This is a genomic window from Bradyrhizobium sp. SZCCHNRI3052, from assembly GCF_032484895.1.
Lineage (GTDB): Bacteria > Pseudomonadota > Alphaproteobacteria > Rhizobiales > Xanthobacteraceae > Bradyrhizobium.
The window spans coordinates 1-113863 of sequence record NZ_JAUETW010000007.1; the positions used below are offsets into that span (position 1 = coordinate 1).

Genomic DNA, 113863 nt, shown 5'->3' on the forward strand with positions numbered 1-113863 from the left:
ATCCCGACCGGGACGCTGCAGTGCTCGAACTGCCACAGCAACACCGCGGCGAGCTTCGCGACCTACACCATGAACCATGCCGCGGTGGCGACGGCGCGCTGCGACAGCTGCCACAACGGCTCCTTCACCGGCCAGGGCACCAAGGGCGCCATGGGCACGGCGTCGTACCCGAACCACGTCGCCACCGGTGGCGCCGACTGCGTCAGCTGTCACAGCAAGGCGGCCAGCGGCGGATATGTGAGCTGGGGCGGCGCGGCGTTCACCCACTCTGCGGCCAACACCAATTGCTCCGCCTGCCACAATGGTTCGAGCGCGAAAGGCCTGACCACCCCGCCGCATATTCCGGTGACGGGCGTGCAGTGCTCAAACTGCCACAGCAACACGGCGGCGAGCTTCGCGACCTACACGATGAGCCATGCTGCCGTGCATGCCACGCGCTGCGACAGCTGTCACAACGGCTCGTATCGCAGCCAGGGCCGCAGAGGTGCGCAGGGGCCGGATCACAGCGCCAAGACGCAGGATTGCGGATGCTGCCACGTGCGCGCCGCCGCCAACTTCTCCACCTGGGACGACGACCCGCAGAAGCCGGCAGCAGGCTGCTCCACGACGGCGCGGTCGGTGGTTCCGGCTCAGGCCCCGGCCGTCAAGGCGGTGACGCCGGCCTCGACCGCCAACCGGACGATGACGGCAGCAACGAATCCCGATGCAGCACCCGGTACGAGCGCCGCACCGGCTGCATCTCAGGCCGCTGCTGCGGCCGGCGCTGCCGCCAAGCCCGCTGCGCCATCCAGTTCGACGCTCCTGTTCAGCAGCAAGCCGCTGGCGAACACGGCTGCGACGTCGACGGCCCCGACAGCGGGGTCCGAAGCAGGGGCCTCCGCCAGTTCGTCCGGTTCCTCCAAGCCCGACAGTTCGGTCAAAGCTGGCGGCGCGACGACGTCCGTGCCGCAACCGTTGAGCACGCCGTCCCGAATGACATCCGCGACATCACCACTCTCGCCGAACGATCCCCGCGGCAGGCTCTTGCCCCCGACCGATACTGGTAGCGACTCGCCGGAAGCAAAGAATGCCGGTCGGCTTCCGTCGCTGCTGCCGACGTTCAATCCAAGGGCAGGACTTGCCGGATCGAGCACCACGGAGGCCGGCTCCAGATTCAATCACATGACGGCGCAAGGGCCATGCGCATCCTGCCATAACGGAATGACCGCGCCTGGCAAGCCGCCGAAGCACGTCGCAACCGCTGCGCCATGTGAGACCTGTCACAAGAGCACGACGACGTTCAGCGGCGCCCGGTTCAGCCATACTGGAACGACGGCGGCCTGCGCGAGCTGTCACACCGGCATGGCCGCGACCGGCAAGCCGCCGAAGCACGTCGCAACCACTGCGCCGTGTGAGACCTGTCACAAGAGCACGACGACGTTCAGCGGCGCCCGGTTCAGCCACACCGGCACGACGGCGGCCTGCGCGAGCTGCCACAACGGCATGGCCGCGACGGGCAAGCCGCAGAAGCACGTCGCGACCAGCGCGCCGTGCGAGACCTGCCACAAGAGCACGACGACGTTCAGCGGCGCCCGGTTCAGCCACACCGGCACGATGGCGGCCTGCGCGAGCTGCCACAACGGCATGGCCGCGACGGGCAAGCCGCAGAAGCACGTCGCGACCAGCGCGCCGTGCGAGACCTGCCACAAGAGCACGACGACGTTCAGCGGCGCCCGGTTCAGCCACACCGGCACGATGGCGGCCTGCGCGAGCTGTCACAACGGCATGGCCGCGACCGGCAAGCCGCAGAAGCACGTCGCGACCAGCGCGCCATGCGAGAGCTGCCACAAGAACACCGTGTCGTTCTCGGGCGCGCGGATGGATCACACCAGCCTGACTGCGCCGTGCGCCAGCTGTCACAACGGCTCCAATGCCACCGGCAAGTCGCCGAAGCACTTCGTGACCAACGTCCCCTGCGAGAGCTGCCACCGGACGGTGAGCTGGAGCTCGGTCAATTACCGGCATATGTCGGCAAGCTATCCGAACCATAGCGCGGCCATTGGCTGCACCGCCTGCCACAGCGGCAATTCGCAAGCCGTCGTGTTCAAGTTCGCGGCCTACAAGCCCGACTGCGCCGCCTGCCACGCCAGTGATTTCCGCCCGCAGCAGCACGCCAAGCTCGTGAAGCCGGCGCCGATGGACTACACCGTCGCCGAGCTCAAGGACTGCACCGGCGCATGCCATATCTATGCTGACAAATCGCAAACCACCATCATCACCCGCCGCCAGCGGCAGCACCGGGTCAATGGAGGCGGCTGGTGATGCGCGGCTGCTTCGGACAAGCAGCGGCGGCGAGGTCGGCGGGATGGCTGATCAGTCTGCTGGCCGGCCTGCTCGCAATCCTGCTCGACGGAGCCTTTGGCGTTGCACCGGCCCAGCCGGTCATCGATCAGTTCGTCGCCAATGCAACTGCCACGACGATCGGAAACTGCAGCCTTCTGCGGGTCAACTTTCACGTTCGTGTCCGCTACACCGGGCATTTCCCGCTCGACCAGGGCAGCCAGCTCAGCGTCTCGCTGCAATTGGTCGATCGGGACGCAATCATGGCGCGCCGCCTGGTCAGGCGCGAAGGCGTGCGTGTCGACAACGCCCAGGGCTCCGGCATCCAGGACGTCTATCTGACGCTCGATCAGAACAGAGGACCAATCCTCGTCGTCCAGTTTGCCGGCGAGTTCACCTATCAGATCGTCCAATCCGGCAGCTTCGAGCAGGTGGCGATCGTGGTGGCCCGAAAGGGCCCGGTGTCGGCGTGCAAGGTGAAAGCCCTGGTGCCGAGCGTAGCCGCTCCGGATGCGCCGAAACCGGTTGCGATCCCCGGCGCGGCGGCGTCGGTCCGCAACGACAATCGCACGATGCAGCAGGCGTCCGCGGCGGACATCCGGTTTGCGGAGGCCTCGATGGACGAGGCTCGCGCGTCGATCAAGAAAGGCAATTTCAGCGCCGCGATCGATCTCCTGCGAAAGGTGCTGAAACTCCCCGAGAACGGCTCGAGCGCCGAGGCGCAGGAGCTGCTCGGCGTGGCGCGGCAGAAGGCCGGCCAGACCGCTGCCGCGCAGGCGGAGTATGAAGACTATCTGCGCCGCTATCCGAGCGGCGAGGGCGCCGAGCGGGTGAGGCAGCGGCTCGCTGCGCTTCTCACCGCGACCAGCAGTGCACCGGCGCGGCCGCGCGACATGTCTTCTGTCACGCCCGAGGGCGGAGACATGGGGACAGGCATGCCGACCAAGGCGGCAGGGCCGAACGGCGACACCCGCTGGTCGATGTCGGGCAGCCTCTCGACCACCTTCATCACGAACGACACGACCAGCGCCGTCAAGGACAGGGCGATTGCGCCGAACCCGAATGCGGATCCCGACGCGCACCGGGTGCATCAGAACACGCTGCTGACCAATTTCGACTTTCTCGGCACCGCCGACAACGATCGCATCAGGACCAAGTTCAGGCTGGCGTTCACCCATGAGCGCCAGTTCGATACCGGAAACGACAAATACGGCGTCTCGACCGCCCAGGTTGACTACACGCTGAAGGAGGCCGACGTGACGCTGCGCGTCGGACGGCAGTCCCGCAACACAGGCGGCGTGATCGGCCGCTTCGACGGCGCGGTGCTGAGCTGGCAGAAGAGCCCCGGGCTGCGCCTGAACGTGCTCGCGGGCTCGCCGAACTGGAGCCGTTTCGACGCACCGTTCAAGGATGGCAAGACGCTCTATGGCGCGAGCATCGATTTCGGCAAGATCCTCGGCGGCCTCGAGACCACGGTCTATCTGATCACGCAATACGACCGCAACATCGTCGACCGCCAGGCCATCGGAGCCGAATTCCGCTATTTCGACACCAACAAGTCGCTGCTCGGCCTGATCGACTACGACACGCATTTCCGCGCGCTCAATGCCGCCGTGTTCTCGGGAACCTATACGTTCGAGGACAAGTCGGTCGTCAACGCCTCGTTCGATTATCGAAGGGTGCCATTTCTCTCGACGTGGAATGCGCTGCAGGGGCAGCCGTTCCTCACGCTCTACGACATGATGAAGTTCAATACGGCCGGCGAGATCAGGCAGCTCGCGATCGACCGCACGCCGACGTTCCAGTCGGCGATGGTGAGCTATTCGCGGCCCCTGAACGAGACCTGGCAGGTCGCGGCCGATGCCACGGTGACCAATCTGACCGGCACGCTGCCCTCCGGGGGCGTCGACGGCACGCCGGCGAGCGGCCTCGAATATTATCTGTCGGCTCAACTGACCGGGAACGGCATCATCAAGCCGGGCGATCTGTTCATGGGCGCGCTGCGGTACGCGAGCCTGGCGGATTCGAAGTTCTACGTGCTCGATCTCGCCACGCGCTATCCGATCACGCCCGATCTCGCCATCAGCCCGCGGCTGCGGGCGGGGTACAGGTCCGGGACGAAGACCGACTTGAAGGAGTACACGATTCTGCCGTCGCTGCTGGTCAGCTATCTCTGGTCGAAGGAGATCAGCCTGGAAACGGAGATCGGCTACCGGTTCGTCGACAGCACGCTGGCCAACGTCAAGACGACGACCAAGGACTTGTTCGCGACGGTCACGTTGCGGCGCGATTTCAACGCCGACGGTGTCACGAAGTGCAACGCCTCGATTGTCAGTTGCGCCTGGGCCAGGCCTGCGGCGCTGCAGGGCGGCCAGGGGGCGGGCTCGGGCGATATGCCGCTGCGGTCGCGCGCGTCGATCCTGCCGTCCTACATGCTGGAGACCGGAGTGCGCTACTGGTTCAGCTCCGGGCAGAATCGATACCGCTATTTCGCCGATCAGGCTGCGACGCTTCAGGTCTCCCGGCTCGCCTATGGCGGCATGACCGGGCACAGCGGCGAGATGTTCTTCAGGGTCGATGCGCTCGACGGCCCGTTCACCAACATGTTTCTGAAGGGCTATTTCGGAGCGGGCAAGATCAGCTCGGGCACGCTCGTCGACGAGGACTTTGCGCCCTTCGTCAATCCGTCGTCCAAGACCGTCAGCAGCGTGGGCGGGCGGCTGCAATACGCAAATCTCGATGTCGGTTTCAACCTGCTGGAGACGGACCGCTTCCGGCTCGGCGCCTTCGTCGGCTATCAATATTGGACAGAAACGGTCGACGCGCGGGGCTGCACCCAGGTGGGTGGCAATCCGACGATCTGCAGTCCGGCGCTTGGGGCAGGCGTGAAGGTTGTGACCGAGCAGGATCGCTGGCATAGCGGACGGGCCGGTGTCTCACTCGACACGCGGCTGTCGGACCGGCTGAGCTGGCAGGCGGAGGCCGCCTATGTCTGGACTTCGCAGAATGCGATCGACACGCACTATTTCACCTTCGGGCGCGATCCCGCCTCGGGACAAGGATCCGGATTCCAGGCCGAGACCGTGCTGAACTACCAGTTGACCGACAATTTCCGCATCGGCATCGGTGGGCGCTGGTGGCATCTCAGCACCAATGCGGTCGATTCGTTCAATCAGGTGCTGCGATATACGACGGAGCGTTATGGCGTGTTTCTCCAGGGCTCCTACCAGTTCAATCGGGCAAGATAGTCTGCTGGAGTCGTCCAATCATGAACTACCAGATGCGGCCGTTCGGCCTTCTCCCTGAATATGACGCGATGTTCCGCGGTGCATTGGATCGACTGCATCAGGAACGGCGCTACCGTGTCTTTGCGGACCTCGAACGCCTGGCGGGGCGCTATCCGTATGCGATCTGGCATTCGGAGGAAGGCAAGCGTGAGGTCGTGATCTGGTGCTCCAACGACTATCTGGGCATGAGCCAGCACCCGAATGTCATAGGAGCCATGATCGATGCCGCAGCGCGCATGGGCACAGGCGCGGGCGGCACCCGTAACATCGCGGGAACGAACCATCCGCTCGTCGCCCTCGAGCAGGAGCTGGCTGATCTCCACGGCAAGGAAGCCGCGCTGGTGTTTACCTCCGGCTACGTCTCCAACGAGGCGGGGATATCGACGATCGCCAAGCTGCTGCCTGGGTGTTTGCTGCTTTCCGACGAGCTGAACCACAACTCCATGATCGAGGGGGTTCGCAAGGCCGGTGCTGAGAAGCAGATCTGGCAGCACAATGATCCTGAGCATCTCGAACGGCTGCTGCGGGCGGCAGATCCCGAAAGGCCCAAGCTCATCGTGTGCGAGAGCCTGTACTCGATGGACGGGGATGTCGCGCCTCTGCATCGAATTTGTGACTTGGCCGAGCGCTACGGCGCTCTGACCTATGTCGACGAGGTGCACGCGGTCGGGATGTATGGCCCGCGCGGCGGCGGCATAGCTGAGCGCGACGGGGTCATGGAAAGGATCGACATTGTTGAGGGTACGCTGGCAAAGGCCTATGGCTGTCTCGGCGGCTATCTTGCGGCTGGGGCGAACCTGATCGATGCGGTGCGCTCCTACGCCCCCGGTTTCATCTTCACGACGGCATTGCCGCCTCCGGTCTGCGCAGCCGCGACCGCTGCAATCCGGCATCTGAAAGCCTCGACAGCGGAGCGCGTCCGGCATCAGGATCGCGCAGCGCGATTAAAGTCGGTCCTGACGGCAGCAGACCTGCCGGTGATGCCGAGCGAGAGCCATATCGTGCCGGTGCATGTCGGCGATCCCGAGAAGTGCAGGGCGGCTTCGGACCTGCTGATGTCGGAGCATGGCATCTACATCCAGCCGATCAATTACCCCACTGTCCGGCGAGGACTGGAACGCCTGCGTCTTACCCCGACGCCCTATCACGACGACGCGCTCATGGACCAACTGGTCCATGCGATGATGAAGGTGTGGGACAGACTCCATCTCTGTTACCGCCGGGAGAGCGGTCTCACGCGTGGGCATGAAGCGCCATAGCGCTGCCGGCGAAAGATTGGATCAGAAATCGGCGTCCGGCCGGTGTGCGGAAAGGCGGTCGTGCTTCAGCCACTGAACGAACGCACGTGTTCTCCCTCTCCGAGCGCACCATCCAACCTCTCCCTCCTTTCCAGTCCGTTTCCGATCTGTGTGCGGATGGCCGTGTCCAGCGACGAGCCCGAGCTGTCCGACGGCCCATGTCAGGCATCCGGCCGGATCAGCGCCAGGCCCGAGTCCGGATCGTGAAACTTGCGCAGATGCGCCGGCGTTTCGCTGATGATGATCTCGAGGGTCGGGCGGATGGCCCGACCTCATATAGGCGTAACCACCGAAGAAGTCCTCACCCTTGTCCTGCACGCCGATTTGATCGTGCCCGCGATGGTTGCGCTGAATTTGACTTCCACGAAGTGGTCATCGGATCGTTGTCTTCCGCGCAATTATGCTAGGGAATGCAGCCAGAATCGGAGCGGCCCTCACCACAGCCGGAGATAGAATTGCGGCTGTCAGCCTGAATGAGAATCAACTACTTTAACGACGCAACCTGGACCATATGCAGCAATGAACCGTCGCGAGCGCCGAGCTTCACCCGCTAAAGTGAAGCTCCAACCTGTCAAGCCCGATGGTGCCGCGCTCTTCTATGACGCTGCTTTGCGCGATGTCGCCGATGGCCGACATGCGGATGCCGAACGGTGTTGCCATATGGCGCTTGCGATCGACGGAGGGCATGCGCCGACCCTCAACTTGCTGGGCATCCTTGCCCTGCAGGGGCAGCAGTATGAAGCTGCATTGCAGTGGGTATCCCGCGCGCTCCAGCAGGATGTTCAGCCGCAGTACTTCCTGAGTCTTGGCACGGTGCTGCAGGTCTTGGGACGCTCGGATGAGGTGCTGAAGGTCGTCGACAAGGCGACGGCGCTCGGTCTCGAAAGCGCCGATCTGTGGATGCTGAGGGGGAATGCCCTCGTCAACCTGCAGCAGCTCGCCGACGCCGTGTCGAGCTTCCAACGTGTGCTGGAGCTGAATTCCAGGCATTGGGATGCCGCCAACCAGTGCGGCATCACGCTTCAACGGCTGGGGCGGATCGACGACGCGCTTACCTATCTCGATCTGAGCGACGTCTTGCGGCCCAACCATGTCCCGACACTCTTGATGCGTGGCGCGCTTCTGAACGGCTTGAAGCGCTTCGACGAGGCCCTGACGATCTGCCAGCGAGCTCACGCCATCGAACCGGAAAACTCCGACATCTGTGTCAAGACCGGCATCGTGTTGCGGACGATGTGCCGAGACGAGGACGCGTTGGAATGGTTCGAGCGAGCCCTGGCTCTGCAGCCGGGTTCAAGGGATGCGCTGCACGACAAGGCCTCCGTGCTGACGAAGCTCCGTCGGTTCGACGAGGCGTTCGAGATCTACAGGCAGTTGAAGGGGGCCGATCCGAGAGACGCGCTGGCCGATCTTGGAACGGCTCATTTGAACCTGTTGTTGGGAAATCTCGACGTGGGCTGGTCTGGCCGGGAGGCCCGTTGGAGCCTGCCGAGCTCTTATCCGCGCTTCCGGCGACCCATGTGGCTCGGCCAGGATAGCATCGCGGGACAAACCATCGTCATTGCCGCCGATGAAGGACTGGGCGATACGATCCAGTTTGTCCGCTACGTGCCGATGGTCGCAGCGTTGGGCGCGCGCGTCATCCTTGCCGTTCAAAAGCCGTTGCTTCCACTGTTGTCGAACATGCCAGGCATTTCGCAATGTATTCCGGTCTCGGAGGCCGCCGACCTTGCGGGGGTGGATGTCCATTGTCCGATCATGAGCCTGCCGTTTGCCTTTCGGACGACACTGGCCACGATTCCAGCGGCGGTGTCCTATTTGCCGGCGCCTGATCCGGATCGGATCCAACTCTGGCAGGAGCGCCTTGGCACGCCCGAGAAATTGCGCGTCGGCCTGGTCTGGTCAGGCAACCCCAATCATCTCGACGACCACAATCGCTCCATCCCGTTGCGCACGTTGTCCCGCCTGCTCGGCGCGGATGCGGCGTTTGTCAGCCTGCAGAAGGAGCCGAAGGCCGAAGACAAGGCCGTGCTCCAGGAGACGAGCGGGATCGTGGACTTGACGGGTCAACTTGCCGATTTCGCCGATACCGCCGCGCTGATCTCATGTCTGGATCTCGTGATCACGGTCGATACCAGTGTCGCTCATCTCGCCGGCGCGCTTGGCTGTCCGACCTGGACGCTTCTGTCGTACACGCCGGACTATCGCTGGCTGCTCGATCGGGACGACAGCGTCTGGTATCCGCGCATGCGCCTGTTCCGTCAGCGCGAAAGGCGCGATTGGGGCGAAGTCATCGATCAGGTCGGAGATGCGCTTCACGAACTGGTTGGGGCGAGGGCGCCGTCCCCGCCGGTCTCGAGCGATGAGATCGCGTGATCCGTCGCCGCTTCAATTCGACGGCTGGCGGCTTGCCGTCAGCTGCTGCCGGTAGCGTTCGGCGTCCCAGTTGAGCAGCAACTGCTCGTGCTGAGACGAGAGATAGCCGATATCGGCCGATAGCGGCAGGCGGCTGGTCACGAGCGCGAGGCAGCTCAGCATGGCCTCGGCGCCCGGGCTGGCGTCGCTGCGGATGATGGCGCCGAGACCCGGCGCGAGGGCCGCGACGGGCGCGGGCAGGCGGCTCGCGTCCGCCCGTGCGAGCAGCGTGGCGAGGCCGCCGGCGCTCTCGATCGTCGGCAGGCCCGGGCCGAGAAACACGACGTGGTCCGGATACAACGAGCCGCCGGTCGCGATGGCGCGGCTGAACGGATCGGTGGCGATGCCGTGGCTACCGGCATCGTGCGGCAGGCGATAGGCGGTGCCGGCGCACAGACGGCGCAAGGCCGCGGCGTCGGCAGCGGGCGCCGGGCGCACCGGCAGCGCCAGCCTGCGCTCGACGTCATGGACCAGCGCCTCGGCCTGATCGCAGCTTTCGGCGCCGACGACGAGGCCGTGATTGCCGAGGATCAGCACGTCGATGCAGTCGCGCGCGACGATGGTGATCACTGCGCGCGCCAGCGGCAGTCCGGGATGAAAGTAGTCGAGATGACGCCAGGCGAGCCCGTCCAGCCGCGCCGCAAATTCATCGCGCGCATCGCGCCGCGCCGCCCAGGCGATGGTGTTGACGGCATGCACGTGCAGCACGACCCGGTGCGGCAGCAGCGCATGCAGCGCGGTCTCGATCGAGGCGCGCAGGGGGCCGGGAGCGGCCAGCGGAATGCGCTCGTCATCAGCGGCGAGCGCATCGCGCGCCGCAGGCAGGAGAACAGGCACGAAGATGTCGTTCGCGTCGGCGTCGGCAAGCCAGGTGCCGGACGCCTTCACCCACAGCACATCATCCTGCTTGAGCGAGGAGTTGCCGCCGGCGCCTTGCACCAGCTCGATGTTGCGGCCGACCCGCGCCGACATCCGGCGCAAATCATCAAGCTCGGCAGGCTCGCGCATTTCGCGTCTCCTTCTCACCACACCAGGTGCTGCATCGTCCAATTCGGCATGCGGCCGGGCGAAGCTGCGAGCTTGCGCGTTGCCGCAGCGAGGTCGGGCGCACCGGCCAGCGTCGTGCGATGCACGCCATCGCCGAGCAGCAGGCTTTGCAGGCCTGCAGCGCGGGCGCCGGCGACGTCATGGTCGAGCGAGTCGCCGATCATCAGCACGCGGTGCGGGTCCGGATCGCCGAGCTGCTCCAGCGCCGCCGCGAAGATCGGCGCATGCGGCTTGCCGACGAAGCTCACCGGGCCGCCGAGCCACTCATAGGCGCGCGCCAGCGTGCCGGGCGCCGGCACGAGGCCGGCCGCACCGAACATCATCAGGTCGGGATTGGCGCAGATCATCGGCACGCCCCGCGCGGCCGCGCCGGTGAATCGATCGCGCCAAAGGTCGGGCTCGGCGAGGTCGTCATCGAGGCCGCCGAGCAGGATGAAGTCGGCGTCACGCATATCCGTCACGAGGACGAGGTCGAGCCCGTCGATCAGCGAGCAATCGCCGCCCCGGGTGATCAGGAAGCAGGCATTGCCACAATCGGTGAAGGGTTCGCGGGTGCGGTCGCGCAGGCCGGTCCATGTCACCTCGCCCGAGGTGAGAATGCCGTCATAGGTCGAGCGCGGCAGGCCGAGCCGGGCGAGGCGCTCGGCATTGGCGCTTGCGCGCTTGCCGGAGTTCGACAGCACCAGGATATGCTTGCCGGCCTCGCGCAGCCGCAGGACGCAGTCGTGCGCGGCCGGAAGCACCGTCCTGCCGTCATGTAACGTGCCCCATTGGTCGAGCAGGACGTGATCGAACCGGTCGGCAATGGCGGACAGGCCGCTGATCTCGCACGCCGCCGCCGTCATCGTGGCGGTCCCTGCAGCGCCAGCAGCGCGGTGCCGTAGCTCGCTTCGGTCTGCGCGGCGACGCTGACAGGCACGCCGACGATGCGCCGGCGGATATCGGTCCAGGCATCATTTCGGGCGCCGCCGCCGATGCTGATCACCCGCCGTAGCGCCGGCGCGCCGAGCGCGTGCAGGCGCTGATAGGCCAGCGCCTCGACGCTTGCGATGCCTTCGAGCAGCGCCTGGAAGAAGCGATGATCCTCGACCGGACGTGGCTGGATCCGCGGCGCCAGCGCGGGATCCGCGATCGGAAAACGTTCGCCGGGTTTGGGCAGCGGATAGTAGTCGAGCCCGGTCGGCTCGTCGGGGCGGAGCAACGGCGTCATGCGGTCCATGTCGGCGGCGGTGAAATGCGCAAGCAGCGCGGCGCCACCGGAGTTCGATGCGCCGCCGGCGAGCCATTTGTCGCCGAGACGATGCGAGTACACGCCCTGATCGGCGGCGAAGATCGGCTGCGTCGCGATCAGCTTCACCACCAGCGTGGTGCCGAGCGAGGTCACCGCATCGCCCGGCGCATCGGCGCCGGTGGCGATGAAGGCGGCGACGCCGTCGGTGGTGCCGGCGACGATGCGCGCCGACGGCGACAGACCGAGCGCGCGCGCGGTCGACGGATCGATATCGGCGAATGGCGTGCCCGGCACGAGAACGCTCGGCAGGACGTCGCGGGGAACGCCGAGCTGATCGATCCAGCGCGGCCATTCGCGCCTGACGGGGTCATAGCCAAGCTTCAGGGCGTTGTTCTCATCGCTGACGCCGTGATGGCCGGCGAGGCGTCCGGCGATCCAGTCGGCCTGGTGCACGGCTTGCCGCGCGCCGCTCGTGGAGGCGAGCAGATGCAACAGCTTGGCGAGCGGGCTGCTCGTGCCATGCGCACCGCTCTCGGGCGGCGCGATTGCGGCGATGCGCCTGGCCTCGTCGACGGCGCGGGCATCATTGTACATCAGGCCGAGCGAGCGGGGCCGCCCGTCGGCGTCGATCAGCAGCAAGGTGCCGGAGGTGCCGTCGACCGCAATGCGCGCGACGGCGCCGAGATTGACGATCCTGCCGAGCTTGTCGAGCGCCGCGACCGTCGCCTGCCACCACAGCTCGGGATCCTGGTCGATGGCGTTGCCGTCCTGACGCGGCGCGACCAGCGGAACGGAGGCTGCGCCCTTGATCTCGCCGCTGATATCGACGACGCAGGCGCGCACACCGCTCGTGCCCACGTCGATGCCGACAAACAACTCCGTCATGCGACCTCATCCCGTTGTGTGCCGGCGAGCATGGCTGTGCTCGCCCGGCGCGTCATCCCTGACGCGCTGCAGCACGTTTGGGGGATTGACGGCCGGACCGGCGTCTGCAATTTTTTGCAAGGTGTGAAGAATTTTGCAAGCGGGCATTCAGGCGTGACGACAGCTTCCGACAGGGCGCCCATGGTGGACGGCGAGGCCTCGCTCGCGACGCGCGCCGCCTGGCTGTATTTCGCGGCCGGGCTGACGCAGTCGGAGGTCGCCGACCGCCTCAACATCCAGAGCACCAAGGCGCATCGCCTGATCGCGCGGGCCAGCCGCGAGGGCATGATCCGTGTCTTCGTCGAGGGTCCCGTCGCCGAATGCGTCGCACTCGAGAACGTGCTGGCCGAACGCTACGGGCTCGACTTCTGCCGTGTTGCGCCGGATCTCGGCGAGGGCGATCTGCCACTGAAGGCGCTCGCGCTGGAGGGTGCGAGCTTCCTGCGCCAGGTGCTGGAGCGCGGCGACGACAAGATCATCGGCGTCGGCCACGGTCGCACGCTTGCGGCGGTGGTGGCGCAACTGCCGCAGACGCCGGCGCGCGACGTGCAGTTCGTGTCGCTGCTCGGCGGCCTGACGCGCAAATTCGCCGCCAACCCGTTCGATGTGATCCATCGCCTGGCCGAGCGCACCGGCGCCGAAGCCTATCTGCTGCCGGTGCCGGTGTTCGCCAACTCCGTCGCCGATCGCCGCGTGCTGATGCAGCAGTTCGGCATATCGGACGTGTTCGCGCTGGCGCAGCGGGCGTCGCTGCTGTTCGTCGGCATCGGCCAGATCCATGCCGACGGCTTCCTGGTGTCGAGCGGCATGATCAAGCCGGATGAGGTCGTCGAGCTGAAGCGCGCCGGCGCCTGCGCCGATCTGCTCGGGCATTTCTTCAACGCCCAGGGCGAGCTGCTCGATCTCGATCTTTCAGCGCGCGCCACCTCGATGGCCGCTGCCGATCTGAAGAAACACCGCATCGTCGCCATCGGCGGCGGCGAGGCAAAGATCACGGCCCTGCGCGCGGTGCTGCGCAGCGGCTTCCTGAACGGTCTCATCATCGATGAGGTAACCGCTCAGGCATTGGCGACCGACAAGCCGGAGAAAACATCCGGCAACTCCAAGAACAAGAGTCGGAAGGGCAGGTAACGCGAACACGTCTCTACAAAAAACAAAGGGAGGGTTGAATGTACGATCGTGAGAAGAATCTCTTTGCGGCCTATGCCGGCAAGCGCATCAGCCGGCGTGATCTGCTCGACGGCGCTGCCAAGCTCGGCATCGCCGGTGTCGCCGCCAATGCCGCCTTTGCCTCAGCGATGTCGAGGGCGATGGCCGCTGACTTCAACTGGAAGGCCCATAGCGGCAAGACCGTCAAGCTGCTCTTGAACAAGCATCCTTACGTCGATGCGATGATCGGCGACATCGAGGCGTTCAAGAGCCTCACCGGCATGAACGTCACCTACGACATCTTCCCGGAGGACGTCTATTTCGACAAGGTGACGGCGGCGCTGTCGTCGAAGTCCGATCAGTACGACGCCTTCATGACCGGCGCCTACATGACCTGGACCTACGGTCCGGCCGGCTGGATCGAGGACCTCAACGCCTACATCAAGGATCCGGCCAAGACCAATCCGGCCTTCGCCTGGGACGATGTGCTGCCGGGCCTGCGCTCCTCCACCGCCTGGGACGGCGTCGCCGGCTCCGAGCTCGGCTCCGGCAAGGCCAAGCAGTGGTGCATCCCGTGGGGCTACGAGCTCAACAACATCACCTATAACCGCAAGATCTTCGACAAGGTCGGCGTCAAGCCGCCCACCAATCTCGACGACATGCTGGAGGTCGCGGCCAAGATCACCAAGGACGCTGGCGGCCCCTATGGCGTCGGCGTGCGCGGTTCGCGCTCGTGGGCGACCATCCATCCGGGCTTCCTCTCGGCCTACGCCAATTTCGGCCAGAAGGATTTCGTGATGGAAGGCGGCAAGCTGAAGGCCGCGATGAACACCAAGGCCTCCAAGGACTTCCACGAGAAATGGGTCAAGATGATCCAGGGGTCGGGTCCGAAGAACTGGTCGACCTACACCTGGTATCAGGTCGGCACGGACCTCGGCGCCGGCGCCTCCGGCATGATCTTCGACGCCGACATTCTCGGCTACTTCATGAACGGCGGCGAGAACAAGGAGCGCGGCAATCTCGGCTACGCGCCGTTCGCGGCCAATCCGGCCGCGAAGGCACCGACGCCGAACGTCTGGATCTGGTCGCTGGCGATGTCGAGCTTCTCCAAGCAGAAGGATGCGGCCTGGACCTTCATGCAGTGGGCGGCCTCCGTCGAGCACGATCTGTTCGGTGCCCGCAAGATGGATTTCGTCAATCCGGTCCGCGCCTCCGTGTGGAAGGACGGCGAATTCCGCGACCGCATCGCCAAGTCCTATCCTGGCTATCTCGAGCAGCATGACCTCTCGGCGCCCGGTGCGAAGATCTACTTCACGGCGCAGCCGCTGTTCTTCGACCTCACGACGGAGTGGGCGGCCTCGCTGCAGAAGATGGTGGCCAAGGAGATCGGCGTCGATGAGGGCCTCGACAAGCTTGCCGAGAGCATCAATCGTCAGCTGAAGCAGGCCGGCCTCGGCTGAGGCCGCGCCGCATCTCCCATGACCGCCTGCCGGCCCGGACGCTCCCCACAAGCGTCCGGGTCGGCCCCATCCCGCGCTGATGTGATCACGCCTGTCATGAGCATGGCCCAACTTGTCGAGACCAAGGCGACGGCGCGCCGCACGAAACGCTGGCGCGGCCGGCTGCTGCCGTATCTGCTGAGCCTGCCGGCGCTGCTGGTCTGCATCGCCATCCTGGTGCCGTTCGTGACCGCTGCGGTCTATTCATTGCAGCGCTACCGGCTCAATCTGCCGTATCTGCGCGGCTTCATCGGCATCGACAACTATATCGACTTCCTGTCCGATCCGGCGTTCTGGAACACGCTGCGCATCTCGCTGGTCTATACCGCGGTGACCGTCATCGCCGAGCTGCTGCTCGGCCTCGGCATCGCGCTGCTGCTGCGGCGGCCGACGCGCTTCCACAATGCCGTGTCGATCATGCTGCTGCTGCCGCTGATGACGGCCCCGGCGATCGCAGCCCTGATGTGGAAGCTGATGACCAATCCGAGCTTCGGCATCCTGTCCTATCTGGTCGGGCTGCTCGGCGTGCACGACTTCAAATGGGCGTCCGATCCGTCGACCGCGCTGTTCACCGTCGTGCTGGTCGACGTCTGGGTCTACACGCCGTTCATCATGATCCTGCTCCTGGCTGGCCTGCGCTCGCTGCCGCGGCAGCCGTTCGAAGCGGCGGCGCTCGACGGCGTGCCGGCGAGCTTCGTCTTCTTCCGCATCACCCTGCCGATGCTCGCGCCCTACATCATCACCGCCTCGCTGTTCCGGCTGCTCGATTCGATCCAGCAGTTCGACATCGTCTATGCGATGACGCAAGGCGGCCCCGGCGACCGGCTGATGGTGTTCCAGGTCCAGGCCTATCTCGAGTTCTTCCAGTACACCAATGTCGGACGCTCGGCGGCGCTGCTGATGATCCTGTGGCTGATCACCAACATCCTGTCCAACATCTTCATAAAGAACTGGCTCCGGTTGCGCGAACGCGCCCACGGCCACGCCTGAGGAGAGAGGTCATGGATCACTCCAGTCTGGCAGGGCGCATCTTCCGCGGCATCGCGCTGGCGTTGGTGCTTCTGTTCTTCATGTTTCCGATCGTCTGGATCCTCCTGATGTCGTTCCAGACCAATGAGCAGATCCTGCGCATCCCGCCGCGCATCCTGTTCGAGCCGACGTTCGCCAATTATGAGGCGCTGATCTCGGGCCAGCTCAAGACCGCCGCCGGCAATCTGCAGCTCACCTTCATGCGCAATCTGATGAACAGCTTCGTGCTGTCGAGCGCGTCGGTGATCCTGGCGCTGCTGCTCGGCGTCCCCGCGGCCTATGCGTTCGCGCGCTTCAAGTTCCGGCTCGGCGAGACCATCGCCTTCACGCTGCTGTCGTTCCGCTTCGCGCCGCCGCTCCTGGTGCTGCTTCCGCTGTCGCTGTACTACCAGCAGCTTGGCCTCAACGACACCTATTTTGGCATCGTCTGGGTCTACCAGCTGATCGCGCTGCCGCTGATCCTGTGGATCGTGCGCGGCTATTTCGAGGACATCAGTCCCGACATCGAGCACGCCTACCGGCTCGCGGGGCATTCCTGGCGCGAGGCGTTCACCCGCATTGCCGTGCCGCTGGCCGGGCCCGGCATCGCCGCGGCGGGCCTGCTGTCCTTCATCTTCTGCTGGAACAACTTCGTCTTTGCGCTGATCCTGGCCTCGGCCGACAAGCAGCCGGTAACGGTCGGCGCATTGGCCTTCGTGACGGCGTCCGGTATCCAATACGGCCAGATCGCCGCCGCGATCGTGCTGTCGGTCACCCCGACATTGCTGCTCGCGCTCTATGCGCAGCGCTATCTGGTCGAAGGTCTCTCGCTCGGTGCAGTGAAGGGTTGAGGATACATGGCGCGTCTCGAACTCCAATCGGTCGACAAGAGCTTCGGCGCGGCAAGCTGCGCCAAGGGCGTGTCGCTGACGGTCGAGCCCGGCGAGATCGTCGCGGTGTTCGGCCCGTCCGGCAGCGGCAAGACCGTGCTGCTGCGGATGATTGCCGGCATGTTCGAGCCTGACGGCGGCGACATCCTGGTCGGCGGCCGCTCGATCGTCGACGCGCCGCCGGAGCAGCGCGGCATCGGCATGGCGTTCCAGAATTTTGCCCTGTTTCCGCACATGAGCGCGCGCGACAACATCGCCAGCGGGCTGCGCGCGACGGGCGCGGCCGACATTGCGGCCAAGGTTGCGGCAATGAGCCGGCTGTTGAAGATCGAGCACGTGCTCGGCCACAAGCCTCGTGAACTGTCCAACGGCCAGAAGCAGCGCACCGCGCTGGCGCGCGCGCTGATCGGCAATCCCGGGGTGCTGTTGCTCGACGATCCCTTGCGCAACGTCGATGCCAAGCTGCGCTATGAGATGCGGTTGGAGCTGCCGAGCCTGCTGCGCAGGAGCTCTGCGGCGGTGCTCTACGTGACGCAGGATTATCGTGAGGCGATGGCAATCGCCGATCGCATTGCCGTGCTGATCAATGGCCGCCTGGTGCAGGTGGCGCGTCCGGAGGAGATCTATGCGAGGCCGGCGTCGGTCGCCGTGGCCCGGCTGTTCGGCGATCCCAGCATCAATCTTGCCGAGGTCACGCCGGTGGCGGAGCAGGGGCGGCTGACCGCATCTGTTGCCGGGACGCTGATCCGGCTCGATGCGGACGGCGTGCCGTCCAATATGCGTGAGCGTTGCTGGCTTGGCGTCCGGCCCGACGATGTCGTGGTGACGCGTGATGGCGGCGAGGGTGTGATCCCGGCGCGGATCGTCGCGGTCACGCCGATCCACGAGCGCGCCGTGGTGCTGCTGCGCTTCGCCGACGGATCCGAGTGGCTGGCGGCGCAGGCGCCCGAGGCGCTGGAGGCGCATGCCGACGAGGACGTGTTCGTGCGGTTCGCGCCGGAAGCGGCGCTGCTGTTCGACCACGCCACGGGCGAGCGCATCGGCCTAGCGCCGCGGCGGCAGGCGGCGTGAGGATCGGGGATGGGCATGCTCGAAATCCGCAACGTCGACAAGGTCTATCACAGCCGGGGCAAGCCGCCGGTTCATGCCGTGCGCGCGCTCGATATGGAGGTGAAGGCCGGCGAGATCGTCGCGCTGCTCGGCTCTTCCGGCTGCGGCAAGACCTCGACGCTGCGCATGATCGCCGGCTTCGAGAGCGTCAGTTCAGGGTCGATCGCGCTGGCGCAGCGGACGATCCATGATCTGGCGCCGGCGAAGCGCAAGGTGGCGATGGCGTTCGAAGGCTATTCGTTGTACCCGCCGCTCACGGTGCGTGAGAACATTGCGTTCGCGCTGAAGGCGCGGCAATTGTCGCGCGCCGAGATCGCGCAACGCGTTGTCAGCATTGCCCGCCTGGTGGAGATCGAGGACATTCTCGATCATCATCCCCACGCGCTTTCCGGCGGACAGCAGCAGCGGGTGTCGCTGGCCCGAGCGCTGGTGCGTGATGCCGACCTCTATCTGCTCGACGAGCCGATGGGTCAACTGGAGCCGCAGCTGCGTGCCGTGCTGCGCGGCCGCATCAAGGGTCTGCTCGCCGAGCGCGGCATGACGGCGATCTTCGTCACCCATGACCAGACCGAGGCGAGCGCACTTGCCGATCGCATCGCCGTCATGGAAGACGGCGTGCTTCAGCAGTTCGCCAGCGAGCGGGAGCTGAAGAACCGCCCGGCCAATCTGTTCGTCGCGAGCTTCATTGGCGAGCCGCCGATGAACCTGATGGAGGCTGTGGTGACGCAGGAGGAAGGCGGGTTCCGCCTGTCTGTGGGCTCCGATGTTGCCTTTCACATCCCCGGGCAGACGTTGGACGCGGCGGGACAGCAGACGCTGGTGCGGGCCGATCGGATCAAGGTCGGCATCCGGCCGCAGCGGATCGCGATCGGCAGCGGCGAGGCGCGGCTGCGCGTGGTCTCCAACCAGTGGCTCGGCGATCAGTCGCATATTGCGGGCGAGTGCGCCGGTCATCTGCTGGTCGGCGTGACATCCAGCAAGGTCGCGGCGCGACCGGGCGACGTCGTGCCCTGCGCGCTGGAGTCACGCCATCTCCATATTTTCGGCGCCGACGGCGTTTGCGTCCGCCACGCGGAGGCGCGCTGAACATGACCTCGGCTGCGATCCGCAACGTGATCATCGGTATCGACGCCGGGACCTCGGTGATCAAGGCGGTGGCGTTTGCGCGGGATGGACGGCAGCTCGGGGATTTCGCGATTCCCAACAGCTACGCGACGTTGCCGGGCGGCCGCGTCGAGCAGGACATGGCGCGGACCTGGACCGACACCGTCGCGGCCTTGCGCGGCCTGGGCGGCACGCTGCCGGATCTGTCCCGTCGCGTCGCCGCGATCGCCGTGACCGGGCAGGGCGACGGCACCTGGCTGATCGATGCGGACGGCCATCCCGTCGCGCCCGCGCTGCTGTGGCTCGACTCGCGCGCGGCAGGGTTCGTCGAAGCCTTCCGCGGTGGCGAGCGCAATGCCGCGCACTATCAGCGCACCGGATCGGGGCTCAACGCTTGCCAGCAGGGGGCGCAACTGGCCTGGCTGCAGGCGCATGACGCAGAGATGCTGGGACGCGCGGGTACGGCGTTCCACTGCAAGGACTGGCTCTACTTCAAGCTGACCGGTGAGCGGGCCACGGACCCGTCCGAGGCGACGTTCTCCTGCGGCGACTTTCGCAAGCGCGGCTTCGACGGCGAGGCGGCGCGTCTCATCGGCATCGCTGGTTCCGCGCGCCTGTTTCCAGATGTCGTCGATGGTGTCACGACGACGCATGGCTTGACTGCGGCGGCCGCGGCGGAGACGGGCTTGCCCGAGGGCGTGCCGGTGTCGCTCGGCTATGTCGACGTGATCTGCAATGCGCTCGGTGGCGGGCTGTATGATCCCACGCCCGACGTCGGCTGCACCATCATCGGCTCGACCGGCATGCACATGCGGCTGGCGAACAGCGCCGACGCGGTCAAGCTGAATGCCGAGGCGACCGGCTATACGATGCCGTTCCCGGTGCCGGACCACTATGCCCAGATGCAGTCGACCATGGCTGCGACCTTGAACATCGACTGGTTGCTCGATGTCGCGCGAGGCGTGCTCGCCATGGAAGGCATCGCCCGGTCGCGCAATGATCTGATCCGGCGGCTGGACGAGCGCGTGCTCGCGGCGAAGGCGGGCGAGCTGCTTTATCACCCTTTCATCTCCGATGCTGGCGAGCGCGGACCATTCGTGTCCCACGAGGCGTCTGCGCAACTGGTCGGCCTGCGCACCCGTCACGGCTACTGGGATCTGATGCGCGCCGTGATGGAGGGACTGGCCTTCGCCGCACGCGACTGCTACGCGGCGATGGGACCGCTGCCGACGGAAATTCGCCTGACCGGAGGCGCGGCACGCAGCCGCGCGCTCGGCGCAATTCTTGGCGCGGCACTCGGCAGCACGATTCGAGTCTGCCGTCGCGAGGAAGCCGGCGCGTCGGGGGCGGCGATGATCGCCACGGTCGCGACCGGACTCTACCCGGACATGATGATCTGCGCGGAGGAATGGGTGAGACCGTATCTGGATGAGCCGCAGGCGCCGGATGCGGCGCTGGCGGAGCGCTATGCGCAGCTGTTCCCGGCCTATGTCGAGGCTCGCCTCGCGGCGCGGCCGGTGTGGAAGCAGCTTGCGGCCCAGCGTGCAGGAGCCAATCATGTCTAGCTCCATCGCCATCATCGGCGACCGCTTCATGCTGCCCTCGGTGTTCGCCGAACGCATCACCGCCATCTGCGGCGACGGCGTCGACATCCGCATGCTCGAACAGCCCTGGCCGGACGAGCCGATGGAGCATGGCTATGCCGGCTCCAAGCTCGATGGTCTCAAGGAGTTCATGGGCGATCCGGATGAGCTCGCCGAATTCATCGGCGAAGCGCCGCTGCTGGTGACGCATCTCGCGCCGATCTCGCGCGCGATGCTGCAGCGGCTGCCAAGGCTCAAGTTCATCGCGGTGTCGCGCGGCGGTCCGGTCAATGTCGACATGCAGGCGGCGCGCGATCATGGCGTGCTGGTCGTCAACACGCCCGGACGAAATGCCAGCGCGGTGGCGGAGTTCACCATCGGCGCGATGCTCGCGGAGACCCGTCTGATCAGGAGCGGTCACGAGTCGATGCGGGGCGGGGAGTGGCGCGGCGATCTTTATCGCGCCGACCGGACCGGACGCGAGCTCGGGGAGATGACCGTCGGCATCGTCGGCTATGGCGCGATCGGCACGCGCGTCGTGAAGCTGCTCAAGGCGTTCGGCTGCAGGATCCTGGTGACCGACCCTTACGTCCAGCTCAGCGCCCAGGACCGCAACGACGGTGTCGAGCACGTCGCGCTTGCCGATCTTCTGGCACGCGCCGACGTCATCAGCCTGCATGCCCGCGTGACGCCGGAGACCACCGGCTTCATCGATCGCGAGGCGCTGGCGAAGATCAAGCCGGGGGCGATCCTGATCAACACCGCGCGCGGTCCGCTGGTCGACTACAAGGCGCTGTTCGAGGTGCTCAGCTCGGGACGGTTGGCCGGCGCGATGCTCGACACCTTTGCGGTCGAGCCGGTGCCGCCGGACTGGCCGCTGTTGCAGCTCCCGAATGTCACGCTGACGCCGCACATCGCCGGCGCATCCGTGCGCACCGTCACCTTTGCCGCCGACCAGGCGGCCGAAGAGGTTCGCCGCTATCTGGCCGGCGAGCCGCCGCTCAATCCCTGCTGACGACGAAAGGTTTTCGACATGAATCGCGAGGAACGGCTGATCCGCGAGAACATCATCGCCAAATGCCGATGGATGAATGCGTCGGGGCTGAACCAGGGCACTTCGGGCAACATTTCCGCCCGCTACAAGGACCGCATGCTGATCACGCCCTCGGCGACGCCCTATGACTCGATGAAGCCGGAGATGATCGCCTCGATGCCGCTCGAGGGTGAATACGGTTCCTGGGAGGGGCCGTTGAAGCCCTCGACGGAATGGCGCTTTCATCTCGACATCATGCGCGGCCGTCCGGATGTCGGCGGCGTCGTTCACACGCATTCCACCTATGCCACCGTGCTCGCCATCGCGCGCAAGCCGATCCCGGCCTGCCACTACATGATGGCGGCGTTCGGCGGCACCGACATCCGCTGCGCCGGCTATGCGCGGTTCGGCACGGCCGAATTGTCCGAGCTTGCGCTGGAGGCGCTGGAAGGCCGCAACGGCTGCCTGCTGGCCAATCACGGCATGATCGCGGTCGGCGCCAACCTCGACAAGGCGATGTGGCTTGCGGTCGAGCTCGAGACCATCGCGAAGCAGTACTACCTGTCGCTCGCCCTCGGCCAGCCGCACATTCTGGGTGACGCCGAGATCGCCGAGACGGCGCAGGGCTTTTCGACCTATGGCCTGCAGGAGCCGAAGGCGAAAGCGGCAAAGCCGGCCAAGGCTGCGACGAAGGCGCGTGCCGCTGCGCGCAGCAAGCCAGAGAAGAAGCGCAGCAGCAAGCGATGAATGCGACGGTCTCACGCAGCGGAACCGATCACGGTCTGTTGGACCTCGCCGTGATCGGCGGCGGCATCAATGGCGCTGGTATCGCCCGAGATGCCGCCGGCCGCGGCCTGAAGGTGCTGCTGTGCGAGAAGGACGATTTTGCGCAAGGCACCTCGTCGCGATCGGGCAAGCTGATCCATGGCGGCTTGCGCTATCTGGAGTACTACGAATTCCGCCTGGTGCGCGAAGCGCTGATCGAGCGCGAGGTGCTGTTGGCCTCGGCGCCGCACATCATCTGGCCGATGCGCTTCGTGCTGCCGCACTCGCCGGAGCAGCGTCCCGCCTGGCTGGTGCGCACCGGGCTGTTCCTCTACGACCATCTCGGCGGCCGCAAGCAGCTGCCGGCGAGCCGCAACGTCGATCTCGCGCACGAGCCGGAGGGCGCGCCGCTGCGCCCCGAGTTCCGGCGCGGCTTCGAATATTCGGACTGCTGGGTCGACGATGCCCGGCTGGTGATCCTCAATCTCGTCGATGCCGCGCAAAAGGGAGCCATCATCCTGCCGCGCACCCGCGCCGTGAGTGCACGGCGTGAGGGCGATGCCTGGCGTCTGGAGATGCGCTCCGAAGACGGCGAGGTTCAGATCGTCCGAACGAAGGCGCTGGTGAATGCCGCTGGTCCCTGGGTGCAGGACGTGGTGCAGGGTGTCGCCGGGCTCAACTCCGCGCACAATGTGCGGCTCGTAAAGGGCAGCCATCTCGTGGTGCCAAAATTCTGGAGCGGATCGCAGGCCTATCTGCTGCAGAACACCGACCGCCGCGTGATCTTCGTCAATCCCTATGAGACCGACCTGGCGCTGATCGGGACCACCGACATCGTGCATGACGGTCGCGCAGACGACGTCGCTGTCGATGGTGCCGAGATCGACTATCTGCTCGCCGTGCTCAAGCGCTATTTCCGGGCCGCGCCGGGCAAGGGTGATATCATTCACGCCTTCTCCGGGGTGCGGCCGCTCTACGATGACAACGCCGACAATCCGTCGGCGGTGACGCGCGACTACGTGTTCGAGATGCATGGTGCGCCCGGACAGCCGCCGTTGCTGTCGATCTTCGGCGGCAAGATCACGACGTTTCGCCGGCTCGCCGAGCAGGCAATGGAACGTCTCGCGCCGTGGTTTCCGCAGATGGCGCCGGCATGGACGGCGGACGCGCGTCTTCCGGGCGGCGATTTTGGCGTGCCATTCGATCAGTTCCTCGCTGATCTCGCGGGCGCCTATCCGGGATTGCCGCGCGATGTAGTGGCGCACTATGCGCGGCTCTACGGCACCCGCGCGCGCGACCTGCTCGGAGCGTCCCGCAACGTCGGCGATCTCGGCCGCCATTTCGGTGCCTCGTTCTATGAGCGCGAGCTCGTTTTCCTGCGCGAGCAGGAGTGGGCCGTCACGGCCGCCGACGTCCTCGACCGGCGCACCAAGCATGGCCTGCATCTGAGCCGCGCCGAGCGCGAGGCGTTCGAGCACCAGCTTTGATCGCGTCTTGACGCGTCGAGCCCCTCCGCGACCGCCGCAGCGCTTGGCGGGTGCCGATGACACGCCCCGGCAAACCGTGCTATCGAGCGCCCGCGATATGGATCGCGACGCGCCTGGAGACGCGGAATTCGGCACAATCCGGACCTTCGCCGATGCTCCCTGCGCAGATCGATTCGCAATCAAACCGCCCGACGACCTCCTGAATTCGACGCCATGCCGGACCAGATCAAAGCGAGAGCCGACCATCGGCGCGGTCCGCGGCAGGAAGGCATCGTCGACGCCTGGACGAGGTTCGCGTCCGGCTCCTGGATGGACCGGCGCTGGACTCCGTGGATCATCGTGCTGAGTGGCCTCGTGCTGGCGCTGCTGTGTGATGCCTTCGTGGCCCACATGCTTTCCGTCAACTATCGGGAGACCTATCGGACCACCGAGGCCGCCAACGGAGATCTCGCCCGCGCGCTCGAAGAATACATGTTGCGCAACATCCAGGGCGTCGACGTGCTCTTGAACACGACAATCGACAGTCTCAAGCAGGACCCATCGCTGCTCACTGCCGGCAATCCGGCCCTGATCGGCGAGTTGAAGCGCAGGGTGGTGCCGTACCCCGCCGCGGGCGGCATCGTCGTGCTGGATGCGGACGGCAATCTGCTCGGCGACAGCGCCGGCAACGGAGTTCCCGGCCGTGAGAACAATTTCGCCGATCGGGCCTATTACAAGGTCCAGCGCGATGACCCCGGCCGCGGTCTCTTCATCGACGTGCCGGTGGCCTCGCGCGTGAACAGGGGTCGGTTCATCGCGGTCAGCCGCGCCTTGATGATGCCGGACGGACGATTTGCCGGCGTGATCGTCGTGGCGGTGGACTACGAGAATCTGCGGCAGTTCTTCCTGTCGCTGAACGTGGGGCAGCGCGGAACGGTGACGCTCTATCGCGACGACGGCACGATCCTGCTGCGCTCGCCGCATGCCGACGATTTCGCCGGCCGCAACGTCGGGTCCAATCGCCTGTTCAGCCTCTATCTCCCGCAGGCGCCTCACGGCAGCTTCGAGGGCAGCGGCATGACGGACGGGACGTCGCGGAGCATCAGCTATCGGCGCGTCGCCGGCCTGCCGCTGGTGGTGACCGTGGCGCGCGACCCGGTCGAGTATCTGGCCGGCTGGAAGAACAATGCGCTGTACTACAGCGCCATCGCCGCCGGCCTCAATCTGCTGATCGCCGGATTCGGCCTCGTCCTGGCGCGGCAATGGCGGCTGCGCGCGGCCTCCGAGCAGGCGCTGCGCGACAGTTTCGAGCAGCATCTGCTGGTCACGGAGAACGTGCCCGCGCTGATCGTCCAGGTCGGCGCCGATGGTGACATCCGCTATGCCAACCGCGTCGCGCGCGAATGGTATGCGCAGCCGTCCAGCGGGGTCGGTCGCAGCCGGCGGATCGACGACTACATCGACCCCGCGCGGCGAGACGAGGTGAGGCCGAAGATCGAGGCCGCGCTGGCCGGCCGAACCGCGGGCGGTGAGGAGAAGATCGCGTTTCCCGACGGCCGTGAACGCTGGTGCGAGACCATTCGCGTGCCGGATCGCAGCCAGGATGGCACGGTGCGCGGCTATTTCGTGCTGTCGGTCGACATCACCGAGCGCAAGCGCATCGAGGACGAACTGCGTCAGGCGCAGAAGATGGAGGCCATCGGCCAGTTGGCGGGAGGCATCGCGCACGACTCCAACAACATGCTGGCGGCGACGCTCGGCAATCTCGATCTGCTGCTCGACGCGCTCACGCCCGGCGAAAGCTCCCGTCGCAGCATGGTCGAGCGGGCGATCGAGGCGGCGGAGCGGGTCGCCGATCTCAACCGCCGGCTGCTCGCCTTCGCCCGCAAGCAGGCGCTGCAGCCGCAGGTCACCGACGTGAACCAGCTCGTCAACGGCATGACGACCATCCTGCAGCGGACGCTCGGCGAGAACATCGAGATCGAATTGGCGCAGGACCCGATGCTGTGGCACTGCCTGATCGATCCGACGCAATTGCAGAACGCGCTGCTCAATTTGGCGCTCAATGCGCGGGACGCGATGGACGGCGGCGGGCGCCTGACGATCGCGACGACGAATGCCGTGCTCGACCAGCCGCTCGACGACGGCGACGAGCGCATCATGCCCGGGGACTACGTGACGATCGCGGTGTCGGACCTGGGGGCCGGCATGCCGCCCGAGATCGCGCGCCGCGCCTTCGAGCCGTTTTTCACCACCAAGGAATTCGGCAAGGGCAGCGGCCTCGGCCTCAGCATGGTCTATGGCTTTGCGCGGCAATCGGGCGGCACGGTGCTGATCGACAGCCGGGTGGCGGAAGGCACATGCGTCACGCTGTATCTGCCAAGCGCGGGGCCGGGCGCCACGGGCCGCGCGCGCGCCGGCGCGCCGCGGCTGGCGCGGCCGCAGACCGGCGAGCGGATCCTGGTGGTCGAGGACAATCCGCTGGTCGGCGCGATGGCATCGACCATGCTGACGTCGATGGGCTACAGCCCGGTCGTCGTCACCCATGCGGCAGCCGCGATCGCCGCGCTGGAGCGGTCGGACCCGTTCGCGCTGCTGCTGACCGACATTCTGCTGCCGGATGCCATGACCGGCATCGACCTGGCGCGCGAGGTGCGCCGCCGATGGCCTGAGCTGCCGATCGTCTTCATGTCCGGCTTCGCCGACCCCTCGCTGGTGCCGGAAGATTTCCGCGCGACGAGCAGGCTGCTCGCCAAGCCGTTCCGGCTCGGCCAATTGTCGGAGGCGATCGTCTCGGCCCTGGCCGGCAGGAAGGCGACGTGAGCCCGCGGGCGATCATGCGGTGAGCGATCCCGTGTTCGCCCCGATCGACAGCGCCGTCCGGGCAAGTCCTTTCCGCCTCGCGGCGCGCAGGGCGCCCGAGCTGTGCCGGTCGTTTCGCCCTCTCGACGACGAGGGCGCGGGGAATGCCGGGTGCTGGCCGCACCCATGGCCCGCCTGCGAACAAGAATGCAGGCGGCAGGAACCACAGGTTCAGCCGAGACATCCCGGCATTCCCCGCGCGATGGTTTTCCGGCTTATACGTCCTCTCCCCGGGGACCGGCTGTCTTGCCCCCGTCACCCGCGCAACGCGAACGCGTTGTCGCGAGCTTGGCCTCAGCATCGGGAGGCCAGGACCCTACGATTTCGCCGGCGCAACGGCTTCGTTCGTCCGCATGACCTTCGTCATGCTGCGAACCGCCGCGCCCACCGCATCCCACCCCGCGTGCCGTGACGATCGCGATACGCCCCTCGTGCCGAGGCGGGACGGCTGCACTCAATCATGATTTCTGAAAATGAGAAAGCGGAATATTTTCGCCGGACGGACTGGACAGGGGTGATGTGCTTGAGGCGTCTCGTGAAATGAGAATCTCCGCGCATCGACCTTGGCCCATGATTGGGGGCCCAGGGCGTGGGGAGGCAAGGGCCGAGTCGCCCGTCGGGTCGGGACTTGGGCTTGAGACAGTCGTCCATCGGATGATTGCAGCGCTTCGGAGGTCGAGTCCGTCGGTATATCGAGAGACGAGACGGGCGCGTTCTACGTGCGGGTCGATGTCGAGCCGGGCGCTGACAAGGCGCGCATCAGTCGCTTGTGGAAAGAGATCGGCGCACCGGTTGTGGTGCGAACGGTTTCTGGCAGGCTCGTGAGCCACTCGCGATCGTTTGGACCCAATGACAGGTCCCGCGAACGAGCCGGTGCCGACCGGCTTAGTAGCTGTGGTCTTTCGCACCTCCGCTGCTCGGTGGGAGTGGAGAAGCATCAGCCGTCTGTCGTGAGCTTGCGGAAGTCGCTCTGCTGCTGAGGGCACTTTCAGTTGTGGGCCCCAGCGAGTGCGCTGGGTTACGCCGGAGGCTTCACCTCACTCCACCGCATCCTTCTTCGCAATCCGGTGCAGCTGCTCGAACAGATCGGCCTGCTCACTCGTACAGAGACACACACCCTGCGCGGAGTCGGCATCGCCGGCGTTGAGGTAGGCGTGGCCCATGGTGCTGTCGAGATACATGCCGTCGCCCTCGTGCAGGATCTCCGGGGCGTAGAATTCGGTGTGCACGGCGATGGTGCCGCGGGTGACGAGGAAATACTCCTCGCCGCTGTGGCGGAGCAGGGGGCCGAACTCCTCGAGCGTGCGGGCGCGCACCTCGGCGATCATCGGCACCATGCGCTTTCCGATCAGGTCGGTGCATTGATAGGTGTAGGTGTAGAACCTGGTGTTGACGATCTGGCCCTGGCCGGCGCGGCTGACGCTGCGGCGGGCGGTCACCGGGCGACCCGCCTCGGGACGCGGCGAAGCCGGGCTGAATAGCTCGGCGATGTCCATCTGCAGGCCCGAGGTGAGCTGCAGCAGCTTGTCATAGGTCAGCGACATCAGGCCGTTCTCGACCTTGGACAGCGTTGACAGCGCCATGCCGGTCTTTTCGGCGACCTGCTTCAGGGTCAGGCCGCGCGCCTGCCGGGCCGCCTTCAGGCACTGGCCGAGCTGGGAGTGGGGGCCTTCGGTCGACGCGCTGATGGCGGTATCTGTCAAAGCGATCTCCGGAAAATCCGTTAGCGGATCAGGCGTGTCGAGATCCGAGCAGCCCGGACAATCTCGGCCCATAGAGCAGGAAATTCAATCGGGTGCTCCAATGTCCGAAGGTCATGCGTGGACAGCGGTGGAACAATGCGTTTTCGGGTCGTGCATTCGATTTCCTATATGCTAAATAGTTTTCCGAAACGGAAAAGAGAAGCCCCGTGGAATCGATTTGCGACAAGACCGCCGTCGAGCTGGTCAAGCTGTTGAAAACAAAGGCGATTTCGCCGGTCGCGCTGCTCGACTCGTGCCTGGAGCGGATTGCGGCGGTGAACCCGGCCGTCAACGCGGTGGTGACCCTGGACGAGCCGGCCGCCCGCGCTACAGCCAAGGTCGCCGAGGCCGAGATCGTGAGGGGCGAGGACCGGGGGGCGCTGCACGGCCTGCCGGTGCTGATCAAGGATACCCAGGACACCGCCGGGATGCGCTCCACCTATGGCAGCCCGATCCTGGCCGACACCGTGCCGGCCGTCGACCAGGCCTCGGTGGGGCGGCTGCGCGCCGCCGGGGCAATCATCTTCGGCAAGACCAACACGCCGGAATGGGCGGCGGGCGGCAACACCCGCAATCCCGTGTTCGGCGCCACCGGCAACCCGTTCGATCCCGTGCGCTCGGCCGCCGGCTCCTCCGGCGGCTCGGCGGTCGCGCTCGCCTGCGGCATGGCCCCGCTCGCCTCGGGGTCAGACACCGGCGGCAGCTTGCGCAATCCGGCCGGCTTTTCCGGCATCGTCGGCATGCGCCCCTCCTACGGCCTCGTCGCCAGCGAGAAGCGCGCCCATGGCTGGTCGTGCCTGTCGACCGACGGGCCGATGGCGCGCGATGTCGCCGACACCGCGCTGATGCTGTCGGTGATGGCGAGCGACGATGCGCGCGATCCGCTAGCCTACACCCTGCCGGGCGAGGCCGTGCGCGGCGCGCCATCGCGCTGGGCCGTGCCGCCGGCGGTCGAACTCAACAAGCTCAGGCTCGCCTTCACCGAGGATTTCGGCTTTGCGCCGACCGAACAACTGATCCGCCGCGCCTTCCGCGCGCGGGTGTCGCGCATCGCGCCGCTGTTTGCCGACGCGCAGGAAGGCGCACCGGATTGCAGCGGCGCCGACGAGACCTTTGCGGTGCTGCGCGCCTCGCTGTTCCTCACCCAGCACGGCAAGAATTTTCGCGAGCGGCCCGACATGCTCGGGCCGAACGTGCGCGCCAATGTCGAGGAGGGGCTCGGCTACAGCCTCGAGGATTTTTCGCGTGCGAGCGCCAACCAGACCCGCATCTATCGCGCCTATCAGGGCTTCTTCGCACGCCACGACGTGCTGATCAGCCCGACCATCACCTTGAGCCCGCGGCCGTGGGCGGAGCTGTATCCGGCGGAGATCGACGGCGTGCCGACGCGGTCGTACTTCCACTGGTTGGCGCTCGCCTACGCGGTGACCCTCGCCGGACATCCCGCGCTGAGCCTGCCGCTCGGCCTCGACGACAACGGCCTGCCGTTCGGCCTGCAGATCGTCGGTCCCCGCGGCGGCGACGCGCTGGTGCTCGGCGTTGCCGCGGCGCTGGAGGCCGCGTTCGCCGACGATGCCGAGCTGCGCCGTCCCCGGCCCGATCTCGAAAGGCTCGCGTCGCTGCCGCCGCTGGCGCAGACGCCCGGCTTCTTGGCGTGGGATTGAGGCGGCACTCATGATCACTACATCTTGGAGCGACTAACGATGTCCGACGCCCCCTCATGGCCGTTCTCGCTGGTGCGCCGCGCCGGCGGCCTGGTGTTCCTGTCCGGCGAGATTCCGGTCGCCGATGACGGCAGCATCCCCGAGGGCATCGCGGCGCAGACCGACCTCGTCTTCAAGCACATCGCGGAAACGCTGGCCGGCGAGGGGCTGACGCTCGACGATATCGTGTCCTGCATGGTGCACCTCGCCGACAAGGCGGATTTCGCCGCCTACAACGAGGCCTATCGCAGGCACTTCAAGGACCCGATGCCGGTCCGCACCACGGTGCAGGCGCAGATGATCGCGGATGTGAAGATCGAGGTCACCGTCGTCGCGGCGGCGCGGACCTAAGCAGGAGTGATGACGATGCAAAGCGCGATCGTTCTCGGTGGCGGCATGGTCGGCGTCGGCACGGCGCTGCACCTGCAGAGCCGTGGCTGGTCAGTGGCGCTGGTCGACCGCAGGGAGCCGGGCCGCGAGACCAGCTACGGCAATGCCGGCATCATCCAGAGCGAGGCCGTCAGGCCCTACGCGATGCCCTATGATATCGCCGGCGTGCTCGACATCGCGCTCGCGCGCACCAACGACGTGCACTACAGCCTCGCGGCGCTGCCCTATCATGTGCGACCGCTGCTGCAATACTGGTGGAATTCGTTCCCCGCGCGCCACGAGGTGCTGACGCGCACCTATGCGCAACTGATCGCGCGCGCCGCGCCCGAGCACGAGCCCCTGATCCTCGCGGCCGGGGCCGGCAACCTCGTGCGCCGCGACGGCTTTCGCGTGCTGCACCGGACGCAGGCGCAGTTCGACAAGGAGGCGAGGGAGGCCGAAGCGGTCGGCAAGGCGTTCGGCGTCAAGTTCAAGCTGCTCAGCGCCCAGCAGCTCAAGCAGGCCGAGCCCGGGCTGATCGACAGCGGCATCGGCGGCCTGCACTGGCAGGAGCCGTGGACCGTGTCGGATCCCGGTAGCCTGGTCGCCTCCTATGCCGAGCTGTTCACGCGCCGCGGCGGCAAGCTGCTGCGCGGCGACGCGACCACGCTGGCGCAGGCGGGCAGCGGCTGGGCCGTCACCACCGCGGAGGGACGCATCGAGGCCGAGGCCGTGGTGGTCGCGCTCGGGCCATGGTCGCCGGAGTTCCTGACGCGGTTCGGCTACGACATCCCGATGGTGCGCAAGCGCGGCTATCACCGTCACTACACCGGCGGCGCGCCGCTCGATTTGCCGCTGCGCGATGCGGCGCGCGGCTATCTGATGAACCCGATGGCGCTCGGCGTACGCATCACGACCGGTGCCGAGCTGTCATCGCCGAATGCGAAATCGACCCCGGTTCAGCTCGGCAAGGCCGAGGCTGCCGCGCGCCAGCTCATCGATCTCGGCAAGCCGGTCGAGCCCGAGCCGTGGATCGGCACGCGGCCGTGCATGCCCGACATGCTGCCGGTCGTCGGCCAGGCGGCGCGTCACAAGGGCCTGTGGCTGCATTTCGGCCACGGCCACCAGGGCTTCACGCTGGGGCCCGCGACGGGCCGCATCCTCGCCGAGCTGATGAGCGGCGAAGCGCCGAGCGTCGACGTCGCCGCCTGCGCACCGGCGCGATTCGGCGCATAGCTGCGAGCGCCGTTGCAGTCCTGCAATTGCAGGCTGCAGCGGTGCCCGCCGGGCAGTCCCTTGTTTACCAAGCGTGGCTGTTCTGCGCCGTTCTGGCGCTGCAAAATTTCCACTTCACGAATTCGCAAGCCCGCTCTCCTAGGGTGACGCCGGTTGGACCAGGACGCGGGGGCGAAACGCGTTTCGTGAGTTCTGTCGTCGGCCAGTGATCCGAACATCATGTGGGGGAGCAGATGAACTTCACGGGCCTCATGTACCGCTTCATCTCGAATTTCGTATTTCTCGCGGCCGTCTATCTCAGCCTGAACTACGTCGAGAAGTACCAGAACCGCGCCGTCCTGGCGCTGGTAGTGCTGATCTATGCCGGCATGCGCGCCGTCACGGTGGTGCGCACCTTCCACTTCTTCGGACGGATCGAGAAGATGGAGTCGGACGTTCGCCGTCTGGCCGGCATGCTGGGCGACGGGCCGGTGGGGCAGGTGGTCTCTAGGCAGGTGGTGTCCGACGTCGGATCGCTGCGCAAGGACGGCGAGAAGAAGTCCTACATGGACCTGTTCTTCCTGGCGGCCACCGTCATCCTCTGCGTCAGCAAGCTGGTCTCGAGCTGATCGCGCGCGGCGCGGGCGAATTGTCCCGCGTCCTCACCTGCAACATCTGCGAATGTTCAGCGCCGCCTGAGGCTGGCGAGGCGCACCGGGCGCGGCGCCGGCTTGGCGGCCACAGCCTTCGGGGCCGGGCTCTCGAGCCGGGCCAGCTGGCGCCGCTGCGCCGACAGCGGCGCGACAGGCGGCCATGCGAACAGATCGGACGCCGGCGCTGCCAAGGCCGGCGCCGCAAGCCGCGGCGCGAGCGGCGGACGCGGCCATGCAGGCTTCTGCGCGACACGCGCGACGGCCGCCGGCACGTTGAGAATCCCGAAATCGTCCAGCCTGGCCCGGGCCCCCGTATCGGCGCCAGCGAGATCGACGGGCGCGATCTTGGGCCAATGCGCCACCGGGGTCTCGTCCGACGGGCGGTGCACCAGCCAGTCCTCGGGCTCGGTCGGCGTCGCCGGCCGGTCCGGTGTCGCCGCCACGACGTGGACGATGCGGTAGTTCTTGGCCTTGAGCTCGGCGAGGATCTTCGGCAGCGCCGTGGCGGTGCGCGCATGGATGTCGTGCAGCAGCAGGATGCCCTTGCCGCGCGCCTCCAGCCGCTTCATCGCGAGCTCGTAGACCTTGGCGCCGGAGATGTTGCGCCAGTCGTCGGCGAGGAAATCGGCGCTCCAGACCTGCAGGCCGAGCGAGGCGGCGTAGCTCTCCACGGCGTCGCCGCGCAGCAGGCCGGGCACGCGGAAGAATGGCGACAGCGCCGACGGATCGGTGAGCGCCGCGGTCGTCCAGGCGATCCCCTGGTCGACCTCGGGCTTGACCTGGTCGAGCGTCATCTTGTTGAAGCTCAGCGGATGGTTCTGGCTGTGGGTGCCGATGGTGTGGCCGGCGGCCGCAAGCTTCCTCACGCCCTCCGGATCGGCCTTGGCCTGGCGGCCGATGGTGAAGAACGTCGCCTTGACGCATTGATCGGCAAGGATCTGCAGCACCTGATTGCTGTATTTCGGCAGCGGGCCGTCGTCGAAGGTGATGACGACCTCGTGATCTTTCAGCGGCAGCGTCTCCTTGTACTGCATCGCGCCGATGCGCGGATGCTCGCGCGGATCGACCACCAGGACGCGCGACGTGCCGAGCGCGTTGGGATGTCCGGGGCAATCGGCTGCCGATGCCGCCGATGATCCGACACTGGAGGCGAAGCAGGCGACGGTGCCCAACAGCACTGCGAGCCATGTTGGCCGTCCGACGCAAGCCCACCGACGATCACGCATCACGCTGCTCACATTCCCTTCACCGTCCCGACGCCTTCGGCCAGGGTCTTCGACGCTCGATGATGTGTCGCAGCCGCGCGGAAGGCGCAAGCGACCGCCAAGACATAGCAGGGATGTTCGGCTGTCGCGAGATGACATCGTTCCGGGTTCCGGTTTGCGCGCGGCTGTTGCCGGATTGCAAGCGGCAGAAATCGCCGCGATCACGGCCGTCGAGCGTAGACAGCGGCCCTGAACGACGGATTAACCACCTTCGTGCGGCGGCGTCGGCGCAGGTGAAGGGCGCTCGCTACGCTGCTCGTGATGCACATCCGCCGGCTGCTTCGGAACCACATGGACCACGCGATAGCCGTGGTTCTTCAGGTAGCGCAGGAACGCGGGCAACATGGCGACCGTGCGCGGCTGAGGATCGTGCAGCAGGATGATGCCCTTGCGCGCCTGGCTCAGCCGGGCGGTCAGCAGCTTCAGCGTCTGCTGCGGTGACATCGGGTTCCAGTCGCTGGCCCAGAGATCGGCCCCGAACACGACGATGCCGCGCGACTGCAGCAGGTCGAGCGTCGCCGGTGTCGATTCGAAATAGGGGAAGCGGAAGAATGGCGTCGACGGCGTGGTCGTCTCCGCGCCGTTGAGCGCCTTCTCGTCGGCGGCGATGCCGCGATCGATCTCATCGACGGCCTGTTCCGGCGTGATGTGCGCGAGATTCGCATGCGTGAAGCTGTGATGGCCTATGGTGTGGCCTTCGGCCGCGATCTTCCGCACCCACGCGGCGCGGCGCGACGCAGGCTCGCCGACCAGGAAGAAGGTCGCGCGCACGCATTCCCTGGCGAGCGCGGCCAGCACCTTGTCGGTCATCGGCGGCGACGGGCCGTCGTCGAAGGTCAGAACCACTTCGCCGTCATGCAGCGGCAGCGTGTCCGGGAAGCTCTTCAGTCCGACGCGCGGATGTGTCGCGGCGTCGACGGTGAGAATGCGCGACGTGCCGAGCGTACCTTCGTGCGGGCATGCGGCAGGCGCGGCCGCGGTGACGTCAGCCGCGAGCAGCGCCGCCACGACGCCGGCCGCGTTTACCCATCCTGTCATCGATCGCCAAGGCCGCATCTTTTCCCGTTGCGCTCGCTGTTGCCGATTATGTAATGCGTGAAAGCACAAATCAGACCATTTGCTCTGAAATCAAGCGCGTGAGGCACGTCATGAACGAGACATCGGACGTTGCCCATGCTGATGCAACTCTACGCGATCGCGCGCCGATGCGCACGGAATCCGGCGAGATTCGCGCCGAATTCATCGCGGCCATCACGGCGGCCATCGCCGCCGAGGACGAGGCGTTCCTGCGCGCCGAGGTCGCCGAGCTGCACGAGGCCGACCTCGGCGACCTGATCGCGGCGCTCGCACCGGACGACCGTGTCCGGCTGGTCGAGCTGACCGGCACCGATTTCGACTTCTCCGCGCTGAACGAGGTCGACGACGCGGTCCGCGAGGAGATCCTCGAGGAGCTCGAGCCCGCGACCGTCGCGGAGGGCGTGCGGGAGCTCGAATCCGATGACGCCGTCGAGCTGTTGGAAAGCCTCGACGAGGAGGACAAGGAGGAGATCCTCGAACGCCTGCCGCCGTCCGAGCGCGACGCGCTCGCGCGCAGCCTCGACTATCCCGAGGGCTCGGCCGGCCGCCGCATGCAGAGGGAGTTCATCGCGGTTCCGCTGGGTTGGACGGTCGGCGAGGCCATCGACTACATGCGCGAGACGCGGGATCTGCCCGAGCGGTTCTACGAGATCTATGCGGTCGACGACGCACGGCATTGGCAGGGTGCGGTGTCGCTCGATACGCTGCTGCGCGCCCGCCGTCCGGTTCCGCTGGCCGATCTGATCGACGAGGACCGCCGTCGCGTCACCGTCACCGACGATCTGGCCGAGGTGGCGCGGCTGTTCGGCAAGTACAATCTGGTCGCGGCCCCCGTGGTCGATGCCGAGAACCGGCTGGCCGGCGTCATCACCATCGACGACGTGGTCGATGTCATCGAGGAGGAGGCCGACGAGGATTTCAAGGCGCTCGGCGGCGTGTCGGGCGACGAGGAACTGTCCGACAGCGTCTGGACCATCGCCAAGGGCCGCTTCAACTGGCTGCTGATCAATCTCGCCACCGCGTTCCTGGCGTCATCGGTGCTCGGCCTGTTCGAGGACCAGTTGCAGCAGATGGTGGCGCTCGCCGTGCTCGCGCCGATCGTCGCCAGTCAGGGCGGCAATGCCGCGACCCAGACCATGACGGTGGCGGTGCGCGCGCTGGCGACGCGGGAGCTCGGGCCGAACAATGCGATGCGGGTGGTGATGCGCGAGGGGCTGGTCGGGCTCGTAAATGGCCTGGCCTTTGCGCTCGTCACCGGCATCGCCGCCGTGGCGTGGTTCAAGATGCCCGGCCTCGGCATCGTGATCGGGCTTGCAATGATCTCGAATCTCGTCGCGGGTGCGCTGGGCGGCATTCTGATCCCGATGGTGCTCGAACGGGTCCGGGCCGACCCCGCCGTCGCCTCCGGAACCTTCGTCACGACGGTGACCGATGTGGTCGGTTTCTTCTCGTTTCTCGGCATCGCCACGCTCTGGTTCGGCCTGAAATAACCCCGGCGCCTGAACGACTTATATCGTTAATCCGGCCTTAACGTGGTTCGGCGAGACTGTCGCTCGACACGGAGTCGGACGATGCAACGCTTGCGGCTGAAGGCAGATGGACGGATCGTGGAGCTGCGCGACGGGGAGGAGATTCCGCTGGCGCCCGCGGCTCCGCTCGAAGTGCGCGATCTCAGGCGGCGGGTGCATCTGACCCAACAGGAATTCGCCGCCAAGCTCGGTGTGCCCGTCGAGACCATCCGCAATTGGGAGCAGGGCAAGCGCATGCCGCGCGGCCCGGCGCGCGCGCTGCTCACCGTCATCGCGCACGCGCCCGAGACGGTCTTCGCGGCTTTAGCCAAGACTTAAGCCCACCACGGGTCGTGCGTTGGCAACGCCCAGCGTGTGCCTACATAATGTTGCACGCGCTCTGGAGTGCACGGCCATGCTGATGATCGAGGCCAATGGTGCCAGGATTCCCGCCTTGGGTCTCGGAACCTGGGAGCTGCGTGGCCGCACCTGCAGCCGCATCGTCGAGCAGGCGCTCACTCTCGGCTACCGGCACATCGACACCGCGCAGGTCTATGAGAACGAGCACGAGGTCGGCGAGGGCCTGCGTGCGTCCCGCGTCCGGCGCAACGAGGTGTTCCTGACGACCAAGGTGTGGACCACGCATTTTGCGCCGCACGATCTCGAGCGCTCGGCCAAAGAGAGCCTGGTCCGGCTGCGCGTCTCCGAGGTCGACCTGTTGCTGCTGCACTGGCCCAATCCGCACGTGCCGCTGACCGAGACGCTCGGCGCGCTGGCCCATGCCAAGACGCTCGGGCTCGCACGTCATATCGGCGTGTCCAATTTCACGGTCGGTCTGCTCGACGAGGCAGTGGCGGCATCGCCGGAGCCGCTGGTGTGCAATCAGGTCGAGTATCATCCCTATCTCGATCAGACCAAGGTCCGCGAGGCCTGCGCGCGCCATGGCATCGCGCTCGTCGCCTATAGCCCGATCGCCAAGGGCAGGATCAAGAACGATCCGACCTTGACGCGGATCGGCCGCGCCCATGGCAAGAGCCCGGCGCAGATCTGCCTGCGCTGGCTGGTGCAGCAGAACGTCGTGCCGATCCCGCGGACCTCCAAGATCGAACGGCTGTCCGAGAACCTCGACGTGTTCGATTTCGAGCTCTCGGAGCAGGACATGGCCGACATCTTCGCGATGGGCAGCCCCGAAGGACGGATGACCAACTTCGCCTTTGCGCCGAAATGGGATTGAGGGCGGCGCCCGCGCATTTGTGCTACAGCCTGACATGACAGGGAGCGGCCGGCGGGCCGCACGACGGCGGCTGCCGCATTCCCTGCCGATGATCAGAGCGATGGCGCGCCCGCGCCTTCGCTCATGCGCGGGCGTAGTGAAGCAGCATGGAACGTTGGCAGTTCATCCGTTGGGGCATCGCCGCGTCCGTGCTCGCGCATCTCCTAATCGCCGGTGGGGTCGTGGTCTCGACCTCGGTCCGGCCTTACGAGCTGCCCAAGAGCGACGAGATCGAGGTCAACATCGTCGACGCTGACGAGCCGCAGAAGACGCCCGAGCCGGTCGCCACGCCATCGCCATCCCCGACGCCGGATCTGGTGCTGCCGCAGCCGGACCCGAGCGCCTTGCCCGCGGCCGCCGCACCGCCACCGCCCAGTCCCCCGCAGGACGCCAGGGAGATCCCCAATCCTCCGATGCAGCCTGCGCCGGCGGCAAAACAGCCGGCGCAGGCTGCATCGCCCAAGGCGGTGAAGACGGCCGCAAAGGCGGAGAGCAAATCCGCCGTCAAGCCGGCGCCGCCACCCGTGCCGGCACCCGCGCCGACCTATGTGCCTCCCGAACCGGATCTCACGGTGAAGTATGGGGTCATGCTCGGTCTACCCGAGCCGCTGTCACCGTTGCCCCGTCCCGGCGGCCCGGAGGACGGCAAGGACGCCGGGCCGACCGCGACGACGAACCTCGCCGCCAATCTGGAAGCGGCCCTGAGGCAGAAGGTCAGGAGCTGCGCGCGGCTGCCGGCGTCGCTGTCGCTGTCGGACAACGTGCTCATCAGGCTGCGCTTTGGCATGACACCGGATGGACGGCTGGCGACGGAGCCGGAGGTGATAGAGGTCGTCGCAGCCTCCAAGGCGATCCAGCTCAAGGAGAGCGCGGTCCAGGCGTTGAATGCCTGCCAGCCCTACGCGATGTTGCCTCCCGATCGCTACAACGAGTGGAAGGTGATCGAGATGTCGTTCACGCCGCAGGATTTCGCCCGCTGATCTACCCTGCGGCCGGCGACGGCACGGTGACGGGCGCGTGGTCTGGGGCGTAGCGCTTGTGTGTCGACGCAGCGGCCGATCATCCTGTATGCGTCGCCCATAGCATGAGCGTCGACGGCGCGGCTGCGCGGGCCGTCCACGCCCAACACGGAGACGGTGCGACATGACGCTGAAGCTGGTGATCGGCAACAAGAACTATTCCTCATGGTCGATGCGGCCGTGGCTGGCGCTGCGCGGCTGCGACATCGCCTTCGATGAGATCGTGATCCCGCTCTACACCGCCGATCCCGCCGACAAGGCGCGCATCCTTGAGCATTCCCCGGCCGGCAAGGTGCCGATCCTGATCGATGGCGCGATCAGCGTGTGGGATTCGCTCGCGATCATCGAATATCTCGCCGAGCGCTTCCCGCAGGCGGGGCTGTGGCCCGCCGATGCCGCTGCGCGCGCCCATGCCCGATCCGTCTGCGCGGAGATGCACTCCGGCTTTCCGGCCTTGCGCAACGAATGCCCGATGAACCTGCACCGGCCGGTGCGGCCGGTGGAGCTGTCTGCCGATGCCAAGGCCAACATCGCCCGGATCGAGGACATCTGGCGCGACTGCCGTGCCCGCTACGGCCATGGCGGGCCGTTCCTGTTCGGCCGCTTCGGCGCCGCCGACGCCATGTTCGCGCCGGTGGTCACGCGCTTCCACAGTTTCGCCATTCCGGTCGCCGCCGAAACCCGCGCCTACATGGACATGATGATGGCGATGCCGGCCTTCGCGGCCTGGGTGAAGGACGGCCTCGCGGAGGACTGGGTCATCGAGCGGGTCGAGAACATCTGAGCGGCCTCGTCCGTTCGCGATTTGGTCCGTGGTGGACGAGCGAACCCCGAGCCGCTCGTCCAAGAATACCGTTTGCGGGCCCATCCCGTTGAAGACTCTCGCAATCTCCGCGTTTGCCATGTCGTGAGGTCGCTGGTCAGGGCGGGCGGCGGCGTGATATAAGGGCGATATTTATAAAGACACGCCGGCCCGGGCAGCGGGACCAGGGGCTCTTGCCGGCATGCGAGCAGGAGAGGGCGTTGAAACACAAGTTCCCCATTGGGGCGACCGTCTATTTCACCGCGAGCAACGTCTCGCGTCCGGCCGCCACAGGCACCTACGAGATCATCCGCCAGCTTCCGACGGAAGACGACGACTGCCAGTATCGGATCAAAAGCTCGACGGAAGCCTTCGAGCGGGTTGCCAGAGAGAGCCAATTGGCCTTGTCTTGAAGATGACGTGCCGCGTCGGCGGACGCGGCCGCCGGAGACATGGCCGAAGCGAGAGGGGGAGTTGCCACGCGTTCGGGAGCCGTGGCGCGAGGCGATGACGATTGCTGCGCGATCCCTTTGGGGATAGCGGGTAGCTCCACACCATCCGGCGCCCGCAGGCGTATGGAATCGTCTTATTGTCTTGGTGGGGCCGCAATCGATCGGGTGATCATTTGAATTTGATGATCGTTTCACGGCCGTCCCATGTAGGGACGCCATCGGGGCCGTTTTCGCTGGCCCGCGTCAGGAACAAGCGCGCATGAACTCGACCTGGCCTTCCTCGTTGGATCAGCTCTTGAACTCACCGGCGTTCCCGATGTGGCTCACCGTTGCCGCGGCGGGTTTCTTTGCACTGGTCGTGCTGATGACGCTGCTCAGGGCCGAGAAATCGGTCGCCAACGGCGCGCTGACGGTGATCACGCTGCTGGCGGTCGGGATTGCGGTGGCGTCGATGATGCGGAGCCAGGATGCGACCCCGCGTGGCGCCAATGGCGATCCTGCGGTGACCGCCTCCGTCGGCCTCTCGGCACCCGCCCTGGCCTGCGTGGATGATCTCGCCGGCGATCTGGTGCTCGCGAATTGCGAGAAGAGCCTGTTCGGATCGGCCGAGATGACCGCCGCGGCCGTCAGTTATGCGGCGGGCATGCTGAGCCGGCTGTCCCAGGTGGGCGACGTCGCCAGCGCCAACAAGGTGATGACCGCGGAGCTGCTGGCGCTGCGCCGCGCCGTCGAGCGCGATCGTTATGGCCTGATGGCCTATGTGCTGCTGACACGCGACCGCTGCACGCCGAGCGATTGCGTGATGTTCCGTGCCGTGGGTGATCGCCAGCAACTGATGAACAACATGGAAGGGCGGACCTATGAGGGGCTGGTGACGCGCTACGCCTCGCAGTGGAATGCGGCGCCGGGCCAACCGGCCGCTGGGACCTTTGCGGGATTGGCGCCTCCAGGGCTGGCGCCGTCGGCGCCGAACGGCAAGCCGACGACCGCCGAATTTCCCAGCTCGGCGAACACCCCGCCGGTCAGCATCATGAATCCCGAGCCGACGGCCTCGACGCGCTCGGTCGCCCCGGCAGCCGCCGCGCCGAAACCGCCGACGCAGCTTGCGCCGCCCGCAGCCCCACCGACCGTGGCTGCCAGCCACGCCCAGGCGCCGCCGGCGGCCAAGAAGGCCGCGCCGAAGCCGAAGCCGGCCGCTGCGGCGCCTCAAGCGGCGCCTGAGGCCGCCGAGCCGGCCGCCAACAACGAATAGATCCCGCTGGTCGAACCGCCATCATGCCTCTGCACCTGATCAAGCTCGCCGTCGGCTGCGAGTCCGTGAAAGAGCTGAAGGAGTGGATCGCCGAGCGCATGCTCGCGGCCAAGAAGAAGGGCCTGCCGCAGCAGCACGTCCATGTCACGCGGATGACGCCGAAACGGGTCGAGGACATCCTCGCCGGCGGCTCGCTGTATTGGGTGATTCGCGGTGAGGTCGCCGCGCGCGAGAAGATCGTCGGCATCGAGCCGTTCCGCGACGGCGACGGCATCGGGCGGTGCCGCATCATCATGCAGCCGAAGGTGATCGCGGTGTCGCCGCGGCCGATGCGTCCGTTCCAGGGCTGGCGCTATCTGACGGCCGAGGATGCGCCGGCCGATCTCGGCAAGTCCGGTGCGGCGGGCGTCGAAGCCATGCCCGAGCCGCTGCGCCGCGAGCTGCGCGATCTCGGCCTGCTGTAGCACTTTGATGAGCCGGTGGTGTTGCGCGTGAGCATCTCACGCGAGGCGGAAGTCAGCCTCGCTCGCAAGGGCCGGGCGTACGCTCGACGCGGCGTCAGTTGTCCTTGCCTCTGCCTTGCGGGCGAGGGCGCGCTCACGGTGTTGGCGGACGGCTGGTCTCCCGGCGGCTCACGCGGCGATATTGTCGATCAGTCGCGTGGTTCCGATCTTGGCCGCGACCAGGATGCGTTTCGGTCCTGACTCGTTCGGGGCGATGGGCGCCAGCGTCTCGGCGTCGCGGACCTCGAGATAGTCCAAGGCAAAGCCGGCTTCGGTGATCGCGGCGGCGCCATCCCCAATGGCCGCCTGCATGTCGTCGCCGGCGCGCAGCCGGGCCGCCAGCTCCTTCAGGACACGGTGCAGCGTCGGCGCCGCCCGCCGCTCGTCTGCCGTGAGGTAGACATTGCGCGACGACATCGCGAGTCCGTCGCGTTCGCGCACCGTACGGGATCCGACGACACGGACGCCGAGATCGAGGTCGCGCGCCATCTGGGCGACGACGCGGAGCTGCTGATAGTCCTTCTCGCCGAAGATCGCGACGTCCGGCCGGCATTGCGTGAACAGCTTGGCGACCACGGTCGCGACCCCGCCGAAGAAATGCGGACGGAAGCGATCCTCCAGCCCGGCCAATGCCGCGCCCTCCGGCACGATCCGCGTCGCGAAGCCGTCCGGATACATCGCCTTCGCGTCGGGATGCCAGATCAGATCGACGCGCTCGGCCGCGAGTTTCGCGACATCCTCCTTCCAGGTCCGGGGGTAGGACCCGAAATCCTCCGTCGGCGCGAACTGAGTCGGGTTGACGAAGATCGAGACGACCACCTTGTCGGCGCGGCGCTTCGCCAGCCGGACCAGCGAGATGTGCCCTTCATGCAGGGCGCCCATGGTCGGCACGAGCGCGATGCTGGCTTTTCTCGCGCGCAAGCTGTCGAGCTCGCGGCGGAGGGCGGAAACGGTGCGGGCGACGCGCGGGCTTCGTGACATTTTTGCTCGATCTCACAGCGAAAAATTGCGGTTGCACTGTTCGGCCTTGACGCTCGGGCGACTGCCCTTAACAAGAACGCGACACGCCGCTCAGCATACTTGAATACGCCTGTTAGCACGTCTCCGCGTCCGATGCGGAGTTGGTAAACGCGCGCGTCAAGTAGTAGCGGAGGATGCGTCCCCCGTGGGATTCACGATGACGATGCATTTCACTTGACCGCAGACGACCGTGACTCGAAGATGATCGTAAGAGGTCGACAACATGCTGGTGCAAACTAGCCAAGGACAATCGGGCTCGGCCCACGTGGTTGTGCTTGGAAACGAGAAGGGCGGGTCGGGCAAGTCGACCACCGCCCTGCACATTGCCGTGGCACTCCTGAAGGCCGGCCAGCGTGTCGCCACGATCGATCTCGATTGCCGCCAGCAGAGCTTCACCCATTACATCAACAACCGGAGCGCCTGGGCGCGCCGCACCGGACTGCGCCTCGAACTGCCGACGCACTACTGCATCCAGCTCGGCCGGACGTTGCAGATCGACGAGAACGAGAACACCGAGTTCCAGCAGTTCATGGAGGCCGTGAGCGCCGTCGAACGCTCGTTCGATTTCATCGTCATCGATACGCCCGGCAACGACAGCTACCTGATGCGCCTGGCGCATTCGATGGCGGATACGCTGGTCACGCCGATCAACGACAGCTTCCTCGACTTCGACGTGCTGGGAACGGTCGATCCCGCGACCTATGCCGTGACCGGCGAGAGCCACTATGCGGAGATGGTGCGTGACGTCCGGCGCAAGCGCCGCCAGGTGGACGGTGCGATGACCGACTGGATCGTGGTCCGCAACCGGCTGTCGATGCTCGGCTCCCGCAACAAGCAACTGGTCGCCGACGGCCTCAAGGACCTGTCGCTGCGGCTCGGCTTTCGCGCCATCGACGGCTTTGCCGAACGCGTCGTCTACCGTGAGTTCTTCCCGCGCGGACTGACCGCGCTCGACGACATCGACGAGGCGACCCTGGGCACCCGCCCCAATCTCGGCCACGTCACGGCCCGGGAGGAGGTCACCAGCCTGCTGCGCCAGCTCAAGCTGCCGCTGGACGAGCGCGGCCGCCGCCGCGCCGCGAACCGCGCCGAATGGTTCGCCCAGGTCGACAAGCCACTCGACCTGCACGACATCATCAGCGCCTGAATACCGTCCGCATTCGGGCGAGACCTCGCCTGAGACATTGTGCGCGTTGAACGTGCGCCCGGCTTGGTTAAACAATCTGCGGACAGCGGTGGCGGGTAACGGCGCGCCCGGCCTGTTTGGGGGCGGACGGAGGAAGATTTGTCTCAGGTCAACGCCGCAGCCGCCAATTTCGCTAGATTACCGTCAAATTCATGACTGATTTGAACCTGACGTTCAGGGCTCAAGTCGCAAGAGACGGGCGGCGGAACCCAGCTATGCTGCACAGCAACTAGGTGCGGCGCACAACGAACGGGCGACGGATACACAACATTTGGTCTTCCTGTCACAGCGCCGTTACATATATTAAACAGAACGGGTCGCGAGAGTCTTACAGGTTCAAAACTACCTTTGATTGTGCTCCCGAGGGACAAACATGAAGCGTGGAATAACCGTTCTTGTGTCTGTCAGCGTGCTGGCGGCGGTCGGCTACTTCACCGCGAGCAAGTGGGCTATCCGGCACGAGACCATCAGGTTCTATGACGCCTCGCGCGACAACCGGCTGGTCGAGGTCGCCGTGGCCGTCCGGCGCGACAAGGAGATGCAGGCCGAAGCCGGCATGATCAAGCTGCCGGTCGCGATCCTCAATCACGGCAACACCGTCAAGTTCACCGAGTACTCGTTCCTGGCCAACGTATTTGCTGCGCGCGGCTACATGGCGGTCAGCATCCAGCACGACCTGCCGACCGATGCGCCGATGGTGACGAAGGTCGGCGAGCCCTATGTCGGCCGGCTGCCGCAGATCCAGCGCGGTGTCGCCAACATCCGGTTCGCCGTCGAGCAGATGCACCAGGTGCAGCCGAATGCCGACTATGATCATCTGACGATGGTTGGTCATTCGATGGGCGGCGACATCTCGATGTATTTCGCCAAGCAGTATCCCGAAGACGTCCGGAAGGTCGTCACGCTCGACAACCTCCGCGTCCCGTTCGTCACCGACGGCAAGTTCAAGATCCTGTCGTTCCGCTCGAAGGACCCGCAATTCAAGACCGATCCCGGCGTGATCCCGAGCGACGACATCTGCGAGAAGGAAGGCATCACCGTCGTCAAGACGGACTTCCAGCACAACGACATGCGCGACACCGGACCTGACGACGCCAAGTCGTCGATCCAGGCCATGCTGGACAAGTTCCTCGCCGATAGCGACAGCACCAGCGACATCGGGCCGGTCGAGACCAAGACCCCGTTGCTCGATCCGGGTCCCGTCGCGCCTTATGCGCCGGTTGGCAAGACCGCGACGCCGGCCAAGCCGCTGACGCATTGAGCGCGCAAGCCGCCGGGGCGCGCGCCAGCCTCGCCTGATCCTTGCCTGCCACGTCGGCGGGCAGATGCGTTGCCGTCGTTGAAGCCGTCCGTCCGCCTGCCCACATGATGCGCGTCCGAGCAAGGTGCGTGCATGGTCGATGATCGTTCGAAGCCCGGTTCTGCCCCGTTGACCTCGGCCGAAGAGGGATCGCGCCAGCAGCGGTTGCCCGACAATGAGCGTTCCACGGCAGACGCCGTTGCGGCGTTCGTTGCGCAGGCCAAGGCCATGGCTCCTGCCGCTCAGGGAACCAGAGGCCGTCTCGTCTTTGCGCTTGATGCGACCCTGAGCCGCCAGCCAACCTGGGACATGGCCTGTGCCCTGCAGGCCGACATGTTTCGCGAGGCCGCCGCACTCGGCAGCCTCGATATCCGGTTGGTGTACTATCGTGGCTTCGATGAATGCCGCGCCACTGGCTGGATATCCGACAGCGCTGAGCTCGCCCGGCTGATGGGCAAGATCGATTGCCGCGGCGGCCAGACCCAGATCGGCAAGGTTCTTGCCGAGGCGCGGCGCCATGCGACAGCATCCGGAATCCGCGCCGTCGTGTTCGTTGGCGACGCGATGGAGGAGAATGTCGACGTGCTCTGCGCAAAGGCCGGCGAGCTCGGGCTGCTGAAGGTTCCGCTGTTCATGTTCCAGGAGGGCAATGAGCCCGCGGCCGAGCAGGCGTTTCGCGAGATGGCGCGGCTGTCGGGGGGAGCATGGTGCCGTTTCGATCCCGGCGCATCCGCGCAGTTGCGCGACCTTCTGCGTGCCGCCGCGGCCTACGCGGCGGGTGGCCGGGCGGCGCTGCTCCGGCTGGCCGGCTCCGAAGCGGGCGCGGCACGCCTGATCGGGCAGATGAAGTAGAGATCGATTTCGGCGGCCGCCAACGTCAAGCCCGGCGCAGCGGCTCGAGCCTGCCGGTCGCGGACGCAGCCGATCATGCTTTTTGTCCCGGCACGCCCTATATTCGGGCCATGACACTGATCGCTGGCGCCGTCGCCGTCATCACCCTTTATCTGTTGCTGCAGATGTTCCGGAACGCGAATCCGGCGGCGCTGGCGCGCGCGATCAAGGTTGCCGGCGGTATCGGCTGCCTTGCGGTGGCAGCCTTCACCGGCCTCCGCGGCGAGCTGGTGGTGGCGATCCCGATCGGGTTGTTCGGGGCGGGGCTGCTCGGCTGGTCACCCGGTGGTCTCGGCAATGTCGGCAGCATGTTCGGGCTGGGTGGGCAGCGCTCGTCGGGTCAGAGCTCGCGGGTGCGCTCGCAATTCATCGAGATGGTGCTCGATCATGACAGCGGGCAGATGCAGGGCCGCTTTGTCGCCGGCGCCCATGCCGGCCGGTCGCTGGACGAGTTCGATCTGGCGCAGCTCGCCGCGATGACGCCGAGCCTCGATGCCGACAGCGTCGCTCTACTTGAAACTTATCTGGACCGCCGGTTTCCCGCTTGGCGTCAGCACGCGCAGGGCGATGCGGCAGGGCGGCAGGGCCGCGCGGCGTCGAGCTCCAAAATGACGGAAGAGGAGGCCTATCAGATCCTTGGCCTGCAGCCGGGCGCGGGGCGAGACGAGATCGGGCGTGCCCACCGCGCGCTCATGAAGAAACTGCATCCCGACCAAGGGGGGTCGACGTACCTCGCCGCCCGGGTGAACGAGGCCAAGGATACTCTGCTTCGTACGCATCACGGCTAACTCCGGCAACGCCACCAACGCCACAACACCGAACCCGCTTTCAACGCAACTTTGTCGACACCGGCGGCTCTCGCCCTTGCCAGGCACGATCGTTCGTCATGGTGAAAAAGTTCTAGCGGGAAATCCTTGACGAGTGGTTTGCACCCGTGCGTCCCGCCGTCGATCGCGTGGTCCGCAAACGAAAAGGCCCGCGCTGTGTCGCGCGGGCCTCATCGGAACAGGATCAGTGCCGGCGTTAGTTGTGCACGGTCATGCAGGAGATGTCGGCGCGCTTCAGCTTCTTGCAGACGGCCTCGGCCTGATCACGATCGAGCCCGGCGAAGCGGGCGCGGATCAGCTTCTTGTCGCCCTTCGCGACCGTCTCGGTGAAGGGATCGGCCTTGCTTAGGAGACCTTGTGCCGAGCTGCGGGCCGCCTCGATCCGCTTCTGGGCCTCGGCCTCGTTGTCCAGCGCTCCGACCTGGATGATCCAGCCGCTGCGCGTGACGGAAGGCTTGCTCGGAAGCTCCGGCGCAGCGCTCGCGGAGGCGATCTGCGTCGGCGCCGGCTGGGCCGGAGGCGCCGCATAGGCCATGGCCTGCGACGAGCCTGCCGGCAGGCTGGAGGCGGGCAGCACGCCGAGAATGCCGTTGCCGGTGCCATGGCCCGGCGGCTGCGGCGGCATGTCGGGACGGGGGGCCTCGGTACGGGCGATCGGCGGCGCCGGCTCGATGGCCTCGACACGCTGAGCGAAGGGTGCGGGAGCAGGGGCGGCCGGCTGCGGCGCGGCGGTCGCGAGCTTGACCGCGCCGGCCTTGACCTGGACCGTCCTGACCTTGACCGGCTTCATCGGCTCGGTCGAGCCGGGAACGATCGACATCGGCTGGCTCTGGATCACGCCGGAGGTCATCGGCGCCGGCTCGACCTTGGCCTCTCTCGGTGCCGCCGGCGGCAGGGCCGCGGTGGCTTCCGAGAGGGTTGAGATGATCTTGGAGGCGCGGCTCGGGGCCGGCGTCTCCGGCGCCGCCGAGGCGAGCTGCATCGTGCCCTGATCGGCATCGCCGCTGTCGGAGCCGCCGCGCTCGCCGATCGCCGCCACGGTGCGCCGGGTCGCGCCCTTGTCGAGATTTTCGGCGAGCAGGTTGCGCATGATGGCGTCACGCGAGCCGCCGCTGCGGCCGCCGAGTACGACGCCGATCAGATGGCGGTTGCCGCGGCGCAGCGAGGTCACGATGTTGAAGCCGGAGGCGCGGGTGTAGCCGGTCTTGATGCCGTCGATGCCCTCGACATTGCCGAGCAGATGATTGTGGTTGCGGATCGACTGGCCGCGATAATTGAACACCACCGTCGAGAAGTAGCGGTAGTACCGCGGGAAGCGGTCCTGGATCGCGCGGCCGAGGATCGACTGGTCACGCGCCGTCGTGATCTGCGCGTCGGCGGGGAGGCCGGAGGCGTTCACATAGGTGGTGCGGCTCATCCCGAGCGAGCGCGCCTTGCGCGTCATCATCTTGGCGAACTCGTCCTCGTCGCCGCCGATCGCTTCGGCGATGACCACGGCGGCGTCGTTGGCGGAGCGCGTCACCAGGCCCTTGATCGCGTCCTCGACGCGGATGCTCTGGCCGGGGCGCAGGCCGAGCTTGGTCGGCGACTGCTCGGAGGCGTGCTCGGACACCGGCATCTCGGTGTCGAGCTTCATCTTGCCGGAATCGAGCCGCTCGAACAGCAAATAGAGCGTCATGATCTTGGTGAGCGAGGCGGGGTGCCGCAAGGCGTCGGGATTGGTCGCCGTCAGCGTCGCGCCGGAATTGCCGTCGACGACGATCGACGCGAACGCCGGGCTGTAGCTGCCCTCGTCATTATGGGGGGAGTGACGCGCGTGATGCTGCCGATGGCGCCGACGCGCCTCCGCGCTGTCGACCGTGACCACTGCTGCCGTCGCGAGGGTGATCAGTCCGTAGACGCCAACTCGCAACAGGCGCGAGGAAGCCATTTTTTTGCGAAGCATGAAATCCCCGTCCAATTTCTGACGTGATCACCGGCTCGTAAGGCGAAATTGTGCCGAACGCCCCCGTAACCGTGCCTGTCGGACCTCCCGATCGCGCCGTGACGCTGCCAAGCATCGAAGGCCTCGAACTGAGGTTTTGTTAAGACGCTGTTTTAGAACAGCTTTACGGTTCGGCCGACGCTGGCCGGGACCACCGGAGAGGTTAGGACGGTCGAGTTGCCAAAGGATTAAAGAAACCTTGCGGCGATGGCTGGTATTTCTGCCGAACTGCCCCGGCTTGGGGCGTCCGACGGTGCGTCGAGACCGCAATGCCCGGGATGGTGCATTGCACAAGATTCTTGATTTTTTTGTGCGCTGCACTATATTATGAATGCGTCAGGGAGCCGGGGCTTCCCTGAGGGCGCTCAAAATCAGGGAAAGGAATGCCACATGTTTAAGGTTGAAGACTTTCAGAACTACGGCAAAGAGCAGTTCGAGACCGTCGTGAACTCCGCGACCACCGTGCAGAACGGCCTTCAGGCCATCGCCACCGCGTATGGCGACTACACCAAGAAGTCGTTCGAGGACACCAAGTCGTTCGTCGAGAAGCTCCAGGGCGTGAAGTCGCTCGACAAGGTGCTCGAGGTGCAGACCGAGTTCGCCAAGTCGGCCTACGAGACCTTCGTCGCCGATTCGCAGAAGATCGCCGGGCTGTATTCGGATCTCGCCAAGCAGGCGTTCAAGCCGCTGGAAGGCATCGCCGCGAAGTTCACCCCGCCGGCCGCGCACTGACCGTTCGCGCCTGCAGCGAGCACAAAGCCCGGCTTGCGCCGGGCTTTTTTGTTGGCTGAAGGTGGAGCGCTGTCGGTGCCCGGCGCTTCTGTTATTTGGCGACCCGCAGCTTCGACAATGCGGTGCCGATCGAGTTGAACGTGGTCACGATCTGGCTCGAGCTCGTCAGCATGTAGAACTTGTCGGGACTGCTGGCGCAGTTCTGCAGCACGGCCGAGGTCGGATCGGCGGGCGAGCTCGTGTTCACCTGGATCGTGTAGATCGTGTACATCGCGTTGCCCTTCGAATCCTTGGTGTTCTTCAGGTTCGAGCAGAGCAGGGCCTGGCGCGCGTCGATCGGGTTGCCCGAGGCTTGCGACGAGCCGTTGCCGTATTCGGGCCAGCGGTCCTCGGTGTTCAGGCCGTCCGATAGCAGGATGATGACGCGATTATAGGTGGTGTTGACGTCCTCCGCCGGCGCGCCCAGCACGCCGTTCGGAATCAGCGACTGGACGGCCCAGGCAAGTCCGATCGCCTGGTTGGTGCCGCCGGTCGGCTGCATGGCGTTGACGGCGCTCTTCAGCGAGCTCCAGTTGTAGCTGAGCGGCACGATTTCCGCGAGTTTCGTGGAGGCCGTGCTGCTGCAGTACTGGATGTTGTTCTCCATGTGCTGGTTGGCCGGGAACAGCGTCGTCACGTCGGAGGTCGCCGGTGACACGGCATTTGCGTCGTTCGGCTGGGTGCGGTCGGCGACGCATCCGGTCCAGGTGCTCTTGGTGTTGGCGACCCAGGTGTGGGTGAAGGTGTTGACCTTGCACACCGTGCTGGATCCGCTTCCCGTGCAACTACACGTGTTGTTCGGAAGATTGCTGCCGCTGGTCGGGCAACTGCAATAGCTGCCGGTGCACCAGTTCACCCGCGTGCTGGTCTGAACGCTGTTCCAGCAGCCGTTGTAATAGCTGTGCGAGGCGGAATCGTAGCCCGGGCAGATGTAGCCCGTGTAGCTCCCACTCGTCGGAATCCGCGAGGCGCTCGAACTCCCGGTCGCCGGGTCGCTGGTGCAGGAGAAGTAGGGAAAGCCGTTGCCGGACTTGAACGGACAGGAGGATCCCGGTCCCACCATGTCCCATTGCGATTGCGTGTAGCTGCCGTTCGGGATTGCGGCCTGATAGGAGCCATTGGCAGGCTGGATCGTGGGCGGATTCTGCCAGTCGGTCCAGTCGATCCAGTCCTTGGCGTAGTTGCTGGCGCCGACGTTCACGACCTTGGCGAATGGAACGACCGAGATGTAGACGTCGCCCGGGGTCTTGGCCAGCGCGCTGAGCTGGTCGATCAGCCCGCCGCTGCCGGCCACGGCGTTCTGCAGCGCGGACATCTTGCCGCTGGATGCCATCGAGCCGGTATTGTCGAGCGCGAGCGCCACCCGCATCTTCACGTCGCCCCAGGTCGATGTCGTTTTGGCGCCGAAGTCCATGGTCGGAAAGCCGGCAATCTTCATGAACTGGGTGACGATCTGACCGTTGGCCGACAATTGGATGTTGGAGGCCGACGAGCTGGTCGAGGCGGTATAGCTGGCCGTCACGGTGACGTTCTGTGCGTCCGTGCTGGTGTAGAGCGCCTTGAAATAGGCGCTTGCCTTGGTTCCGATGTCGGCTGCGCTGATCGTGCCCTGCGCCAGGTCGCGCGACAGCATCAGCGAGGTGGAGTCGAGCGCCGCCTGCATCGACGACCGCGCGGCGTTCAGCCGGCTGTAGTCGACGCCTGCCCCGACGAAGGCCAGGATGGGGACGAGCGCGATGGCGAACAGCATGGAGATATTGCCACCGCGGTCGCAGGCGAACCGTCGGACGGCGCGGCGGCAGAGTCGAATGAAGGAGACATCGGTCATGTCGCTCACCAATTATGGTTTTCTGCAGGTGTTTTCGGTTCGGCTTCGTCAAGGACGGGTAAATCGAAACCGCGAAACACCGGGCCAATGCCCGCAGCGTGGCGCCGCGCCCGCAACCGGGCTGGTTCCCTGTCAATGCCCGCTGAATGGGCTTTGTAAAATGCGACCGGTTTGATTAACCTTGCGCCTCATCGCCGGGGCAGGGAATCGGTCCTGCCGGAGCGTCGGTCCGTCCCGGGCCTGCGCTTGCGGCAAACCGGGCGCTGACCCATATTCCCGGTGTCGGTCCGACCGGACCGGTCGGCTGGGACAGGCGATCTGGAAAGCAGGACCGGGTGGCGGAAAGCGGCCCGGCAGGGGACAGGTCGGGGGGCACCCCTTATTGAGAGCAACCCGCCGAGGGAAACTCTTTATTGGGAGCCTCGCAGCCATATCTAACGCGTGCAAGATGTCGCAGCCAACTTCCAGATTGAACCGATCCGCGCCCAGGATGAGCAATAACGACAACAAGTCCGGTGGCACCGGTGGCCCGGTCACGTCCGTGATCACCAAGGTCAAGCCGAAGACCAAGCGCCCCAACCTCTACCGCGTCCTGATCCTGAACGACGATTACACGCCGATGGAATTCGTCGTTCACGTCCTGGAGAAGTTCTTCAACAAGGACGTCGAGGCCGCGACCAAGATCATGCTCCACGTGCATCATCACGGCATCGGGGAGTGCGGCGTCTTCACCTACGAGATCGCCGAGACCAAGGTGACGCAGGTGATGGACTTCGCCCGCAAGCACCAGCACCCGTTGCAGTGTGTGATGGAGAAGAAATAGCCGGCTCCCTCCGCGAAGGGGGCCGCCGACGCGCGCATCTGCAAGCCAGGGGCGGGGGCTGGGGCGCTGCGCGATTGATCACCGCGAATCGGCATCGGACGAAGGGCATCGAAAGCCGCAAATTGCTGCAGACGAGGTCAGCGCAATCCGGGCAGGTTTCACTTCTCGTCCGAAGAATTACGGCCGCTCTGGTCCTTATCTCTCCCCGCTCGGCGGCGTGCGCCGTTCGGTTGTCGCCGCCGGATTTGCCGCAATCGGAACGGGTTTTGCATTGACGATCCGGTGAACCCGTAATCGAGCGGCTCGGCCGGTCTTTTGTCGCACTCGGTTATAACTATATTTGACGAAGGTTGTTGTTGCCTGACCGGGCGGCGGCGATCATGATGGCAAGGGGCCACAGAGGACGCGCATGCCGACTTTTTCTCAAAGCCTTGAACAATCCCTGCATCGTGCGCTGGCGATCGCCAACGAGCGTCATCATCAATACGCGACACTGGAACACCTCCTTCTGTCCTTGATCGATGACTCCGATGCAGCGGCCGTGATGCGCGCATGCAGCGTCGACCTCGACAAGCTGCGCGGCAGTCTCGTGAACTACCTCGAAACCGAGTTCGAAAATCTGGTCACGGACGGCAGCGACGACGCCAAGCCGACCGCAGGTTTCCAGCGCGTGATCCAGCGCGCCGTGATCCACGTTCAGTCGTCGGGCCGCGAAGAGGTCACCGGCGCCAACGTGCTGATCGCGATCTTCGCCGAGCGTGAGAGCCACGCCGCGTACTTCCTGCAGGAGCAGGACATGACGCGTTACGATGCCGTGAACTACATCAGCCACGGCATCGCCAAGCGCCCTGGTGTCTCCGAAGCGCGCCCGGTTCGCGGCGTCGACGAGGAGACCGAAGCCAAGGGCAACGAGGACTCCAAGAAAAAGGGCGAGGCGCTGGAAACCTATTGCGTCAATCTCAACAAGAAGGCGCGTGACGGCAAGATCGATCCGGTGATCGGCCGAAACTCCGAGATCAACCGCGCCATCCAGGTGCTGTGCCGGCGCCAGAAGAACAACCCGCTGTTCGTCGGCGAAGCCGGCGTCGGCAAGACGGCGATCGCCGAGGGCCTCGCCAAGCGCATCGTCGACAGCGAGGTTCCGGAGGTGCTGTCGGCCGCGACCGTGTTCTCGCTCGACATGGGCACCTTGCTCGCGGGCACGCGCTATCGCGGCGACTTCGAGGAGCGCCTGAAGCAGGTGCTCAAGGAACTCGAGGCGCATCCTAACGCGATCCTGTTCATCGACGAGATCCACACCGTGATCGGTGCCGGTGCGACGTCGGGCGGCGCGATGGATGCGTCCAACCTGCTCAAGCCGGCGCTGGCCTCGGGCTCGATCCGCTGCATGGGCTCGACGACCTACAAGGAGTATCGCCAGCATTTCGAGAAGGACCGCGCGCTGGTGCGCCGGTTCCAGAAGATCGACGTCAACGAGCCGTCGGTCGAGGATGCGATCGCGATCCTGAAGGGGCTGAAGCCGTACTTCGAGGACTATCACCGGCTGAAATACACCAACGAGGCCATCGAGGCCGCGGTGCAGTTGTCGTCGCGCTACATCCATGACCGCAAGCTGCCGGACAAGGCGATCGACGTGATCGACGAATCCGGCGCGGCGCAGATGCTGCTGGCCGAGAACAAGCGCAAGAAGACGATCGGCATCAAGGAGATCGAGACCACGATCGCCACGATGGCGCGGATTCCGCCGAAGAGCGTGTCGAAGGACGATGCCGAGGTGCTCAAGCATCTCGAGCAGACCCTCAAGCGCGTGGTGTTCGGCCAGGACAAGGCGATCGATTCGCTGTCGGCCTCGATCAAGCTGGCCCGTGCCGGCCTGCGCGAGCCGGAGAAGCCGATCGGCTGCTATCTGTTCTCGGGTCCGACCGGCGTCGGCAAGACCGAGGTCGCCAAGCAGCTCGCCTCGACCCTGGGCGTCGAGCTGCTGCGCTTCGACATGTCGGAGTACATGGAGCGGCACACGGTGTCGCGCCTGATCGGCGCGCCTCCTGGCTATGTCGGCTTCGACCAGGGCGGCCTCCTGACCGATGGCGTCGACCAGCATCCGCACTGCGTGGTGCTGCTGGACGAGATCGAGAAGGCGCATCCGGACCTGTACAATGTGCTGTTGCAGATCATGGATCACGGCCGGCTCACCGACCACAACGGCAAGCAGGTCAACTTCCGCAACGTGATCCTGATCATGACCACGAATGCGGGCGCGGCCGACATGGCCAAGCAGGCGTTCGGCTTCCATCGCTCGAAGCGGGAAGGTGACGACCACGAGGCGATCAACAGGCAGTTCGCGCCGGAATTCCGCAATCGGCTCGACTCCATCGTCTCGTTCGCGCACCTCAACGTCGAGGTGATCGGAATGGTCGTCGAGAAGTTCGTGCTGCAGCTCGAGGCCCAGCTCGCCGACCGCGACGTCACGATCGAGCTGTCGGAACCGGCCAAGGCCTGGCTGATCCAGCACGGCTATGACGAGCAGATGGGCGCGCGGCCGATGGGTCGTGTGATCCAGGAGCACATCAAGAAGCCGCTGGCCGACGAGGTGCTGTTCGGCAAGCTGAAGGGCGGCGGTCACGTCCGTGTCGTTCTCGTCAAGGACGAATCCGGCGTCGAGGAGAAGATCGGCTTCGAGTTCGTCGAGGGCCCGGTCACGCCGAAGTCCGAAGTTCCGGCCGCGCGCAAGCGCAAGCCGAAGTCCGGCGGCGGCTCGAAGGGGCCGGCGCCGAAGGGACCGCTGGTCAAGGCGTAGGCCTGACGCTACGAGATGACTACGAAAGGCCGGCCATCGCGCCGGCCTTTTTCGTTTGACGCGAGGTTCTTTGATGCGACGTCCGGCTCAGGCCGGCTTGACGAAGAAATACACCGTCAGGCCGCAGCCGACGGCAATGATGAAGCGGCGCACATGGGCCGGCGGGATGATCTGGCCAAGCCGCGCGCCGACGAAGCCGCCGACCATGGCAGCGCCCATCATCGTCAGCGTCTCCAGCCAATGCACGCGGCCTGAGAACGCAAAGATGGCGGAGGCCGTCATATTCATGAGCGCAGCGAGCAGCACCTTCATGCCGTTCATGGCGCGAATGTCGCGCATGCCGTAGAACACCAGGGCCGCCAGCATCAGGATGCCGATGCCGCCGCCGAAGTAGCCGCCATAGATCGCGATCACGAACTGCACCGCCTGGATGGTCCGCGGCCCGAACCAGCGCGCGCCATCCTTGGGCGTAAAGCGCATGCCGAATGCAAACACGATCGTGGCGAACAGCAACAGCCAGGGCACCAGCCGGCTGAAGGCGGCCGACGGTGTGACCAAGAGCAGCACGGCGCCGAGCGTGCCACCGAGCAGGCTGATGATCGACAGCCGCACGAGGTCGTGGCGCCAGGGCGCCTTTGCGTCGTTCAAGATCTCACGGGAGGCCCAAGCGCTGACGAACTGGCCGGGGCAGAGCGCGACGGTGCTGGAAGCGTTGGCGTCAATCGCGGGAATGCCGGCGGCAAGCAGCGTCGGGAAGGTCAGGAACGCGCCGCCGCCGGCCAGCGCATTGACGATGCCCGAGCCGAAGGCGGCGAGGGCGAGCAGGGCCAGCATCGTCCAGTCCGTCATCGCTGTCACGACTCGCCCTTCAGCCGCTGGCCGTCCTGGACGCGGACGCGCTCGGCGCCGCGCGCGCCGGCCGGCGACAGCCTGAGCATGCTCAGGAACGCGCCGACCAGCGCGAAACCGACCCCGGTCAAGAGCGACAGCCGCGTGCCGTCGGTCGCGTCGATCGCGAGGAACATCGCGACCAGGGCGGCGCCCGTGGTCTGGCCGAGCAGGCGCGCCGTGCCGAGCATGCCGCTGGCGCCGCCGGCGCGCTCGCGTGGCGCAGCGGCGATCATGGTGCGGTTGTTCGGCGTCTGGAACAGGCCGAAGCCGCAGCCGGCCAGCGCCATGCGCCAGACGACATCCCATGCCGACGGCTCGCGCGGCAGCAGGCCGAGCGCACCGAGCCCGCATGCGAAGATCACGAGACCGATGCCACCGAGCAGCCCGGCCGGCACGCGCTCGACCAGCCGCCCCGCAATCGGCGCCGTCAGGCCGACCGCGATCGGCCACGGCGTGATCAGCAGGCCCATCTGCACCGGCGAATAGCCGAAATGGCTTTCGAGATAGAAGGGGATCGCGACGAAGGCGAGCATCTGGCCGCAGAACGACGAGATCGAGGTCGCGATCGACAGGGCGAACACCGGAATGCGCAGCAGGTCGACCGGCAGCAGCGGCGAGGCCATGTGGGTCTGGCGCCAGACCAGCCACACGCCGGCCGTGACGGCGACGACGAACTCGATCGCGCAGGTCACCAGCGCCTCGCCATGGCCGAGGCTGTCCACGGCGGCGATCAGGAAGCCGAAGGCGACCGCGCTCAGCGCCGCGCTCTGCCAATCGAACATGTGCGGCGCGCGCGGCGTATGCGGCAGGAAGCGGAAGCCGAAGACGAAGGTGACGATGCCGAGCGGCACGTTGATCGCGAACAGCCACGGCCAGCTACCGACGGCGAGGATGCCGGCGGCGATGGTCGGACCGAGCGCGGCGGAGACCGCGACCACCATCGCATTGATGCCGATGCCGCGGCCGAGCAGAGCGTGCGGATAGGTGAAACGCACCAGCGCCGAGTTGACGCTGAGGATGCCGGCGGCGCCAAAGCCCTGCAGGATGCGCGCGAGCGTCAGCAGCAGCAGGCTGTCGGCCAGCGCACAGAAGGCGGAGGCAGCCGTGAACAGCACGAGGCCGGCGAGATAGACCCGCCGATAGCCGATGATCTCGCCGAGCGAGGCCAGTGGCAGCAGCGAGATCGTCACCGCGAGCTGATAGCCGTTGACGATCCAGATCGAAAAAGCAGGACTCGCATGGAGGTCGCGGGCGATCGTCGGCAGCGCCACATTGGCGATGGCGCCGTCGATCACGGCCAGCACGATGCCGAGGGCGATCGTCACGATCGCCCAGGTGCGCTGCGGCAGCGGCAGTCCGTCGGCGTGCAGACCCGTGGTCGTCGGCGTCATCATGCGGGCTCCGGTCGCAGCCGGGCCGCGGACAATGAACGGGAACGGGCAACCGGGCCGTACAAGTCCCGTTTCACGCCAGCGGAGCGCGCCGGCGCGTCACCGCCGTTTGGGGCGGACCTGGATCGCCTTGAGGTAATTGACCGCGGCCTCCGCCTCGGCGCGATCGAACTGGAAGCTCGGCATGTCCTTGTGAATGGTCGACAGGCCGGCCTGCAGCCGCTGGGCGAAATCCTCGTCGTAGAGCTTGCTGTCACCGAAGGTCCTGAACGGGGGCGCGTCGGGGTGCCGGCTGGCGCCTGTGAGACCTACCGCATGGCATCGGCTGCAAAGGCTTTGCAAGAGCGCTTTTCCACGCTTCTGCTCGCTGTCCAGCGCATGGCTGGCGGTCGACGCGAACGCCAGCAGCAGGCAGGCGGACCCCATTCGTCGTCTCATGAACTCGTTCTCGCGTGTCTTGCGCCCGGCTACCAGCGGCCCTCGGCCTTGCTATAGGCATATAGGGCGATCAGCCCGATCGTCACCAGGGTCGAGCCGATCAGGACGATCCGGTCCCAGCGCAGCTGTGTCTCGTCGTCCCGCTGCAAGGTCAGCAGGGAGAACAGGGCCTTCATGGCAAAGCGGCGCATCGGATCGATCCCGGCAGCGGCCGCACATTCCGATGACGTGGGCCGGCCGCAGCTTAGCCTGCCCAATCGTTGCGCCGCCATGGCGAACATCTTGGGTCTGATGTCCGGCTTCCGGAGGGGCTCGGAAGCCGGATGCTGGAACTACCCAGCCTGTCCCATCACGACGTCTGCAACCGCCCGCGCGACTTTCGCGATCGTTGCGTTGCGATCCTCGGGAGACGCCTGTGAACCAGTCAGATAGGCCGTGACCAGAACCGGTTTGCGGCCCGGGGGCCAGAGAATGCCGATGTCGTTGGTCGTGCCGCGGTCCCCAGCGCCCGTCTTGTCGGCGACGCGCCAGTCACGCGGCACACCGGCGCGAAGCCGAGTGTCGCCGGTCTTGTTGGCGATCATCCAGTCCGTCAATCGCTGGCGCATATTCGTCGACAAGACCTCGCCAAGGAGCACGCGGCGCAGGTTCTGTAGCATGGCGGCCGGACTGGTCGTGTCGCGAGGGTCGTCGGCCAGCGCCTCGTTGAGCTCAATTTCCCAGCGGTCCAGGCGGCTGATCTCGTCGCCGATCGATCGGGCAAAACGCGTCAAACCCGCAGGACCGCCGATCTGCCGCAACAGGAGATTTCCCGCGGTGTTGTCGCTCTGGGTGAGCGCAGCTTCGCAGAGCTCGGCGAGTGTCATGCCGCGGCCGACGTGCTCCTTGGTCACCGGCGAATATGTTACGAGATCCTTCGCCTCGAACGGGACGCGCGTGTCGAGATGCAGTTCGCCGGCGTCGGCGCGCTTCAGGACAGCCGCGGAAGCCAGACACTTGAACGTGCTGCACATCGGAAAGCGCTCGGCCGAGCGCAGGCCCGCCTCGAACCCGCTTTCGGAGTCGAGGACGGCGATGCCGAGCCGTCCGAGGCTCTCGCGCTCGATGCGGGCGAGTTCCCCTTCCAGATGCGCCCTTCGGTCGGCCGCCGCCTTCGCCGCAGGTGATGGCAGCCCGCTCGCCGCAGCCGCCATCCCGAGGATTCCAAAACCCAGATGCCGTCTCGTCAGCATGTTCATTCTCCAGTGACTGCGCGAACCTGCCGAACGAGGTGACGACTGACAAACGATCATTTATTCGTCGAGCCATGAGCAGAACTTGGTCATCATGCCCATCCGCAGCCATCTCCCTTTGAACGCCTTGCGGGCCTTCGAAGCATCCGCCCGGCATCTGAGCTTCACCAAGGCAGGCTTGGAGCTCAGGGTCACGCAGACCGCGATCAGTCACCAGGTGAAACAGCTCGAGCAGATGTTGGGCGCTCACCTGTTCCGGCGCCTGCCGCGTGGCCTCACGTTGACTGACGAAGCCCTGGCTCTGTTTCCCGTCCTCAACGATGCGTTCAGTCGCATCAGCGGCGCGATCGATCGCATCGAAGCGAAGGGAACCCGCGAGGTCGTGACCGTCGGCTGTGTCGGCACCTTTGCAACGGGATGGCTGTTGCAACGCCTCGACGGTTTTCGAGATGCGCACCCCCATATCGACCTGCGCCTCCTCACCAACAACAACCGCATCGATATCGCCGGAGACGGGCTCGACATCGCGCTTCGCTTCGGCGACGGATCCTGGCACGGCACTGAGGCCATCCATCTGATGTCTGCCCCGCTGTCGCCCGTCTGTCATCCCGATGTCGCGAGTCGTCTGCGCGCGCCGTCGGACCTCGCGGGCGAAAATCTCCTGCGGTCGTATCGCGCCGAGGAATGGCCATTATGGTTTGCAGTCGCGGGCGCTCCATGCCCGATGATCCAGGGGCCGATCTTCGACAGCTCCGTCGCGATGGCCGAAGCGGCCGCGCGCGGCGTCGGCGTTGGCCTGGTTCCGATCGCCATGTTCAACTGCGAGCTCGAGACGGGTCGGCTGGTCCGGCCGTTTGCGGCTGGGGTCGCCGCCGGTTCTTATTGGCTGACCTGGTTGAAGTCGAAAGAACCGACGTCCGGCATGCTTGCCTTTCGTGACTGGCTGGTCGACGCCTTGCGCGCCGATCCGCCGCGCTGACGGCAGGGCGCCACCGCGCACAAGCCGAGGGCGCGAACAGCGCCACGAGGCGCGTGAGGCGGGCGCGTTGCGGCCAGCTCAGCGCTTTACGGCGCTGCGCCGCCACTCGCGTGGCGACAGGCCGAACTGCTCGCGGAACACGCGGCCGAAATGCGAGAGGTCATTGAAGCCCCAGCAAAACGCGATCTCGCTGATCTGACGATGCGCCAGCATCGGCGAGCCGAGATCGCGCCGGCACTGCTTGAGCCGCTCGGCCAGCACGAAGCGTTGGAACGACGTCTCCTCGTCCGAGAACAGATCATTGACGTAGCGCGTCGATAGCCCGAGCTCGCGTGCGATCTCCGGCAGTGAGAGGCCGGCGTCGGATAGTCGGGTGCGGATGTGCGCCTTGATCCGATAGAGCAGCGTTGCGCGATGGCTCGAGGCGGGCAGGGGTTGTGCGCGCAGCCGCTCGGCCAAGGTCATGGCGAGCAGGTCGGCGGCCTGGTTGGCCAGAGGTTCGGCATGCTCGGGGCCGATGTGCTCGGCGCGTTCGCAGAGCCTGACGATGAACTCATGGGCAAGGGGCTGGAGCGGGCTGTCGGGGCCGAAGCTGATCGCCGTCACGGTCTCCGTCGGGCCGATCCGGCGCTGCAGCATCTCGCGCGGGAGCTTGAACACGATCTGCTTGAACGCGGCGTCGAACTGCAGCTCATACGGGCGGGTCGTGTCGTAGATCGCGAACTCGCCGGGCCGGATCACGGTGTCGCGGCCATCCTGGACGACGCCGCCGATTCCCTCACGTCCGAATGCGACGAGAACGAAGTCGGCATCCGCCCGGGAGATCCGCTGCGAGGTCCGGTGCACGCGCTGCCGGTCCGAGGCAACCTCGGAGCAGACAGCCCGTCCCAACGCGGTGTGGGTCACCGAGCCGCGAAACGCGCTGCCGAGATCGGACGTACAGTCGAGCCCGACATAGACGTCGCAGACGATGTCCTGCCACCGCGCCAGCCGGCGGTGGTCCGGGCTTCCGTCGGTGGTGAACAGGATCGGCATCGCTCCGTCTCCCCCTGCACCTGTGCCGGCTTGATCTGTGGCAATGCAGCAAATTCCGGGCCCGGCCGGGGTCTTCGCCTCGGCCGTAGTCGAATTTTCGTTCCGTGGGAGACGAGCGCGAAAGCCGGCTGGCGTCAATAGTTGGCCCGGTCGCGGCGCCACCGCCGCGCACGGGCATCAGGGAGCAGCAGCGATGGGACTGGCACATCCGAAATACAAGGTGGCGGTGGTGCAGGCGGCGCCGGCCTGGCTCGACCTGGACGCCTCGATCAAGAAGACCATCGCCCTGATCGAGGACGCGGCCGACAAGGGCGCCAAGCTGATCGCGTTTCCGGAGGTCTTCATCCCCGGCTATCCCTGGCACATCTGGATGGACTCGCCGGCCTGGTGCATCGGCCGTGGCTTCGTGCAGCGCTATTTCGACAATTCGCTGGCCTACGACAGCCCGCAGGCCGAGGCGCTGCGGGCTGTCGTGCGCAAGGCCAGGCTCACGGCCGTGCTGGGACTGTCCGAGCGCGACGGCGGCAGCCTGTACATCGCGCAATGGCTGATCGGCCCGGACGGCGAGACCATCGCCAGGCGCCGCAAGCTGCGGCCGACCCATGCTGAGCGCACCGTCTATGGCGAGGGCGACGGCAGCGATCTCGCCGTGCACGACCGGCCTGACATCGGCCGGATCGGTGCGCTGTGCTGCTGGGAGCATCTGCAGCCGCTGTCGAAATACGCGATGTACGCGCAGAACGAGCAGGTGCATGTCGCGGCGTGGCCGAGCTTCTCGCTGTACGATCCGTTCGCGCCGGCGCTCGGCGCCGAGGTCAACAACGCCGCCTCGCGCGTCTATGCGGTCGAGGGCTCGTGCTTCGTGCTGGCGCCGTGCGCCACCGTCTCGCAGGCGATGATCGACGAACTGTGTGACCGGCCCGACAAGCACGCGCTGCTGCATGTCGGCGGCGGCCACGCCGCGATCTTTGGTCCGGACGGCTCTTCGCTCGCCGAGAAGCTGCCGCCGGAGCAGGAAGGCCTGCTGATCGCCGAGATCGATTTGGGCATGATCGGCATCGCCAAGAATGCCGCCGATCCGGCGGGACACTATTCGCGCCCCGACGTCACCCGGCTGCTGCTCAACAAGAAGCCGCTCAACCGGGTCGAGCAGTTTGCGTTGCCGGTCGACACGGTCACTCCCGGCGAGGCGCCATCGGCGGCTGGCTGACAGGCTTGGCGGGCGCTAGGTCCCGGCCTCCGGTTGTGCCGGCGGCGGGGCCGACCGCCGCGGCGGCCGCTGCGGACGGCCTGCCGGCGCCGCCATGCGCGGCTGCAAGGTGACGATCACCGGGTTCGGCTTGTGGTCGGTCGCCGCGCCCGTCGCTGCGTCCACACCCATGCCGATCAGGCCGCCCGCCAGGATGTTGCCGGCGAAGCCGGCCGCGCCGGTCGCCGGGATGTCCTTGGTCAACGGGATGATCTGGGTCTCGTAGCCCGGTTTTTCGATGGTGACGGAGATGTCGGCATTGCGTTTGGCGACGAACGAGCAGGGCGTCGTGCAGGTCATCGGCGCTTCGAGACCGGCGATCGTGGCTTCGGCCCCGGACGGCGTCGACGCGACACTGATCGTCTCGGTTGTACCCCGCGTTACGGACGCGCAGCCTCCCAGCGCGGCGCACAGCGCCACCAACGCTACAACTCTCATTTGGTACTGCCCCCTTCAAACCCGGGGGAACTCAAGCGCAACTGGAGCGGGACGGCAAGCGCAATCAGCATTATCCGAAGAAATTCCCGGGCGAGTTTCGCGCGAGTGTGGCTTTCACACCTGCTTTCCACGAACCTGCCGCGCGATCGCCTTCTGCGCATCGAACTCGGCGCGCCGCCGCGCCAGCTCGTCCGGCGCGAGCATGGCCGGATTGCTGTAGTCGCGCTTCCAGCCGTGATCGTCGCTCCAGTGCAAAGGCGATTGCACGGTCGTGCGTGCGGCTGGTGAACTCTCGAGGACACGCAAAGCCAACTCGAGCGTGAAGGCCTGCGAGGCCGCGTCGTGCGGCTTGCCGGCGGAATTGCCCAGCGGAAAATCCGAGAACAGGAAGCGCGGCGCGGCGGCGTGCTCGACGATGTCCTTGGCGCAGCCCATGACGACGGTTGCGACGCCGTTCGCTTCGAGATGCCGTGCCACCAGGCTCACGGTCTGGTGGCACACCGGACAGTTCGGCACCAGCACGACGGCGTCGATCTCGTCGGCGCGGCAGCGCGCGAGAATCTCCGGCGCATCGGTCTCGATCGTGACGCGGTGGCTGCGATTGGTCGGCGCGCCGAAGAAGCGCGGTCCGACCGCGCCGATGCGGCCTTCACCTGCCAGCCTTAGGAGCTGTGGCAGCGGAAACCAGGTGCCGGAATCCTCGGCCGAGGTGTGCGCGCGATCATAGGCGATGTGGGAAATGCGCAGGTCGTGCTGCGCCGACGTGTCGCCGTCATAGACGGCGTAGAACTTGGCGCCGCCATTATAGGGCGCGCCGGGGCCTTGATCGCCTTTGGCGGGATCGAAAGGCGCGGCCGTGGTGACGACGGTGACGCGCGACTGCGCGAGCGGCTTGCGCAAGGGATGGAACGGCGCCGACGTGTAGTGAGCCCAGCGATAGGGCGTGTCATAGCCGATCGCGAGATAGTAGTCGCGCGTGCGCGCCATGTAGGACAATGGCGCATCGCTTTCGGGCGCGAAGCCGAGTCTGTCGTCGGTCGGTGCGGTCATCCGTCGCGCTCCCTGCGGCACTCGGGGATTGCTAGCCGGCTCGTTCGCTGTGTCAAGGCGCCGCGCGGTGGAACCCCGCATGGTCCTGGGCTTTGTCTGTCGGCAGAATTCAACCATTGCACCGCGCTCACGATGCTTTCCATGGTTTCGGTTGCTCGCATTGCCTGTCTCGGCCTTGCCTTGATGCTGACCATGCCCTTGTCCGGCGTGGCGGCGGAGCAGGCCTCCGACCGTGACGCTGCCGTGCCGGCTGATCCGAAGGACGGCGCCCGGCAGGATTCGCCGCAGGAGGCTGCCAAGCCGGCAGACGCTGCGGCAGAGGGCTCGGAGAACAAGTCCGAGGAGCCCAAGGAGAGCGGTACGCGCGAGGCGATCTGCCTGATGATCGAATCCGCAGCCAAGGCGAATGATCTGCCGCTCGAATTCTTCGCTCGCGTGATCTGGCAGGAGAGCCGCTTCCAGAGCGATGCAGTCGGGCCGGTCACGCGCAACGGCCAGCGCGCGCAGGGAATCGCGCAGTTCATGCCGGGCACGGCGAACGAGCGCCAGTTGCTCGATCCGTTCGATCCGGTTCAGGCGCTGCCGAAGTCGGCGCAGTTCCTGGCCGAGCTGCGCGACCAGTTCGGCAATCTCGGGCTCGCGGCGGCGGCCTACAATGCGGGGCCGCGCCGGGTGCAGGACTGGCTCGCCGGCAAGGGGCAGATGCCCTGGGAGACCCGCAACTACGTCTCGGCCATCACGGGAGCCACGATCGATGAGTGGGCGGCCGCCGGTAACGGCGGCAAGACGCTGCCAAGCCCGCCGCCGACCTCGTGTCGTCAGCTGATGGCGATGTTGAAGCGCGCGCCGAATCCGTTCGTCACGGAGCTCGAGCAGCATGTGGCGCTGTCGGCCGCGAAACCCTGGGGCGTCCAACTGGCTGCAGGCTTCGACCGCAACAAGGCGCTCGCGATGTATTCGCGGGCGATCAAGGGGCTTGGCCCGGTCATCGGCGACCGCGACCCGAGCCTGCTGTCGTCGGTGATGCGCTCGCGCGGCAACCGCGCCTTCTACCAGGTGCGGATCGGCGCCGAGACACGGGCCGAGGCCGACGCGCTCTGCAGTCGGATCCGCGAGGCCGGCGGTGCCTGCTTCGTGCTGCGCAATCGCTCCGGATAGAGCTGCCTCAGCGCTGCGTGTGGGGGATGGCTGCGCCGGACGCAGACCCGCGCGCGCCTGATGGCGGTTGACGCGAGCGGCTTTCACCAGCCTTATCGCGGTTCGTTCCGCTGGGCCGCCCGTGACACTTCCTCCGCTCGATTCGCCGCAATGGCATGGTTCACTGCGCGCCTTCGGCTGGGGGCTGCGCGCGACGTCAGCGACCATCCTGTCACTGGTGCTGTTCGTCACCTTCATCGGCATCGGCGCGCTCGCCCACGATACCCGTTTCAGCATGCTCTGGGCGATCCTGAGCACGGTGCTGGTTTGGGCCGGTCCAGCGCAGATCATCCTGGTCTCCACGCTCGGCTCCGGCCAGACCATTCTGCAATCTGCGATCGCGGTCACGATGAGCGCGATCCGGCTGTTTCCGATGGTGGTGGCGGTGCTGCCGCTGATCCGCTCGCCGCAGACCAAGCGGCGGCACCTGGTGCTGATCGCGCATTTCACCGCCGTGACCCTGTGGGTCGAATGCTATCGCTTCCTGCCGCATGTGCCGCGCGAGCGCCGCATCGCCTTCTCTCGCCGCCAATCTGTCGCAGACCTTCGGCGCCGCGGTGCTCTTGCTGACGCCGCTGGCCTTCCTGTTCTCGACCCTGCGCAACGCCAGGGAGCTTGCCGACGTGCTCGCGCTCGGTCTCGGCCTCGTGCTGTATCCTCTGGCCGCCCAGCTCGACAGCGGCGTCGACATCCTGGTCAGCGGCGTCGTCGCCGGAACGCTCGCGTTCGGCGCGCACAAATGGCGCGAGCGGCGGGGGCTGGCATGAGCGACTTCATCGGCGATTGGCATGCGCTCGTGGTGCTGCTGGTGGCGGGCGTGATCCCCAACCAGATCTGGCGCCTGCTCGGACTTTGGTTCGGCAGCGGGCTCGACGAGGGCTCGGACCTGCTGATGTGGGTCAAGGCGGTCGCGACCGCCATCTTGGCGGGGGTCATCGCCCAGATCCTGGTGCAGCCGCCGGGCGCGCTCGCCAGCGTGCCTTGGGGGCTGCGCTACGGTGCCGTCGTTGCCGGCCTTGCGGCCTTCATGGCGAGCCGCCGCTCGATCTTTGCCGGTGTCGTCTGCGGCGAAGCCGCGATGCTGGCCGGCAAATGGTGGCTCGGCTGAGTTGCGCGATCTTGCGCGACCGCAATTGCGGTGAGCCGAGGTTCGGATAGATTGCCGGGAGGATCCAAGGACTCCGCAATGACCACTGATTCCGATCTCCGTCCGGGAGAAGTTGCCATCGACGCGCCACAGCCGCGCGACGCCACGCTGTATTTCATCGGCCGCATCCGCACACCCTGGACCTCGCGGCTCGAGACGCCGCGGCAGGGCAGCTTCGAGGGGCCGGTGTGCCGGCTCGAGATCTTCGAGCCCTGGGTGCCGGCGCTGCAGGGCATCGACGCCTTCAGCCACCTCCAGGTGCTGTACTGGCTCAACCGGGCCCGCCGTGATCTCGTCAAGCAGAGCCCGCGCCATCATGACGGCGAGACCCGGGGCACCTTCGCGCTGCGCTCGCCGGTGCGTCCCAATCCGATCGGCGTGTCGACGGTCCGCTTCGTCGCGTTGGAAGGCAACACCGTGCTGGTGCGCGGTCTCGACTGCCTCGACGAGACGCCGCTGATCGACCTGAAGCCGGATCATTGCGCGTTCACGCCGGCGGCGAAGGGTGAGGATGACAAATAGGACCGACGGATCCGGATGTCGAAGGTGAACAAGCGGCCGCAGAAAACGGTGACGGCTCAGGATGCGATCACGGCGGACCTCGTCGCCGTGCTGGTGGCGGTGACCGACGGGCACCCGAAGATCATGACGATCGAGCATGCTGCGGCGCTGCCGAGCGGACCGTTTCAGTTCGCGCACCGCTCACTGCAGATGGGGCTGCGCGCCTGGGTCGAGGCGCAGACCGGCCATCCGCTCGGCTATGTCGAGCAGCTCTACACCTTCGCCGACCGCGGTCGCGGCGGCGATCCCGACGCGCCGCACCGCATCTCCATCAGCTATCTCGGTCTGACCCGCGAGGAGGAGGGGCGTGAGGGCGCGGATGCGCAATGGTCGTCGTGGTACGACTACTTCCCGTGGGAGGATCATCGCGACGGACCGCCGACGATCCTGGCCAAGATCATCGCGCCGAAGCTGAAGGCCTGGGCGCGAGCCGCCGACGAGCCGGCGCTGCAAAAGACGAGATGGCAGCGCGCCGCAATCACCTTCGGTCTCGATGGCCGCGAGTGGAACGAGGAGCTGACGCTGCAGCGCTATGAGCTGCTGTATGAGGCGGCGATGATCCCTGAGAGCGTGCGCGAGAAGGGGGCCAGCCAGCCGATGCTGCCCGGGCGCGCCATGATCGGTGATCACCGTCGGATTCTCGCCACCGGCATTGCCCGCCTGCGCGCCAAGATCAAATACCGGCCGGTCGTGTTCGAGTTGATGCCGGAAGAATTTACACTGCTGCAATTGCAGCGCAGCGTCGAGGCTCTCGCCGGCCGGCTCGTGCACAAGCAGAACTTCCGCCGCCTCATCGAGCAGCAGGAACTGGTTGAAGAGACAGGCGCAATTGCTGCCGACACGATTGGCCGGCCGGCCAAGCTGTTCCGCTTCCGGCAGGGCGTGCTGGCCGAGCGGGCGGTGGTCGGAACCAAGCTGCCGCTCTCGCGATCTTGATCTCCCGCTCTTGACACAGCTTATGCTCAGGATAAGTATAAGCCATCTTATGCTCACGGAGAGTATAAATGGTCGATCTTGTCCTGCCCGCCGTCGCGCCGAATGCATCGCTTGCTGAGCGTCTGAGCCGGGTGATCCCGCCGCCGGAATGGGCTGTCTTCGAGGACGATGTCGAAGCCATTCTGGCGCTGAAGCGCCGGCGCAATGCCGTGGTGCTGGCGCACAACTATCAGACGCCCGAAATCTATCACGGCGTCGCCGACATCGTCGGCGACAGCCTGCTGCTGGCGCGCGAAGCGACCAAGGTCGATGCCGAGGTGATCGTGCTCGCCGGCGTCCACTTCATGGCCGAGACCGCCAAGCTGCTCAATCCCGACAAGACGGTGTTGATCCCCGACGTAGAGGCGGGCTGCTCATTGGCGGAGTCGATCACCGCCGACGACGTGCGGCTGATGCGCGTGCGCCACCCGGGCGTGCCCGTGGTCGCCTATGTCAACACGTCGGTGGCGGTGAAGGCCGAGTCCGACGTCTGCTGCACCTCCGGCAACGCGCGCGCGGTGGTCGAGTCGCTCGGTGTCGATCACGTCATCATGCTGCCGGATGAATATCTCGCGCGGAACGTCGCCGCACAGACGAAGGTCAGGATCACGGCTTGGAAAGGGCATTGCGAGGTGCATGAGCGCTTCAGCGCCGAGGACGTCCGCACGCTGCGCGACAACCATCCTGGTGTCACCGTGCTCGCGCATCCGGAATGTCCTCCAGAGGTCGTGGCGGAGGCGGACTTCGCCGGCTCCACCGCGGCGATGTCGGACTTCGTCGGAGCAAGAAGGCCGGCCCGCGTGGTGCTGCTGACGGAATGTTCGATGAGCGACAATGTCGCCGTGCTCCATCCCGACATCGAGTTCATCCGCCCCTGCAATCTGTGCCCGCACATGAAGCGGATCACCCTGAAGAACATCCGCCATGCGCTCGAGACCAACACGCACGAGGTCACGATCGATCCCGCGATGGCCGAGCGCGCGCGGCGCGCAGTGGAAAGGATGCTGGCATCATGAGCATCGATGTTTCGAAGTTGATCGGCCGTCCCGTGATCATCGGCGGCGGTGCCGCGGGTCTGATGACGGCGCTGCAGCTTGCGCCCGAGCCGGTCGTGCTGTTGTCGAAGTCGCCGCTCGGCGCGGAGGCGTCGAGCATGTGGGCGCAGGGTGGCCTCGCCGCGGCGGTTGGCGATGACGATGATCCGGGGCTGCATCTGAAGGACACGCTCGCCGCCGGAGCCGGATTGTGCGACGAGCCCGCCGCGCGCCGCATCATCGATGCGGCGCCGGCCGCGGTCGAGCGCCTCGCGCAGCTTGGCGTTGCGTTCGACCGAGGTGCGGATGGACGTTGGCGTCTGGGCCTGGAGGCCGCACACAGCCGCAACCGGATCGTGCATGCGACGGGCGACGGCACGGGACGCGAGATCATGCGCGCGCTGATCGCGGCTGTCAGGCGTTGTGCTTCGGTGACCTTGCTCGAAGGCGTCGAGGCGCGCTGGCTGATCGTCAATGACAACGCGATCCAGGGCGTGGCTGCGGCGCGCGGCGATGAGGCTCTGATCCTCGCCACGACGCGCGTCGTGATCGCAACCGGCGGCATCGGCGGCCTGTTCCTCGACAGCACCAATCCGGCCGGCTGTTTCGGCCAGGGCCTCGCGCTGGCGGCGCGGGCCGGGGCCGTGCTGTCCGATCTCGAATTCGTGCAGTTTCACCCCACCGCGTTCGACGGACCGTCGCGGCCGCTGCCGCTGCTCACCGAGGCGATCCGCGGCGATGGCGCTGTCCTGATCGACGACACCGGTACGCGCTTCATGGCCGACGAGCCCGGCGCTGAGCTGGCGCCGCGCGACGTGGTGGCGCGGGCGGTATGGCGCAGCCGTGCGCAAGGCCACCGCGTGTTCCTCGATGCGCGCGACAAGCCGGGCAAGGATTTCGCCGCGCGCTATCCCGTGATCAGCGCGTTCTGCCGCATGGCGGGCATCGACCCCGCGCGCGATCCGATCCCCGTGCGGCCGGCCGTGCACTATCATATGGGCGGCATCGCTGTTGACACGTTGGGACGCAGCACGGTCGAGGGCTTGTGGGCCTGTGGCGAGGCCAGCCGCACCGGCCTGCACGGCGCCAACAGGCTCGCCAGCAACTCGCTGATGGAAGCGATCGTCTGCGCGCAATGGGTGGCCGAAAGCGTGGCCGGCGCGCCGCAGCGTGCGGGCAAGCCGTGCGCGGTGGCTGCCATTCCGCCGGCGTCCGATCCGTCGGCCGCACGGCCGCTGCTGTCGCATGCGCTGGGCGTGATGCGCGAGCGTCGCACGATCGCGGCTGCCGTCAGCAGCCTGCTTCCGCTGGCAGAGCAGGCCGGGCCCATGGCTGACCCGGCGCTGGTCGGCCTGATGCTTGCGGTCGCGGCCCATGCGCGGGAGGAGAGCCGCGGCGCGCATTTCCGCAGCGATCGTCCGGGCACGCTGCCCGTCGCGCAGCCATCCAGCCTCACTCTGCCCGAGGCGATCGCGGTTGCCCGCGACATTGTCGACGCCGAGCAGACGCCGTCCAGGAGCGCAGTGCCATGAGTCTCAATCCTCTCTCGCCCTTGCTCTACGAGCCGCTGGTGCGCATGGCGCTGCTCGAGGATCTCGGCCGCGCCGGCGACATCACCACCGATGCCATCGTCCCCGCCGAGCAGCGCGCCTCGCTGAAGCTGCGGGCGCGCCAGCACGGCGTGATCGCAGGCCTCGATGTCGCGCGCTGCGCCTTCCAGGTCGTCTCGCCGGACGTGCGCATGGAGATCGTGCGGCCCGACGGCAGCCCCGTGGCGCCGGGAGACGCGATCGCGACCATCAGCGGCCCGGCACGGGCGCTCCTGACCGGCGAGCGCGTGGCGCTCAACTTCCTCTGCCGCTTGAGCGGGGTCGCCAGCGCGACGGCGTCCCTGGTATCGGCGGTGAAGGGGACGAAGGCGCAGATCGTCTGCACCCGCAAGACCACGCCGGGCCTGCGCGCGCTGGAGAAATATGCGGTGCGCGCGGGTGGCGGCGGCAATCACCGGTTCGGGCTCGATGACGCCGTCCTGATCAAGGACAACCACATCGCCATTGCCGGCGGCATCAAGGCTGCCATCACGCGCGCAAAGGCCCATGCCGGCCATCTCGTCAAGATCGAGGTCGAGGTCGACACTCTGGCTCAGCTCGAGCAGGCGCTGACGCTGGGCGTCGATGCGGTGCTGCTCGACAACATGACGCCGGCGGAGCTCGAAACCGCGGTCGGCATGATCAGCGGCAAGGCCATCTCCGAAGCCTCGGGCCGGATCACCGTGGAGACCGCGCCCGCGATCGCCGCGGCCGGCGTCGACCTGATCTCGGTCGGCTGGATCACGCATTCGTCGGCCGCGCTCGACATCGGGCTCGACGAGGCCTGATCAGCCCTTCAGCGCCGCAATCAGCTTGGCGGCGTTCTCCTCCAGCACCTTCGGATCTTCCTTGCGGCTCGCCGGCGGCAGCAGGGAATCGCCGTTGCGGCGAGGCATGATGTGGACGTGCAGGTGGAACACCATCTGGCCGCCGGCATGCTCGTTGAACTGCTGCACCGTGATGCCGTCGGCGGCGAACGCGGTCTTGGCGGCGCGGGCGATGGTGCGCACGGCACGGCCGACGTGGAGATAGTCCTCCTCGGTGATGTCGAGGATGTTGCGTGCGGCGGCCTTCGGGATCACCAGGGTGTGGCCGGGCACGCGCGGCATGATGTCGAGGAACGCCAGCACGTGGTCGTTCTCATAGACCTTGGTGCAGGGGAATTCGCCGCGCAGGATCTTCGCGAACGGATTGTTGGGATCGTAGGCGGTCATGGGCAGTCCCTTAAGCGGTTCCTCTTGGTGCGCCTTACTCTCACCGGCGCGTGTCGCCGGTCAAGACGGCTCGTCCATGCCTTTCCGGAACGGGGCGGATTCGGCGAGCTCGCGGCCGGCTTCCTCGACATAGGCGCGCTCGCGCTTGAGATAGTCGTCAATGGCCCGGCGCAGGCCGCGGTCGGCGATGTAGTGCGCGGAGTAGGTGGTCTGCGGCAGGTAGCCGCGCGCGATCTTGTGCTCGCCCTGAGCGCCAGCTTCGACGACTTGGAGCTTGTGCTGGATCGCAAAGTCGATCGCCTGGTAGTAGCAGACCTCGAAATGCAGGAACGGGTGGTGCTCGATGGCGCCCCAGTTGCGCCCGAACAGCGTGTCCGAGCCGATGAAGTTGATCGCGCCGGCGATCCAGCGGCTCTCGCGCTTGGCCATGACCAGCAGCACGTCGTCGGCCATGCTCTCGCCGATCAGCGAGAAGAACTTGCGGTTGAGATACGGCCGGCCCCACTTGCGTGAGCCGGTCTCCATGTAGAATTCGAAGAATGCGTCCCAGGCGTCCTCGGTGATGTCCTTGCCGGTCAGCCAATGGATGGTGATGCCGGCGGCCAATGCGTCGCGCCGCTCGCGCTTGATCGCCTTGCGGTGGCGCGAATTCATCGTCGCCAGGAAATCGTCGAAGGTGGAAAAACCCTGATTGTGCCAATGGAACTGCTGGTCGGTGCGTTGCAGGAAGCCCTGCGCGGCGAGCAGCTGCCATTCGGCCTGCCGGGCGAAGGTGACGTGGACCGAGGACGCCTCGCTGATCCCGCACAGCGCCTTCAGTCCCTGGGCGAGGGCATTGCCGATCATGTCCCGGTCCTGGTCGGCGCGGATCAGCAGCCGCGGCCCTGTGGCCGGCGTGAACGGCACCGAGACCTGCAGCTTCGGATAGTAGCGCCCGCCGGCCCGCTCATAGGCATCGGCCCAGCCGCGGTCGAAGACATATTCGCCCTGCGAGTGGGACTTGAGGTAGCACGGCACGACGCCGAGGACCTCGTCACCCATCTTCGCCACCAGATGGCGCGGCGCCCAGCCGGTGCGCAGGGTGGCCGAGCCCGAGGCTTCGAGCGCCGAGAAAAACGCGTGTGAGATGAACGGATTGTAGGCGCGGCCGCAGGCGGAAGATGAGCCGGGACTGACGCGGCCCTCGGGATTGGCACAGGCGTCCCATGCTGCGGCCGGGACCTCGTTGATCCCGGGAACGGCTTCGAGCGTGATCTCAGGCGATGCCATCGAATCCTTGTCAAACGGGCCGGCACGGCACGCCCCGGCCGGGACGCCCCAGATGCCACGCCCTGAAGATCGTGCATCGCAGCAGCGAGTTCAAGGCCGGCGTCACGTCTCCGGCGTAAACCCCTCGAAGATCATCTGATCCGCATAGCGGGCTGCGGCGGCGCGCTGCTCGGGGGTGCGGACGGTCCAAGTCAGCAGCGGGCAGCCGAACACGTTGCGCGCGATCCAGGGGGCAGGCGCAGGCAGCTGCTCGACCCAATAGGCGACGAAATGCGGCTGGCTGCTGAAGCCATGCTTGAGATGCAGCATGCTGTCGCGCTGCGCCTGGGTCAGCTTGGCCCAGTAGCCGTCCTCGTAGCTGCGCTGCGCGACGATGCCGCGCGTCAGCGTCGGCATGGTCTCGCGCAAGGCGCGGACCTGGTCCGGATCGAACGACATCCCGACCACCGGGCCGGAGTAGGACGCCAGCACCTCGGCCATGCGCCGGACCAGCCGGCGATCGCCCTGGAACGTGCTCTTGACCTCGATGACCAGCGGCACGCGCCCGGCGATCAGGTTGCAGAGGTCGCCGAGCGTCATCATCTGCTCGTCGGTCTGCTTGAACTTGATCGCTTTCAGCTCTGCCGCGGTCTTCTCGATCAGCGGGCCGGTGCCCTCGGTGAGGCGGCCGAGATCATAGTCGTGATGCACCATGGCCTCGCCATCGGCCGACAGCTGGATGTCGCATTCGATGGCGAAGTTGCCGGCCACGGCGCCGCGTGCGGCGGCCGGCATGTTCTCGATGATGCCGCGATCAGCATCGTGCAGGCCGCGATGGGCGACGGGGCGGGCCGTCAGCCAGTCAGGTGCGCGCATTCGCCCCGTCCGTTTTGCTGGCGCATGATCTCGTCGGAAAACCGCCGCGCACTATTCCGGATCATGCGCTCTCTCTCACTCAACCTCGAACACACCTTCGACTTCCACCGCCGCGTCCGACGGCAGCGCCGACACGCCGACGGTGGTGCGGGCGTGCCGGCCCTTGTCGCCGAACGCTGCGACCATCAGGTCGGAGGCGCCGTTGAGCACCTTGGGCCCGTCGAGGAAGTCGGGCGCCGAATTGACGAAGCCGCCGAGCCGGACCACGCGCACGACCTTGTCGAGATCGCCGACCGCCGCCTTGACCTGGGCGAGCAGGTTGATCCCGCAGCCCTTCGCGGCCGCATAGCCGTCCTCGATCGACACGCCGCCGCCGAGCTTGCCGGAGGCGATCATCTTGCCGTCGGCGCCGAGGCAGACCTGGCCCGACACGAACAGCAGGTTGCCGGTGCGCACGAACGGGACGTAATTGGCCACCGGCGCCTTTGGTGCCGGCAGTGTGATGCCCTGTGCCGCCAGATTCTGTTCAACCGTACCCGCCATCTCGAATCCCCGTTCTGTCGCCTGAAAGCCGGTCCCGTGCCGGACCGCGGCCCTGTTTGGCGCAGTTGCCAGTGACATGCAAGCAGCCAGCACCGACGCGATTCCGGCGCTTTAAGCGCACGTTTCCGTGAGACAGCCGCAGTTGCGACGCAATGCAGCGATCTCTAATGTGACGGTTCAGCGATACGTCCTCCGAGGAAAACTCATGGCTCATTCGTTCCGACTGTCGATGGGAGCGCTCGCCGTCGCGGCGATCACGTTCGGTCCGGCGCAGGCCGGGGCGGCTGTGCCGTTCCTGCCGCATCAGGCGCTCTATGACCTGAGCCTGGTCAAGTCGCGCGGCTCGAGCCCCGTCAACAGCGCGCGCGGTCGCATCCTCTACAATTTCTCTGGCAACGCCTGCAACGGCTACACTTCGGAATTCCGCCAGGTCTCGGAGCTCGATCTCGGTGAGGGCAAGGTGACCCTGAGCGACCTGCGCTCCACCGCGTGGGAGGACGGCGCCGGCAAGAGCTACCGCTTCAAGATCGACTCGCGCATGAACGAGCAGGCCTCCAGCCCGGTCGACGGTATCGCCGAGCGCACCGGCGATCACATCACCGTCAAGCTCAAGCAGCCCGAGGCGAAGACCTTCACGCTCGACGGCTCGACCGTGTTTCCGACCGAGCAGATTCATCGCATCATCGCCGCCGCGCGCGAGGGCAAGTCGCTGCTCGAGCTGACGGTCTATGACGGCTCGGACAATGGCGAGAAGGTCTACAACACGCTGACCGTGATCGGTGCGCCCGTGCCGGCCGACAAGGCCGCCGCCAAGCCCGACGCCTCGACCGACAATGACGAGATGAAGAAGATGACGCGCTGGCCGGTGACGGTCAGCTATTATGACCGCGACGCCAAGCGGGCCGAGGGCGAGCAGACGCCGGTCTACGCGATGTCGTTCGAGCTCTACGAGAACGGCGTCTCGCGCGCGCTCGTGCTCGACTACAATGATTTCGTCATCGCCGGCGCGCTTGGCAAGTTCGACGTCAAGGACGTGAAGGACGGCAAGCCGTGCAGCAATTGACCGGAGCATCATTCCGTCTGCTCCGGCCCGTCATAGGCGATGCCGCGGATGACCGCGGCCTGGCCGAACTTCTTGCGTAGCGCATCGATCGCGCGCTCGGCCGAGGCCGAGCGGCGGTCGAGCATGTCGGTGTCGGAGGCCTCCGAGCCCGGGCGCAGCGCGCTGACGCCTGCGCCCATCAGCCGGAACGCCGTGCCGTCGGTCTCGCGCGCCAGCATCTCCTTGCAGATTGCGAAGATCTTGCCGGCGAGCTGCGTCGGCGCCGCGATCGATTGCGAGCGCGTTCGTTGGCGGAAGTCCGCGGTCTTCAGCTTCAGCGTTATGGTCGACCCGGCGAGCTGGCTCGCCTTCAGCCGTGCCGACACCTTCTCCGACAGCCGCCACAGGGTCTTTTCCAGGGTCGCGTAGTCGCGGATGTCGGTGTCGAAGGTGGTCTCGCTGGAGATCGTCTTGGCGCCGCGATCAGCCACGACCTTGCGGTCGTCGATGCCGCGCGCCAGCCGCCACAGCCTGCGGCCGTCACCGCCGAACTGCTTCATCAGCTCGATCTCGTCGGCACGCTGCAGGTCGGCGATGGTGCGGAAGCCATGGTTCGCCAGCCGCTGTTGCGTGGCGGGGCCAACGCCGAAGATGAAGCCGACCGGCTTGTCGGCCAGCATCGCCGGCGCCTCGTCCTGGCCGAGCGCGGCGAAGCCGCGGGGCTTGTCGAGATCGGAGGCGATCTTGGCGAGGAACTTGTTGCAGGACAGCCCGACCGAGACGGTGATCCCGATGCGCTGCTCGATCTCGCGGGCGAAGCGCGCCAGCACCTTTGCCGGGATCATGCCGTGGACGCGCTCGGTCCCGGAGAGATCCAGGAACGCCTCGTCGATCGACAGCGGCTCGACCAGCGGCGTCAGCGCCTGCATGGCCTGCCGGACCTCGCGGCCGACGCGGACATATTTCGCCATGTCCGGGGGAATCACGACCGCCGCGGGACACAGCTCCAGCGCCTTGAACATCGGCATCGCCGAGCGCACGCCATAGGTGCGGGCGATGTAGCAGGCGGCCGACACCACGCCGCGCTTGCCGCCGCCGATGATGACGGGCCGGTCGGCGACCTCGGGATTGTCGCGCTTCTCGACGGTCGCATAGAACGCGTCGCAGTCGATATGGGCCAGCGTCAGCGCGGGCAGGGCGCGATGGCGGACGAGGCGCGGCGAGCCGCAGACCGTACAGCGGCGCGCGCCATCATCGAGGTCCGTCAGGCAGTCGCGGCAGAAGCAGGCCGGCCCGGCGACCGCGCGCGACCCGCTCGCTGGCGCCCGCTCGGTCACGGCACGTCGCGCTCCCACTGCCGGTCGCCCAATACCTGCCGTGCTGCCATGATATTGGTCGGATGTAACTTGGAGTGGGCGGCAAAAGCCTTTACCGTCTCGTCGTCGCGCAGCATGAAATCGAGCACGCTGACCAGGAAATTGGGGTCGGCCGCCGAGGATCGCAGCGTCTCCGGCCCAATCCCGGTCTCGGCCAGGAAGCGGCCCAGCCGCTCCGGTTCGCCGGCCAGGAAGCCGAGGGCCTGAACTGCAACGATTTCAGCGACTTCGCGCGGATTTCGAACGGGCTTTTTCAACGGCGGATTTGCCTTTCCGTTAACTTGTCGGCTCTACTTTGCGCCCATCATGCCCGAGTCTTCGGAATGGGTTCAAGCAAGTGGAAACCATCTCGGGGAAAGATCGAATACCGACTTAACGGCTTAGAACGAATCTGGGGCTAGTTTGAATTAGATGAGTAGCGGTGGACAGGCGTCCGCCAGAGGACATGCCGGTGTCAGTGATTCGGAGGGGCGGATGGGCAAGACCGTCCTGATCGTGGAAGACAATGAGCTCAACATGAAGCTCTTCCGCGATCTGTTGGAAGCCCACGGGTACCAGACGTCCGGTACGTCCAGCGGCGTGGAGGCGCTCGACATCGTGCGCCGGACCCGCCCCGATCTGATCCTGATGGACATCCAGCTGCCGCAGGTCTCGGGCCTGGAAGTGACGAAATGGATCAAGGACGATCCGGATTTGCGTGCCATCCCGGTGGTGGCAGTGACGGCCTTTGCCATGAAGGGCGACGAGGAGCGCATCCGCGAGGGTGGCTGCGAAGCCTATCTTTCCAAGCCGATCTCGGTCGGAAAATTCATTGAAACGGTACGCCGCTTTATCGGCTAAGGAGTTTCTGCAGTGTCCGCGCGTATCCTCGTCGTCGACGACGTCCCGGCCAACGTCAAGCTGTTGGAGGCGCGGCTGTCGGCCGAATATTTCGACGTGCTGACCGCCGCGAACGGCGCCGAGGCGCTGCAGATCTGCCAGCGCGCCGAATGCGACATCATCCTGCTCGACGTCATGATGCCGGACATGGACGGCTTCGAGGTCTGCCGCCGGCTGAAGTCGAATCCGGCCACGCATTTCATTCCGGTTGTCATGGTGACGGCGCTCGACAGCCCGTCCGACCGCGTGCGCGGCCTGGAGGCCGGTGCCGACGACTTCCTGACCAAGCCCGTCTCCGACGTCGTGCTGATCGCGCGCGTGCGCTCGCTGACGCGGCTGAAGATGATGACGGACGAGCTGCGCATGCGCGCGCTGACCTCGCTCGAGATCGGCGTGCAGGCGCCCGAGCGCAACGCGGTTGCCGACGCCGGCAAGGGCGGGCGGGTGCTGCTGGTCGACGACCGGCCGTCGTCCTACGAGCGGCTCGGGCCGATGCTGGCGACCGAGCATGCCATCGACGTCGAAACCAATCCCGCCGAGGCCGTGTTCAACGCCGCCGAAGGCAATTACGACCTCGTCATCGTCTCGCTCGACCTGAACGATTACGACGGCCTGCGGCTGTGCAGCCAGCTGCGCTCGCTGGAACGCACCCGGCAGGTGCCGATCCTCGCGATTGCGGAAGCCGAGAACAATTCGCGGCTGCTGCGCGGCCTGGAGATCGGCGTCAACGATTATCTGCTGCGTCCCGTCGACAAGAACGAGCTGCTGGCGCGCGCCCGCACCCAGATCCGCAAGCGCCGCTACACCGACCATCTGCGCGACAACGTCCAGAACTCGATCGAGATGGCGATCACCGACGCGCTGACGGGCCTGCACAATCGCCGCTACATGGAGACGCATCTTTCGACGCTCGCCGACCAGGCCGCGAGCCGTGGCAAGCCGCTGGCGCTGATGATGCTCGACATCGACTACTTCAAGTCGATCAACGACAATTACGGCCATGATGCCGGCGATGACGTGCTGCGCGAGTTCGCCATGCGCGTGCGCAAGTCGATCCGCGGCATCGATCTCGCCTGCCGCTATGGCGGCGAGGAGTTCGTCATCGTGATGCCCGAAACCGACCTGCACGTCGCCGGCATGGTCGCCGAGCGCTTGCGGCGCTCGGTCGCCAACGAGCCGTTCTCGGTGCACAAGGGCGAGAAGCGCATCGAGGTCACGACCTCGATCGGGCTGTCGACCCTGGAGCAGAAGGGCGAGCCGATCGCCGACGTCATGAAGCGCGCCGACAATGCGCTCTACCGCGCCAAGAACGAGGGCCGCAACCGCGCGGTGGCGATCGCCCCCGTGCATCAGCCGGCGCCGTTCCTGCCGCAAGCCGCCGGCCGCGGCCGCTAGAGGGGCAGGGCGGCGGTCCCGTGTGACCGCCGCTGAGCATCCGTTGCTGGCGAATAGCGTCATCTTTCTCCACATCGTCATTCCGGGGCGCGCGGAGCGCGAGCCCGGAATCCATAACCACGATCGGGAGTATGGATTCCGGGCTCGCCCTACGGGCGCCCCGGAATGACGGCGAGTGCGGAGCCGATTGTTTCCACACATCACTCTTCATCCTCGCCGCGCCTCCGCGCCCGAGTTGTGCCATTCAAAGCCCTCTTCGAGAACAGAGGGCGCAGGGAAGGCCGGGTGCTGGTCGCACCCATGGTCCGCGTGCAGAAAGAAAGCACGCGGCAGAACCACAGGTACGAGCCGGACATCCGGCCCTCCCTGCGCGATGGCTTTACGGCTTACTCCGCGCTCTCCCCGGGGACCGGCGTTCTTGCCCCCGTCGCGAGCGCGCTTCGTCGCAGCGCCCGCTTGGCCTCAGCATCGGGAGGCCAGGACCACACGGCTTCACCGCGCGCATCAGGATGTTCGTCGGCGCGGACAAGCCACGCTGCAACCCGACACGCCCACCGCAGCCCACCTCACGCTCGTGACGATCGCGATGCGCCCCTCTTGGCGAGGTGGGATGTGCAGGGGGATAGCATGAATTCTGGAAAAGCGAAAGTAAAAAATTGCGATCTGGATAGCCGGCGAGAGCGATCTCGTTGAAAGCGTTCGAAAAGTTAGTCTTCGGCGCAGGACCGTCTCGGGGGCGCTCGATGGGGAGATCGCTTCCTCATCTCAATGCTTCAGGATGGACCCCTGATGATCAGGCCGACGCTGATCGGCCCTACGAACTTCAGGCGTCTCATGTTAGCTTGGTTGCGGCGTTGCTCTCTTGTTAGGGAAAAGGCATGAAGCCGCTTCGCATGGGTGTTTTGGCCGGCGTGCTGATGTTGTGTGGAGTCTTGGTCCTCGAAGCGCTCGGTGTGCAGACCAACCTTTTGGTTTTCATGGTCTTGGGAGGCGTTTCGGGCTCGCTGGCTGACATCTTGGATCGGTTCATGGCGGGGCGCGGTACGTAGCGCTGGTCAGCGCGCAAGGCCGGATGGTTGTGGACTCATTCCGACGTATCTCAGACGAGAGAGCGTCTGATGTTTGTGGAGTGTGCCCGATGTGGACTTTTCAGCTGGTAGTCCGCACTCCGTAGGGCGGATCAGCGCGCCGCTTCACGTTCGCCGCAAATCGGCAGATTGAGCTGACGCCAATCCGCCCGCCGTGCTCGCGCGGTCGATCTACAACAACTCGCCGCCAGGATGTGGGGCGCCCAAATATCCCTTGATGTTGCGTGCGTGCCATGATACCTTATGTGACATGAGCAAATCGGTCCGCATCGTCAACTTCTATCACATGACCCGCTTCGGCTGGGCCGTGGAAGGAGTCGCGCGCTAGGAATTGGACGTTGCGATCGTTTCACCAGGCCCCGCCGGCATCGGACGGGGCCTTTTGTTTGGCCACGCTCCCTGCCGGCATAACAGCAGGAGCAGAGGATGCCACCCCATCAGACCAACGCGACGATCGACGCTGCCCACGTGTCGGCGCTCAACGTCGATCTCTCGATCGCGTCAATCACCGACGCGATCGACAGCGTGCAGCCATCGATGCAGTCCGAAGCGTCGATCGCAGCGTTGCGAGACGTGTCGCCAGAAAAGGACGCGGCCGGTCCGCCGGCAACGCCGACCTGGCCGATCATCCGCTTGATCGGCTGGTGCTGGCGCGCGATCCAAGAATGGCAACGCCGCGAGAGCGTGCGGGACTGCCTGCATGACCTGAGCGAACGCGAGCTCACAGATATCGGCATCACGCGCGCCGAGATCGAGCACATCGCCGCGCTGCGGACGCTCGACAGGTTGAGGGATGATCCATATCCGGGCGGCGTCTCGCGTCGGGGAATGTAGTTGGTCGTTGAAAGTGGCGACGCAGGGATAACCGACCAACAGCGCGAGATGGTCGCCGCGACGTCATTGCGAGCGTCAGCGAAGCAATCCAGGGTCCCGCACACGACTCTGGATGGCTTCGCTGCGCTCGCAATGACGGAGGTGAGATCGCGCTTATCTATGGACACTATCCTGCCGGAGAGGTCGTCTGCGGGAGTTCGGCGGGACACGAGCCTCGCATAGGTGCTCATCTGCGAGCGCAGGAACTACATGCCTTGATCTGGCGCAATCATCGTGGTACCGACAAACCATGATCAACGTCGTGCGCAACTCCAACCGCAAACATACGACCCGCTGCAGCCGGGCCGTGGGAGGAGTCGTGCGCTAGGATTTCGACGACACGATCATTCCACCAGGCCCCGCCGGCATCGGACGGGGCCTTTTGTTTGGCCACGCTCCCTGCCGGCACCACGCAGCAGGAGCGACCGATGCCACCCCAGACCCATCTCACAGACGAGATCGCCCGCAATTCCGCCACGCGCGATCGCCCCCTCTCATTGGTGAAGAACGCGGCGCACCAGGCGCCAGCCGCGCCGCGACCCAACGCATCCGTCACGGTGCTGCGTGACGCGTTGTCGGAAAAGAATGCGGCCGGGCCGCCGGGCATCTCGGCTCCGGGGCTGTTCGGCCTGCTCGCGGGCTATTGGCTGGTGTTTCAGGAAGGCCGTCGGCTCAGGCGGATGAGAGTCGATCTATGCGACCTGAGCGAGGCACAACTGGTGGATATCGGCCTGACGCAAGGCGATCTCGACCATATCGCAGCCCACCGCGCGCTCGAGCGCCTGAGATTCGACATAGCGAACGCCATGATGTCCCGTGGCGTGATGTAGCTGCGAACAGGCCAGTGCGAACAAATGTCTCGGCAGGGCGGATCAGCGTGATCGGCCCTGGCGATGTCGTGCGCGCGATCTGTTGCAACCGCGTCATTGTAAGCACAGCGAAGCAAGCCAGGGCTCAGCAAGGACTCTGGATTGCTTCGCTGTGCGCGCAATGGCAGAGGATGGTGCGCGGTGGGGTGATGTTCACCCTCGGCCGCTTTTCGCGCTATCATCGTCGGCAACGTTGATGGAATGGAACGACGAATGGCAAAACATATCGGCATCGTCGGCTGCTCCGCCGAGGGCGCGGCGCTCTGCTATCGCACGATCTGCAAGGAGGGCGCCGACCTGCTCGGGCCGCATGCCCATCCCGAGGTATCGATGCACACGCCGTCGCTCGCCGACTACGTGGCCTGCCTCGATCGCGGCGATCTCGCTGGAGTCGCCGAGCTGATGCTGACCTCGGCGCGCAAGCTCGCCGCGGCCGGCGCGGATTTCCTGATCTGCCCGGACAACACCATCCACCAGGCCCTGCCGCTGGTGCTGCCGCGCTCTCCGCTGCCGTGGCTGCACATCGCCGACGTGGTCGCGACGGAAGCGGTCAGGAGAGGCTACGGGCGTATCGGCATCACCGGCACGAAATGGCTCGTCGACAGCAATGTCTATCCGGATAGCTTGACCGCACACGGGCTGGCGTTCGTGCGTCCGGAAGAAGCCGATCGCATCGAAGCCAACCGCATCATCATGGATGAGCTGGTCTACGGGCGGTTCGAGCCGCCCTCCGTCGCCGCGTTTCAGGCGATCATCACGCGGCTGAAGGAGGAAGGTTGCGACGCCGTCGCGCTCGGCTGCACCGAGATTCCGCTGATCATCGACGATGCCAACTCGCCTCTGCCGACGTTGGATTCGACGCGTCTGCTCGCGCGTGCTGCGCTGGCGCGGGCCACGTCCTGCGCCGGCTGAGAATTGCGGCAAGGCGCTGACCGTTCAGAGCGGGATGTGCAGGCAGCATTGGCTGCGACGCTCGCCATCCGGCCTTCGGACGCGCAGTTCCGTCGGAACCCCCTTGGGCGGGAAACGTTTTGTTTCAGCCCAAGGAGGAGCGCCCAATGAAGAAGCTGATGTTCGCGGTTGCCGTGTCGCTGTCCGTTCTGCCGTCGTTCGCCATGGCTCAGGGCCATATGGGGACGCCGCAGGAGCAGAAGGCGTGCGCGCCCGACGCCAAGCGTTTCTGCCGCGCTCAGCTCGGCGACGACTTCGGGGTCCAGAATTGTCTGACGCAGAACCGGGCCAAGCTGAGCAAGCGCTGCTCGGCGGTGTTCCAGAGCCACGGGATGTAAGCCGGCGCGCAGCGTCGCGACGTCGCAGGGCGGACGGCCAACGCCGATCCGCCCTTCTTTGTAGTCAGGCCGCACGGACCCTGCGCAAGAATTTCTCCAGCTCATCCTTGAGGTGATCGCTCTCGCGCGACAGCGAGTGCGCGGATGACAGCACCTGCGCGGAGGCGGTGCCGGTGGCGCTGGCGCCCTTGCTGACGTCGCCGATGTTGCCGACGACGCGCGCGGTGCCGCCGGCGACCTCCTGCACGTTGCGAGAGATCTGCCCCGTCGCGGCGCCTTGCTGCTCGACGGCGGCGGCGATGCCGGCGGCGATCTCCGAGATCTGCTGGATGGTGCCGCCGATCTGCTTGATCGATGCGACCGAGGACTGCGTCGCGCTCTGAATGCCTTCGATCTGCTGGCCGATTTCCTCGGTGGCCTTGGCGGTCTGCGACGCCAGCGCCTTGACCTCGGAGGCCACCACCGCGAAACCGCGGCCGGCATCGCCGGCGCGCGCCGCCTCGATGGTCGCGTTCAGCGCAAGCAGGTTGGTCTGGGCGGCGATCGAGGTGATCAGCTTGAGCACGTCGCCGATGCGCTCGGCGGTGCGCGACAGCTCGCTGATGCCGACATCGGTCTGCTCGATCTGGCGAACGGCCTCCTTGGCAATGGTGGTCGATTCCCTGACCTGCCGCCCGATCTCATGGACCGAGGAGGTCATCTCCTCGGCGGCCGAGGCGACCGACTGCACGTTGGTCGAGACCTGGCCCGAGGCCGAGGCCGCGCTGGCCGACAGGTGCTGGGTCTGCTCGGCGGTCTTGCTCAGCGTGTTGGCCGAGACCTCGAGCGTGCGCGCGTCCGCATGGACCTTGTTGATGATCTGGCCGACGGTGGCTTCGAACTCGTCGGCCATGCGTTGCATGGCGACGTGCTGCTCGGTCTTGGCCGCATCGAGATAGACCGAGATGGCGAGATCCATGTCGATCATTGCCGCCTTGGTGATCGCAGCCTGCAGCGCGGCCTTCTTCTCGCGGGCCGCCTGGCCGCCGAACCAGCCGTCCGCGATCTCCGTCTCGATCGCCTTCTGCAGCCCGGTCACGATCAGCGAATAGCCGGCGATGTACCAGCGCGGCTCCAGCCCCATCCGGTTGTGGGCCTGGCCGATCCTCGTCACGGACTTCACATAGGCATCGTCGAACTTCGCGGTCGCCAGCGACATCCAATGGTCGAGCTGGGCCTTCGAGGCGTGCCGCATCGCGGCCTGGCTGGAGAACATCTTGGCGAGATGCGGGACCTTGCCGACATGGGCGTAGAACTGCTCCAGCAGGCCGGGCAGCACCTTGCCGATCAGCGGCCGCAGCTCCCGCAGCGCCTCTCGGGTCGCATTGTCGATGCCGATGAAATCGAGACGGGACTGCAAAGTCTGAGGATCGGTCATCACTGGTCTGCCGGTAAGATAAGGAGGGAGACGCTACGGGGGGTGCGCCGCTACCCCAAATCGCATGGGTTTGGTTGATGGCTCCTTAAGTCGGGAACCAGATTCAGCCGCAGCCAATGGACCGATCAGATGGGGGACGGCCCGTGCCCCGGGAGTGGCAGCATCGCGCGCAATAAAAAACGGGGCCGAAACGGCCCCGTTGAAGTCGCAGCAGACCGCGATCTTACTTGATCTTGGCTTCGCGGAATTCGACGTGCTTGCGCGCGACCGGGTCATACTTCTTCTTGACCATCTTGTCGGTCATGGTGCGCGAGTTCTTCTTGGCAACGTAATAGAAGCCGGTGTCGGCGGTCGACACGAGCTTGACCTTGATGGTGACCGCTTTGGCCATGTCTTGAACCTCTGGAATCGGGATCGGGGGTGGGCACCGGCCAAAGAGGGGGCGCCGTTGGCGGGCAACCTACCCAGCCAGCCCCCAAAGTCAAGGTTTGAGGGCCAGATTCTGGGGTCCCTAGGCCGCGAAGAAGCGGTTTTTCGGTCGGGGCAGGCCGAGATTGTCCCGCAGGGTCGGCCCCTCATACTCCGTCCGGAAGATCCCGCGGCGCTGCAGCTCGGGAATCACCTTGTCGACGACGTCGTCGAGCCCTGCGGGGAGGAACGGGAACATGATGTTGAAACCGTCCGACCCACGGCTTTCCAGCCACTCCTGCATCTGGTCGGCGATCGTCGTGGCGGTGCCGACGAAGGACAGACCGCCGTAGCCGCCGACCCGCTGCGCCAGTTGCCGCACCGTGAGCTTGTCGCGTGCGGCGACATCGACCAGGCGCTGGCGGCCGCTCTTGGAGGCGTTGGTCTCGGGGATATCAGGCAGCGGACCGTCGGGATCGAAGCCGGAAGCGTCGGTGCCGAGGATGACCGAGAGCGAGGCGATGGCGCTGTCGTAATGCACCATGCTGTCGAGCAGCGCGCGCTTCTCCTTCGCCTCGTCGACGCTGTCGCCGACCACCACGAAGGCGCCGGGCAGGATCTTCAGATGCTCAGGATCACGGCCGATCTTGTCCATGCGGCCCTTGATGTCGGCATAGAGCTTCTGCCCATCGGCGAGGCTGCCGCCGCCTGTGAACACGGCCTCCGCGGTCTCCGCCGCGAGCTGCTTGCCATCCTCCGAGGCGCCGGCCTGTACGATCACCGGCCAGCCCTGCACGGGGCGGGCGATGTTGAGCGGGCCGCGGACTTTCAGATATTTGCCCTTGTGGTCGAGCACGTGCATCTTGTCGGGATCGAAGAACAGCCCGCTCTCGACGTCGCGCACGAAGGCATCGTCGGCAAACGAATCCCACAATCCGGTGACGACGTCGTAGAACTCGCGGGCGCGCTTGTAGCGCTCGGCATGCTCCATGTGGTCGTCGAGCCCGAAATTCAGCGCGGCATCTGGATTCGACGTGGTGACGATGTTCCAGCCGGCGCGGCCGCCGGAGATGTGGTCGAGCGAAGCGAAGCGGCGGGCGAGGTGATAGGGCTCGTCGAAGGTGGTCGATCCGGTCGCGATCAGGCCGATATTCTCGGTCACCGCCGACAGCGCCGAGAGCAGCGTGGACGGTTCGAACGACGTCACGGTGTGGCTGCGCTTGAGCGCATTGATCGGCATGTTCAGCACGGCCAGATGATCGGCCATGAAGAAGGCGTCGAACTTGCCGGCCTCCAATTTCCGGATGAGCCGCTTGAGATGCGCGAAGTTGAAATTGGCGTCCGGCCAGGCGCCGGGATAGCGCCACGCGCCGGTGTGGATGGAGACCGGACGCATGAAGGCGCCGAGCTTGAGTTGACGGGGAGCCATGGGGTGTCCGTGGATGGTTGATCTCTTGAGCAGATAGGAACTCGCCCGATCCGCGTCAGCAACCCACGGCAGAACACGATTTCGTTTTTGCGGTCGTGCGCAGCACGCTCATTCTGTCGTGAGGCAATACAGGTTACGCAGCAAATGGTGTCGTCCCGGCCTTGAGCCGGGACCCATACTCCGTGAACTACGCCATGTGAGCACAGTCTCGACCACCGGGGCCCACGACAGATTCCGCGGTATGGGTCCCGGCGTTCGCCGGGACGACACTTTTTGGTGGCGTAGGGCTGCCCGTCTCATGGCGAGTCATTCGTGGCCGGACAACTAATGCCTCCGTGCGCGTGCATCGAACGCCGACAGCACGGCGAGCGTCATCGCGGTGACGCCGGTCTCGATGGTCGGCTTGGGCACCGGCGCGAACAGCTGCGAGCGGTTCGGCGGCAGCCGCGGACCACCATGACGTGCAGCCGCGACGCGCTCTGGATCATAAACGCCGATGTTGAAGACCATCGATGGCACGCCGGCCTTGACGTACTCCGCATAGTCGTCACTTGCGGTGCTCGGCGGCGATCTCGTCAACCTGTCGCCGAACGCCGCCTTCAGCACCGGCTCGGCCGCCGCGACGAGCGCGTCGTCGTTGATCACGGCATCCGTCCGTTGCTCCAACTCGATACCGGGCCGCGGAGCGCCGGCCATGGCCGCCACAGCCATGGCGGTTCGCTCGATCTCTCCCAGCATCTTGGCGCGGGCCTCCGGCCTGAAGCTCCTGATGGTCACGGGCATGACCGCGTCGTCCGGGATGATCTCGCTGGCGGTGCCGCCTTGGATAACTCCGACGAGGACGCCGGGCTCGGTTGGGTCCTTCTCGCGGCGGATCACGCTCTGCAGATCGACAAGGAAGCGTGCCGCCATCATGATTGGCTTGATGGTGGTATGCGGCGCCGAGTCATGGACACCGCGGCCATAGAAGCGGATCGACAGGCCATCCATGCTCGATGAACCGACGCCGACCCGATACGTTACATCACCATGTGCGAAGCCGCCGCTATGCAGCGCAAAGCCGACATCGGGTTTCGGAAAGCGGGTGAACAGGCCGTCGGCCAGCATCGCCTTCGCGCCCGCGACCTCCTCCTCGGCGGGCTGGCCGACGAACATCAGCGTGCCCTTCCACTTGTCCTTGAGGCCTATGAGCGTCCTGGCCGTGCCGACCCAGCTCACCATGTGCACGTCGTGGCCGCAACTATGCGCGACGAAGGTCACGCGCCCGTTCCAATTGGCCGTGTCGCGGCTCGCATAGGGCAGGCCGGTCTTCTCCTCCATCGGCAGCGCATCGAGCTCGGTGCGCACCATGATGGTCGGGCCCTCGCCATTGCGATAGAGCGCGACGAGTCCGGTCTTGCCGACCTTCTCGGTGACCTCGAAGCCGACGCTGCGCATCTCCTCCGCAAGCTTCGCCGCCGTCTTGACCTCCTGGAAGGCGAGCTCCGGATGGGCGTGCAGGTCCTTGTAGAGCATGTCGAGCGCCGGGTCGTCGCGCTCGAGCGAGGCCGCGATCGTCGATGTCAAGGCTGCGACGTCGAGCTCGGCATGGGCCGGTGGCGAGGCCAGCGCGATCAGCGCGACCGACGCGAATAGACGCCCGAGAGACTGCTTCATGGATTGGCTCCACGATACGTGTGGCCTACTCTACGACCCATCGGCTTTGCCGCCCAGCACGTCTTTCGGCATCTTCGCGGCTTGCAAGGAGCACTGGCTTGTCAGAGAGGCTCAACATCTCCTCGGGCTATCCATTCGAGGAGACCTACGGCTATGCGCGGGCGGTGAGGGTCGGCAACCAGGTCTTCGTCTCGGGAACGACTGCGCGCGGTATCGATCTGGACAGCGATGCCTTCGGCCAGGCAACGAGCGTGATGGCCATCATCGCCGGCGCCTTGCAGCAGGCCGGGGCGGATCTCCGGCACGTGGTGCGGACGGTGGTCTACGTGACCGACATGGCGGACACCGACGCGGTGGCCCGCGCGCATAGCGAGGCCTTCGGGGCAGTGCGGCCCGCGAGCACGCTGGTGAAGGTCGCGGGCCTCACGCCTGAGAGGGCACGGGTCGAAATCGAGGTCACCGCCATCGTTCACGACTGAGCATCGCCGCGGCGGGGCGCCGTGAGCAGTGCGATCACCCGCCCAGCACGTCCTTCTGCATCTTGCCGCCGTAGAAATGGAAGAACGGCACCGGGGCGTCGTGGCGCAGCGGGCCGGTGGCGAGGCGGCGGTCGAGCTCGTGGAGCACGTTCTTGGTCATCGGGTGCAGATCGGCGAGCGGCTTGGAGCCGAGCTCGACCCAGACCAGCTCGACCAGCTCCGCATCGGCGTGGATCACGCCGTCGACGCGATGGGTGATGGCGGAGGCATCGGCGGTGAAGAAGCGCGTGTCGAAGCGCTTGATGCGGCCGGGCGGGGTGATGGCGCGGGCGATCAGGAACAGGCCGGAGGGGTCGGGCAGCAGGCCGGCGTCAGCGAACGGCGCCCATGGCCCGTCCAGTTTCGGCGCGGAGCCGCCGACCTTGCGTCCGAGACAGAGACCGGTTTCCTCACAGGCCTCGCGGATCGCGGCGACGGCGAGCGACTTCGCGCGCGAGGCCGTCGTCTGCGGCTTGCCCTTGAACAGATTGGCTTCGAGCTCGGCCGGCATCGGCGCTGCGACGGGGATGCGATGATCTGACTTGTCGACGCGGCCGCCCGGGAAGACGAACTTGCCGGGCATGAACACGACCTTGTCGTGGCGCTTGCCGACCAGCACCTTCGGCACCGTGCCGCTGCGATCCACCAGGATCAACGTCGCAGCATCCTTCGGCTTGGTGTAGGGATGATGGTCGGCTTCCTTCTCGGCCGGCTTGCCCGCCGCTGCGCCCGTGGCCTGTGCCGTCTCGCTCATGTCCTCCCCGCTTTTTCTTATTCGTTGATTGTCTGGTCGCTCAGACCGGCGGAATGCCTTCCACCGGATTGTCGTCGAAGCCGTGCATGCGGAACGCCCATTGCAGCCCGACGACGGCGCCCTTGACCGGCTGAATCAAGGCGAGCGCGGCGACCAAGGTCACCGGCAGATAGATCGCGAGCTGCAGCGCCACCGGCGGCGCGTAGTTGGTCTCGATCGAGAGCACCAGCGGCACGATGATGTGGCCGACGATGACGATCACGAGATAGGCTGGAAGATCGTCGGCGCGATGCCCGGAGAAATCCTGGCCGCAGCGGTCGCAGTTGTCCGCGACCTTCAGGAAGGCGCGGAACAGCTTGCCCTCGCCGCAGCGCGGGCAGCGGCCGCGCAGGCCGCGCTTCATCGCTGTCCAGACGTCGCGCTTCTCGGCGAGGCCGGTGTCGCGCGTCCACGTCTGCGGGGGCAATGTGCTGGGCGTTGAGGTCATGGCGTCCACGATCTGCCTTTCTTCGATGTGCCGGGCTTGCGTTTTGCCCCTGCCGTTTGACTTTCCTTGCGGTTCTTTTCTTTGTGCTTCGGCCGCGCCTCGGCCTTGGCGCGCTTCGTTGCCTTGCTCTTGGCCCTTGCCTTGATCCCGGCCTTGCCCTTCGGCCGCTCGCGGCGGCCGTGGCGCGAGACAAGCACGTCGGCCTGCGTCAAGAGTTCGAAGCGCAGCGCGCCGGCCACCGGCTGAGCTTCTACCAGACGCACGTCGACGACGTCACCCAGCCGGTGCATGGCACCGCTGCGCTGGCCGATCAGCGCATGCCGCGTCTCATCATAGTCGAAATATTCCGTGCCGAGGGTCCGGATCGGAACCAGGCCGTCGGCGCCGGTATCGTCGAGCTTGATGAAGAGGCCGGCGCGGGTGACGCCGGAAATGCGGCCCTGGAACGTCGCGCCGATGCGGTCGGCGAGGTGGTGGGCGATCAGGCGGTCGGCTGTCTCGCGCTCGGCCTTCATCGCCCGCCGCTCGGTGACCGAGATCTGCGCCGCGACCTCGGTGAGATGATCCGGCGTTTCGCTGTCGGGCAGGGCGCCGTCACCGAGGCCCAGCGCGCGCAGCAGGCCGCGGTGCACGACGAGGTCGGCATAGCGGCGGATCGGCGAGGTGAAATGCGCGTAGCGGCGGAGGTTCAGGCCGAAATGTCCGTAATTGTCGGTCGAATATTCCGCCTGCGCCTGCGAGCGCAGCACGACCTCGTTGACGAGATGCTCGTAGTCCTGGCCGGCCACCAGCGTCAGCACGCGGTTGAACAGCGATGGCCTCAGCGCGCCGCTCTTGGCAAAGGGCACGTCGAGCGTCTTCAGGAATTCCTGCAGCGCATGGATCTTCTCCACCGTCGGCTCGTCATGCACGCGGTAGATCAGCGGCAGCGCCTTCTTCTCCAGCAGTTCGGCCGCGGCGACGTTGGCCGAGATCATGAACTCCTCGATCAGTCTGTGGGCGTCGAGGCGCTCCGGCACGACGACGCGGTCGACCGTGCCGTCTTTCTTGAGCAGGATCTTGCGCTCGGGAATGTCGAGGTCGAGCGGATCGCGCGCGTCCCGGCCGCGCTTGGCGACCTCATAGGCGGCATAAAGCGGCTTCAGGATCGGCTCGAGCAGGGGACCGGTGACGTCGTCCGGCTTGCCATCGATGGCGGCCTGCGCCTGTGCGTAGGACAGTTTGGCGGCCGAGCGCATCAGCACGCGGTGGAACGAGTGCGAGCGCTTGCGGCCGTCGGCCCCGAGCACCATGCGCACGGCGAGCGCGCCGCGCGCTTCGCCCGGCACCAGCGAGCACAGATTGTTGGAGATGCGCTCCGGCAGCATCGGCACGACGCGGTCGGGGAAGTAGACCGAGTTGCCGCGGATCAGCGCGTCGCGGTCGAGCGCCGATCCCGGCCGCACATAGTAGGCGACGTCGGCGATGGCGACATGGACAATGAAGCCGCCGACATTGTTCGGATCGGGATCCGGCTCGGCATGAACCGCGTCGTCGTGGTCCTTGGCATCGGGCGGATCGATCGTGACCAGCGGCAGCTCGCGCCAGTCCTCGCGGCCCTTCAAGGTCGCGGGCTGCGCGGCTTCGGCCTCAGCGACGGCTACGGCCGAGAAGTCCATCGGGATCTCGTGGGCATGGATGGCGATCAGGCTGATCGCCTTCTCGGTCGCGACCGAGCCGTAGCGCTCCTTCACCCGGCCCGAGGGCAGGCCGTAGCCGCGGCCGCGCAGCAGGTCGACGCTGATGAGATCGCCGTCCTTGGCGTCCTTGGTGTCGGCGGGGGCGATGGAGAGCTCGCGTCCGGCCTGCTTCTTGTCGACCGGAATCAGGCGGCCGCCGCCGCCGGGATTGCTGCGGAAAATGCCGAGCACGCGCGGCCGCGCCTGATCCAGCACCTTGAGGACGCGGCCGCGATAGGAGACGCCGCCATCATCCTTGATCGCCTCGACCCGCAGCAGCGCGCGGTCACCGACGCCGGCCACCGAGCCCGGCCCGGCATGACGCGGCGTGTGGATGCGGATGCGCGGCGGCTCGGACTGCTCGGCCTCGTCCCACTCGGCCGGCTTGGCGATCAATTCGCCGTCGCTGTCGCGCCCGGTGATGTCGGCGACCAGCGTGGCCGGCAGGGACGCGGTCTCGACGACTTTCTTGCGGCCGCTCTTCTTCACCGTGCCGTCGGCGACGAGTTCGCGCAGCAACTGCTTGAGCGCGACGCGATCGGCGTTCTTCAGGCCGAACGCGCGGGCGATGTCCTTGGTGCCAACCTTGCCCGGATTGGCGCGGATGAAGGCGACGATGGCCTCCCGCGAAGGGAAGCCGATGCCGCGCTTTTGGGTCATTTTCTCATCCGCGGGCCTTGCCGGCGCTTTTCTTGGGCGTCGCCTTGGTCGCAGGCTTGGCCGAGGTCTTGGCGGCCTTGGCAACCGGCGCACGCGCCTTGCTGGTGGAGTCTGATTTCGGTTTGGCGGCCGCCTTCTTCGCCACGGCCTTTTTCGCCGGCTTCGGCGTGTCGTCGTCGCCGCCGGTCTTCGGCTTGGCCTTGCTGGCAGCCGCTTTGCTGGCAGCCTTGGCCGGCTTCGCAGCAGCCTTGCCCTTGGCCTTCTTGCCGCCGCCCTTGGCGGCGCGCTCGTCGAGCAGGACGATCGCCTCGGCGAGCGTGATCGTATCCTTTTCCTTGTCGCCGGGAATGGTGGCGTTGACGCCGCCGGCGGTGACATAGGCGCCGTAGCGGCCGGCCTTGACGGCGACAGGGCCGAGCGAGGGATGGTCGCCGAGCGCCTTGCCGGGATCGGCGCCGAACCGCTTGCTCGGGCCCTTGGCGATCTTCTCGGCGATCAGGGTGACGGCGCGGTTGAGGCCGATGTCGAACACCTCGTCGCCGGCCTCCAGGCTCGCATACGTCTTGTCGTGCTTCACGAACGGCCCGAAGCGGCCGAGATTGGCGATGATCGGCAGACCCGTCTCCGGATGGATGCCCACCTCACGCGGCAGCGACAGCAGCTTCAGCGCGTAGTCGAGCTCGAGGCTCGCGGGCGACGTCCCTTTCGGGATGCCGGCGCGCTTCGGCTTCTCGCCCTCGGCGTAATCCTTCTGCTCGCCGAGCTGGATGTAGGGGCCGAAGCGGCCGGCCTTGACGACGACGTCGAGGCCGGTGTCCGGATCCTGGCCGAGCACGCGGTCGGCCGCGGCCTCGCTGTCGGCGGCGAGCGGGCGGGTGTAGCGGCATTCCGGATAGTTCGAGCAGCCGACGAAGGCGCCGAACTTGCCGGCCTTGAGGTTGAGCCGTCCGGTGCCGCAGGTCGGGCACTGCCGGACATCGCCGCCATCGTCGCGCGGCGGGTAGATGTGCGGCCCCAGCATCTCGTCGAGCGCGTCGAGCACCTGCGCCACGCGCAGATCCTTGATGTCGTCGACGGCGCCGATGAAGCCGGTCCAGAAATCCTTCAGCACCTGCTGCCAGGCGATCTCGTTGTTGGAGATGCGGTCGAGCTGCTCCTCGAGATCCGCCGTGAAATCGTACTCGACGTAGCGGCGGAAGAAGTTCTCCAGGAAGGCGATGACGACGCGGCCCTTGTCCTCGCCGTGCAGCCGCTTCTTTTCGAGCTTCACATAGCCGCGGTCCTTCAGCACCTGCAGGATCGAGGCATAGGTCGAGGGCCGGCCGATGCCGAGCTCCTCCATGCGCTTGACCAGCGAGGCCTCCGAGAAGCGCGGCGGCGGCTCGGTGAAATGCTGGGTGACGGCGAGATTCTGCCGCTTCAGCGGCTCGTTCGGGCTCATCTGCGGCAGGCGGCGGCCGTCCTCGTCCTCCTCGTCGTCGCGGCCTTCCTGATACAGCGCGAGGAAGCCGTCGAACTTGATGACCTGGCCGGTGGCGCGCAGCTCCAGGGTGCGGGCGCCGGCCTTGGCGATGATGTCGACGGTGGTGCGCTCCAGCTCGGCGGATTCCATCTGGCTCGCGATGGTGCGGGTCCAGATCAGCTCGTAGAGCTTGGCCTGGTCGTCATCGAGCCGCTTGCGTAGCTCGGCCGGCTTGCGCGACAGGTCGGTCGGGCGGATCGCTTCGTGCGCTTCCTGGGCGTTCTTGGCCTTGGCCTGGTACTGGCGCGGGCTCTCCGGCACATATTTGTTGCCGTAGATCTCGCCGATCACCTTGCGGGCCTGGGTGATCGCCGAGCCGTCGATCTGCACGCCGTCGGTTCGCATATAGGTGATGAGACCGGTGGTCTCGCCGCCGATGTCGATGCCTTCATAGAGACGCTGCGCGATGCGCATCGTGTGCGCCGGCGCGAAGCCGAGCTTGCGGCTCGCTTCCTGCTGCAGGGTCGACGTCGTGAAGGGCGCCTGCGGGTTGCGGCGCGCCGGCTTGGCGTCGACGGTCGCGACCGTGTAGCTCGCCGCGTTGAGCGCGGTCTTGAAATCCTCGGCCTCCGCGCCGGTGCCGATGTCGAGCCGCTGGATCTTCTTGCCATCGGCGCCGACGAGACGCGCCTCGAAGGTGTCGCCGCGCGGCGTCGCCAAGGTTGCGATCAGCGACCAGTATTCGCGCGGCACGAACTTCTCGATCTCCAGTTCGCGATCGCAGACGAGGCGCAGCGCGACCGACTGCACGCGTCCGGCCGAGCGGGCGCCCGGCAGCTTGCGCCACAGCACGGGAGAGAGAGTGAAGCCCACGAGGTAATCGAGTGCGCGGCGCGCCATGTAGGCGTCGACCAGCGCACCGTCGATCTGCCGCGGATGCTTCATCGCCTCCGAGACGGCCTGCTTGGTGATGGCGTTGAAGACGACGCGCTCGATCTTCTGATCCTTGAGCGCGCGCTTCTCTTTCAACACCTCCAGCACATGCCAGGAAATCGCTTCGCCCTCGCGATCAGGGTCGGTGGCGAGAATCAGCCGGTCAGCGCCCTTCAGCGATTTGGCGATGTCGTTGAGTCGGCCCGCCGCCTTGGGATCGACCTCCCAGATCATGCGGAAATTCTCGTCCGGATCGACGGAACCGTTCTTGGCCGGAAGGTCGCGGACATGACCGAAAGAGGCCAGAACCTCGTAGGAGGAGCCCAGATACTTGTTGATCGTCTTGGCCTTGGCAGGCGACTCCACGATGACGATATTCATGTATTTCCAATGGCTTAGTGGAAGGATTGAAGCTGGCTTCGCGGGATTCGCGCCGGCTGCGTTGACCCGAACATGGGTGGTGAGGGGGTTCCTGTCAAATCGAGGGATGTTGAAAGGCGATTGCGTTGGACCGGCGAAGTACCTATCAGGTTGTACGGAGCACGATGAGAACCGCGCTCTCTTGAGGTTGTTTTTCGTCAAATTCCTTATGCTGGGTGACGGTTGTTGGCCAAGGCAGCGGACAAAAGCGACCCGGACGTCGAGGCGATGGTGGAGGATCCCGACGCCGCGGCGGCGCTGATCGCCGAGGTGACGGCCAGCCTGTCGCATCTGGCGCAGCGCCATCGTCTCGACATGCTCGATTACCTCCTGCGCATGGCGAACCTTGAGGCCGAGGAGCATCTGAGGCTGCGCAGCCGCCGCAGGCTCTGCTGACGGCCGCCCGCGCTCACCGCCGCGGGGCGAGGGTGGTTTCTCCGGCGCCAGCACCCGGCCGTCCACCGCAGTCAGCAGCGCTTGCGAACCGGCCTGCGGTTCGCGCGGTCGACGAGCGCGGCGGCGATCTCGTCGGGGTGCTCGTCGAATTCCTCGCTCCACTGCCGCAGTGCGACCAGGATCGGAAACAGGCCGCGGCCCTTCGGCGATGGCGGTGCCACGAGCTCGCCGGCCGGAGCGCCGATCTTTCGGGGCTAACCGGCCGGGTCGGTGGCGGTTTGAGACCTGCCCCCGGGATTGAAAGCGGTGGCTGCCGGCGGCAGCCACCGCGGGACTCAAGCGGCGAGACCGCCGGCCGTCTGAATCGCCTTCGCCAGCGCCTGCTCGCGATGCTCCGGGCCGATCTGGACACCGTCGGCCGCAACGAATTCGAGATCCGTGACGCCGATGAAGCTGAAGACGCTGCGCAAATAGGTCTCCAGGTGTTCAAATGCCGCCATCGGCGTGTCCGCGCCGTAATGGCCGCCGCGCGAGACCGCCACGATAATACGCTTGCCACCGGCCAGGCCTTGCGGGCCGTTCGGGCCATAGGTGAAAGTCTTGCCCCTGACAGCGATGCGGTCGACCCAGGCCTTGAGCTGGCTCGGGATGGAGAAGTTGTACATAGGGGCGCCGATCACGACGATATCGGCGGCCAGGAACTCCTCCAGCACGGCCTGTCCGGCCGCGACATCAGCTTTCACTGCGGGATCCTCAACGGGCGCACCGTATGCGACGGCGACATGCGTTCCGGACAGATGCGACAGCGGCTCGGCTGCGACATCTCGGTAAGTCACCTCCAGCCCCGGCGTGATCTGGCGGAGCCGTGCGACGATCGCGGCGGACACCTGACGGCTGACGGAGTTGGGGCCGAGCACGCTGGAGTCGATGTGGAGGAGGAGGGTCATTGGTCAGTTACCTCGGTATTGGTTTGTAACTGGCGCACTATGAGTGACTATGCTGTAACCCCACAAGAACGCACATTTTTGAAACCCGGGCACAGCCATGACCCCTGCTGACAGCGATGATCCCGACCTTCCGACGCAGCCAAATCATAATGATTGTCGGGGCGTGGCCTCGATCCTGGCGCGTGTCGGCGACAAATGGAGCGTGTTCGTCATCATGATGCTTCAGGACGGGCCGAAGCGCTTCAATGAGTTGAAGCGGCTCGTCGGCGGCATCTCCCAGCGGATGCTGACCCTGACCCTGCGCGGCCTCGAGCGCGACGGGCTGGTGACGCGGACGGTGTTTCCGACCATCCCGCCGCGGGTGGATTATGAGCTGACCGATCTCGGCCGCGGGCTGTCGCAGCCGGTGCAGGCGCTCGGACAGTGGGCCATCCAGCACCAGGAGCTGATCGAGCAGGCACGCGCGCGCTTCGACGCGCGCAGGGATGCTGACTGAGAGTCAGGTCAGCGACACCATCCCGCCGCCGTGGCGCTCCAGGCGGCCGGCCAGCTCGAGCTCGAGCAGCACCATGCGCAGGACGGCGGGTGACAGGCCGCTGATCCGGATCAGGTCGTCGATCGACACCGGGGTCGGGCCGAGCAGAGCTGTGATCTGCGCGCGGTCGTGGCTTTCGGGATCGGGGGCGAACAACTCCTCCTCTGGCTCGCGCAGCGAAAAGGGCAGCGGCCGCTCCATGATCGGGCCGACGGCCTGGATGATGTCTGCGGCTTCGGTGACGAGCGCGGCGCCCTGCTTGATGAGATCGTTGGTGCCTGCGCAGCGGGGATCGAGCGGCGAGCCCGGGACGGCGAAGACCTCGCGGCCCTGTTCGCCGGCCATGCGCGCCGTGATCAGCGAGCCCGATCGATGCGCGGCCTCGACGACGACGACGCCGAGCGAGGCGCCGGATATCAGCCGGTTGCGGCGGGGAAAGTCGCGGGCGCGGGGCTCGTGTCCGAGCGGCATCTCGGAGATTGCGGCGCCGCTGCCACTGATGATGGCGCCGAGCAGGTCGACGTGCTCCGGCGGATAGATCCGGTCATGGCCGCCGGCGAGCACCGCGACCGTGCCGCTGCCGAGGCTCGCGCGATGCGCAGCCTGATCGATGCCGCGGGCGAGGCCGGAGATGACGATGAAGCCGGCCTGGCCGAGTTCATGGGCGATCTGGCCGGCGAATTTCAGCCCGGCGGCGGAAGCGTTGCGCGAGCCGACGATAGCGATCATCGGGCGCATCAACGTCTCGCGGGCGCCACGCACCGCGAGCAGCGGAGGCGCATCCTCGCAGGTGGCGAGGCGGGGCGGATAGCCGTCCTCGTCCGGCGCCCGCAGTTCGACACCTTGCCGTTTGCAGGCTTCGAGTTCGGCCTCGGCTTCGCCGACCGTGCAGATCCGGCCGGCTCCGGCCGCGCCGCCGCGGCGTGCCAGATCGGGCAGCCGGTCGAGCGCTACGCGCGCGGTGCCGAAATGGTCGAGCAGCGAGCGGAAGGTGCGCGGGCCGACATTGTCGGACCGGATCAGGCGCAGCCGGTCGCGCCGCTCGGTGTCGCTCAGCTCGATCGTCGTGTTGATGGCATCCACGCAAAGCCCCCTTTACCGGGGACTAGAATGGAGCAACCCGAGGACGCAGGGAAGAGGGCGCGCTACGCCGGCGCGACGTCGCGCACATCCTCGGACTCGGACACCGGCGACGATAGCACCGGCTGATCGCTCTGGATGGCTGGCGTGGTGCCGACCGGAGCTTCGCGCAGCCAGCGCTCGGCGGCGTCGCGTCCGCGCTGGTACAGCAGCTCGACGAAGTCGCTGCCGAGATCGGTCGCATCGCGCTGAGCCAGGGCTTCGATCTCGTCCTCGGCCGCAAGCCGATGGACGCGCGGCGGGTGCAGGCCGTCGCTGCGCGCCCATTCGAGCGCCGCGAGTTCGGCGTTCAGGACCGCATTGCCGGCGATCTGGTCGAGGCGGCGATCGATCGCGGCCGAGGTCATCGGGACATGGCCGTCGCGCGCGGGCGTGACCTGAACGACCAGCAGGTCGGCGGCGCTGGACTCATGCGCGATCTGGATCAGCGGCGGATTGGTGACGTAGCCGCCGTCCCAATACGCTTCGCCCTCGATGTCGACAGCGGCGTGCAGTTGCGCGGGACAGGTGGAGGCGAGCAGAGCATCCGGCGTGATGCCGGCATTGCGGAAGATCTGCGGCAGGCCGTCACGAGCCCGGGTTGCCGCAACCAGCAGGCGGGGCGCGGCCGGGCCCTGCACGGCGTCGAAATCGATCGCCTCGCGGAGGATGTCGCGGAGCGGATCGAGATCGAGCGGGTCGGCGCGTCCGCCGCGCAGCCCCGCGCCGAATGACACCGAGCTGCTCGCCGGCGAGTACGCGCCGATCACCAGCAGCGATCGGAACGACGCCTCCTCCATCAGCCGGGTCCAGAACAAAGCGAGCCGGTTGCGGGCTTCGTCGCGGCCGCCCTTGGCGAGCCCGCTCGCGAGCAACGCGGCGTTGACCGCGCCGGCGCCGGCGCCGCTGATGGTGTCGAAATCGCAGCCGGGTTCCTCGAGCAGGCGATCGAGCACGCCCCAGGTGAAGGCCGAGAACGTTCCGCCGCCCTGCAGGGCCAGCGACAGCTTGCGCGGCGGCCATGTCCGGGGCGGCGGCGGCAGCGTGACCGTTGCGATCGTCTCCGCGAGCGTTCGCTCGGGCGTCTCTGCGGCCCTGGTCTCGCTGATCACGGGCGTGCTCGTGGCCGCCATGATCATCTCGGCGACGGCCGGCGCGACATCGGCTCGTTCCGGCGCAGGGCTGGGCTCGGATATTTCGGCGGGGAGCGCGACGTCCGACGTGACCGGCGCGGCAGGCGCGACTGTCTCGGGCGTCTGCGCCGGTTCTGCAGCGGCCGTGATGCCGGTCGACCAGATCTCAGCGGCCGACAGCAGCAGGCTGGCATTCGATCGGGCCGGGGCCGCCTTCTGCTGCGCCGGAGCCTGATCAGTACGGTCATCGTGCGTGGCCGACGAACCGCTGGAATTGGTCTTGCGTAACCACATGCAGGAATCATGACAGGCAATCATGATTCACGCCAGAGTCCCGCGTTAACTTATGAGCTGATGAATCGCCGGTGTTGCTGTGCAGCCGCTGTGAAATCAGGGCGCAACACAGGTTTTCCGTATTTGCTCCGTATTTGTCCGGAGCGACTACTTCTTCGCCCCGATCCTGCTCTCGGTGCCCGACTGCAATCGCTTGATGTTTTCGCGATGCATGTAAATGAGCAACAGTGTGAGCAGGGCGAACAAGGACGCCAGCGCGGTGTGGCCAAATGCCCACAACACGATGGGTGTCAGCACGCTGGCGACGAGTGCCGCGAGCGATGAGTAGCGCAGCGCGAACGCGGTGGCGAGCCACACCAGGCAGAAGAAGATCGCGCCCGGCCAGAACAGACCGATCAAAATACCGATGTAAACGGCGACACCTTTGCCGCCGCGGAACTTCAGCCACACCGGGAACAAGTGACCGAGGAACGCGCCGAGGCCCGCGATCATCGCGGCATTCGGGCCGCCGAGATAGCCGGAGATGATGACCGCCGCCGTACCCTTCAGCGCGTCGCCGAGCAGGGTTGCTGCCGCGAGCCCCTTGCGTCCGGTGCGCAGCACGTTGGTGGCGCCGATATTGCCGGAGCCGATGCTGCGCAGATCCTGCGTGCCGGCCAGCTTGGTCAGGATCAGGCCGAACGGGATCGACCCCAGGAGATAGCCGATGATGAGAGCGACCGGCAGGAAGGCTTCGGAACCCATCACACCACTCCTTCCAAGCTTCGCCTTGCGTCAGACATGTTCGAACACGGTGCGGCCGCCGACGATGGTGCGGACCACGCGGCCGGTGAAGCGGGCTTCGTCGAACGGCGTGTTCTTGCACAGCGATTTGAGGTCGGCCGGATCGAGGATCCAGGGCACGTCCGGATCGATCACGATGATGTCGGCCGGCGCGCCTGCCCGCAAGGTGCCGCCGGGCAGGCCGAGCAGCTCGGCGGGCCGCGTCGACATCGCGCGGATCAGGGTGGTCCAGCTCAGCTCGCCATTGTGCACGAGTCGCAGCGCCGCCGGCAGCATCGTCTCCAGGCCGACGGCGCCGCTGGCGGCTTCCGCGAACGGCAGCCGCTTGACCTCGACGTCCTGCGGCGTGTGGTCCGACATGATGACGTCGATCAGGCCCGAGGCCAGCGCCTCGACCAGCGCGCGGCGGTCGGCCTCGGTGCGCAGCGGCGGCGTCAGCTTCAGGAAGGTGCGGTAGGGGCCGATGTCGTTCTCGTTCAGCGTCACGTGGTTGATCGAGACCGACGCGCTCACGGTGAGGCCGGCTTCGCGCGCGCGCCTGAGAATGTCGAGCGAGTCGATCGAGCTCAGCGCGGCCGCGTGATAGCGGCCCTTGCTGAGCGCCACCAGGCGCATGTCGCGTTCGAGCACGACGGCTTCCGCTGCGGGCGGGATGCCGTAGAGGCCGAGCCGCGAGGCGAACTCGCCTTCGTTCATGACGCCTTCGCCGACGAGATTGGGATCCTCGGTGTGATGCACGATCAGGGCGTCGAAATCCCGCGCATAGGTCAGCGTGCGGCGCATTACCTGCGCGTTCATCACGCTGGTGTGGCCGTTGGAGAAGGCGACGGCGCCGGCGGCGCGCAACAGCCCGATCTCGGTCATCTCCTCGCCGCGCAGGCCCTTGGTCAGCGCCGCCATCGGCTGGATGTTGACGATCGCGGTGTCGCGGGCGCGGCGCAGCACGAAGTCGACGGTCGCCGAATTGTCGATCACCGGCTCGGTGCCGGGCTGGCAGATGATGGTGGTGATGCCGCCGGTGGCGGCGGCCTGGCTGGCGCTGGCGAAGGTCTCGCGATGGCCCAGACCCGGCTCGCCGACGAAGGCGCACATGTCGATCAGGCCGGGGGCCACGATCTTGCCTGCGCAGTTGACGACATCGGTGCCCTCCGGCACGCCCGCGGCGCCGATGCCGCGCTTGAGATCGCGGATCACGCCGTCGGCGATCAGCACGTCGCCGGGGCCGTCGAAGTCGCGGGAGGGATCGATCACGCGCGCATTGGCAAGCAGGATCGGGCGGCGGTCGGTCAGCATGGCGTTTGGTCCCGACTTCTGTATCACGCGTTGGGCAGGTTGCGGGCCAGAGCCTCGAGCACGGCCATGCGCACGGCCACGCCCATTTCGACCTGCTCCCGGATCAGCGATTGCGCGCCGTCGGCGACGATGGATTCGATCTCGACGCCGCGGTTCATCGGTCCCGGATGCATGACCAGCGCGTCCGGCTTGGCGTAGGCGAGCTTCTTCTGGTCGAGCCCGAAATACTGGAAATATTCCGACGAGGACGGCACGAACGAGCCGTTCATGCGCTCGCGCTGCAGCCGCAGCATCATGACGATGTCGGCGCCGTTGAGCCCTTCGCGCATGTCGCGCGCGACCTCGACGCCCATCCGCTCGATGCCCGGCGGCAGCAAAGTGGAGGGCGCGACGATGCGGACGCGGGCGCCCATGGTGTTGAGCAAGAGGATGTTGGAGCGCGCGACGCGCGAATGCAGCACGTCGCCGCAGATCGCGATGACCAGCCCCTCGATGCGACCCTTGTTGCGGCGGATGGTCAGCGCATCGAGCAGCGCCTGGGTCGGATGCTCGTGCGCGCCGTCACCGGCATTGATCACGGAGCCGTCGACCTTGCGCGCCAGCAGCTCCACCGCGCCGGAGGCGTGGTGACGGACGACCAGGATGTCCGGATGCATCGCGTTCAGCGTGACCGCAGTGTCCATCAGGGTCTCGCCCTTGCGCATGGACGAGGACGACACCGACATGTTCATGACGTCGGCGCCGAGCCGCTTGCCAGCGATCTCGAACGACGACTGGGTCCGCGTCGAGGCCTCGAAGAACAGGTTGACCTGGGTGCGGCCGCGCAGCACGGTGCGCTTCTTGTCGACCTGACGATTCAGTTCGACATACTCCTCGGACAGATCGAGGAGGCCGGTGATGTCGTGGGCGGAAAGGCCCTCGATTCCCAGCAAATGCCGGTGCCCGAGGACGAAAGTCGATTTCGGAGAGGTTGCCATTAAAGCCAGAGCTATAGGCGCGGTTTCCATGGGGGGCAAGGCCGAAAGCCGGGGTTCCGAGTTTTCCCCCGTTCCGTCTTCCGAGCCTCTCGGGGGGCTCCAAACCGGGGACTGGCGGGCCATCGCCGGAAGAGGTCCGCTCCGATATGCCCTGATCCTGCTGGCGGCGATCGTGCCGGCCGGTGCGGCCGCGTTGCCGTTCGATTTCGTCTATCTCCGCGACATCGACCCGACGATCCTCCAGGACATCCGTTATGCCGGCAGCAACAATTTCGTCGGCCGCCCTTTGCCGGGCTACGAGGCGGCCGAATGCGTCGTGACGCGTGACGTGGCGCGGCGGCTGCAGGCGGCTCAGGCCGAGCTGCGGCCGCGCGGCCTGTCGCTGAAGATGCTCGACTGCTACCGCCCGGTGCGTGCGGTCGCAGAGATGCTGGCCTGGTCGCAGGACGGCGTCGAGACCGCGGCCGGCCGCCGCTACACTCCGCGCGTTGCCAAGCAGGACCTGTTCCGTCTCGGCTATATCGCCGTGCGTTCGGGCCATTCGACCGGTGCGGCGCTCGATCTCACGCTGGTCGAGCTCGCGGCCGACAATTCCGCGGCGTTCGACCCGGCCAAGGACTACGCGGACTGCACCGCGCCCGCAGCGCTACGCGCGCCCGAGGGCAGCGTCGACATGGGAACCGGCTACGATTGTTCCGACGTGAAGGCTCATACCGCCGCGCAGAACCTGACACCGGAGCAGCGCCGCTGGCGCAACGAACTGGTCGCGGTGATGGCGCGGCAAGGTTTTGTGAACTATGCCAAGGAGTGGTGGCACTTTTCGCTGCCGGGCGCTGGCGCGACGACTTATGTTTTTCCCATTCGGCCGCGCCGATGATCGATCTCTGTAGGGCACGGCCATGACGCAGTCTTCCTTCGCGACCCATGAGGTCTTCAACCAGTCGCCGCCATTCGAGGACGTCAACCTGTTCACGGCCGACCGGCCCTTGATGGATGCCTTGAAGGCCAATGATGGTGCCGGAGCCGAGCAGGAGCTGTCTGCATTCGGTGCGCTCTGGGGCTCAGCTGCGATGGCCGAGCAGGGCCGGCTCGCCAACGAGAACACGCCGAAGCTGCGCAGCTTCGACGCCAAGGGCTTTCGGCGAGACGTCGTCGAATTTCATCCGGCCTACCATGCGATGATGACGCGCTCGGCCGCAGCCGGCCTGCACAATTCGACATGGACGGCAGAAGGCCAGCCCGTCGGCGGCTGCTCGGAGGTGGTGCGCGCCGCGAAGTTCTATATCGCCTCGCAGGTCGAGAGCGGCCATCTCTGCCCGATCACCATGACGCGGGCCTCGGTGGCGGCGCTGGCCGCCCAGCCTGATCTGCTGGCAAGAGTGATGCCGGTCATCGCGACCGATGACTACGATCCGGCGTTTGCGCCGTGGTGGCAAAAGCGCGGCATGACACTCGGCATGGGGATGACCGAGAAGCAGGGCGGGACCGACGTGCGCGCCAACCTGACGCGCGCTGAGCGTACCACCGATGGCTATCGCATCACGGGGCATAAATGGTTCATGTCGGCGCCGATGTGCGACGCCTTCCTGGTGCTGGCGCAGGCCGATGCCGGCCTGACCTGCTTCTTCATGCCGCGCTTCAAGCCGGATGGCTCGGTGAACGCGATCCAGTTCCAGCGCTTGAAGGACAAGCTCGGCAACCGCTCCAATGCCTCGTCGGAGGTGGAGTTCGTCGGCGCCTATGCCGAGCGGGTCGGCGACGAGGGCAGGGGCATCAGCACCATCATCCAGATGGTGCAACTGACGCGGCAGGATTGCGCGATCTCGTCTGCCGGCCTGATGCGCTCGGGGCTCGCGCACGCGCTGCATCATGCGCGCCATCGCAGCGTGTTCCAGAAGCATCTCGCCGACCAGCCGCTGATGCAGGCGGTGCTCGCCGACATGGCTCTCCATGTCGAGGCGACGGTGGCGCTGGTGATGCGGCTGTGTCAGGCGTTCGATCGCGCGCCTCTGTCGCCGCGGGAGGCGAACTACGTGCGGCTGCTGACGCCGGCGATCAAATACTGGGTCTGCAAGAGCGCGCCGCCGTTCCTGTATGAGGCGATGGAATGCCTGGGCGGCAACGGCTATGTCGAGGACGGCATCCTCGCCCGCCATTTCCGGGAGTCGCCGGTCAATGCGATCTGGGAAGGCTCGGGCAACGTCATGTGCCTGGACGTGCTGCGGGCGCTGGCGCGCGAGGCGGAGGCGGCCGCGCACGTCCTGATGCATCTCAAAGCAGAGACCAGCGGGTTGCCCGGCGCGGCGGAGTCGCTCGCCTTCATCGAGACCAGCTTCCGCCGGCCGGATTCCGAGCGCGTCGCGCGCCTCGCAGTCGAGAAGTTGGCGCTGCTCGCAGCCGCCGCCGCGCTCAACCTCGTTATGCCCGCTCATGCGGAGCTTTTCGCCGCCACGCGGCTCGCCAATGTTCACCCGAGCATGTATGGCGCGGTCGATCTCGATCGCTCAGACATCCGTAGCTTGCTGGAGCGCGCGCTGCCTTGACCGACACTCCCGAAGCCGCCGTGATGGATTCGCTCGATCCGGGCAACCCGCCGCAGCAGGTCGTTCCGGCGCATCATCAGCCGCGCACGCTCGGCTTCTGGCGCACCTTGCTGTGGGGCCTCCTCATCATCGTCGTGTTCTTCATCGGCCAGCTGACTCCGATCGTCTATTTCCTGCTGCGCCATGAGGGTCCAATCGACAGCATGGCCGCGTTTCAGTTGGCCATGATCCAGATTGCGAGCCGGTCGCTCACGGTCTCGCTGTCGGCGATCATGGGCGTTCCGGCCATTTTGATCCCGATCTATTTTGCCGTCCGCCACACCCGCATGTCGTTCGTCGACTATCTGGGCCTGCGCTGGACGGGCTGGAAGAATTTCGCCTTTGGCGTTGTCGGGATGGTCGTGATCCTGGGCTGCTGGGAGCTGGCCGCGCAGCTGACGGGACGCGAAGAGAAGTCGGCGAGCTTCATGGTGGACATCATGAAGACCGCCAGAGGCGACGGCGTGGTCTGGCTGATGGTCATCGCCTTCTGCGTCGCCGCACCGGTGTCGGAAGAGTTGATGGCGCGTGGCTTTCTCTACCGCGGCTGGTCGGACTCCTTCCTGCGCGTGCCCGGCGCCATCGTGCTGTCGTCCTTGCTGTGGACCGTCCTGCATCTCCAGTACGACTGGTTCGCCCTCCTCAACGTGTTTTCCCTCGGCGTGTGGTTCGGCTATCTGCGCTCTCGAACCCACTCCACCTATCTGACCATGGTGCTTCACGGCCTCAACAACCTCGCCGCCACGGTGCAGACCATGTGGCTGGCCAGCGGTTCTTCCTGAACGGACGCGTTCAGCTCGCCCAGGCGATCGCGAGCGGCATGGTCAGCGCCGCCAGCACCGTTTGCAGCGAGATGATCTGCGCCAGCAGCGGCGCGTCGCCGCCCATCTGCTTGGCCAGCACATAGGCGCTCGGCGAGGTCGGCACCGCGGCGCAGATCGCGACGACGACGAGGCTCGGGCCGGTGACGCCGAACGATCCGGCGAGCCCGATCGCGAGGAGGGGCATCAAGACCAGCTTGAGCACGACGCCGAGCGCAGCGGCCGGGCCAGCGCGGCGCAAGCCTTCGAAGTGCAGGCCGGCGCCGGTCACCAGCAGGCCGATCGGCAGCGAGGCCTGTCCGAGCGCATCGGCGGCATCGTGCCAGAGCTTTGGCAGCGGCATATGCGCCACGTTCAGTGCGAGCCCGGCGATGCAGGCCCAGATCAGCGGATTGCGCACGATGGTGGCAAGGATCTCACGGATCGAGCGGCGGGTCGGCGAGGCGTAGTGGGCGAGCACGGCGACGCTGAACACGTTGACCATTGGGATGATCGCGATCATCGCCACCGACGCCGCCGCAAGCCCGGACGCGCCGAACAGGCTGCCGGCGACGCTGAGCGCGACGTAGGTCTGCCAGCGGGTTGCCCCTTGGAAGATCGAGGTGAAGGCCGGACCATCGATGCCGGAGCGGGTGAGCAGCGGCCGCAGCGCGAGGCAGAGCGCCGACATCGCCAGCATCGCCAGGAACAAGGCGCCGCCGATGCCGGCGACCGGCACCTTGCCGAGATCGGCCTTCACCAGGCTCTGCATCAGCAGCGCCGGAAACAGCACATAATAAGTCAGCCGCTCGAGCCCGTGCCATTGCGTATCCAGCCGGATCAGGCTGCGCCGCAGGCCGAAGCCGACCACGATCAGCAGGAATACCGGCGCGAGCGCCGCGGCGACGGGGCTCATGGGCTAGCGACCGGACTGGCGCAAGGTCGCAAGCCGATCGAGCGCTCCCTGCAGGATGAAGATCGCCGCATGCGTGTCGATCACCTCGGCGCGCCTGGCGCGGCTGACATCCATGCCGATCAGCTCGCGCTCGACCGCAGCCGTCGACAGCCGCTCGTCCCACAGGCCGATCGGCAGGTCGGTGAGGCCGGCGAGATTGCGCGCGAACGCCCGGGTCGATTGCGCCCGCGGCCCCTCGCTGCCATCCATGTTGATGGGCAGGCCCAGCACCAAGCCGATCACCTTGCGCTCGGTGCAAATCGCCAGCAGTCGCGCCGCGTCGGCCTTGAAGGCCTTGCGCTGGATCGTCTCGACGCCGGTGGCGAGCCGCCGGTCCGGATCGGACACGGCGACGCCGATGGTCTTGGTGCCGAGATCGAGGCCGACGAGCGCGCCGCGCTCGGGCCAGCGGCCAGCGGCCTCGATGAGAGGAAGGATGGGGGCGGGCATGGCAATGCGCTTAACACGCAGGCGCGTGGCGAGCCAGCAGGTGAGGGCGTGCATCGCTTCGCCGCCCCGATGAAGCTCGCGCACGCGAGTCGACCGGCCCAGATGTCGAGCGTTGCAGTCTTTCCCGGATGCGCCGGCTTTGGATCATCAAGCGAAGCTGGTGGAGCGCGAGAGCTTGTTCCAGGCACTCACTTCGGCTTTCATGCCCTCGATCTTCTGCTCGACTAGGGCCAGCGCGTCCTCACCGAGGAACAGCCGCACAGGCGGTTTTTTGGCTTCCACGAGGGCAAGCAATGCCTGTGCGGCCTTCGCGGGATCGCCGGGTTGGTTTCCGCTCTTGGCCAATCGGGCGGCGCGAATCGGATCCATGACGGCGTCGTAGTCGGAAATGCTGCGCGGCGTGCGATCCATGGACCGTCCCGCCCAATCGGTACGAAACTGACCGGGCGCAAGCGCAATGACGCGGATGCCGAAGGGGGCCACTTCCTTGCCGAGCGACTCCGAGATGCCCTCCAGCGCGAACTTGCTGCCGCAATAGAAGCTGATCCCGGGCATGGTGATGAAGCCGCCCATGGAGGTCACATTGACGATATGGCCGCGCCGCCTCGCGCGCATCCCCGGCAACACGGCCTTCATCATCGCGACAGGGCCGAACACGTTGGCGGCGAACTGCCGCTGCAGATCGTCGAGCGAGGACTCCTCCAGCGTGCCCTCGTGACCGTAGCCGGCATTGTTCACCAGGACGTCGATCGCGCCAATCTGCTTCTCGGCCTCTGCCACAGCAGCCGGGATTGCATCGAAATCGGTAACATCGATCACGAGAGGATGAGCCTTGCCCGCTGCAAGCGCGGCAAAAGCCTCGGCATCCCCGACCCTTCGCACGGTCCCGATCACCCGATGGCCGGCGGCCAGCGCGCCCTTTGCGAACGCTCGGCCCAAGCCCGAACTGACGCCAGTGACGAGGAAAATCTTCGATTCGGCAGCCGCCATCGTACAACTCCGCATGACAAGGTTATCTATATCATGATATAGATATTGCATGGCACCTCGCAAGACCGAACATTCATCCATTGGCATGAGAGGCGAGCCGCTTCGTCGGCACGTCCTCGATGCGGCAGAGCGGCTTCTCCGTCAGGGCAGGGCCGATTTCTCGATGCGAGACCTTGCCGCTGAGGCGGGGGTCAGCTTCGCGACGCCATTCAATCAGTTTGGCAACAAGGCTGCGATCATGCAGGCTCTCTCCATACGTCGGATCGACACCATGGAGACGCGGTACACCGCCGCGCCACCATCGAGAGATGCGAAGACGCGCGTGCTATTGGCTATTGATACGGCGGTGGCAGTGATGTTGGAGAATCCAAACGTGAACCGGACCGTGATGGGATGGCTGGGTGCCGCCCAGGCTTCGCCCGGTCAGACGCTTTCCCGATCCACTGCCTTCTGGGCACTGGCCTTGGGAAAGGGAGAGGGACTGACGGCCAGCCGGCAAGAACAAGCGCTGCGCTGCCTTCCAGAGCAACTCGCCTTCAGTTTCCGCGGCGTGTTGTCCTTCTGGACTGCGGGCGAATTGTCGGACGCGGCGCTCGCCCCGCGTGCGCGAGACATGGCGAGTGCCTTGTTGCTCGCCTACCTCCATTAACGTCCGATAGGGGCGGCTTGGTCGACTGACCGACCGATCCCAGGTCTGTGTCGGCCGGCTCGCTCCAGGCGCGCCTGCGGCGGACTCCTTGTCCAAGGCTTGCTTTCGCAGGACGATTCCAGACTCCTCGTGAGGACGCGGCGCTCCCGGGATGCCCTCACGAGGAGATCGGCGGAGCTTAACGGATCGCGATCGGGTTGATCATGCCCTGGACGCCGCCGCGCCAGCGCGGCTGACCCAGCACGAACAGGAACTCGTAGCCCTTGTCCTTGGCGAGGTCGGCCGTGTTCATGTTCTCCAGGATGTAGGTCCCGTTCATGGCGAGCAGGATCTGGTGCACCTCGAACAGGTTCGGCGACTCGAACGGGATCGCCTCCACCGCCCAGTTGTCGGCCCCGACCGCGACCACGCCCTTCGAGGTCAGGTATTTGGCGCCCTCGACGCCGAGACCGGGCTCGCCGGCGCCGTAACGCTTATCGTCCTTGCCGATCAAACCAAGCCAGCCGGTGTGGAAGATCACGATGTCGCCCTGGCGGATCTCGACGCCCTGCTTCTTGGCAGCTTCCTCGATCTCCTTGACGTTGAACGCGGTGCCTTCCTTGACCACGTCGGTGTTGTAATAAGCCGCCATGTCGAGCAGCACGCCGCGCGCCACCAATGGCGGCACCTTCTCGATGCCGAGCTTCTTCAGGCCGGTCGGATCGGCGAAGTCGAGCAGCTTGTTGCCGTTGTAATAGACGTGCTCGATGCCGAGATGGCCGAGCCCGTCGATCTGGCTGCCGACGCCGACCCAGCCTTCGACGATGTCGTCATTGTAGGTCGCCTTGTTCGGGCCGAGGCCGGGAATTCCGGCCTGGCCCGGCTGCACCACTGTGATCTTGAACGAACGCGGCGGATAGGCCGGCGTCTTGGAATCGACGATCATGCCGAGCGGGTAGGTCTTGCCGGTCTTCACCAGCGAGGCGGCTTTGACCACGAGCTCCGGCGTGATGTAGTTGGCCGCGCCGATCTCGTCCTGTGGGCCCCATTTCGATTTCGTCCAATCCGGGGTCTTGTCCTGGGCATTCGCCGTCCCGATCGCACCCATCATGGCAATCGAGCAGCACAACACGAACGCGTTGCGCATCGCATTTCCTCCGACATGTTGACGTTTGTTCTGTTTCGCGCTGGCCAGCGCTGCATCCTAACGTAGTAGAGGATGGCCAGACAAAGCTATTTCGCGCGCGTGCGCTGCACAGCGCCCGAAAGTCGCATCGGTCGAAATGGCTGTTTTTCCCTGCGCGAAAACGTCATTTCGCGCAATGGAATGCGCCGTTCGCTGGCGATGCTCAGCACAATCTTTGAATGAATCGCGTCAGGCTGCGATGTCGTGGTCCCGGCCGGCGAGTCCGGCCATGAAGGCCGAGAGGCCGCTGCTGCGATGCGCCGCGCGGCGGTGGATGAACAGGGTTTCGACGCGTCCATGACTTGGATCGAGCGTGTGCAGGCTGACGCTGCCGATCATCTCGTTTCGCGTCACCACAGCGCGTGGCAGCAGCGCGACGCCCATGCCAGCGGCGACGCAGCCGATCATGCCGTCGAGCGTACCGAGCTCGATGCGCGCGGCCGCGGGCCAGCCGAAATCGTTGAAGACCTGCTCCAGCCGCTGCCGGTAGGTGCAGCCGGCCCTGAACACCAGCGCCGTCGGGCCGGAGGCAGCCGTGGCCGCACGCAAGGCTGACAGGCTTTCAAAGCGCCGGGCCGTCACCAGCACCAGCTCTTCCTCGAAGGCGATGATACCCGAGAGCTCGGGATGTTCGATCGGGCCGGCCACGAAAGCGCCCTCGAGCGTCCCGTCGAGTACGGCGGCCACGAGCTCGGCAGTTGGCGCCGTGCGCAGACCGAGGGCGACAGCCGGGAAGCGCCGATGAAAATCCGCGAGCAGCGTCGGCAGGCGCACGGCGGCGGTCGTCTCCATCGAGCCGATCGTCAGCGGTCCTCTCGGCTCGCCGTCATCGCGCGCGGCGAGCAGCGCTTCGCGCGACAGCGCCGCCATCCGGTCGGCGTAAGGCAGAAGTCGCAGCCCGGCATGGGTCAGGGTCATGCCGCGGCTGTGCCGCTCGAACAGTGCGGTGCCGATCTCGCCTTCCAGCGCCTTGATCCGCTGGGTCACGTTGGACTGCACCGTGTTGAGGGCCTCAGCAGCGCGGGTGATGCCGCCGCTGCGCGCCACGGCTGCAAAGGTTTCGAGGTCGCTCAGTTCCACGCCGATCTCCGTTTTGAATCTGCGATGGCAGAGTTCTCAAGTATTCATTTTGAGAGAATGCTAGCCGCGCCTAAAGTCGCCGTCCAGAGTTGAGGAGACTTTCATGGCACTGCGGACGGCGTTGACGGAGAAGCTCGGCATCAGCCAGCCGATCCTGCTGGCGCCGATGGATCTGATTGCCGATGCGCGCCTCGTGCGCGCGGTCAGCGACGCCGGGGGATTCGGTATTCTCGGTGGCGGCTATGGCAATCGAACCTGGCTCGCGCAAGAGACCGCACGGCTTGAAGGCCTGCCTGCGCCGTTCGGCATCGGCTTCATCACCTGGTCGCTGGCGAAGCAGCCCGATCTGCTCGACGTGGCGCTCGCCGCCAGGCCCGCGGCGATCATGCTGTCATTCGGCGATCCCGCGCGGTTCGCGCCGGCAATCAAGCGGGCCGGTGCGTTGCTGATCTGCCAGGTGCAGGACGAGGCGATGGCAGAGCAGGCGATCGCGGCGGCTGCCGACATCCTGGTTGCACAAGGAACCGAGGCGGGTGGTCATGGCGCCTCGCGGACCACGCTCGATATCGTGCCGGCGATCGTCGACCTCGCCGCGGGGCGAGTGCCGGTGGCGGCGGCCGGCGGTCTTGCCGATGGCCGCGGCCTTGCGGCGATGCTGATGCTGGGGGCGGAGGGCGTGCTGCTCGGCACGCGCTTCTATGCCAGCCGGGAGGCTGCCGGCGCCGACGAGGCCAAGCGGCGGATCTGCGCGGCAAAATCCGGCGAGACCGTGCGCGGCATCATCTTCGACCTGTCGCGCAACAATGTCTGGCCGGCGCCGTTCACCGGCCGCTGCCTGGTCAACGACCATGCGCGCCGCTGGATGGGGCGCGAGGTCGATCTGCTGCAGCAGGTCGAGAACGTGTCGGCGGACTATGTGAAGGCACGGACCGAAGGCAATTTCGACATCGCCGCCGTCATTGCCGGCGAGGCGGTCGGCCTGATCCATGATATCCCGCCGGCCGCCGAGATCGTCGCGCGCATCGTCGATGAGGCCGCGCAGATCCTGCAAGGGCGGCGCAACTCGTCCGCCGTCTTCGCCAAGCAATAGGAGCAGCCCATGTGGCCCGACCGCCGCTTCCTGGATCTCGTCAAGACCGAGCACCCGATCGTGCTCGCGCCGATGGCCGGCGTGATGGATGCCGATCTCGTCATCGCGGTGGCGCAAGGCGGCGGGCTCGGCTCGCTGCCCTGTGCCATGCTCTCCGCAGACAAGGCGCGCGAGCAGGTCAACATCATCCGCCAGCGCGTGTCGGCGCCGATCAACGTGAACTTCTTCTGCCACACGCCGGTCGAGGCCGATGCGGCACGTGAGGCCGCATGGAAGCAGAGGCTCGGCGCCTATTACCAGGAGTATGGCGTGGATCCGGCGGCTCCGGTGACGGCCGCGAACCGCGCTCCGTTCGATGCCGCGATGTGCGCCGTCGTCGAGGAACTGGGGCCGGAGGTCATCAGCTTCCATTTCGGCCTGCCTGAGCCGTCGCTGTTGGCGCGCGTGAAGGCGACAGGCGCGGTCGTGATGGCGTCCGCGACCGTGGTGCGGGAGGCGGTGTGGCTGGAGCGGAACGGCGTCGACGTCATCATCGCGCAAGGTGCGGAGGCGGGCGGTCATCGCGGCATGTTCCTGACCGACAAGCTTGCCGAGCAGGTCGGTACGTTCGCGCTGGTGCCGCAGATCGTGGATGCGGTGAAGCTGCCTGTCATCGCCGCCGGCGGCATCGCCGATGCGCGCGGCATCGCCGCGGCGTTCGCGCTCGGCGCCAGCGGCGTGCAGATCGGCAGCGCGTTTCTGCGCTGCCCCGAGTCCAAGGTCAGCGCGATGGCCCGCGCCGCGCTTGCCGCGGCCGATGACGAATCCACCGTCATCACCAACGTGATGACCGGCCGGCTCGCCCGCGGCGTCGCCAACCGGGTGATGCGCGAGGTCGGGCCGATCTCGCCGGATGCGCCGGCGTTTCCGCATGCCGCCACCGCGCTCGGTCCGCTCAAGGCCGCCGCGGAGAAGCAGGGAAGGGTCGATTTCACCAATCTCTGGGCCGGGCAGGCGCTGCCGCTCGGGCGCGCGCTACCGGCCGCCGAATTGACGCGGACACTGGCCGAACAGGCCCAGGCGCGCTTGCGGCGGATGGCGGGCTGACGCTGCGGGCAGGGCGCTGCCCCAGAAAGTCCGGAGGCTGCCGGTTGCGGCGCGAAAGCGGGCTCTGCTATAGGGCGGGTTCACCTTGTCCCGTGAGGCCCTATATAATGTCGGTCGATGCCGCCACCGTCCGCCGGATCGCGCAATTGGCGCGGATCGCTGTCACTGACGCCGAGGTCCCGCATCTGCAGGGCGAGCTCAATGCGATGCTTAACTTCGTCGAGCAACTGTCGGAGGTCAATGTCGAGGGCGTCGAGCCGATGACCTCGGTGACACCGATGGCGATGAAGAAGCGCCAGGACGTCGTCACTGACGGCGAGATCGCCGACGACATCGTCAAGAACGCGCCCATGACCGAGAACAACTTCTTTCTCGTGCCGAAGGTCGTGGAATAGCCAGGGCAGGTCCGCGCTTATCGCGCGTGATCCGCTCCTTCAAACCGACAAGCGAGCCAACGCCATGTGCCTGCTCTGCGACGATGAAGCGGCCTACAAGGCCTATATGGACTATCTCGACGCCATGGAGCGGC

General features: G+C 66.4%; 104 protein-coding genes and 2 pseudogenes (1 of these 106 cut by a window edge). 63 read left to right on the forward strand and 43 right to left on the reverse strand.

The window, feature by feature from the left end:
• The 4 genes and pseudogenes from QW887_RS19520 to QW887_RS19535 form a co-directional block, all read left to right on the forward strand.
• Positions 1-2301, forward strand: a pseudogene (locus QW887_RS19520) (hypothetical protein); the annotation flags it as partial.
• Positions 2301-5567 carry a hypothetical protein gene (locus QW887_RS19525; RefSeq protein WP_315827302.1) on the forward strand — a complete coding sequence of 1089 codons (3267 nt, stop codon included), beginning with the start codon at positions 2301-2303 and terminating at the stop codon, positions 5565-5567. The pseudogene QW887_RS19520 and the gene QW887_RS19525, both read left to right, overlap by 1 nt.
• Before the next feature lie 20 nt (positions 5568-5587).
• Entirely contained in the window at positions 5588-6865 is a 1278-nt protein-coding gene (gene hemA, locus QW887_RS19530; RefSeq protein ID WP_315827292.1) for a 5-aminolevulinate synthase, read from the forward strand.
• A 699-nt stretch (positions 6866-7564) separates the two neighbouring features.
• A complete protein-coding gene (locus QW887_RS19535) occupies positions 7565-9280 on the forward strand; it encodes a tetratricopeptide repeat-containing glycosyltransferase family protein (protein ID WP_316194839.1) in 1716 nt (571 codons plus the stop codon).
• Positions 9281-9292: 12 nt separating this feature from the next.
• Here QW887_RS19535 and QW887_RS19540 read toward each other — a convergent pair whose 3' ends face one another.
• The 3 genes from QW887_RS19540 to QW887_RS19550 are packed head-to-tail and all read right to left on the reverse strand — an operon-like array spanning position 9293 to position 12482.
• Positions 9293-10327 (reverse strand): class II aldolase/adducin family protein, encoded by a 1035-nt coding sequence (locus QW887_RS19540; RefSeq protein ID WP_316194840.1) that lies wholly within the window; start codon positions 10325-10327, stop codon positions 9293-9295.
• A 14-nt stretch (positions 10328-10341) separates the two neighbouring features.
• Positions 10342-11211, reverse strand: coding sequence for a TIGR01459 family HAD-type hydrolase (locus tag QW887_RS19545; RefSeq protein ID WP_315718342.1), 870 nt, complete (start codon positions 11209-11211; stop codon positions 10342-10344).
• The gene (locus QW887_RS19550) at positions 11208-12482 is read right to left on the reverse strand and encodes an FGGY-family carbohydrate kinase (protein WP_316194841.1); all 1275 of its coding nucleotides are present in this window, start codon (positions 12480-12482) and stop codon (positions 11208-11210) included. Before QW887_RS19550 ends, QW887_RS19545 begins: the two co-directional genes overlap by 4 nt.
• Positions 12483-12662: 180 nt before the next feature.
• Here QW887_RS19550 and QW887_RS19555 point away from each other — a divergent pair, with 180 nt between their 5' ends.
• The 11 genes from QW887_RS19555 to QW887_RS19605 all read left to right on the forward strand — a co-directional run bounded on the left by QW887_RS19555 (position 12663) and on the right by QW887_RS19605 (position 26951).
• Positions 12663-13652: a sugar-binding transcriptional regulator gene (locus QW887_RS19555; RefSeq protein ID WP_316194932.1), complete on the forward strand. Its 990-nt coding sequence runs from the start codon at positions 12663-12665 to the stop codon at positions 13650-13652.
• 38 nt (positions 13653-13690) lie between these two features.
• Positions 13691-15130, forward strand: coding sequence for an extracellular solute-binding protein (locus QW887_RS19560; protein ID WP_316194842.1), 1440 nt, complete (start codon positions 13691-13693; stop codon positions 15128-15130).
• Between the two features lie 102 nt (positions 15131-15232).
• Positions 15233-16159: a carbohydrate ABC transporter permease gene (locus tag QW887_RS19565; RefSeq protein WP_410052226.1), complete on the forward strand. Its 927-nt coding sequence runs from the start codon at positions 15233-15235 to the stop codon at positions 16157-16159.
• A gap of 11 nt (positions 16160-16170) precedes the next feature.
• Positions 16171-17028, forward strand: coding sequence for a carbohydrate ABC transporter permease (locus QW887_RS19570; RefSeq protein ID WP_315718345.1), 858 nt, complete (start codon positions 16171-16173; stop codon positions 17026-17028).
• 6 nt (positions 17029-17034) lie between these two features.
• On the forward strand, positions 17035-18138 hold the full coding sequence (locus QW887_RS19575) for an ABC transporter ATP-binding protein (protein ID WP_315718346.1): 1104 nt from the start codon (positions 17035-17037) through the stop codon (positions 18136-18138).
• Positions 18139-18153: 15 nt separating this feature from the next.
• Positions 18154-19263, forward strand: coding sequence for an ABC transporter ATP-binding protein (locus QW887_RS19580; RefSeq protein WP_315718400.1), 1110 nt, complete (start codon positions 18154-18156; stop codon positions 19261-19263).
• 2 nt (positions 19264-19265) lie between these two features.
• Positions 19266-20846, forward strand: coding sequence for an FGGY-family carbohydrate kinase (locus QW887_RS19585; protein WP_315718347.1), 1581 nt, complete (start codon positions 19266-19268; stop codon positions 20844-20846).
• Positions 20839-21879 carry a 2-hydroxyacid dehydrogenase gene (locus QW887_RS19590; RefSeq protein WP_315718348.1) on the forward strand — a complete coding sequence of 347 codons (1041 nt, stop codon included), beginning with the start codon at positions 20839-20841 and terminating at the stop codon, positions 21877-21879. Before QW887_RS19585 ends, QW887_RS19590 begins: the two co-directional genes overlap by 8 nt.
• A gap of 18 nt (positions 21880-21897) precedes the next feature.
• The gene (locus QW887_RS19595; protein ID WP_315827284.1) at positions 21898-22644 is read left to right on the forward strand and encodes a class II aldolase/adducin family protein; all 747 of its coding nucleotides are present in this window, start codon (positions 21898-21900) and stop codon (positions 22642-22644) included.
• A complete protein-coding gene (locus QW887_RS19600) occupies positions 22641-24149 on the forward strand; it encodes a glycerol-3-phosphate dehydrogenase (RefSeq protein ID WP_316171458.1) in 1509 nt (502 codons plus the stop codon). Before QW887_RS19595 ends, QW887_RS19600 begins: the two co-directional genes overlap by 4 nt.
• A gap of 213 nt (positions 24150-24362) precedes the next feature.
• A complete protein-coding gene (locus QW887_RS19605; protein WP_316194843.1) occupies positions 24363-26951 on the forward strand; it encodes an ATP-binding protein in 2589 nt (862 codons plus the stop codon).
• A 1076-nt stretch (positions 26952-28027) separates the two neighbouring features.
• Here the strand turns inward: QW887_RS19605 and QW887_RS19610 are convergent.
• On the reverse strand, positions 28028-28693 hold the full coding sequence (locus tag QW887_RS19610) for an XRE family transcriptional regulator (protein WP_316194844.1): 666 nt from the start codon (positions 28691-28693) through the stop codon (positions 28028-28030).
• A 206-nt stretch (positions 28694-28899) separates the two neighbouring features.
• Here QW887_RS19610 and QW887_RS19615 point away from each other — a divergent pair, with 206 nt between their 5' ends.
• From QW887_RS19615 to QW887_RS19630, 4 genes are all read left to right on the forward strand, one after another.
• Entirely contained in the window at positions 28900-30396 is a 1497-nt protein-coding gene (locus QW887_RS19615) for an amidase (RefSeq protein ID WP_316194845.1), read from the forward strand.
• A gap of 39 nt (positions 30397-30435) precedes the next feature.
• A complete protein-coding gene (locus QW887_RS19620) occupies positions 30436-30786 on the forward strand; it encodes a RidA family protein (RefSeq protein WP_315753009.1) in 351 nt (116 codons plus the stop codon).
• 15 nt (positions 30787-30801) lie between these two features.
• Entirely contained in the window at positions 30802-32040 is a 1239-nt protein-coding gene (locus tag QW887_RS19625; protein WP_316175130.1) for an FAD-binding oxidoreductase, read from the forward strand.
• A 233-nt stretch (positions 32041-32273) separates the two neighbouring features.
• Positions 32274-32648 carry a hypothetical protein gene (locus QW887_RS19630; RefSeq protein WP_315718356.1) on the forward strand — a complete coding sequence of 125 codons (375 nt, stop codon included), beginning with the start codon at positions 32274-32276 and terminating at the stop codon, positions 32646-32648.
• Between the two features lie 56 nt (positions 32649-32704).
• Here the strand turns inward: QW887_RS19630 and QW887_RS19635 are convergent, their stop codons facing one another.
• On the reverse strand, positions 32705-33898 hold the full coding sequence (locus QW887_RS19635) for a polysaccharide deacetylase family protein (protein WP_316193087.1): 1194 nt from the start codon (positions 33896-33898) through the stop codon (positions 32705-32707).
• A 240-nt stretch (positions 33899-34138) separates the two neighbouring features.
• Positions 34139-34975 carry a polysaccharide deacetylase family protein gene (locus QW887_RS19640; RefSeq protein ID WP_316194846.1) on the reverse strand — a complete coding sequence of 279 codons (837 nt, stop codon included), beginning with the start codon at positions 34973-34975 and terminating at the stop codon, positions 34139-34141.
• 110 nt (positions 34976-35085) lie between these two features.
• Here QW887_RS19640 and mgtE point away from each other — a divergent pair, with 110 nt between their 5' ends.
• The 8 genes from mgtE to QW887_RS19680 all read left to right on the forward strand — a co-directional run bounded on the left by mgtE (position 35086) and on the right by QW887_RS19680 (position 41784).
• Entirely contained in the window at positions 35086-36504 is a 1419-nt protein-coding gene (mgtE, locus tag QW887_RS19645; protein WP_316187315.1) for a magnesium transporter, read from the forward strand.
• Between the two features lie 81 nt (positions 36505-36585).
• Positions 36586-36861: a helix-turn-helix domain-containing protein gene (locus QW887_RS19650; protein ID WP_315718360.1), complete on the forward strand. Its 276-nt coding sequence runs from the start codon at positions 36586-36588 to the stop codon at positions 36859-36861.
• Positions 36862-36937: 76 nt separating this feature from the next.
• Positions 36938-37756, forward strand: a complete 819-nt coding sequence (locus QW887_RS19655; RefSeq protein WP_315753005.1) for an aldo/keto reductase — start codon at positions 36938-36940, stop codon at positions 37754-37756.
• A gap of 146 nt (positions 37757-37902) precedes the next feature.
• Positions 37903-38775, forward strand: a complete 873-nt coding sequence (locus QW887_RS19660) for a hypothetical protein (RefSeq protein WP_316171453.1) — start codon at positions 37903-37905, stop codon at positions 38773-38775.
• Between the two features lie 163 nt (positions 38776-38938).
• Positions 38939-39598: a glutathione S-transferase family protein gene (locus tag QW887_RS19665; RefSeq protein WP_316171452.1), complete on the forward strand. Its 660-nt coding sequence runs from the start codon at positions 38939-38941 to the stop codon at positions 39596-39598.
• Positions 39599-39837: 239 nt separating this feature from the next.
• A complete protein-coding gene (locus tag QW887_RS19670) occupies positions 39838-40029 on the forward strand; it encodes a hypothetical protein (RefSeq protein ID WP_315718364.1) in 192 nt (63 codons plus the stop codon).
• Between the two features lie 298 nt (positions 40030-40327).
• A complete protein-coding gene (locus QW887_RS19675; protein ID WP_315827277.1) occupies positions 40328-41320 on the forward strand; it encodes a hypothetical protein in 993 nt (330 codons plus the stop codon).
• Positions 41321-41343: 23 nt separating this feature from the next.
• Positions 41344-41784, forward strand: a complete 441-nt coding sequence (locus tag QW887_RS19680) for a DUF1489 domain-containing protein (RefSeq protein ID WP_315718366.1) — start codon at positions 41344-41346, stop codon at positions 41782-41784.
• 168 nt (positions 41785-41952) lie between these two features.
• Here QW887_RS19680 and panC read toward each other — a convergent pair whose 3' ends face one another.
• Complete coding sequence (panC, locus tag QW887_RS19685; protein WP_315718367.1) at positions 41953-42804, reverse strand: pantoate--beta-alanine ligase; 852 nt, start codon at positions 42802-42804, stop codon at positions 41953-41955.
• Between the two features lie 262 nt (positions 42805-43066).
• Here panC and QW887_RS19690 point away from each other — a divergent pair, with 262 nt between their 5' ends.
• From QW887_RS19690 to QW887_RS19705, 4 genes are all read left to right on the forward strand, one after another.
• Positions 43067-43990 carry a division plane positioning ATPase MipZ gene (locus QW887_RS19690; RefSeq protein ID WP_315718368.1) on the forward strand — a complete coding sequence of 308 codons (924 nt, stop codon included), beginning with the start codon at positions 43067-43069 and terminating at the stop codon, positions 43988-43990.
• A gap of 412 nt (positions 43991-44402) precedes the next feature.
• Entirely contained in the window at positions 44403-45290 is an 888-nt protein-coding gene (locus QW887_RS19695; RefSeq protein ID WP_315718369.1) for an alpha/beta fold hydrolase, read from the forward strand.
• Between the two features lie 132 nt (positions 45291-45422).
• Positions 45423-46181, forward strand: a complete 759-nt coding sequence (locus tag QW887_RS19700; protein ID WP_315718370.1) for a VWA domain-containing protein — start codon at positions 45423-45425, stop codon at positions 46179-46181.
• A 110-nt stretch (positions 46182-46291) separates the two neighbouring features.
• Positions 46292-47008: a DnaJ domain-containing protein gene (locus QW887_RS19705; RefSeq protein ID WP_315718401.1), complete on the forward strand. Its 717-nt coding sequence runs from the start codon at positions 46292-46294 to the stop codon at positions 47006-47008.
• Positions 47009-47243: 235 nt separating this feature from the next.
• On the opposite strand, the gene QW887_RS19710 is transcribed toward QW887_RS19705, so the two are convergent.
• Positions 47244-48992 (reverse strand): D-alanyl-D-alanine carboxypeptidase, encoded by a 1749-nt coding sequence (locus tag QW887_RS19710; protein WP_315718371.1) that lies wholly within the window; start codon positions 48990-48992, stop codon positions 47244-47246.
• 429 nt (positions 48993-49421) lie between these two features.
• Here QW887_RS19710 and QW887_RS19715 point away from each other — a divergent pair, with 429 nt between their 5' ends.
• Entirely contained in the window at positions 49422-49763 is a 342-nt protein-coding gene (locus QW887_RS19715) for a phasin family protein (RefSeq protein ID WP_315718372.1), read from the forward strand.
• Positions 49764-49854: 91 nt separating this feature from the next.
• Here the strand turns inward: QW887_RS19715 and QW887_RS19720 are convergent, their stop codons facing one another.
• Positions 49855-51630 carry a pilus assembly protein gene (locus QW887_RS19720; protein ID WP_315718373.1) on the reverse strand — a complete coding sequence of 592 codons (1776 nt, stop codon included), beginning with the start codon at positions 51628-51630 and terminating at the stop codon, positions 49855-49857.
• Positions 51631-52120: 490 nt separating this feature from the next.
• On the opposite strand from QW887_RS19720, the gene clpS reads away from it, so the two are divergent.
• Positions 52121-52453: an ATP-dependent Clp protease adapter ClpS gene (gene clpS, locus QW887_RS19725; protein ID WP_008960690.1), complete on the forward strand. Its 333-nt coding sequence runs from the start codon at positions 52121-52123 to the stop codon at positions 52451-52453.
• 409 nt (positions 52454-52862) lie between these two features.
• Entirely contained in the window at positions 52863-55250 is a 2388-nt protein-coding gene (gene clpA / locus QW887_RS19730) for an ATP-dependent Clp protease ATP-binding subunit ClpA (RefSeq protein ID WP_315718374.1), read from the forward strand.
• Between the two features lie 87 nt (positions 55251-55337).
• On the opposite strand, the gene QW887_RS19735 is transcribed toward clpA, so the two are convergent.
• The 5 genes from QW887_RS19735 to bla all read right to left on the reverse strand — a co-directional run bounded on the left by QW887_RS19735 (position 55338) and on the right by bla (position 59202).
• On the reverse strand, positions 55338-56099 hold the full coding sequence (locus tag QW887_RS19735) for a sulfite exporter TauE/SafE family protein (protein ID WP_315827299.1): 762 nt from the start codon (positions 56097-56099) through the stop codon (positions 55338-55340).
• 5 nt (positions 56100-56104) lie between these two features.
• Entirely contained in the window at positions 56105-57532 is a 1428-nt protein-coding gene (locus QW887_RS19740; protein ID WP_315753020.1) for an MFS transporter, read from the reverse strand.
• 99 nt (positions 57533-57631) lie between these two features.
• Complete coding sequence (locus tag QW887_RS19745; RefSeq protein WP_316171449.1) at positions 57632-57958, reverse strand: cytochrome c; 327 nt, start codon at positions 57956-57958, stop codon at positions 57632-57634.
• A 41-nt stretch (positions 57959-57999) separates the two neighbouring features.
• Positions 58000-58161 carry a hypothetical protein gene (locus tag QW887_RS19750; protein ID WP_315718376.1) on the reverse strand — a complete coding sequence of 54 codons (162 nt, stop codon included), beginning with the start codon at positions 58159-58161 and terminating at the stop codon, positions 58000-58002.
• Positions 58162-58302: 141 nt separating this feature from the next.
• A complete protein-coding gene (bla, locus tag QW887_RS19755; RefSeq protein WP_316188508.1) occupies positions 58303-59202 on the reverse strand; it encodes a class A beta-lactamase in 900 nt (299 codons plus the stop codon).
• A 94-nt stretch (positions 59203-59296) separates the two neighbouring features.
• Here bla and QW887_RS19760 point away from each other — a divergent pair, with 94 nt between their 5' ends.
• Complete coding sequence (locus tag QW887_RS19760; protein ID WP_315718404.1) at positions 59297-60181, forward strand: LysR family transcriptional regulator; 885 nt, start codon at positions 59297-59299, stop codon at positions 60179-60181.
• Between the two features lie 78 nt (positions 60182-60259).
• On the opposite strand, the gene QW887_RS19765 is transcribed toward QW887_RS19760, so the two are convergent.
• The gene (locus tag QW887_RS19765; RefSeq protein ID WP_316175141.1) at positions 60260-61216 is read right to left on the reverse strand and encodes a helix-turn-helix domain-containing protein; all 957 of its coding nucleotides are present in this window, start codon (positions 61214-61216) and stop codon (positions 60260-60262) included.
• Between the two features lie 193 nt (positions 61217-61409).
• On the opposite strand from QW887_RS19765, the gene QW887_RS19770 reads away from it, so the two are divergent.
• A complete protein-coding gene (locus QW887_RS19770) occupies positions 61410-62426 on the forward strand; it encodes a carbon-nitrogen hydrolase family protein (protein ID WP_316175143.1) in 1017 nt (338 codons plus the stop codon).
• Between the two features lie 15 nt (positions 62427-62441).
• Here the strand turns inward: QW887_RS19770 and QW887_RS19775 are convergent, their stop codons facing one another.
• On the reverse strand, positions 62442-62903 hold the full coding sequence (locus QW887_RS19775) for a PEGA domain-containing protein (RefSeq protein WP_315718380.1): 462 nt from the start codon (positions 62901-62903) through the stop codon (positions 62442-62444).
• 114 nt (positions 62904-63017) lie between these two features.
• A complete protein-coding gene (locus QW887_RS19780; RefSeq protein ID WP_315827271.1) occupies positions 63018-63953 on the reverse strand; it encodes a glycine reductase in 936 nt (311 codons plus the stop codon).
• A 192-nt stretch (positions 63954-64145) separates the two neighbouring features.
• On the opposite strand from QW887_RS19780, the gene QW887_RS19785 reads away from it, so the two are divergent.
• The 8 genes and pseudogenes from QW887_RS19785 (at position 64146) to nadC (ending at position 71244) form a co-directional block, all read left to right on the forward strand.
• Complete coding sequence (locus tag QW887_RS19785) at positions 64146-65111, forward strand: transglycosylase SLT domain-containing protein (RefSeq protein ID WP_410052227.1); 966 nt, start codon at positions 64146-64148, stop codon at positions 65109-65111.
• A 121-nt stretch (positions 65112-65232) separates the two neighbouring features.
• Positions 65233-65917: pseudogene (locus tag QW887_RS19790) on the forward strand (AzlC family ABC transporter permease).
• Positions 65914-66258 carry an AzlD domain-containing protein gene (locus QW887_RS19795; protein ID WP_315718383.1) on the forward strand — a complete coding sequence of 115 codons (345 nt, stop codon included), beginning with the start codon at positions 65914-65916 and terminating at the stop codon, positions 66256-66258. Before QW887_RS19790 ends, QW887_RS19795 begins: the two are co-directional and overlap by 4 nt.
• Positions 66259-66336: 78 nt before the next feature.
• Positions 66337-66819, forward strand: a complete 483-nt coding sequence (tsaA, locus tag QW887_RS19800; protein ID WP_316194847.1) for a tRNA (N6-threonylcarbamoyladenosine(37)-N6)-methyltransferase TrmO — start codon at positions 66337-66339, stop codon at positions 66817-66819.
• Positions 66820-66834: 15 nt separating this feature from the next.
• A complete protein-coding gene (locus tag QW887_RS19805) occupies positions 66835-67794 on the forward strand; it encodes an NrtR DNA-binding winged helix domain-containing protein (protein WP_316194848.1) in 960 nt (319 codons plus the stop codon).
• Between the two features lie 68 nt (positions 67795-67862).
• Positions 67863-68849 (forward strand): quinolinate synthase NadA, encoded by a 987-nt coding sequence (nadA, locus tag QW887_RS19810; RefSeq protein ID WP_316194849.1) that lies wholly within the window; start codon positions 67863-67865, stop codon positions 68847-68849.
• Entirely contained in the window at positions 68846-70399 is a 1554-nt protein-coding gene (locus QW887_RS19815; protein WP_316194850.1) for an L-aspartate oxidase, read from the forward strand. Before nadA ends, QW887_RS19815 begins: the two co-directional genes overlap by 4 nt.
• Complete coding sequence (nadC, locus tag QW887_RS19820) at positions 70396-71244, forward strand: carboxylating nicotinate-nucleotide diphosphorylase (protein WP_316194851.1); 849 nt, start codon at positions 70396-70398, stop codon at positions 71242-71244. Before QW887_RS19815 ends, nadC begins: the two co-directional genes overlap by 4 nt.
• Here the strand turns inward: nadC and QW887_RS19825 are convergent, their stop codons facing one another.
• From QW887_RS19825 to QW887_RS19840, 4 genes are all read right to left on the reverse strand, one after another.
• Positions 71245-71670 carry an HIT family protein gene (locus tag QW887_RS19825; RefSeq protein ID WP_315752984.1) on the reverse strand — a complete coding sequence of 142 codons (426 nt, stop codon included), beginning with the start codon at positions 71668-71670 and terminating at the stop codon, positions 71245-71247. It lies immediately after the preceding gene.
• A 60-nt stretch (positions 71671-71730) separates the two neighbouring features.
• Positions 71731-72939, reverse strand: coding sequence for a GNAT family N-acetyltransferase (locus tag QW887_RS19830; RefSeq protein WP_316194852.1), 1209 nt, complete (start codon positions 72937-72939; stop codon positions 71731-71733).
• Between the two features lie 102 nt (positions 72940-73041).
• Positions 73042-73794 carry a glycerophosphodiester phosphodiesterase gene (locus tag QW887_RS19835; RefSeq protein ID WP_315827262.1) on the reverse strand — a complete coding sequence of 251 codons (753 nt, stop codon included), beginning with the start codon at positions 73792-73794 and terminating at the stop codon, positions 73042-73044.
• Positions 73795-73869: 75 nt separating this feature from the next.
• Entirely contained in the window at positions 73870-74337 is a 468-nt protein-coding gene (locus tag QW887_RS19840) for a RidA family protein (protein ID WP_315752981.1), read from the reverse strand.
• 205 nt (positions 74338-74542) lie between these two features.
• On the opposite strand from QW887_RS19840, the gene QW887_RS19845 reads away from it, so the two are divergent.
• A complete protein-coding gene (locus QW887_RS19845; RefSeq protein WP_315718393.1) occupies positions 74543-75400 on the forward strand; it encodes a cell envelope integrity EipB family protein in 858 nt (285 codons plus the stop codon).
• Positions 75401-75408: 8 nt separating this feature from the next.
• Here QW887_RS19845 and QW887_RS19850 read toward each other — a convergent pair whose 3' ends face one another.
• Together QW887_RS19850 and QW887_RS19855 are read right to left on the reverse strand one after the other, a co-directional pair.
• Entirely contained in the window at positions 75409-76716 is a 1308-nt protein-coding gene (locus QW887_RS19850) for a DNA polymerase IV (RefSeq protein WP_316194853.1), read from the reverse strand.
• Positions 76713-77012, reverse strand: coding sequence for a DUF3572 domain-containing protein (locus QW887_RS19855; protein WP_316165120.1), 300 nt, complete (start codon positions 77010-77012; stop codon positions 76713-76715). The genes QW887_RS19850 and QW887_RS19855 overlap by 4 nt, the downstream gene beginning before the upstream one ends.
• A 217-nt stretch (positions 77013-77229) precedes the next feature.
• On the opposite strand from QW887_RS19855, the gene QW887_RS19860 reads away from it, so the two are divergent.
• From QW887_RS19860 to QW887_RS19890, 7 genes are all read left to right on the forward strand, one after another.
• Positions 77230-77595, forward strand: coding sequence for a response regulator (locus QW887_RS19860; protein WP_008964019.1), 366 nt, complete (start codon positions 77230-77232; stop codon positions 77593-77595).
• A gap of 12 nt (positions 77596-77607) precedes the next feature.
• Entirely contained in the window at positions 77608-79029 is a 1422-nt protein-coding gene (locus QW887_RS19865) for a PleD family two-component system response regulator (protein WP_315718396.1), read from the forward strand.
• A gap of 878 nt (positions 79030-79907) precedes the next feature.
• A complete protein-coding gene (locus QW887_RS19870; RefSeq protein WP_315740306.1) occupies positions 79908-80078 on the forward strand; it encodes a hypothetical protein in 171 nt (56 codons plus the stop codon).
• Positions 80079-80543: 465 nt separating this feature from the next.
• Positions 80544-80951 (forward strand): DUF1127 domain-containing protein, encoded by a 408-nt coding sequence (locus QW887_RS19875; protein ID WP_315752977.1) that lies wholly within the window; start codon positions 80544-80546, stop codon positions 80949-80951.
• Between the two features lie 425 nt (positions 80952-81376).
• Complete coding sequence (locus tag QW887_RS19880) at positions 81377-81820, forward strand: hypothetical protein (RefSeq protein WP_316194854.1); 444 nt, start codon at positions 81377-81379, stop codon at positions 81818-81820.
• A 252-nt stretch (positions 81821-82072) separates the two neighbouring features.
• Positions 82073-82771 carry an aspartate/glutamate racemase family protein gene (locus tag QW887_RS19885; RefSeq protein ID WP_316194855.1) on the forward strand — a complete coding sequence of 233 codons (699 nt, stop codon included), beginning with the start codon at positions 82073-82075 and terminating at the stop codon, positions 82769-82771.
• 146 nt (positions 82772-82917) lie between these two features.
• Positions 82918-83148 carry a hypothetical protein gene (locus QW887_RS19890; RefSeq protein WP_316165124.1) on the forward strand — a complete coding sequence of 77 codons (231 nt, stop codon included), beginning with the start codon at positions 82918-82920 and terminating at the stop codon, positions 83146-83148.
• A 64-nt stretch (positions 83149-83212) separates the two neighbouring features.
• On the opposite strand, the gene QW887_RS19895 is transcribed toward QW887_RS19890, so the two are convergent.
• The 4 genes from QW887_RS19895 to QW887_RS19910 all read right to left on the reverse strand — a co-directional run bounded on the left by QW887_RS19895 (position 83213) and on the right by QW887_RS19910 (position 88058).
• Entirely contained in the window at positions 83213-84565 is a 1353-nt protein-coding gene (locus QW887_RS19895) for a globin-coupled sensor protein (RefSeq protein WP_316194856.1), read from the reverse strand.
• 223 nt (positions 84566-84788) lie between these two features.
• Positions 84789-84956: a 50S ribosomal protein L33 gene (gene rpmG, locus QW887_RS19900; protein WP_015666342.1), complete on the reverse strand. Its 168-nt coding sequence runs from the start codon at positions 84954-84956 to the stop codon at positions 84789-84791.
• Positions 84957-85076: 120 nt separating this feature from the next.
• Positions 85077-86402 carry an LLM class flavin-dependent oxidoreductase gene (locus tag QW887_RS19905; protein ID WP_316194857.1) on the reverse strand — a complete coding sequence of 442 codons (1326 nt, stop codon included), beginning with the start codon at positions 86400-86402 and terminating at the stop codon, positions 85077-85079.
• 324 nt (positions 86403-86726) lie between these two features.
• Positions 86727-88058: an amidohydrolase gene (locus QW887_RS19910; protein ID WP_316194858.1), complete on the reverse strand. Its 1332-nt coding sequence runs from the start codon at positions 88056-88058 to the stop codon at positions 86727-86729.
• Positions 88059-88156: 98 nt separating this feature from the next.
• On the opposite strand from QW887_RS19910, the gene QW887_RS19915 reads away from it, so the two are divergent.
• Positions 88157-88537, forward strand: coding sequence for a RidA family protein (locus tag QW887_RS19915; protein ID WP_316188505.1), 381 nt, complete (start codon positions 88157-88159; stop codon positions 88535-88537).
• Between the two features lie 34 nt (positions 88538-88571).
• Here the strand turns inward: QW887_RS19915 and QW887_RS19920 are convergent, their stop codons facing one another.
• Genes QW887_RS19920 through topA form a run of 4 tightly spaced genes read right to left on the reverse strand, consistent with a single transcriptional unit; the run spans position 88572 to position 94971 of the window.
• Positions 88572-89330, reverse strand: coding sequence for an NUDIX hydrolase (locus QW887_RS19920; RefSeq protein WP_315711343.1), 759 nt, complete (start codon positions 89328-89330; stop codon positions 88572-88574).
• 40 nt (positions 89331-89370) lie between these two features.
• The gene (locus tag QW887_RS19925) at positions 89371-89817 is read right to left on the reverse strand and encodes a DUF983 domain-containing protein (RefSeq protein WP_315711344.1); all 447 of its coding nucleotides are present in this window, start codon (positions 89815-89817) and stop codon (positions 89371-89373) included.
• A complete protein-coding gene (rnr, locus tag QW887_RS19930) occupies positions 89814-92195 on the reverse strand; it encodes a ribonuclease R (RefSeq protein WP_316194859.1) in 2382 nt (793 codons plus the stop codon). Before rnr ends, QW887_RS19925 begins: the two co-directional genes overlap by 4 nt.
• Positions 92196-92199: 4 nt before the next feature.
• Positions 92200-94971: a type I DNA topoisomerase gene (gene topA / locus QW887_RS19935; RefSeq protein ID WP_315711346.1), complete on the reverse strand. Its 2772-nt coding sequence runs from the start codon at positions 94969-94971 to the stop codon at positions 92200-92202.
• Positions 94972-95196: 225 nt separating this feature from the next.
• Here topA and QW887_RS19940 point away from each other — a divergent pair, with 225 nt between their 5' ends.
• Positions 95197-95406, forward strand: a complete 210-nt coding sequence (locus tag QW887_RS19940; protein ID WP_315712655.1) for a hypothetical protein — start codon at positions 95197-95199, stop codon at positions 95404-95406.
• A gap of 71 nt (positions 95407-95477) precedes the next feature.
• Here QW887_RS19940 and QW887_RS19945 read toward each other — a convergent pair whose 3' ends face one another.
• Complete coding sequence (locus QW887_RS19945; protein ID WP_410052280.1) at positions 95478-95627, reverse strand: hypothetical protein; 150 nt, start codon at positions 95625-95627, stop codon at positions 95478-95480.
• Positions 95628-95741: 114 nt separating this feature from the next.
• Positions 95742-96353, reverse strand: a complete 612-nt coding sequence (locus QW887_RS19950; RefSeq protein WP_316185728.1) for an FMN-dependent NADH-azoreductase — start codon at positions 96351-96353, stop codon at positions 95742-95744.
• Between the two features lie 97 nt (positions 96354-96450).
• Here QW887_RS19950 and QW887_RS19955 point away from each other — a divergent pair, with 97 nt between their 5' ends.
• Positions 96451-96849, forward strand: a complete 399-nt coding sequence (locus tag QW887_RS19955; protein WP_316194860.1) for a helix-turn-helix domain-containing protein — start codon at positions 96451-96453, stop codon at positions 96847-96849.
• 3 nt (positions 96850-96852) lie between these two features.
• Here QW887_RS19955 and dprA read toward each other — a convergent pair whose 3' ends face one another.
• From dprA to QW887_RS19980, 5 genes are all read right to left on the reverse strand, one after another.
• Positions 96853-97971, reverse strand: coding sequence for a DNA-processing protein DprA (gene dprA, locus QW887_RS19960; RefSeq protein ID WP_316194861.1), 1119 nt, complete (start codon positions 97969-97971; stop codon positions 96853-96855).
• Positions 97972-98033: 62 nt separating this feature from the next.
• Positions 98034-99434 carry a patatin-like phospholipase family protein gene (locus tag QW887_RS19965; RefSeq protein WP_316194862.1) on the reverse strand — a complete coding sequence of 467 codons (1401 nt, stop codon included), beginning with the start codon at positions 99432-99434 and terminating at the stop codon, positions 98034-98036.
• Between the two features lie 147 nt (positions 99435-99581).
• Positions 99582-100178 carry a glycerol-3-phosphate 1-O-acyltransferase PlsY gene (gene plsY, locus QW887_RS19970; RefSeq protein ID WP_316194863.1) on the reverse strand — a complete coding sequence of 199 codons (597 nt, stop codon included), beginning with the start codon at positions 100176-100178 and terminating at the stop codon, positions 99582-99584.
• A 30-nt stretch (positions 100179-100208) separates the two neighbouring features.
• On the reverse strand, positions 100209-101510 hold the full coding sequence (locus QW887_RS19975) for a dihydroorotase (RefSeq protein ID WP_316194864.1): 1302 nt from the start codon (positions 101508-101510) through the stop codon (positions 100209-100211).
• A gap of 23 nt (positions 101511-101533) precedes the next feature.
• A complete protein-coding gene (locus QW887_RS19980) occupies positions 101534-102487 on the reverse strand; it encodes an aspartate carbamoyltransferase catalytic subunit (protein WP_315740287.1) in 954 nt (317 codons plus the stop codon).
• A 151-nt stretch (positions 102488-102638) separates the two neighbouring features.
• Here QW887_RS19980 and QW887_RS19985 point away from each other — a divergent pair, with 151 nt between their 5' ends.
• The 3 genes from QW887_RS19985 to QW887_RS19995 are packed head-to-tail and all read left to right on the forward strand — an operon-like array spanning position 102639 to position 105851.
• On the forward strand, positions 102639-103364 hold the full coding sequence (locus tag QW887_RS19985; protein ID WP_316194933.1) for a M15 family metallopeptidase: 726 nt from the start codon (positions 102639-102641) through the stop codon (positions 103362-103364).
• A 22-nt stretch (positions 103365-103386) separates the two neighbouring features.
• A complete protein-coding gene (locus QW887_RS19990; protein ID WP_316194865.1) occupies positions 103387-105030 on the forward strand; it encodes an acyl-CoA dehydrogenase family protein in 1644 nt (547 codons plus the stop codon).
• A complete protein-coding gene (locus QW887_RS19995; protein ID WP_316194866.1) occupies positions 105027-105851 on the forward strand; it encodes a CPBP family intramembrane glutamic endopeptidase in 825 nt (274 codons plus the stop codon). The genes QW887_RS19990 and QW887_RS19995 overlap by 4 nt, the downstream gene beginning before the upstream one ends.
• Positions 105852-105861: 10 nt before the next feature.
• Here the strand turns inward: QW887_RS19995 and QW887_RS20000 are convergent, their stop codons facing one another.
• The 3 genes from QW887_RS20000 to QW887_RS20010 form a co-directional block, all read right to left on the reverse strand.
• Positions 105862-106785: an AEC family transporter gene (locus QW887_RS20000; RefSeq protein WP_316194867.1), complete on the reverse strand. Its 924-nt coding sequence runs from the start codon at positions 106783-106785 to the stop codon at positions 105862-105864.
• 3 nt (positions 106786-106788) lie between these two features.
• Positions 106789-107274, reverse strand: coding sequence for a Holliday junction resolvase RuvX (gene ruvX / locus QW887_RS20005; RefSeq protein WP_316165136.1), 486 nt, complete (start codon positions 107272-107274; stop codon positions 106789-106791).
• 147 nt (positions 107275-107421) lie between these two features.
• The gene (locus QW887_RS20010; RefSeq protein WP_316194868.1) at positions 107422-108264 is read right to left on the reverse strand and encodes an oxidoreductase; all 843 of its coding nucleotides are present in this window, start codon (positions 108262-108264) and stop codon (positions 107422-107424) included.
• A 49-nt stretch (positions 108265-108313) separates the two neighbouring features.
• On the opposite strand from QW887_RS20010, the gene QW887_RS20015 reads away from it, so the two are divergent.
• Complete coding sequence (locus QW887_RS20015; RefSeq protein ID WP_316194869.1) at positions 108314-108913, forward strand: TetR/AcrR family transcriptional regulator; 600 nt, start codon at positions 108314-108316, stop codon at positions 108911-108913.
• A 178-nt stretch (positions 108914-109091) separates the two neighbouring features.
• Here the strand turns inward: QW887_RS20015 and QW887_RS20020 are convergent, their stop codons facing one another.
• Both QW887_RS20020 and QW887_RS20025 read right to left on the reverse strand, forming a co-directional pair.
• A complete protein-coding gene (locus tag QW887_RS20020; protein WP_315711362.1) occupies positions 109092-110039 on the reverse strand; it encodes a cyclase family protein in 948 nt (315 codons plus the stop codon).
• 228 nt (positions 110040-110267) lie between these two features.
• The gene (locus tag QW887_RS20025; protein WP_315827239.1) at positions 110268-111158 is read right to left on the reverse strand and encodes a LysR family transcriptional regulator; all 891 of its coding nucleotides are present in this window, start codon (positions 111156-111158) and stop codon (positions 110268-110270) included.
• A 103-nt stretch (positions 111159-111261) separates the two neighbouring features.
• On the opposite strand from QW887_RS20025, the gene QW887_RS20030 reads away from it, so the two are divergent.
• The 4 genes from QW887_RS20030 to QW887_RS20045 all read left to right on the forward strand — a co-directional run.
• Positions 111262-112248 carry a nitronate monooxygenase gene (locus QW887_RS20030; RefSeq protein WP_315827238.1) on the forward strand — a complete coding sequence of 329 codons (987 nt, stop codon included), beginning with the start codon at positions 111262-111264 and terminating at the stop codon, positions 112246-112248.
• A gap of 9 nt (positions 112249-112257) precedes the next feature.
• Positions 112258-113334, forward strand: a complete 1077-nt coding sequence (locus QW887_RS20035; RefSeq protein WP_316171407.1) for a nitronate monooxygenase family protein — start codon at positions 112258-112260, stop codon at positions 113332-113334.
• Positions 113335-113441: 107 nt separating this feature from the next.
• A complete protein-coding gene (gene gatC / locus QW887_RS20040; protein WP_315711367.1) occupies positions 113442-113729 on the forward strand; it encodes an Asp-tRNA(Asn)/Glu-tRNA(Gln) amidotransferase subunit GatC in 288 nt (95 codons plus the stop codon).
• Between the two features lie 64 nt (positions 113730-113793).
• A protein-coding gene (locus QW887_RS20045; protein WP_315711368.1) for a hypothetical protein crosses the window boundary here: on the forward strand, positions 113794-113863 show its beginning. The gene runs 167 nt beyond the window's last position; 70 of the gene's 237 nt are visible here — the first part of the coding sequence; it begins with the start codon at positions 113794-113796; its stop codon lies beyond the right edge, outside the window.

Excerpts from the sequence above, each read along its gene's own strand:
- QW887_RS19525 (WP_315827302.1), top strand. The coding sequence starts at position 2,301 with ATGCGCGGCTGCTTCGGACAAGCAGCGGCGGCGAGGTCGGCGGGATGG.
- hemA (WP_315827292.1), top strand. The coding sequence starts at position 5,588 with ATGAACTACCAGATGCGGCCGTTCGGCCTTCTCCCTGAATATGACGCG.
- QW887_RS19535 (WP_316194839.1), top strand. The coding sequence starts at position 7,565 with ATGGCGCTTGCGATCGACGGAGGGCATGCGCCGACCCTCAACTTGCTG.
- QW887_RS19540 (WP_316194840.1), bottom strand. The coding sequence starts at position 10,327 with ATGCGCGAGCCTGCCGAGCTTGATGATTTGCGCCGGATGTCGGCGCGG.
- QW887_RS19545 (WP_315718342.1), bottom strand. The coding sequence starts at position 11,211 with ATGACGGCGGCGGCGTGCGAGATCAGCGGCCTGTCCGCCATTGCCGAC.
- QW887_RS19550 (WP_316194841.1), bottom strand. The coding sequence starts at position 12,482 with ATGACGGAGTTGTTTGTCGGCATCGACGTGGGCACGAGCGGTGTGCGC.
- QW887_RS19555 (WP_316194932.1), top strand. The coding sequence starts at position 12,663 with ATGGTGGACGGCGAGGCCTCGCTCGCGACGCGCGCCGCCTGGCTGTAT.
- QW887_RS19560 (WP_316194842.1), top strand. The coding sequence starts at position 13,691 with ATGTACGATCGTGAGAAGAATCTCTTTGCGGCCTATGCCGGCAAGCGC.
- QW887_RS19565 (WP_410052226.1), top strand. The coding sequence starts at position 15,233 with ATGGCCCAACTTGTCGAGACCAAGGCGACGGCGCGCCGCACGAAACGC.
- QW887_RS19570 (WP_315718345.1), top strand. The coding sequence starts at position 16,171 with ATGGATCACTCCAGTCTGGCAGGGCGCATCTTCCGCGGCATCGCGCTG.
- QW887_RS19575 (WP_315718346.1), top strand. The coding sequence starts at position 17,035 with ATGGCGCGTCTCGAACTCCAATCGGTCGACAAGAGCTTCGGCGCGGCA.
- QW887_RS19580 (WP_315718400.1), top strand. The coding sequence starts at position 18,154 with ATGCTCGAAATCCGCAACGTCGACAAGGTCTATCACAGCCGGGGCAAG.
- QW887_RS19585 (WP_315718347.1), top strand. The coding sequence starts at position 19,266 with ATGACCTCGGCTGCGATCCGCAACGTGATCATCGGTATCGACGCCGGG.
- QW887_RS19590 (WP_315718348.1), top strand. The coding sequence starts at position 20,839 with ATGTCTAGCTCCATCGCCATCATCGGCGACCGCTTCATGCTGCCCTCG.
- QW887_RS19595 (WP_315827284.1), top strand. The coding sequence starts at position 21,898 with ATGAATCGCGAGGAACGGCTGATCCGCGAGAACATCATCGCCAAATGC.
- QW887_RS19600 (WP_316171458.1), top strand. The coding sequence starts at position 22,641 with ATGAATGCGACGGTCTCACGCAGCGGAACCGATCACGGTCTGTTGGAC.
- QW887_RS19605 (WP_316194843.1), top strand. The coding sequence starts at position 24,363 with ATGCCGGACCAGATCAAAGCGAGAGCCGACCATCGGCGCGGTCCGCGG.
- QW887_RS19620 (WP_315753009.1), top strand. The coding sequence starts at position 30,436 with ATGTCCGACGCCCCCTCATGGCCGTTCTCGCTGGTGCGCCGCGCCGGC.
- QW887_RS19625 (WP_316175130.1), top strand. The coding sequence starts at position 30,802 with ATGCAAAGCGCGATCGTTCTCGGTGGCGGCATGGTCGGCGTCGGCACG.
- QW887_RS19630 (WP_315718356.1), top strand. The coding sequence starts at position 32,274 with ATGAACTTCACGGGCCTCATGTACCGCTTCATCTCGAATTTCGTATTT.
- QW887_RS19635 (WP_316193087.1), bottom strand. The coding sequence starts at position 33,898 with ATGCGTGATCGTCGGTGGGCTTGCGTCGGACGGCCAACATGGCTCGCA.
- QW887_RS19640 (WP_316194846.1), bottom strand. The coding sequence starts at position 34,975 with ATGACAGGATGGGTAAACGCGGCCGGCGTCGTGGCGGCGCTGCTCGCG.
- mgtE (WP_316187315.1), top strand. The coding sequence starts at position 35,086 with ATGAACGAGACATCGGACGTTGCCCATGCTGATGCAACTCTACGCGAT.
- QW887_RS19650 (WP_315718360.1), top strand. The coding sequence starts at position 36,586 with ATGCAACGCTTGCGGCTGAAGGCAGATGGACGGATCGTGGAGCTGCGC.
- QW887_RS19655 (WP_315753005.1), top strand. The coding sequence starts at position 36,938 with ATGCTGATGATCGAGGCCAATGGTGCCAGGATTCCCGCCTTGGGTCTC.
- QW887_RS19660 (WP_316171453.1), top strand. The coding sequence starts at position 37,903 with ATGGAACGTTGGCAGTTCATCCGTTGGGGCATCGCCGCGTCCGTGCTC.
- QW887_RS19665 (WP_316171452.1), top strand. The coding sequence starts at position 38,939 with ATGACGCTGAAGCTGGTGATCGGCAACAAGAACTATTCCTCATGGTCG.
- QW887_RS19675 (WP_315827277.1), top strand. The coding sequence starts at position 40,328 with ATGAACTCGACCTGGCCTTCCTCGTTGGATCAGCTCTTGAACTCACCG.
- QW887_RS19680 (WP_315718366.1), top strand. The coding sequence starts at position 41,344 with ATGCCTCTGCACCTGATCAAGCTCGCCGTCGGCTGCGAGTCCGTGAAA.
- panC (WP_315718367.1), bottom strand. The coding sequence starts at position 42,804 with ATGTCACGAAGCCCGCGCGTCGCCCGCACCGTTTCCGCCCTCCGCCGC.
- QW887_RS19690 (WP_315718368.1), top strand. The coding sequence starts at position 43,067 with ATGCTGGTGCAAACTAGCCAAGGACAATCGGGCTCGGCCCACGTGGTT.
- QW887_RS19695 (WP_315718369.1), top strand. The coding sequence starts at position 44,403 with ATGAAGCGTGGAATAACCGTTCTTGTGTCTGTCAGCGTGCTGGCGGCG.
- QW887_RS19700 (WP_315718370.1), top strand. The coding sequence starts at position 45,423 with ATGGTCGATGATCGTTCGAAGCCCGGTTCTGCCCCGTTGACCTCGGCC.
- QW887_RS19705 (WP_315718401.1), top strand. The coding sequence starts at position 46,292 with ATGACACTGATCGCTGGCGCCGTCGCCGTCATCACCCTTTATCTGTTG.
- QW887_RS19710 (WP_315718371.1), bottom strand. The coding sequence starts at position 48,992 with ATGCTTCGCAAAAAAATGGCTTCCTCGCGCCTGTTGCGAGTTGGCGTC.
- QW887_RS19715 (WP_315718372.1), top strand. The coding sequence starts at position 49,422 with ATGTTTAAGGTTGAAGACTTTCAGAACTACGGCAAAGAGCAGTTCGAG.
- QW887_RS19720 (WP_315718373.1), bottom strand. The coding sequence starts at position 51,630 with ATGACCGATGTCTCCTTCATTCGACTCTGCCGCCGCGCCGTCCGACGG.
- clpS (WP_008960690.1), top strand. The coding sequence starts at position 52,121 with ATGAGCAATAACGACAACAAGTCCGGTGGCACCGGTGGCCCGGTCACG.
- clpA (WP_315718374.1), top strand. The coding sequence starts at position 52,863 with ATGCCGACTTTTTCTCAAAGCCTTGAACAATCCCTGCATCGTGCGCTG.
- QW887_RS19735 (WP_315827299.1), bottom strand. The coding sequence starts at position 56,099 with ATGACGGACTGGACGATGCTGGCCCTGCTCGCCCTCGCCGCCTTCGGC.
- QW887_RS19740 (WP_315753020.1), bottom strand. The coding sequence starts at position 57,532 with ATGACGCCGACGACCACGGGTCTGCACGCCGACGGACTGCCGCTGCCG.
- QW887_RS19745 (WP_316171449.1), bottom strand. The coding sequence starts at position 57,958 with ATGGGGTCCGCCTGCCTGCTGCTGGCGTTCGCGTCGACCGCCAGCCAT.
- QW887_RS19750 (WP_315718376.1), bottom strand. The coding sequence starts at position 58,161 with ATGCGCCGCTTTGCCATGAAGGCCCTGTTCTCCCTGCTGACCTTGCAG.
- bla (WP_316188508.1), bottom strand. The coding sequence starts at position 59,202 with ATGCTGACGAGACGGCATCTGGGTTTTGGAATCCTCGGGATGGCGGCT.
- QW887_RS19760 (WP_315718404.1), top strand. The coding sequence starts at position 59,297 with ATGCCCATCCGCAGCCATCTCCCTTTGAACGCCTTGCGGGCCTTCGAA.
- QW887_RS19765 (WP_316175141.1), bottom strand. The coding sequence starts at position 61,216 with ATGCCGATCCTGTTCACCACCGACGGAAGCCCGGACCACCGCCGGCTG.
- QW887_RS19770 (WP_316175143.1), top strand. The coding sequence starts at position 61,410 with ATGGGACTGGCACATCCGAAATACAAGGTGGCGGTGGTGCAGGCGGCG.
- QW887_RS19775 (WP_315718380.1), bottom strand. The coding sequence starts at position 62,903 with ATGAGAGTTGTAGCGTTGGTGGCGCTGTGCGCCGCGCTGGGAGGCTGC.
- QW887_RS19780 (WP_315827271.1), bottom strand. The coding sequence starts at position 63,953 with ATGACCGCACCGACCGACGACAGACTCGGCTTCGCGCCCGAAAGCGAT.
- QW887_RS19785 (WP_410052227.1), top strand. The coding sequence starts at position 64,146 with ATGCCCTTGTCCGGCGTGGCGGCGGAGCAGGCCTCCGACCGTGACGCT.
- QW887_RS19795 (WP_315718383.1), top strand. The coding sequence starts at position 65,914 with ATGAGCGACTTCATCGGCGATTGGCATGCGCTCGTGGTGCTGCTGGTG.
- tsaA (WP_316194847.1), top strand. The coding sequence starts at position 66,337 with ATGACCACTGATTCCGATCTCCGTCCGGGAGAAGTTGCCATCGACGCG.
- QW887_RS19805 (WP_316194848.1), top strand. The coding sequence starts at position 66,835 with ATGTCGAAGGTGAACAAGCGGCCGCAGAAAACGGTGACGGCTCAGGAT.
- nadA (WP_316194849.1), top strand. The coding sequence starts at position 67,863 with ATGGTCGATCTTGTCCTGCCCGCCGTCGCGCCGAATGCATCGCTTGCT.
- QW887_RS19815 (WP_316194850.1), top strand. The coding sequence starts at position 68,846 with ATGAGCATCGATGTTTCGAAGTTGATCGGCCGTCCCGTGATCATCGGC.
- nadC (WP_316194851.1), top strand. The coding sequence starts at position 70,396 with ATGAGTCTCAATCCTCTCTCGCCCTTGCTCTACGAGCCGCTGGTGCGC.
- QW887_RS19825 (WP_315752984.1), bottom strand. The coding sequence starts at position 71,670 with ATGACCGCCTACGATCCCAACAATCCGTTCGCGAAGATCCTGCGCGGC.
- QW887_RS19830 (WP_316194852.1), bottom strand. The coding sequence starts at position 72,939 with ATGGCATCGCCTGAGATCACGCTCGAAGCCGTTCCCGGGATCAACGAG.
- QW887_RS19835 (WP_315827262.1), bottom strand. The coding sequence starts at position 73,794 with ATGCGCGCACCTGACTGGCTGACGGCCCGCCCCGTCGCCCATCGCGGC.
- QW887_RS19840 (WP_315752981.1), bottom strand. The coding sequence starts at position 74,337 with ATGGCGGGTACGGTTGAACAGAATCTGGCGGCACAGGGCATCACACTG.
- QW887_RS19845 (WP_315718393.1), top strand. The coding sequence starts at position 74,543 with ATGGCTCATTCGTTCCGACTGTCGATGGGAGCGCTCGCCGTCGCGGCG.
- QW887_RS19860 (WP_008964019.1), top strand. The coding sequence starts at position 77,230 with ATGGGCAAGACCGTCCTGATCGTGGAAGACAATGAGCTCAACATGAAG.
- QW887_RS19870 (WP_315740306.1), top strand. The coding sequence starts at position 79,908 with ATGAAGCCGCTTCGCATGGGTGTTTTGGCCGGCGTGCTGATGTTGTGT.
- QW887_RS19875 (WP_315752977.1), top strand. The coding sequence starts at position 80,544 with ATGCCACCCCATCAGACCAACGCGACGATCGACGCTGCCCACGTGTCG.
- QW887_RS19885 (WP_316194855.1), top strand. The coding sequence starts at position 82,073 with ATGGCAAAACATATCGGCATCGTCGGCTGCTCCGCCGAGGGCGCGGCG.
- QW887_RS19890 (WP_316165124.1), top strand. The coding sequence starts at position 82,918 with ATGAAGAAGCTGATGTTCGCGGTTGCCGTGTCGCTGTCCGTTCTGCCG.
- QW887_RS19895 (WP_316194856.1), bottom strand. The coding sequence starts at position 84,565 with ATGACCGATCCTCAGACTTTGCAGTCCCGTCTCGATTTCATCGGCATC.
- rpmG (WP_015666342.1), bottom strand. The coding sequence starts at position 84,956 with ATGGCCAAAGCGGTCACCATCAAGGTCAAGCTCGTGTCGACCGCCGAC.
- QW887_RS19905 (WP_316194857.1), bottom strand. The coding sequence starts at position 86,402 with ATGGCTCCCCGTCAACTCAAGCTCGGCGCCTTCATGCGTCCGGTCTCC.
- QW887_RS19910 (WP_316194858.1), bottom strand. The coding sequence starts at position 88,058 with ATGAAGCAGTCTCTCGGGCGTCTATTCGCGTCGGTCGCGCTGATCGCG.
- QW887_RS19920 (WP_315711343.1), bottom strand. The coding sequence starts at position 89,330 with ATGAGCGAGACGGCACAGGCCACGGGCGCAGCGGCGGGCAAGCCGGCC.
- QW887_RS19925 (WP_315711344.1), bottom strand. The coding sequence starts at position 89,817 with ATGACCTCAACGCCCAGCACATTGCCCCCGCAGACGTGGACGCGCGAC.
- rnr (WP_316194859.1), bottom strand. The coding sequence starts at position 92,195 with ATGACCCAAAAGCGCGGCATCGGCTTCCCTTCGCGGGAGGCCATCGTC.
- topA (WP_315711346.1), bottom strand. The coding sequence starts at position 94,971 with ATGAATATCGTCATCGTGGAGTCGCCTGCCAAGGCCAAGACGATCAAC.
- QW887_RS19950 (WP_316185728.1), bottom strand. The coding sequence starts at position 96,353 with ATGACCCTCCTCCTCCACATCGACTCCAGCGTGCTCGGCCCCAACTCC.
- QW887_RS19955 (WP_316194860.1), top strand. The coding sequence starts at position 96,451 with ATGACCCCTGCTGACAGCGATGATCCCGACCTTCCGACGCAGCCAAAT.
- QW887_RS19965 (WP_316194862.1), bottom strand. The coding sequence starts at position 99,434 with ATGTGGTTACGCAAGACCAATTCCAGCGGTTCGTCGGCCACGCACGAT.
- plsY (WP_316194863.1), bottom strand. The coding sequence starts at position 100,178 with ATGGGTTCCGAAGCCTTCCTGCCGGTCGCTCTCATCATCGGCTATCTC.
- QW887_RS19975 (WP_316194864.1), bottom strand. The coding sequence starts at position 101,510 with ATGCTGACCGACCGCCGCCCGATCCTGCTTGCCAATGCGCGCGTGATC.
- QW887_RS19980 (WP_315740287.1), bottom strand. The coding sequence starts at position 102,487 with ATGGCAACCTCTCCGAAATCGACTTTCGTCCTCGGGCACCGGCATTTG.
- QW887_RS19990 (WP_316194865.1), top strand. The coding sequence starts at position 103,387 with ATGACGCAGTCTTCCTTCGCGACCCATGAGGTCTTCAACCAGTCGCCG.
- QW887_RS20000 (WP_316194867.1), bottom strand. The coding sequence starts at position 106,785 with ATGAGCCCCGTCGCCGCGGCGCTCGCGCCGGTATTCCTGCTGATCGTG.
- ruvX (WP_316165136.1), bottom strand. The coding sequence starts at position 107,274 with ATGCCCGCCCCCATCCTTCCTCTCATCGAGGCCGCTGGCCGCTGGCCC.
- QW887_RS20010 (WP_316194868.1), bottom strand. The coding sequence starts at position 108,264 with ATGGCGGCTGCCGAATCGAAGATTTTCCTCGTCACTGGCGTCAGTTCG.
- QW887_RS20015 (WP_316194869.1), top strand. The coding sequence starts at position 108,314 with ATGGCACCTCGCAAGACCGAACATTCATCCATTGGCATGAGAGGCGAG.
- QW887_RS20020 (WP_315711362.1), bottom strand. The coding sequence starts at position 110,039 with ATGCGCAACGCGTTCGTGTTGTGCTGCTCGATTGCCATGATGGGTGCG.
- QW887_RS20030 (WP_315827238.1), top strand. The coding sequence starts at position 111,262 with ATGGCACTGCGGACGGCGTTGACGGAGAAGCTCGGCATCAGCCAGCCG.
- QW887_RS20035 (WP_316171407.1), top strand. The coding sequence starts at position 112,258 with ATGTGGCCCGACCGCCGCTTCCTGGATCTCGTCAAGACCGAGCACCCG.
- gatC (WP_315711367.1), top strand. The coding sequence starts at position 113,442 with ATGTCGGTCGATGCCGCCACCGTCCGCCGGATCGCGCAATTGGCGCGG.